The following is a 115,343-nucleotide window of genomic DNA, read 5'->3' on the forward strand; positions in this document are numbered from 1 at the left end:
GGTGTGATGGATGCTGAAAAAGCTGAGCTTATTGGAAAAGTCTGTGATGAGATTCTGGAGGGTAAGCTTGATGATCAGTTTCCTTTGGTGGTTTGGCAAACCGGATCGGGTACTCAAAGCAATATGAATTGCAACGAAGTTATTGCTTACAGAGGGCATGTTTTAAACGGAGGTAAACTTACAGATAAGCAGAAGACAATTCACCCAAATGATGATGTAAACAAGTCTCAGTCTTCTAACGATACTTTCCCAACGGCCATGCATATTGCAGCCTACAAGATTCTGATGGAAGTGACTATTCCGGGAATTGAGAAACTGAGAGATACACTTGATGCCAAATCAAAAGAGTTCATGCATGTCGTTAAAATCGGAAGAACTCACTTTATGGATGCCACTCCATTAACTGTAGGTCAGGAGCTTTCAGGCTATGTATCTCAGTTAAATCACGGAATAAAGGCGATTAAAAATACATTAGGGCACCTTTCTGAACTGGCCCTTGGTGGCACAGCCGTAGGTACCGGAATTAATACTCCTAAAGATTATGCCGTAAACGTAGCCAAGCATATCGCAGACCTTACCGGCTATCCCTTTGTAACCGCAGAAAATAAGTTTGAAGCTCTGGCGGCTCATGATGCCATAGTGGAAGCTCACGGTGCATTAAAAACCGTTGCCGTAAGTCTAATGAAAATAGGGAATGACATTAGAATGTTGTCTTCAGGGCCAAGATCAGGCATAGGTGAGCTTTCAATTCCAGCTAATGAGCCTGGCTCTTCAATCATGCCGGGAAAAGTAAACCCTACACAAAGTGAAGCTATAACTATGGCTGCAGCTCAGATTTTAGGTAACGATGTCGCAATTAATGTTGGTGGTGCCACCGGTCATTTTGAATTGAACGTTTTCAAGCCAATGATGATCTACAACTTCCTTCATAGTGCCCGACTTATTGGTGATGCCTGTGTATCTTTCAATGATAACTGTGCTGTTGGTTTAGAACCACTTTACGATAATATAAAGCGTCAGTTGAATAATTCATTAATGCTGGTGACAGCTTTAAATACAAAAATCGGTTACTACAAAGCCGCTGAAATAGCTCAAACGGCTCACCAGAATGGCACTTCTTTAAAAGAAGAAGCCGTTCGTTTGGGTTATCTGACTGAGGCTGAGTTTGATGAGTGGGTAAGACCTGAAGATATGGTTGGCGATCTTCCTAAATAATGCTACATTTGTAGATAATTAATTCTCAACGGATCTTTTAAGACTCAATATTCGAATAATTACATAATGAAAAAGCTTGTATTTGGACTTATTATCGGTTCTACTTTGATTTTAGGCTCGGCTTTCGATCAACCTCTTAAAGTTAATGAGCCTCTCGAGCAGGTTTATGAACTGGATAAACAAGAGAAATCAGAAACAAAAAGCTATGTTCAGCAGGAATTTGAAGCTCTAACCTCTGATTTTCAGAATGAAGATGGTAAAAGCATTTCTGAAATGATTGGTGAGGTAATTATTGACTCGGTTCAGATAGCAGTGAAGGCTGTAGTAAGCTTTTTCGGTAGAATATTTAGCTAAATAGAAACAGATTCATAGTTGAAAGCGTTGTATTTCTACAACGCTTTTTTTATGCCAATACGCTTCACAATACTTGCAATCTTTAGCTTTTTTCTCTCTTGCAGGCCAGCTCCTGATATACCTGATCTGAAACCAAGAGAGAATGTAGCATACGTCGTTACGGGTGTAGGTAAAACAATAGAGGTAATTGATCTGGAAAGCTTTTCTGTGGTAGCTGCTTATGATATAAGCACCTCTTCTGATCGGTTTCCCCATCATATTTATATTTCAAATGATAGGAAAAAACTCGCTGTCGCTAATCCTGCTTATGACTTCTCAAAAGGTCATATGGGTCTTCATGGAGTAGACGTACCTGGCGGTATTCTTCTGATCAATGCAGCCACGGGGGACTTGGAAAAGAATATTCCTGTCAATTTTGCAAATCATAATGCTACTTTCTCAAAAGATGATCAAAACCTGCTTACGACTAGTTTTAGTCATACTGGGAGAGCCTACATTTTCAATATAAATAATGGGCAATTGAAGGCTGAAATTATTCTTTCGGCTGACCCTTCAGAAATTATCGTTTCTCCTGATGGAAAGTATGCTGCGGTAACTAGTGGAGAAAGCTCATTTCTTCAAATTCTGAATCTGGCTACAAATGAACTTGAGCGTCAGATTAAAGTAGATCTTGCCCCTTCGAACGTTTGGCCAGGGTTTGATAACATCGTGCTGGTTTCAAATTCCTTTAGAAAATCTGTCAATTTCGTAGATTTAGATCAGTTTTCTGTTACTGATTTTATTGACTTTGATTTCACTCCGGGGTACTTAACCTACAATCCTGTCTCTCAGGAGTTATGGGTCTGTGATACTGAGAATGAAGCTATTAAAATTTTTAAAAAGGATGTCGTGTGGAGTGAGACCAATTCAATTTCATTTTCTGGAAAAGACCCTCATATGATTAAATTCTTTGATGAAAACCAGAAAGCCATACTGATTAACCAAAAAGGCAACACCGCCGTTGAAATTGATGTTACCTCAAAAAATATTCTGAGTGAAATTCAGGTGGGGAAGGCCCCCAATGGTATTGCCATTTCAGATTAATTCTCCTTCAACTCTTCAATTGCCTGATCTATGGCTTCGCCGAAAAACTGATATACAGGGTCAGTCTCGCCAAGTTGCTTAGCTTTATAGGCTAATTTAAGAGCGTCAATATTCTTTCCCATTTTTCTCAACAAGACTGATTTTATCCAAGTATTTCTGAAAGTCTCTTTTAGCGAAATTGACTTGTCAATATACTCTAAAGCCTTCATCTGATCTAAATCCCTGTTAACCAAATACTCCGCTGCCTGTAAAAAAGCACCTGCAGTTTCCGTATTTCTGGCTTCAATCGCTGATACAATAGTTTTTTCGTTATCCACACTTACAATTACCTTGATACCCGTGTACTCCCAACTTAAACTTAGGGTAGCGTTGTCCTCATAAACTTCTGTAAAACCAATAGTAAATGTCTCTTTAAAATCTGTTTTGAAGGGCTTAACAACCAATCTCAAAACATCATACTGGTTGCTGTAAGAGGCCTCGGTAACTTCCAGATCATTTGAAAAGATTAAAACCCAGCTCTCTTCACCAGGAATGGTCATTATGGAATAAGTACCAGCCGAAAGTGGCATTTCATTAATTCTAACATCTGAAGAAAAACTGATTTTTGTTGAGGCATTGGCTCCTGTTCTCCAGATTTTGCCATAGGGTAAAAGTCCTCCAAAAATAGACCTTCCTTTTACTCCCGGTCTTGAATACTCAACATTAACTTCACTTATTCCTATTGTTTGTGAAAAACCAGCTCCCGGACTTGGCTGCGGAGTCACCTGAGCTAGGGAAATAAAAGATATACAGGAGAGAAAAGCGAAAGCTGTTAGTATTTTGTACATGGTATTCGTTTATTTCGAGGCCAAAACTAGCATATTTTAATGAACCGAAGCCATCTTATTGAGCAATTAGAAAATTATCAGTCGTTTGACCTTCAGGAAGAGGATATGAGAGCGAGAATGGAAAAATTCGTCAAACAATATGAAAACTGTTTCGAAAGGTCACTCCTTATCGGGCATGTTACCGGTTCTGCATGGGTTGTCAATCAAAAGCGAACCAAAGTCTTATTGATTCATCACGCAAAACTTCAAAAATGGCTGCAACCGGGAGGTCATTGCGACGGAAATGCAAATGTTTATGAAGTCGCTTTGACCGAACTTCTTGAAGAAACCGGACTTTCACCGATAGATCATATAAAATCTATTTTTGATGTAGATATCCATATCATTCCGGAGAGAAAAGGTGTTCCCGAGCATGAACATTTTGACGTAAGGTATTTATTTGAAGTTGATGAGAGGCAACCTATCGTTCAGAATCATGAGACTAACGGCATTCAGTGGATTGAAATTTCTAAAGTAGGTCAACTTGCCTCGGAGCGAAGTGTTCTTCGCATGGTTGAGAAAACTACTCGATGAAGATTCTCTTTGTTTCGGAGAAGTTCTCATTCCAGATTTTTAGTAAATAAGTACCTGTCGGACGAACTTCTTGTAGCAATGGCAACTCAAAATAGTTTCTTTTGAAGGTTTCCCTATATAATTCCTGACCACTCAAATTACTTAGGCTAAGTTCAAAGCTGTTTCCTAGCTCCTCATTAGCAATCAGAACCTTGATAAAATCGGTATTTTCAGCCGGATTAGGAAAAACAAGAATATTCTCATCTGTGCTACTAATCAGACTTTGAATATTTGCCATTTCATAGGCTCTCAGGAAATTAGGGATTCCATAACCCAATTTATCATCAGGCTGACCGGCTTGCGAGCCGGATTTTAGAATAATATCACGAAGCTCCATAGCCGTTAAATCCGGGAAAGCTTGTCTTAGTCCTGCTGCAAGACCAGTAATTAATGGTGCCGCATAAGATGTCCCATTACCTGCTCCAATCAAATTATTAGGAGATGCAATAGTGGTAGCCACTCCCTTGGCTGCCACTTCAGGTTTTATTCGCCCATCCACAGAGGGGCCTAAAGAGCTAAAGGCGGCATACTGGCCGTCTGAATTTACTGCTGCCACTGAAATAATTGAATCAGCGTCAGATGGTGGAGTAATAAACTTCCATGGATCATTCCCCTCATTACCGGCAGAAGCTATAACTAAGATCCCCTTGGAGGCTGCAAGATCAGCTGCTCTTGTAATGAGAGCCGTATTTCCATCAAGGGTTGAATAGGTATAATCCTGCTCCTTTCCATCGAAATTACTGTAGCCCAGCGAAGTTGAAATTATATCAACACCTATAGAATCGGCCCGCTCAGCAGCTATTAGCCAGTTGACTTCCTCCATTCTTGTTTCTGAAAACACATTTTCCGTCGTATAAAGCAGGAAACTGGCTCCGGGAGCGGTACCTTTCATTTGACCTTCAAGGTCAGCGGCAATACAGCTCAGGACATGCGTACCATGATAATGATCATTGAAAACGTTTTCTTCCTGATTGACAAAATCGTAGGTTTCTACTACTCTGTCCTCATTGAAGAGATTTTGAAAAACATCAAGATTTGGAGCATTAGGGAAACCGGAGTCAAAAACTCCGATTAATACACCTTTACCTGTAAAGCCTTGGTTTTGCATTACATCAGCACCCAACATTTGAAGCTGATCTGTGGATGCACCGGCATCAAAAAAAACTGGATATGAGTAATCTTTGGTATTTGGTTTTCTTCTGGCATTCGGCCCCTCGAGCCCATTTGAATATTCACCTTCTAAACCTTTTACAAAGTCATAACCTAATACCGTATTTAAATCATTTTTATCGATTTCAATGACAGCTCCATTGAGCCATTTACTGGTGAATAGTACCTCTGCTCCGCCTTCCTTTAATATTTCCAAATAGCTCTGATTGACCGGAAGGTCATTTGTAGAAATACTAATATTTTGCTTATTCCTTCTTTCTATGGCCCGGCTGGAAAGATATTCTGAGGGTTTTTCTAAACTGAAGTTACTGCCAGCCTTATCTTTGAAAAGAACAAAATATCTGTTTTGAGCTGTAGCCAGAGATGAACAGCCAAGTAATATGAATAATAGTAAAGCCTTTTGCATTCTTAATTTTTTCCTAAAACAGGGGAGCTGTTCAACCTGAATAGCCGAACAGAAATATCTGATAAAAGTACGTAAATTGAACTCAAAAGGTGCCAGAGTTAGGAAAACTATTCCTCAACAGGGATAAAATCTACTGTTTGTTTAAGGAGGTAATCAGATAGGCTAATTTCTATCAGTGTTCTCATGGAGCCACTTTCTGGACTCAGTTCCCCGAAAGCATTAAGAAGAAATACTTTGTGTGTGTTTAAGCTAATAAGGGGCATATTTTCTATAAGTAGTTTCGACTGGGGATCTCCGGATACATTCTCAATTTCGCCGGTAATGTCTTCGACAGCTTGATTGTCGGGGGTATGATTTTCTAAACGAGCATTGAAACTTCCTTTTTCACCCGTGGAGTTAAACATTAAAACCAGTTTCAACCGATATTTTTCTCCCTCATTTTCCATCCAGATTTCATCCGACACATAAGTGCCGCTAATACTGTCCAGAGAGCCTGGCATCACCTTATCGCTGACACAGGCGTTCAAAAGAAAAAGAAAGAATACTAGGCTCCTTAATTTCATATCAGAAACTGGTTGTTATGATTTAGCTAGCAAAATTCAATCCAAAACGTTTTTTACACTCTAAAGCTCTTCAGTATCCAGCCCCCACCAATTACATCCAGCCCTTCATAGAACACAGCAGCCTGCCCTGGGGCAATTGCACTTACTGGTTCTTTGAAAATGGCCTCAATTTTATCGTCCTCAATTTGAGTAATCATTGCCTCAGTTCCGGCATCTTTATACCTGATCTTAGTGATGGTCTCGAGACTTTGCCCTTTAAGGTCAGCGTACTTTTGAAGGTTGAGCTTTCCTACATGCATAGCATTACGCATTAGGTGCTTTTCAGTGCCGAGTACCACCTCGTTGGTATCCTTCCTGATTTCTGTTACATAAACCGGATGCCCAAGGGCAATACCGAGTCCTTTACGTTGTCCAACGGTGTAAAATGGATACCCTTCGTGTTTACCGACAACTTTTCCGTCTTCCATTACGAAGTTTCCTCCTGCCACTCTCTCCTCAAGTCCATCTACTCGTCTTTTAAGAAAACCACGGTAATCGTTATCGGGTACAAAGCATATTTCATAGCTCTCTGATTTGTTCACCAAATCAAAAAAGCCCCTTTCTTTAGCCATATCTCTGATTTCTGCCTTCGTCAAATTCCCCAGAGGCAGAATCGTTCTTGATAAGCTCTCCTGAGAAATTCCCCAGAGAACATAGCTTTGATCTTTCAAAACGTCCTTGCCTTTTGAGATAACGAAACGGCTGTTCTCTTCTCTGATATTCGCGTAATGACCTGTGGCCAGGAATTCGCATCCCAAATTATTCGCCCTTCTGAGTAGTGCATCCCATTTTACATGTGTATTACATAAAACACAAGGGTTCGGTGTACGACCTTCAAGATATTCTCCTGTAAAGTGGTCAATCACATAATCTCCGAACTCATTTCGGATATCCAGAATATAATGAGGAAAACCAAGTTTTACAGCAATGTTTCTGGCATCATTAATAGAGTCAAGACTACAGCAGCCTGTCTCTTTCTTGCTTCCGCTGGAAGCCGCATAGTCCCATGTTTTCATGGTCATGCCTATTACCTCATATCCTTGTTCGTGTAATAAAACAGCTGCGAGCGAGCTGTCGATGCCGCCACTCATGGCGACCAGAATTCTTCCGTGTTTACTCATAAAACTAAATGGGTTAAAAGCCCATCGTTAATGGTTACAGATCAATTTATCTTTCTAATTGACCCAAATGAAACACAAAGTTAGGAACAATAGTTGGCTTCATTTGCCAATTGGAGCTTAAGCACCTTATTTTTGCCGAAAAAAGAGACGGATGCTAAAGAAAAAAGTACTGGTCAATGGAATCTCAAATCTATCGGATGCCCGCTATTGTGCAGGTATGATGGTCGATTTTCTGAGTTTTGAGCTCAATGCAAACCATGAAGATTCAATTCCGGTTGATAAAATAAAGGAAATTAAAGATTGGTTAAGCGGCCCTCAAATCGGTGGCAGATTAACTGAATGGACAGAAGGCATAGATTGGGAAACCCTCAAGCCTGATTTCCTTATCATAACGGACCAGTCTCTTTTAAGTAAAGCTCAGGAAAAAGCACCGGTTATCTTTTTAGAAACATCTCAAAGTTCAATTTCAGGAGATTTTGATGCCCTTATTTACACAGGCGATGACTTGGGAACCATTACTGAGAAAGTCTTAATCCCGATTTTTGTGGATCTAATGTCTCAACATTCAACTCTTGAGGAACTCAGCGAAAATGATAAAATTACCGGAATCGGCCTCAGAGGACAAAAAGAAAGCAGACCAGGTTTTAGTCAATATGATGAATTGATGGATGCTTTAGAGGCTCTGGAAGAAGACTTCTGATCTCAAATACCTATTTCGCATCTCATCATTACTTCTTACCATTCGTGTAGTTTGTAATACCAAGTACTGATTGATCTTTTACATTTGTTTTGAAATAAAAGCAAATTACAAATGAAAAAGCGACTAAGACGGATCAAAAACCACCAATCAGTATTGGGAGGTGTGTGTGAAGGTCTGGGAGAGTACTTCGGAATAGACCCTGTAATTTTCAGGATCATTTTCGCAGTATTGTTTCTAACGCCTTATCCGTCATTTATTACTTACTTAATTTTATGGGTTGTATTACCGGAGGAAGAAAGCAGTTTTGCATATGCTTCAGGTAATTATGAGTCAACATCATCTAAAACAACAAATTTTTCAACTATGAGCAATCACTCAAAAAACGGAAATCTTGTCGGGGGAGTTATCCTGATTGTACTTGGTGCCATTTTCGCCTTTCGTACCTTCTTTGACATTAACTTATTCCATTACATTGGAAAAATGTGGCCACTATTCCTGATTGGCCTGGGCGTATGGATTATTGTTAGGGACAAAGACGATAATAACGGATTTGATTCAAACAACGGGTATAGTGACCCGGGAGCCGGTACTGGCAGCAGCGAAACATTTTAAACCGAACCATTAAATATTGTCAATCATGAGGAAACGAAGTAACATTTTCCTGGGGGCACTATTGGTTGCTGTCGGCGTAATTTTCCTAGGCTTTAATTACGATATTTTCACCTTTGACTTCACTTTCAGGCAGATAGCAGCCTTTTGGCCTGTGCTTCTGATTCTGGCGGGTATCGCAGTATTGCTTCACGAAAGAAGGTCGTTTTATAATGCGACTACGGCACTTTTGGTAGCTTTCGCAATACCTTTGGCCATTTACAGTGCTGCTTCTGATGGCGTTGATGAAATCAAAAATGAACTGCATGAGGAGCTCAATTTTGATTTTGATGATGAAGATTGGAACAATGATCGTAAAGACTGGTCAGAGGGCTCTTATAGTGATAATGGTGACCGCGTAGAACAGGATTTCAACATTCCATTAAGTTCCGAAGTCAATAGAGTACGACTGAAAGTAGGTGGTGGAGCTGCCGAGTTTCATCTTAAAGAAAGCACTGATCAGGCTTTTGCAGCCACGACTCTTTTGACGGCAGGAGCATATCAAATCTCCGATGAACAAAAAGGAGACCTTCATGACATTGAATTTGAAATGAAAGACCGTAAGAACAAGTCATTCAATTTTGGTGAAAACGGTCATAATGAGGTCTTTCTAAAACTGAATAAGAAGCCGGTTTGGGATATTGAGCTTGGAATTGGTGCAGGAGATCTGGAGTTTGATTTAAGCGAGTATAAGGTTGAAAACCTTGAGGTTAAAACAGGAGCCGCGGCAATTGATATTCAGCTGGGCGATCTTGTCAAAGAGGCAAGAGTGAAAGTGGAAAGTGGCGTGGCAAAGGTTTCACTGGCTGTTCCTGAAGAAGTAGGTTGTGAAATTCATATGGATGGAGCATTGAACTCAAAGGATTTCGATGGTTTCAGAAAGGAGAACAACTCAAACTACAGAACTGAAAATTTTGAGACTGCTGAGAAAAAGATCTATATCGACGTTTCCAGCGGTTTATCTTCGGTATCCGTAGATAGATATTGAGACTAAGAAATCAGGAGAGAGGTCGGCTTTATATAAAAAGCCGGCCTTTTATTCTTTATACTTGAGAGCCTTCACGGGTGTGATCTTCAAAATTGCCCATGTTGGCAAACTTACAATCAGGCCTACAATAAGAATAGTAGCTAAATTCACTTGAAAAAAAACAAGCCAATCCCATGAAACAGGCACATAATCCATGTAGTAACTTTGAGGATCTAGTGGAATGAGTTTCAGACGATCCTGAAGTAAACAAAGTGAGATTGCCAGTGCATTTCCAAGAATGAGACCTTTCATTATAATTTGGATGGCATTAGCAATAAATATTCGTTGAATAAGCCCATTCTTGGCTCCAAGTGATTTTAAAAGACCAATCATAGGTGTCCTCTCCATAATCATGATCAAAAGCACAGAGACCATATTAAAACTGGCTACAATGACAATCAGGAAAATGACGATAACGATGTTTCTGTCAAGTAAATTAAACCAGTCAAAAAAGGCCGGCATCATTTTACTCACCTGTCTGACTTCCAAATCCTGTGGAATGACTTCATAAAGCTGATTTACGGTCTCATCTGCTTTATCTAATTCATTTAGAAACACTTCAGAATGACCAACGGCTAAGGAGTCCCATTCATTTATGCGTCTGATCAGGTTTAAATCCACCATTGCATTAGACTTGTCAATGTCTTCAATGCCCGTTGAGTAAACCCCAACAATAGTTACCTTTCTGGCTCTGGGCGGTTGCTGAATAAAATAAATCAATAAATCATCACCCAAATTGACATCCAGAAGTCTTCTTTGAGTTTCGCTGATAATGATCTCTTTTGAATAAGAACCGGGGTCGAAATCAATGAAACGCCCTTCGATTAAATTATTCTCAAAAAAAGAAGAATTATAATTCTGATCGATGCCTTTGAGTAATATCCCAGAAATCTCATTCTCAGATTTGAGTAAAGCTGACTTAAGGCCGATTGCATTAATCGAAGCTATATTTTCATTCTCCTCCAATAATTTCTGATAAGCCAAACTATTTGAAAACGGAGCTTCGTCAAAAGATTGATTCAATGTAATTTTACGAACCTGAAGGTGGCCTGACATGCTGAATAATTTCTCCTTTATGGTGTTTTTAAAGCCCATAAGCACAGAAAAAGAAATCAGCACTGCTGCTACTCCAATAGCAATACTCGCCACCCCGATATTGATGACAGATGAAGAAAAGGTCTTACCTTTGGTTTTGCGTAATTTCTGAGCCAGGAAAAGTTCAGTGTTCATAAATGATAATGAAGAAAATCTTACTTAAGTCTGTTCTATTTTTATTCTTGGTTTCTCCAATCGCCTGTAAAGCTAAGCCAAACTCTTTAAATAGTCCTGAAAAAATAAAAGTTGGGGCAGAATCGATGGAAGAATACCTTCCACTGCTTAAAAATAAGAACGTTGGGTTGGTTGTAAATCATACTTCACTGGTCTCAAACACACATTTGCTTGATACACTATTGTCAAGAGATGTCGCTGTAAAAAAGATTTTTGCTCCCGAGCATGGTTTTCGCGGTACAGCAGATGCTGGTGCACAGATTAATAATGAAATTGATAGTAAAACCGGTCTTCCAATTGTTTCTCTTTATGGAAAAAACAAAAAGCCTTCATCAGCTCAATTGGAAGGGATCGATATCTTGATTTTCGATATTCAGGATGTTGGGGTTCGTTTCTATACATACATCAGTACACTTCACTACACCATTGAAGCCGCGGCAGAAAATAATATTCCCTTGTTGGTTTTTGACCGACCGAATCCTAACGGACATTATGTTGCCGGACCTTTAAGAGAAGAAGGCTTTGAGTCTTTTGTTGGAATTGACCCAATCCCTGTGGTTTACGGACTTACTATAGGTGAGCTGGCCAAAATGATCAATGAAGAAAAATGGGCATATAAATCACCGGCAGAACTTACTGTTATAAAATGTCAGGGATATGACCACAATAGTGAATACTCTCTGCCAGTAAAGCCTTCACCGAATTTGCCAAATGATCAATCTGTTTATTTGTATCCTTCTATTTGTTTGTTTGAGCCTACTCAGATCAGTGTTGGACGGGGAACGAATACTCAGTTCCAAGTTATTGGCGGACCTGATGCTTCTTTAGGAGAATACAGTTTCACTCCGGTTGATATGCCTGGTGCCAATAATCCGGTAAATGAAGGCATCAAATGCTATGGCAAAGATTTGACAGATATTGACGCCAAAAATCTTGGTTTTGACCTTACATACCTTTTTGATTTCTATCAAAACTTCTCAAACAAAAAAGACTTTTTTACCAACTCCCGTTTTTTCAACCTACTGGCCGGAAACAGCTGGATTCAGGAAGAATTGGTAGCTGGGAAAAGCCTTGAAGAAGTAGAAGCCAGATGGCAAAGCGATTTGAACAAGTTTAAAGAAACACGAAAAAAATACCTCCTATACTCAGATTTCAACTAAATGGAAGAAAAAATTATCATCATTGATTTTGGTTCTCAATACACCCAATTGATTGCCAGAAGAGTAAGAGAACTCAATGTTTATTGTGAAATACACCCTTTCAGTAAAATACCTGAACTTGACGAAAACATAAAAGGAGTTATTCTTTCAGGAAGCCCTTGTAGCGTTAGAGACGAAGATTCTCCTAGAATAGATGTTGACTCCATAATTTCTAAAGTACCTCTGCTCGGTGTGTGTTACGGAGCTCAATTGTTGGCTCAAATCAAAGGTGGAAATGTTCAGGCTTCTACCACAAGAGAATACGGTCGGGCAATTTTGACTGAAAAGTCGGAGGATAATGTCATTTTCAAGGGAATCCCTGTAGATTCTCAGGTGTGGATGTCTCATGGGGATACTATAACTCAATTGCCTGGAAATGCTCATATTATTGCTTCTACAGACAGCGTAAAGGTAGCTGCATTCAAGTTTGACGATGCTAATATTTTTGGAATCCAGTTTCATCCTGAGGTAACTCACTCTGAACATGGCAAACTTCTACTTCAAAACTTTCTTGTTGATGTTTGTGGCTGTAGCCAAACCTGGACGTCTGACTCTTTTGTAGAAATGACAGTTGCGGAGTTGAAGGAACAATTAGGTGATGATAAAGTAGTCATGGGTCTCTCTGGTGGGGTTGACTCTTCAGTGGCGGCTATGTTGATTCACAAAGCAATCGGTAAAAACCTGTATTGCATATTCGTTGACAATGGGCTACTTAGAAAACATGAATTTGAAGAGGTTCTTGAATCCTATAAAGGTTTGGGCTTAAACGTTAAAGGCGTTAATGCCAAAGATAAGTTTTACGCCGCACTTAATGGACTCACTGATCCTGAAGCAAAGAGAAAAGCAATCGGAAAAACATTTATTGATGTTTTTGACGATGAAGCCCACAAAATACAGGATGTAAAATGGTTAGGTCAGGGTACTATTTATCCTGATGTTATTGAGTCTGTTTCGGTGAAAGGCCCATCTGTAACCATTAAATCTCATCATAATGTAGGTGGCCTGCCTGATTACATGAAATTAAAGGTGGTAGAGCCTCTCAAACTTCTTTTCAAAGACGGGGTACGAGATGTAGGCAGAGCCATTCATATGCCTGATAATATTCTTCAGCGTCATCCATTCCCGGGTCCCGGTCTCGGAATTAGAATTCTGGGAGACATTACAGCAGAGAAAGTGAGAATCCTGCAGGAAGTTGATTATTACTTTATTCATGGACTTAAGGAATATGGCTTATATGATCAGGTCTGGCAAGCCGGTGCTATGCTTCTTCCGGTACAGAGTGTAGGCGTAATGGGTGATGAGAGAACGTATGAAAGTGTTGTTGCTTTGAGGGCAGTTACCAGTGTAGATGGAATGACGGCTGACTGGGCTCATTTACCGTATGAATTCCTTGGTAAGGTGTCAAACCAAATCATAAACAATGTGAAAGGTGTAAACAGAGTTGTCTACGATATCAGCTCCAAGCCGCCCGCCACAATTGAGTGGGAATAAAAATTAGAATTTAGTTTGGACTAATCGTCCCTTCAAGACCCAAAGACTTGGTAGATTTACTTCTGGCTTGTTCTTGGGTCTTTTTCTCTTTGTGGCGTTTGAATCTGCGAACCTCTAACCAGCTACAGCCACCGAGGTAGATCGCAAACACGCTTATTACATACAGGGATAATGCCGTGTTATCGAAGAATGTTCTCAGGTAATAGGTAAAAATTGTAAGACCAATTGTCATTCCGTATAGAGAAAGGCTCGTAGCTACATGACTCAGGCCATTATCAACCAACAAATGATGCAAATGAAGTCTGTCAGCTGTAAATGGAGAGCGTCCTTTTAAAATTCGAAGGCCAAAAACCCTAAGGGTGTCAAAAATGGGAACACTGAGAATAACTATGGTTAATACCGGTGCACTCACATAATGCTCGTCAGGGGAGAAATTGTAAGACTCATTCAATTGAATGAACTTCACAGCGAGTATTGTTACCAAATATCCTACTATTAGCGAACCCGTATCGCCCATGAAGATTTTACTTGTTTTGGAGAAGTTATATCTCAAAAAGCCAAGAAGCGATGCTGACAAAGAAAGACTAAGACAAGCTAAAGACCAATATCCTTCAAGCAAATACCAAAGTCCAAAACCCGCACTTGAAATCATACCAATACCTCCGGCCAGACCATCCACTCCGTCAATAAGATTGAAGGCATTGATAAGAGCTACAAATATAAAAACTGTAACAATGACACCGGCGAGGTACGGAATTTCGTGGATGCCAAAAATTCCAAAAAAAGAGGTAATTCTAAGATCGCTGCCTACCACAACTAACACAGAAGCGAGAATTTGCGATGCAATTTTTTTCAAAGGAGCCAAGGCATACAGGTCATCTTTAAGACCCAGAAAGAATAGTACCACTAAACCTGCCATTACCCGGTGAAGGAGGAATTCTTCGTCTTGAAAATTCCATAGCATGTAGCCTATTAATGTACCGGCAAATATACCAACGCCTCCAAAAGTAGGAGTAGGGCTAACATGTGAGCTACGCTTTACAGGGTTTTCCATTAAACCCCTCATGTGGCATATATTACGTATAACGGGAATAGCTCTCCAGGTGATAGCCAAAGAAACGGCCATGCTTAAGATAACCTGTATGTTTTTATCAAGAATGAGTTCTTCCAGAACAAGATTCATGTATTCCTTTTTTTAAAAATACCCGTCAAAAATAGAGAATAATTGGATCAGGACGAAATTTTGTACTATTCCTAGGGATAAAGTTTATTTAACGGATAATCATTTAACTATTTCTCGTTTTTTCAAGAAAGTAGCAGGGTTCCCTTGCCATATTTCATACGCTGCCGTTGACTTTGAAAGTACAGAACCAGCTGTAAGAAATGAATGGCTTCTCATGGTCACTCCACCAGTTACCAAACTGTTGGCCGAAACCCAAACACCATCTTCGAGTACAATTTCATTCGTCATTAAATCAAAAGTGGAAGATTTATAGTCGTGGTTTCCGGAGAGCAATAAAGCCCCTTGTGAAATACAACAGTTTTTCCCAATTCTGATTTTGATCAAATTATCAATCCAAACGCTTTCACCAATCCATGTGTTTTCTCCAACTTCAAGAAACCAGGGATATTTAATGTTAACCTTTGGCTTTATTACCACTCCTTTACCAATTTTGGCTCCAAAAAACTTTAGAACCAGAATCTTGGCTTTGATAGGAATGGGTAAATAGGTATACACAAATACCCTACCAAAGATATACCACGAAATACGCTTCAGAATTGATCCGGGTTTATACCACGAATTATCATATTTTGACAAATCAACCTGCTTCATTATTGATTCTTTCAATTAGCATACTACTTAGTCTTCGGCCTTCCTCTAACCTGTCTGCCAAAAAAGCCTTTGTTCGTTCAAAATGAGAGGAGTACCCTTTTTGATCTCCGCTTTCAACAATATGAGCCCACTCCTGAACCGAAGTATGAAAAGCAAGATCATCCATTCTTATGGATTTATCAAAAAGTGCTGCCTCAAGCGACTCTTGCAATAGTTCGTCATTTAGAAATAAGTATTCAGCCATACCAACCCTAAGTTTGAACGGAGGCGTTTGGCAAATCAAATTATCATACGGAGAGGTACCCAGCCTGGCCCAAGTCAGGACCATAGCCAACAAACTCAAATGAGAATTTGCTTTGTGCTCTCTAGGTGGATAAAGAGAGAATTCTCTCATCAGCTCATCATTTAGCATTAATGAGCCCGGAAAACCTTTAAAAACCTTTTCCTTAGCCTCCAGTATTAATTTATACAATTCATCTTTTGACTCAGAAATCATTAAACCAAAAATGTCGTTTTCGGCCTTTGCGTATGCTCTCACATCCTGCTTAGAAAAGGGGTTTTGCATTGCCATTCCCTCGTAAACGTGATGCTTATAGCTGTAAATTCTAAGTGTAAGCAAAAGTTTAACATTATCTAAACCACTACTATGAAGTCGGCTTTCCCATGGAAAAATCCCTCTGTGCATGAATGACGTTCCTATGCTCTCAAAACCGATATGAGTAACTACCTGAATATCGGCCATCATTTTGTCATGCACATCGGCTGAATCCAAAACTTCTATTTTTGATTCCATACAAGACAAGACACCTAGTACTTCTTTAAACCTTTCTGAAGAAATTCTTTCAGGAATAGCGACAAGCGTCTGACCTTTGGGATTGACATGCGGACCGTGAAGGGAGTGAAGAGTGGCAATATCTACATCATCGTTAAGGTACTTTTTGAAAGCCCTTACCTCAGGATTTTTCACAGAAGTTTGCCCCGCGACTATATGGCCTTTTCGAACATATGGTGCAAGTTCCCTGACAACGGATTCAATCTTATTTGTTTCGACACTAAAAATTAGGTAGACTGAGTTTTCTATGACCTCTTTTGAAGATTTACAAATATTAACCAAATCATTATCTTCAAAAATATGCGATAAACTCTCGGCGTTTTCAGGTAAGTCACAACCAAAAACCTGATACCCGGCTTTGGAAAAAGAATGGGCGTATAACTGGCCCATGTCCCCTAAACCAATGATACCAATATTCATTATGAAGTCTTATTTGCGGGGCAAAACTAAAAATTTCTTATCTCACAGACTGATAAATGAGAAAATAAACAAACTCAAAATAATGAGTCCGGTTAATAAGGTCACTACTTTGGATTCGGCAAAATAATTTTTAGAAGGTCTTGTATAGTAATTTGAACGTTTCATGAAAAATAGGATTATTAAGTTTGAAGCACTGTTACACCAAACATAATCATAGGAATTGAATTTTCAAAAATTATTGAAATCTAATTTAATATTCATTCTTTCTTGTCATGCGATTAAGACTGTTTTACCTTTGAGCAGCATAATAACAGTAGTAAAGAGATATCTTAATGAGTAAGCTCAAAATAGCCATCCAGAAGTCAGGAAGGCTTAGTGACGATTCCATCAAATTATTCAAAGAATGTGGAATCAAGTTTGAAGTTGGTAAATCGAAACTAAAATCAACCTCCAGAAATTTCCCTGCAGATTTCCTTTTTCTTAGAGACGATGACATCCCAGGATATGTTGAAGATGGCGTAGCAGATGTTGGAATTGTGGGAGAGAACGTACTGGTAGAATATGGAAAAGACGTTGACAATGTAAAGGCTTTGGGCTTCTCAAAATGTCGATTATCTCTGGCGGTTCCCCGGGAGGTAGACTATCCGGGTGTCCAGTATTTTGAAGGGAAAAGCATTGCTACATCTTACCCAAATCTTCTGCAAAAATACCTGGATGAAAACGGGGTTAAAGCACATATTCATGTCATTAGCGGTTCTGTAGAAATAGCTCCGGGCATCGGTCTGGCAGAAGGGGTATGTGATATTGTAAGCACCGGGGGTACATTGTTAAGCAATGGTCTGAAAGAGGTTGAGACGATTTTTAGATCCGAGGCTCTGATGGTGGCTAATAAGTCCCTTTCTGCCGAGAAGAAAGCCTTGCTTGACCGAATTCTCTTCAGAATAGATGCAGTTCAAAAAGCTCAAAATCATAAATATGTATTGCTCAATGCTCCAAATGAGAAAATTGATGAAATCATAAAGGTGATGCCAGGTATGCGAAGCCCTACGATTACACCATTGGCACAGGAAGGCTGGAGCTCTATACACTCCGTGTTAAAGGAGAGTGATTTCTGGGAAAATATAGAAACGATGCGTGCAGCCGGAGCTGAAGGTATTTTGGTAATTCCGATTGAAAAAATGATTTCTTAATCATGCAAGATTTTAAGTTTCCTGAAAAAAAAGATTGGAAGCAGATATTGACCCGCCCTACGGCCAATATTGACGAGATTGAACAAAAGGTAATTCCAATTCTTGAAGAGGTCAAAAAAAGTGGAGATGGAGCCATTCGCAAATTTGCTTTGCAATTTGACAATATTCTTCTCAATGACTTTCAGGTTTCACAAGCAGAAATAGATGCTGCTGAGGCCAAACTCACTGAAGAGTTAAAATCGTCAATAAAGATAGCTGTTCAAAACATTAGACGCTTTCATGAGGCTCAAAAATCATCTCTCGAGATCATAGAAACAATGCCAGGGGTAGAATGCTGGAGAAAATCTGTAGGCATTGAAAAGGTAGGTATTTATATTCCGGGAGGTACAGCCCCACTTTTTTCAACAGTTTTGATGCTGGCCATTCCTGCCCAAATTGCTGGCTGTAAAGAAATTGTTCTTTGCTCGCCAAGCAACCATCCAGCCATTTTATACAGTGCGAAATTGGTCGGAGTCGATAAGATTTATAGAGTAGGTGGTGCTCAGGCAATTGCAGCAATGGCTTATGGTACAGAAACAGTTCCTCAAGTCTACAAGATATTCGGTCCGGGTAATCAATTTGTTACCGCGGCAAAACAGCTTGTCAGTAAAGAGGGTACCGCTATAGACATGCCGGCCGGGCCATCGGAGGTCGCAGTTCTTGCGGATGATTCTGCAAAACCAGCCTTTGTAGCTGCTGACTTACTTTCTCAGGCCGAACATGGTGTTGATAGCCAGGTTATCCTTGTAAGTACGTCTGAAAAGCTTATTTCTGATGTGAAAAAGGAAGTAGCTCTACAATTGGAATCACTTCCCCGGAGAGAAATGGCTTCAAAGTCCTTGGAAAACTCTAAAGCGATTATAGTCTCAACTATTGATGATGGCGTAGATCTGTTAAACGAATATGCTGCCGAACACTTGATTTTATGTGTTGAGAATGCAGAGGAAGTAGGAGAGAGGATCATTAATGCAGGGTCAATTTTCCTTGGTTACTATACGCCAGAGTCTTGCGGTGACTACGCATCAGGAACAAATCATACTTTGCCTACCAATGGCTTTGCCAAGGCTTATTCCGGGGTTTCTGTTGATAGTTTTGTAAAGAAAATCACTTTTCAAAAAATCAGTAGGGAAGGTCTCAAAAAACTTGGCCCTCATGTGAGTACCATGGCTGAAGCGGAATCTCTTCAGGCTCATTCAAACGCTGTCAAAGTTCGGTTGGCACAAGACTAAAAGACAATCAGTTTATGAAGTGGGAAGAAAAAAACGATGAATTAGTACGCATTTTTAAGTTTAAAGACTTTAATGAGGCTTTTGGTTTCATGAGCAGAGTGGCTTTGGTGTTTGAAAAAGCAAATCATCATCCGACCTGGACAAACACCTGGAATATGGTTGAGATTCATCTAAGCACTCATGATGCTGGAAATAAAGTTACCCACAAAGACAGAGAATTGGCCAAGGAGATAGATAAGCTAATTTAGTAGTAAAGGGTTTGTTAAAAGATACTTGTTAACAGATCACATGCTGAAGATGTTTAGAAGTAAACATTAAAGCGGTAAGTCTAAAATCTGGAGGATTTTATCTCAAACATCAATTAACTCCTGATTAATACTAGGGAAAGATTTTAAATTCTGTCCCCAAAAAACCAGAGAAAGAGGAATTTCCGCATTTCCACAAAACCGAAATCCTAAAAGTTTGAAGATCTTGGTTTGCTTCTTAATTTGTTGATATAGCTCTTAGGAGCAGAAAGGGTTTTGTTTGTTTCATGCTTTAAAGCGAACAAAGTTGCTAAAAGCAAAGCGATTAAGATTAGAATTACCATGTCTTGACAATTATTTCTGGGTTAATGATTGAATAATACATAATTTTTAAAATTTCTTTCAAAAACTAGTCCAGAAGATTGTGTTTAAATTATTTTGATATCCAAAATCAGGATTTATGTCTCTTACAATTGTGCCTACACCAATAGGTAATCTTGACGACATTACTTTCAGAGCAGTAAAGGTTCTCACAGATGCAGATTTAATTCTTGCTGAAGACACAAGAAATACGGGTATCCTTCTTAAACATCTTGATATCAGGAAGCCTATGCAAAGTTTCCATATTTTTAACGAGCATAAAACTCTCAAAGGCGTTGTCCAGAAGTTAAAAGAAGGACTTCAAATTGCACTTGTTTCCGATGCTGGCACCCCGGCTATATCTGACCCGGGCTTTCTACTGGTGAGAGAATGTATTGATGAGGAAATAGAGGTAGAGTGCTTACCTGGTGCCACGGCCTTTGTTCCCGCCTTAGTAAATTCGGGTTTGCCTTCTGATTCCTTTGTTTTTGAAGGATTTATTCCTGTCAAAAAGGGTCGCAAAACAAAGCTGGAGGAACTATCTGAGGAGAAGCGAACAATGATCTTTTATGAATCTCCTCACCGTCTTTTGAGGACACTTGAAGATTTTATTGCTCACTTCGGAGAGGAAAGAAAGGCTTGTGTTTCCAGAGAATTGACTAAAATTCATGAAGAAAACGTTAGAGGTTCATTATCCGAAATTCTTGCTAATTTTGCCAACCGCCCTATTAAAGGCGAAATTGTTATCACAGTAGAAGGTTTAAACCGAAAAAAAACTAAATGAGCTTATTAAAAGGAAAAATCGCTCTCATTACCGGAGCATCTCGTGGAATTGGTAACAGCATTGCACGCGAATTTGTTAAAAATGGTGCCGATGTGGCTTTTACCTATCTCTCAAGTGTTGAAAAAGGAGAAGCTCTTGAAAAAGAGCTAGCTGCAGATGGTGTAAAAGTAAAGGGCTACCGTTCAGACGCCTCTGATTTTGATGCGGCTCAAAAGCTCATTCAAGACGTTTTAGCTGATTTTGGAAGAATTGACGTTTTGATCAATAACGCCGGAATTACCAGAGATAACCTGCTAATGAGAATGGATGAACAACAATGGGATGATGTCTTGCGTATCAACCTGAAGTCTGTTTTCAACTTAACTAAAGCCATAACCAGACCTATGTTAAAAGAGAGAAGCGGGTCTATTATTAATATTACCTCTGTGGTTGGCCTCATGGGTAACGCAGGACAGGCAAACTACGCGGCTTCTAAATCAGGAATCCTTGGCTTTACCAAATCAGTCGCTAAAGAATTAGGTTCACGAAATGTTCGCTGCAACGCCATTGCTCCAGGTTTTATAGAAACCGAAATGACAGATGAGCTTGATGAGGAGCAACTAAAAGCCTGGCTGAGTGGTATTCCACTTAAAAGAGCTGGAAAGGGACAGGATATTGCCAATGCATGCATCTTCCTGGCATCTGACATGTCTTCTTATATAACTGGTCAAACACTTACCGTAGACGGCGGTATGGTGATGTAAACCATTTCAGATGAAATCAGAGCTCATTTACACTCAACCGATTTGGTTGATTCCCTTGTGTATTGCCGTTGGTATTGCTTATGCGTGGCTCTTCTACTCCGGTGAAAATAATAGGAGTAAAAGGGTCAACAGAATACTGGCGGCAATACGGGCGATCCTGGTGGCTCTGATTTGTTTTTTATTGATCAATCCTCTCCTGAGAAGTAATTCTACGAAGACCATAAAACCTTTGATGGTTCTCGGAATTGATAATTCAAGTTCAATTCGAAATCTTGGACAATCAGCACTGGATGAATTGAAAAATCAACTCTCAGAGTTCAGAGAAAGTCTTGACGGATCCGATTTTGACCTAGAAATCAGAAATCTTGATGGTGAAAAACTCGGTAACCTTGATTCGTTAAGGTTTGACCGAAAGAAATCTGATCTGGGTAGTTTTTTCAGAAAGGTGAATGAGGAGTTCGAAGGTCAAAACCTTCGGAAGGTGGTTTTTCTATCTGATGGTATCGCCAACAGTGGTTTGAGTCCATTGAACAAAACTTATCCTTTTGAAATTGATGTTGTTGGAGTAGGGGACACCACCATCAAAAAAGATCTTATTCTAAAAGGCTTAACCGCGAATAAGCTGGCATACCTGGGCAACTCTTTCCCTGTGGAAGCTGAAATCTCGGCCCGATTATACGCTGGTCAAAGTACAGTTGTTCTAATCAAGCACGAAAATGAAGTGCTTGCCCGGCAAAATGTAGCTTTTAGTGGAGAAGATGATTTTAAGGTAATTCAATTCACCATTCCTGCTCAAAATATTGGAAAACAACGTTTTCAAGTTGAGATTTTACCCTTGAGCGGAGAGTATAGCACCCGAAATAACCGAAGAGATATAATTGTAGATATTGTTGACGGAAAAGAAAAAATTCTTCTTTTGTCTCAGTCTCCCCATCCTGATGTTAAGGCTCTGAGAGCTATTATGGAAAAAAACGAGCTTTTTGAAGTCGAGGTAAAGTCAGTTGTTTTTGATGATGCTTCAGAAATCATTTCCTCAGATTTTGACATTTTGGTTTTGCACCAATTGCCTGCATTAAATAATGATTACAATGCTGTTGTATCGAGAGTTTTGGCAAAAATGAAACCAACATTTTTTATTCTTGGTAACCAAAGCAACCTCAGTGTTTTTAACGGAATGCAGGAGGTTGTCAGCGTTTCATCTCAAAGCAACAAGAGCGATAAGGTAACTGCCAGTTTTAATGCGAGTTTTAACCGATATCAGATAGAAAACGATATTCAGTCTGTCGTGAGCTCGCTTCCTCCGTTAACTGCTCCTTTTGGAGAATATCGCACGTTTCCGGGCAGTGATGTGATAATTCTTCAGAAAGTTGGAAATCTGACTACCGAAAGGCCTCTTTTGGCTTTAAATACGAATGTCAATCGAAAATCTGCCGTTTTGGCCGGGGAGGGGATCTGGCAATGGCGAATGGAGGAATTCTTTATGAATGACGAGCAGGTGGCTATTGACGATGTTATTCTAAAAACTCTTCAACTGATATCGGTTAAAGAGGACAAAGAAAAACTCCGGGTTTATCCTACGCAGGATGTTTTTGATATTGATGAATCCACTGTTTTTCAGACAGAGATTTATAACGATTTGTTCGAAAAGATTTACCCGGGCTCTGTGACCTTGCAATTAAACGGTTCTAGTGACTATCAGAAAACGTTTAACTACGAAGTGGCTGAAAACAATTCAAACTTTGAGATTTCTGATTTACCCGCCGGGGTTTATTCTTATAATGCCCAGGCGGTGGTTTTAGGTAAAAATGAGTCAAGTTCAGGTCAGTTTGTAGTTCGCGATGTAGATCTTGAGTTTCTCAATACTACGGCTGATTTTGACTTTCTCCGAACACTCGCGGCAAACAGTAACGGTCAATTTTATACTAGTAATGAGTTGGATTTACTTGCTGAAAATATAGGAAATGAAAGTCTTTCGGCAAAGTTAATCAGTACGGAAGACCTCAGAGAAATTATCAATCTTCGGTGGCTTCTACCTTTACTAATTTTACTCGCCGCAATTGAGTGGGCATACAGAAAATACCTCGGAGGATATTAATATGACAGAATTCTTAAAAGGCGATAAGGTCAGGATGCTTCGCTCGTCTGAAGAAGGTGAGGTAGTTAAAGTATCTGGAAATATTATTGAAATAGAAACAGCCGACGGTTTCGTAATTCCCGTTGTCACGGCAGACCTTGCGAAGGTTTCCAGGGAAGAAGAGAAGTTTTTCAGAAATCAACCCGTTGATTATTCAAAACCAAAATCTGCAGAAGAATCGCTATTTATTAATCATTTCAAAGACGCTGTTTCCTTGGCATTTGAGGAAATAAACGAAATGAAACTAAGACCTTGGTTTATCAATCATTTTGATGCTGAGGTGCTTTTCGTTCTTTCTGTTAAAGAGGGGAAAGTATTTACAAATATGGCCTCAGGCCAATGCGGTAAAGGAGAAGAAGTCAGACTTGACAAAGAATTCAAAAAATCGGAATTTGAGAACTGGTCAAAATGGCATTTACAACTTTTGGTCTTCAAAAAGGAAAAGGAAGTAAGCCTACCAATGCAACTTGAATTTTCGTTAAAGGCTTCAAAATTGTTCAAGGAGAAAGAAAACTTCGGCAAACTTCAGCGAAAGGGGTATGTCCGCTTGATAGACCTTAAAGAAAAACAATTGGAAGAACCCGTAAAAGGAAATTACTTTGAGCCTCAGTTTCTTTACAAAGAGAAAACAATTGACTTACACGCCGGTTCTCTAGGAATTCAGGAGAATAAGCCGGATTTAATCTTAGAACAGCAATTGGCAGCATTTCAGAAAGAATTTGACAACGCCATAGCCAATGATTTGACAGAACTCACCGTTATACACGGAGTTGGTAATGGTGTTTTGAGAACTAAAATCCATAAACAACTGGCTAATTCAGAACATGTAGAATGGTTTAAAGATGCTCAGAAAGAGAAATTTGGTTACGGGGCTACCCTGGTACATTTTAAGGCTTAGTACACTTTTTGTATTCGGCTTCCTTTTAACTTCCTGTGATAAATCAATCACACCTGAGAAACCTTTTGAAACCTACAATACGTCAAAAATTGATAGTCTTAAAAAGGAAGTTTCCTACATTACTGTTCCCATAGATCTCAAAGTCTCTGAGATTGAAAAACAAATAAACCAACAATTCAAGGGGCTACTTTATGAAGACGATAGTTTTGAAGGAGATGATCTGAAGGTAAAAATCTGGAAACAAGCCGACCTTAAATTTAAAGCCCGCGGAGATGGCTTCTTTATTTTTGACGTTCCGTTGAAAATATGGGTCGAGAAAAAGGTGAATGTATTGGGAATGTCTCAATCTCCCTCAACTCAGTTTGAAATGAAAGCCCGCTTTTCTTCGCGTCCTTTCATTTCTGCGAATTGGGAACTTAAAACATTAACCAATGCAGAAGGCTTTGAATTTATTACCGAACCCAAACTTCGACTTGGAGGCTTCAATATCCCGATAACTGGCATAGTGAGTAGCCTTCTTGATAATTATCAGGGAACCATTGCCCGCATGATCGATGAATCTGTCGCAGATAAAGTGGATATTAAAACCCCCGTTTTAACCGTTTGGAATAAACTCAAAGAACCACTTCAGGTTTCAGAGGATTATGACCTGTGGACAAACGTAGAACCTCAGGACATTCTAATGACAGAATTGAGGTCTGATAAAGATTTGATCCACACCTCGGTTTCCATAAAGGCCATCATAAACTCTAGTGTTGGAAAAACGGAGAAGAAAATCCGTCAATCTACTGAGTTACCTCCTATCAAGTTCGTTAAAAAATTACCCGAAGGGTTTGGTGTTTACCTCTACAATCTGGTAACCTTCTCTCAAGCCGAGAAAATATCAAATGAATTGTTCCGGTCAAGTCGTTACAAATTTTCAGGCGGAAGAGAAATTGAAATATTAGGCGTTCATGTTTTCGGAGGAGAAAAGAATAAGTTAATTATTCAGATCAATACGGCTGGCGACTTGAATGGTACCATTTTCCTTACCGGAGACCCTGTTTATGACGACAAAAGACGTGAACTTATTCTCACAAATACGGAGTTTGACCTCAAAACTAAAAATGTTCTCAAAAAAGCGGCACTCTGGGTTATGGAGGGCAATCTTGAAAAAAGTATTGAATCTGATTTCGGTATCCCGGTTGACCCCATTTTTGAAATGGCAAAGAATTCTATTGATGAATTCTTCAAGACAGAGCTACAAAACGGTATCAAACTCAATGGTAAGGTAAATGAAATCAAGCCGATAGGAGTAAATCTTCAACCCGAAGGCCTGATGACAATCGTCGAAATCAACGGAGATCTAGGTGTCAAATTCTGAAAATTGAGCTACCTTGCGGCCAGAAACAGGCTGTCCTATCGCTCCGAAGAATATCGGTGAGGAAAGTCCGAACAGCAAAGAGCATCATGCTACCTAACGGGTAGGAGAGAAGCAGGTGACCGCTTCTCTACAGCTAGTGCCACAGAAAATGTACCGCCACGCCCTCGGCGTGGTAAGGGTGAAATGGTGGAGTAAGAGCCCACCGTGCCGGTGGTGACATCGGTAGCAGGGTAAACCTCATGAGCTGAAAGATCAAATAAGCCTTGAGTTTTCGTCGGCTCGGCGGAAACCTTCGGGTTCTCAGGGTGGGTAGATTGATAGAGGTTCTGAGTAATCAGAATCCCAGATAAATGATAGGAGTCCTGCATTCGCGGGAAACAGAATTCGGCTTACAGGCCTGTTTCTTTTAAATAATACAGAATCAGTTGTTTTAAAATCAATTTTGTATTACTACCTTTGCAGTCCGAAAATAAAACCGGGGACGGGTTCCCCACTTAAACAAAGAATATGGCTGTAAAAATCAGACTATCGAGACACGGACGCAAGAAAAGAGCAATCTACAATATTGTAGTGGCTGATGCCAGAGCTCCTCGCGACGGTAAATTCATCGAAAAATTGGGTCAGTATAACCCAAATGTTACTCCAGCGGGTCTGGAACTTAACGACGAAAGAGCTTTGCATTGGTTAATGACTGGTGCCCAGCCTACAGACACTACTCGTAAAATCTTATCAGTTAGAGGTCTAATGTTGCAAAAACACCTTCAGGTGGGTGTGACTAAAGGTGCTATTACTCAGGAAGAGGCTGACAAGAAGCTGGATGCCTGGAAAGCTGACAAAGAGAAATCAAGAGAAGAAAGAATCGCCAAACTTACCGGTGACAAAGATGCTGCTAAAAAAGCTGCTCTTGAAGCTGAGCGTAAGAAGAAAGAGGAAGTTGAAGCTAAGAAAAAAGAAGCTGAGGCTGCCTTGATTGCTGAAGCAGAAGCTGCTGAGGCTGCTAAAGCCGCCGAAGAAGCTGGAACTTCTGAAGAAGAAGCCCCTGCTGCTGAAAGCACGGACGAGGCTCCTGCAGCTGAGGAAGCTCCGGCCGAAGAAGCTGAAGGTGAAAAAGAATAAGGAAGACAAATCCGAAGGAAAATCCTCACTACTTTAGTGGGGATTTTTCTTTTTAAAGCCATTCAAAAACAATAAATGACAACTGAAGACTGCTACTTTTTGGGTAAAATTACTCAAACTCATGGGCTCAAAGGCGAGGTGATTCTTTGGCTCGATGTAGATGAACCTGATTTATACGCTGAAATGGATTCAGTCTTTTTGAAATTTGGTAAAGAGCTTGTTCCCTATTTCATCGAGAATATTCAAATAAGAGGGAAGAAGTCAATCGCTAAGTTTGAAGATATTGACACCATTGAACAAACTGAGTCTATTATTAATAAAGAACTTTTTTTGCCTCTTTACACTCTGCCTGAGCTTGATGATCAAACTTCTTTTTATTATCACGAAATCATTGGTTTTGAGCTCAAAAGCGAAAATGACGGCGAAATATTAGGTACCGTATCATCAGTATACGAGGGCTCAGGTCAGGACTTACTGGCTTTTGAATTCAAAGGAAAAGAGGTATTAGTGCCTATTTCTGATGATATCGTTAAAACCATTGACAGAGAGAAAAAACAACTAAGTGTTGATTTGCCTGATGGGCTTATTGACTTATATATGGAGTAACTATGCAAATTGACATTGTAACCTGTCTTCCGGGTTTAGTTGAGGGTTTCTTTTCTCAATCTATTGTCAAAAGAGCAACAGAAGGGGGGAAGGTCAGTATAAACATTATCGACCTGAGAGAGTACGGTATTGGCAAGAGTCGTCAAATAGATGACTACGCATTTGGTGGTGGAGCCGGTATGGTGATGATGATTGAGCCATTGGTCAATTGTATAAAAGACCTTCAATCCAGAACTCGTTATGACGAGATTATTTACATGACGCCTGATGGTGATTTGTTTGATCAGAAAACCGCCAATAGTTTTTCTCTAAAAGGTAATCTCATGATCATTTGTGGTCACTACAAAGGAATTGATGAAAGAGTAAGAGAATCGTACATAACAAAAGAGCTTTCCATTGGTGATTATGTACTCAGTGGCGGAGAAATACCGGCGGCTGTGGTGACCGATGCAATTGTGCGTCTCATACCGGGTGCGATGAATGATGAAACCTCTGCTCTTACAGATAGTTTTCAGGACAATCTTCTGGCACCTCCCGTTTATACCAGACCAGCTGATTTTGAAGGACTTAAAGTGCCCGAAATTCTATTGTCAGGTAACTTCAAAAAAATAGAGGAATGGAGAGTCGAAAAAGCCATTGAAAGGACACAAAAAAGACGCCCTGATTTGTGGAAAAAAACATTATGATGGGCCATTAAAAATGGTTATTTTTGATCTTCAAATTATGCGGTTTTGTATCCGCAATATTTCAAATAAAATCTGAAATTCTTCGCAATTTAATCTATGGCAGAGGAAAACGAGAACCCGACACCAGAATCAAGCCCCAGAGGTAACATTATCCCCATTAACATTGAAGACGAAATGCGTGGAGCCTACATTGACTACTCAATGTCGGTTATTATTTCACGTGCTCTTCCTGACGTTCGAGACGGTTTTAAACCAGTGCACAGACGTGTACTTTACGGGATGTCAGAACTCGGTGTTTATCATAACAGACCTTACAAGAAATCAGCTCGTATCGTAGGGGAGGTTCTTGGTAAGTATCACCCACATGGTGACTCGTCGGTTTATGATACAATGGTTCGTATGGCTCAGGAGTGGTCTTTAAGATACCCGCTGGTTGACGGTCAGGGTAACTTTGGATCGGTAGATGGAGACTCACCGGCTGCCATGCGTTATACTGAGGCTCGTCTTAAGCGAATAGCTGAGGAAATGCTGGCTGATATTAATAAGGAGACCGTTGATTATCAGCCAAACTTTGATGATTCACTTTCAGAGCCTTCCGTATTACCTGCCAGAATACCAAATCTGCTTTTAAATGGAACCAGTGGTATCGCTGTAGGTATGGCTACTAACATGGCCCCTCATAACCTCACAGAGGTAGTTGACGGTATAAAAGCATATATTGCTGATGAAGATATCAGTGTTGAGGGCCTAATGGAGTTTATTAAAGCTCCGGATTTCCCTACGGGTGGAATCATTTATGGTTACTCTGGTGTGAAATCTGCTTTTGAAACCGGGAGAGGACGTATTGTAATTCGATCTACGGCTAATTTTGAAACGAGCAAGACGGGTAAAGAGCGAATTGTAGTTACTGAAATTCCATACATGGTTAATAAGGCCGCAATGATTGAAAAAACGGCGGCATTGATCAATGAAAAGAAAATTGAAGGAATTTCGGATATAAGAGACGAGTCTGATAGAACAGGTATGCGGATTGTGTATGATCTCAAAAGAGATGCTGTACCAAACGTAGTTTTAAATAACCTTTACAAGTATACTCAACTTCAATCTTCTTTCAGTATCAACAATGTGGCTCTGGTTAAAGGAAGACCGCATACGCTTAATCTGAAAGACATGATTAAGCACTACGTAACTCACCGAATAGAGGTGATTACCCGTAGAACTGAGTATGAGCTGAAAGAGGCAGAAAAAAGAGCCCACATTCTTGAAGGTTTGCTTATTGCTCTCGATAACCTTGATGAGGTTATTGCTTTAATCAGAGCTTCAAAAGACCCTGACGAAGCCAGGGACGGACTAATGTCTAAGTTTAATCTCTCTGAGATTCAGGCTAAGGCCATCCTCGACATGCGTTTGCAGCGTCTTACAGGTCTTGAAAGAGATAAGATCATCGCAGAATTTGAGGAAATCAAGAAATTGATTGAAAGATTGAATGAAATCCTCGGTTCTGAAGATGTTAAGAAAGAGCTCATTATTGAAGATCTTAATGACGTCAAAGAGAAATACGGTGACGAGCGGAGATCGGTCATTGAAATGGCTGGTGGTGATTTCAATATTGAGGATATGATCCCTGATGATGAAATGCTCGTAACCGTTTCTAATGAAGGTTATATCAAAAGAACTGCACTTGTTGAGTACCGAACTCAAAACAGAGGTGGTGTGGGCTCCAGAGGAGTAAAAACAAAAGATACCGACTACACAGAGCATTTATTCTCTGCGACCAACCATAATTACCTGTTATTCTTCACTGAGAAAGGAAAATTGTTCTGGTTGAGAGTATTTGAAGTTCCTGAAGGCAATAAAACTTCCAAGGGAAGAGCTATTCAGAATCTGATAAACATTGAGTCTGACGATTCTATCAGAGCCGTTTTAAATGTGAAGACCTTGACTGATGAAGATTATATCAACAATAACTTCATCATTATGTGTACCAAAAATGGTGTGGTTAAGAAAACCTTGCTTGAAGCTTATTCACGGCCTAGAGTCAACGGTATTATTGCCATCAATATCAACGAGGGCGATCAGCTACTAGATGTTGCACTGACAAATGGTGATAATCATATTATTATAGCCGCATCAGAAGGAAAAGCTGTAAGATTCCACGAGTCTGGAATCAGAGCAATGGGTAGAGGTGCAACTGGTGTCAGAGGTATCAAACTTTCTGAATCTGATCATGCTATCGGTATGGTGTGTGTCAATCGTGAAGATGCCCAACTAATGGTGGTCTCTGAAAATGGTTATGGTAAACGTTCTGATATTGAAGAATATAGAATCACCTCAAGAGGTGCTAAAGGTGTGAAAGCTCTGAATATCACGGATAAAACCGGTAAACTTGTGGCCATTAAGGAAGTTACAGATGAAGATGACCTTATGATCATAACCATTAAAGGTATTCTGATCAGAATGAGTGTTTCTGACCTAAGAGTAATGGGTAGGGCCACACAAGGGGTGAGACTAATAAAACTAAATAATAATGACGGAATAGCTTCTGTCACCAGGATCGTAAAAGAAGAAGAGGAAGAAAGTGAAGACTCAGATATTGAAAGCAATTCTGAGAGTGGGGAAGGAGCGGAACCTTCTGAAACAGGGACTGAAGAGTAATTGTTAAAGCCTTGTTAAATGCAGTTTTTGGGTTAATCAAATCATTGACCAAAGCGTCAAAAGGCTGTAAATAAAGTAAAGAACTAACAAAAATAAACCTAATGAAAAAACTAGTAATCGGATTAGCACTAATTTCGGCATCGTACTTTGCCTCTGCACAGGGGGTAATGGATTTGGCGAAAGATGCCCAGTGTGAAACATGGCAAAATACGCTTAACCCAATTTTAAAAAGTAGTGAACATCCAAAAAGAGGTATCAAAGCTTCTACTTGGGTACGTTTGGCAGATGCTTATGCGAACTATACGACTGCCTGTGGTAAGGATTCTACTTCTGCTTTAAAAGCTTGGGATGCCATTCACAAAGCGAAAGAACTTGATACTGATGGTAAATCTGCCGATGATATTGAGGCACTAATGCATGGCCAATTGATGTATTCAGCGGTTGTTAATCAGGGAGTTGCTCACTATAATGCAGGAAACATCGAGAAAGCTACGGAGTATTTTCATATTGGATATGCCGTTGACCCTTCAGATACCTTGACTTCATTGTATGCTGGGATTGCTTCAAATCAACTTGGTGATACAGAAATGGCAAAGAAAGCTTTTATACACTATGTTGATATAGCCAACGGTGATGACGAGTCTGCTTTTTATAGCCTTAGTAACATGGCTAAAGAAGAGGGTAACGTTGAAGAAGCAATATCTTGGTTAAAGAAAGGTATTGACAGAACAGACAATAAAGAGCTTAGAGGCGAATTGGTAAATCTGTACATTCAAAACGATATGCTTGATAAGGCGGTTGCGGATTTGGAAGCACTTGTGGAGAAAGATCCTACCAACACTAACGTCATGTTAAATCTTGGTCTTTTATATGATAATCAGGGAAATACGGACAAGGCACTTGCTATCTACGAAGATATCTTGAAAATTGATCCTGATAACTATGATACGAATTTCAGTATTGCCGTTGTTCACTTTAATGCTGCTGTAAAAATCAAGCAAAAGGTAGATGCCATGGACATGGACACTTACCAGAAAGAAGGTGCGGCAATTGAAGCTGAAGCTTGTTCAAAATTCCAGGATGCTAAACCATATTTTGAAAAAGCTCTGGCAGCTAAGCCTGATGCACAAGAGGCTAAAGAAAACCTCGAAAACCTAAACAATGTTCTTTCTCAGTGTAAATAAGAAGAGTTTTCTAATATTATTACTGAAAAATGAGGCTATCCTGAAAACAGGGTAGCCTTTTTAGTATATATTTCTCCTACTTAACATAATATATATTATACAACAACCAAACTAATCTTTCCATACCTTATTTTTTATGCCAATGCCAATAAGTAATAGCATCAATGGAATAAGAAAGATAACAGTAGTTTTGATAGGTTGATTATAATAGAGGTCAATAGCTAAAGCAATAAGGCAAAGAATAAGGGCTATTGAAGGCAAATAAAGATATGCCAATCTTTTAGAGCTCATAAATATAATAGTTTAAGATGGGCTAAATTCTGAAAAAGAATTATCCTCGTAAAATACGACAATTTTAGTAATACGTTTCGAAGTACCCCCGAGGTTAATACTTTGAGCCACCGCCTGAGAATCGAATAATTCTGGGTGTGTATTCGGATCATTCTGAATACGCGATTCTCTTAACCTGGCCAGTTCGTCTTTCCTTTCTTCGTCATCTAAACGCTTAGCTATTTTTTTTAGCACTTCCTCAGGAATTCTTTCTCCGTCAAAAGTCCAATTGATTCCCAATTCAGGAAACTTTTTAACTATTCTTTGAATAATGTCGAGACTGGGTTTATTTCTCCCGGCCGTAATATGGCTTATGACGGGTCTACTTACACCTATATAATCGGCAAACTTTGAGCTTGAAAAACCAATTGTCGCGATCAGATCAGCGATTTTTAAGTTCAATTCCTCGAGTTCCATTTCTTAGTTAAATACAAAAGTGTTTCCAAATGAGCTACCTCTCTTAACAAAGGTACATCACAAATGTAAATCCCAAAGTTAACAAATGCAAATAATTCCTTACATAATGTTTACTTATGTAAATTTACATTTATAAACAGATTGTAAGCATCAAAACGTAATAAACAAACATATATCATAACTTTTAAAAGTTAGATTTCGATCTCTTTAATATACTTTTTACATTTCTTACTTGCATTACACTTATAATTTACACACCTTTGTCATGTAAGCCGATCAAATACTGGATTCTAGACTTACGTGCATTCTTTAAAAAGTATAATATTTACGCTTTCCTAATTTAATAACAAAGAGCCCTTTGAGGCACTTCGCAAAAGAAAAGCCCGGACGTTTTATCGCCCGGGCTTTTTAATTATTAAGGAGCTACTCAGCTTAAACAGCTACATCATTCTCTCTTAATGCATCATTTAATGAAGTTTTAAGATCTGTACTCTCTTTTCTCTTGCCAATAATCAACGCACATGGAATCTGATATTCTCCCGCCGGGAATTGCTTTGTTCTGGTACCGGGAATAACAACACTATTCGCAGGAACCTCGCCTTTATAAACAACAGGCTCATTACCAGTAACGTCAATAATCTGAGAACTTTTTGTCAAAGTAACACCAGCACCTAGAACCGCCCTTTTGCCTACATGCACACCCTCAACTACGATACAACGAGAACCGATAAATGCACCATCTTCAATAATAACAGGCGAAGCTTGAGCCGGCTCTAGTACGCCACCTATTCCTACACCACCACTCAGGTGCACATCCTTGCCTATTTGGGCACAGCTTCCGACAGTCGCCCAGGTGTCAACCATTGTCCCTGAATCTACATATGCTCCTATATTTACGTAACTAGGCATCAGGATAGCTCCTGGAGCGATATAAGCCCCGTAGCGTGCCGTCGCTGGAGGAACAACTCTAACTCCAGCCTCTGAATAGTTTTTCTTCAACATCATTTTGTCATGATACTCAAAGATGCCTACTTCTTCAGTTTCCATTTTTCTTAATGGGAAATAAAGAATGATAGCCTTTTTTACCCACTCATTGACTTGCCAATTCCCATCTGCAAGAGGCTCAGCGACACGCAATTGACCTTTATCAACCTGCTCAACCACTGTCTCAATGGCTTTAACCACTGCTGCATCTTTTAAAAGTGTCCTGTCTTCCCAGGCCTGAAGAATGATGTTCTGATCGATTTCCATAGAACTATTTGGTGAAAAAAATAATAAATTAATACTTTATAAAGAATAATATAACTTACTGAATTGCAAATGATTGACGACAGCATGAAACTCTAAATTGCAAAGTTTCAGAATTGAGCATTTTGGATCCAAATATTATTTGGCTTGGCTCCTGCCCTCATGATTCAGCACGCAAAACTAAGACATATTTCTAAATTGCCCCTCTCCCGCCCTGATGAGGAGGAATTAAAATTGTTAAACCAGCCCACCTAAACTCGATAAGAGCTAGCTATTAATGTTAGCATATTCTTATTGAAGCTATTTCATTGTATTAAAAGCCCGTGGAAATTGTACTATTAAAGCAATAAATAGAGCATTTAGAGTAATAGTTTCGGGTTATCTGAAAAGTGTTATTTTTGTCCTTTCTTTTACCAAACAAATATTTTACTCAATGACAGACATTAAAGTTGCTATCAACGGTTTTGGGAGAATCGGAAGATTGGTTTACCGCCAAATCTATGATATGAAAGGTATTGATATTGTGGCAATTAACGACTTGACAAGTCCGGCTACATTAGCTCACCTTCTTAAATATGATACTGCTCAGGGTAGATTTGACCAGGAGGTTAAGGCTACAGATAACAGTATTATCGTAAACGGTGACGAAATAAACATATACTCACAGCGTGATCCTTCTCAAATTCCATGGGCTGATCATGATGTTGATGTAGTATTGGAGTGCACTGGTTTCTTCGCAAGTGATGAAAAGGCTTCTGCTCACCTTACTGCAGGTGCTAAAAAGGTGGTTATTTCTGCACCGGCTACAGGTGATGTGAAAATGATTGTTTACGGTGTAAACCATGAAACTCTTGACGGTTCTGAAACAATTATTTCTGGTGCTTCTTGTACTACGAACTGTCTTGCCCCAATGGCTAAAGTCTTGAACGACTCATTTGGTATCAAGTCTGGTTTGATGACAACCATTCATGCGTACACCAATGATCAGAATACTCAGGATGCCCCTCATAAAGATTTGAGAAGAGCGAGAGCTGCGGCTCAGAACATCGTACCAAACACTACTGGTGCTGCTAAGGCAATTGGCAAAGTTCTTCCTGAACTCAATGGTATTCTTGACGGTGCTGCACAGCGTGTACCTACCTTGACGGGGTCTCTAACTGAGCTTTTCACTGTTCTTGATAAGAAAGTAACAGCTGAAGAAATCAATGCAGCTATGAAAGCAGCAGCAAGCGAGAGCTATGGTTACACTGAAGATGAGATTGTAAGCTCTGATATTATTGGTATCACGTACGGTTCATTATTTGATGCTACTCAAACTAAAGTTCAAACAGTTGGTGATTCTCAAATCGTGAAAACTGTGAGCTGGTATGATAATGAAATGTCTTACGTTTCTCAATTGGTTAGAACAGTTCAGCATTTCGCAGGTTTGATCGCATAATCAAACTATTAGTCTATAAGCAAAAAGCTCCGGCTGTGATTAGTCGGAGCTTTTTTGTGTCCAAGTATTTAAATCCCAGATATTCTAGTTTTTCAACTGGCACTTAATGTAGTTGATTGTGTAACCTTTCTCCATCCACAGGCCCTCATAATGTGTTTTAATACCATAATGGTCTTCCAGAAGAGGTGAATTATACAGGTCATTAGTATTACCCATAATCTTAAAATCAGCGTCATCCGAGAGTTTCTCTAAGGTATACTCATAGAGAAAAGGGCTATCAGTCTTTAAAATGAATTTCCCTCCAGGTTTTAGGTACTTCTTGTACTCGGCCAGGAAATGATCGTTGGTTAATCTCCGCTTTTCTTCTTTGTCTCGCGGTTGAGGATCGGGGTGAATCAGCCAAATCTCCTCAATAGAAGACTCTTCAAAGAATTCTTCTAAAAATTGGATGCCCGTTCTAAGGAAAGCGGCATTCTCCAAACCCTTTTCAATACATCGTTTGCTACCTCTTGCTATTCGATCACCTTTGATATCAATGCCAATAATATTAACATCAGGTCTATTTTCAGCTAATCCAACAGTATACTCACCTTTACCACAAGCCAACTCTAGTACTAAGGAATTGTTGTTTTTAAAGTATTCATGCCATTGCCCTTTGATAGTTGTGTATAAGGGTTTCCCCCTTTCTATAACATTATGGGCTTCTCTATTATGTTGAAATCGGTGCTGTTTACGTCTCAATACTTATAAAATGTTTATTTCTGCTACTAAATAGGTGCTTCCACCAATAAAAATAAGGTCCTCAGCCCCCGCTATTGAAAGTACTTTTTCAAGGGCCGAATTGACATCTTGGTACCCACCACCAATATTATTAAATATGCTATTTATTTTAGCATATTTAATAATACTCTCAGGATCGGCAGATCTCGGCGAATCAAAACCGGAAAAATAATAATGAGCTTTCTGAGGTAAAATTCGTAGTACCTTACCCCAGTCTTTGTCCTTTGAAAAACCTAAAATGATATGTAAATCGCCCTTTTTATAAGTCAGAAGCTTTTTTCGGGTATACTCGAACGCCTCAGTATTATGCCCAGTATCACAAATGACTAATGGATGGTCATTCAATTTTTGCCAACGACCTTTTAAACCCGTATTAAGGATGACCTTTTCTATTCCATTTTGAATATTCCAATCAGAAATCTGAAAATGACCTTCTTTTTTCAAAATTTCTAAGCTGGCCAAAACACCGGAAAAATTTTTTGACTGATAATTTCCCTCAAGACCACACTTTTGTGTCCACTTATTTCCTGAAGCTAAAACACTAACTAAATAATTAGGTGTTCCTTCATTAGTTTCTTCCACTTTGATAAGGTCCTGGCTAAAGTAGATTCCAGAATCTTTCTCATCAGCCAACTTTTTAAAAACCTTAGCCGTTTCTTCTTGAAACTCGGATATCACCACCGGAACTCCGGGTTTAATAATTCCACCTTTTTCGAAGGCAATTTGTTCGAGAGTATCACCCAAGATGTCTGTATGATCATATCCAATATTGGTGATTAGTGAAAGAACCGGTATGATAATGTTGGTGGAGTCCAAACGCCCACCCAACCCGACTTCAATCACCGCAGCGTCGACTTTTTCATCGGAGAAGAGCTGAAATGCCAAAGCTACAGTCACCTCAAAGAAAGATGGTTTGAGCTCTTCAATGAATTCTTTATGCCTTTCTATGAATTGAATGACATATTCTTCAGGGCACATCAGGCCATTTACCTTAAATCTTTCTCTGAAATCTTTTAAATGAGGACTGGTGTACAGGCCTGTTTTATATCCCGCTTCCTGTAGAACAGAGGCGATCATATGCGAGGAGCTTCCTTTACCATTAGTGCCGGCCACATGAATGGTCTTGAAATTATTTTGAGGATTTCCGAGGTGATCGCAAAAAGCAATGATATTACGCAAATCTTTCTTTAAAGCCGCAGATCCTGACTTTTGAAAAGCAGGTAATCGATCGTAGAGATAATTGACAGTTTGTTGATAATCCATTTAAGGCTCTAATAGGCCGCAAAAATAGACTTAATTTGTAATATTTATGGTAATCGTTCCAGTAGATCTTGAAGGCGGCGTACCCTGAGGTGTAAGGAAAGATCCAAGACTGCGTTGAATGTAAGATTTGTAATAATTGGTAACACTCGGGCTAACCGTAGTGCTCCTTACTTGAATTCCAATTACATCACCACGATCATCAACAGTTACTGAAAAAACAATCCTTCCAGTTTCAGATGAAGCATCTTTTGGAATACTTAGTGCTCTTTTACTCCAGCCGCTTAGACCAGAAATAGAACTCCCGGAACCCCCTGAGCCCGGATTTCCATATAAACTTTTTCCATCAGGAGTACCCCGGGGATCTCCCTGATCTCCAACTGCACCAGGAGCCCCGTCCCCATTGTTGTTTCCACCAATTCCGTCTCTGGTTCCCGTTGTACCGTTTGAATTGCTGCCGCTACCCGATTTTTTCATAACAGAACCCTGATCTACGCTTCTGGCTGGTTTGGGAGGAGTTGTACTCACAGGTGCTGTCGATGAAGTTTTGGTCGAAGTTGAAGTTGTAGGAGTCTTCTTCATGGTTACCGGTGTAGGTTCTGCCTCTGAAGTTATAACCGGTGGTGTCTTTTGAGTGCTTGTTTTTGTACTTCTTGTCGGAGTGCTCGGTTGAGGAACAGCCGGTTGTGGTGTACTTACAGCTTTATTACTCGTTGAGTTATCAGCTGGTTTTACGTCATAATTATTTGGAGAAGTATTCGCCTTATTGGTGGTTTGTAAGTCACCATAACCAGTGAGATCTATACCATAATTGAGATCAACGCCCATGGCAATTTCCTCTTCCGGTACTTCATATATGATTTTGAAAAAAATCAAAGAGGCCAAAAACAAGGCATAAAGCCCCGTACTTATGATTAGAGCCTTATTTCTAATGTCTTTATTATTTATTGCTAACTCCATTTTCGTCAAAATAAACGGACGTCAATCCGGTAAATTCTTCTATTCTATTTGACATGGCTTCTGCCTCTTCTACTGAATTAACGCCGACATACACCCTTCTCATATCATTAACCAGTCTTATTTCAGCATCAAAACCCGCATTCTTCATTTTCTCCAGAAGTCGATCAGCATTTGTTTTACTTTTGAATAAGCCTGCGGCCACCTCAAAAGGATATTTTCTTTGTTCAGAGACCCTTCCTTCACGATACTTCACAGGTTCTGAAGTATTATTCTCAACCGCCGTTACAATTGAATCTTGAGTGGACGTCTCAGCAGAAGAAAGAGAATCTGATTCAACGACAGCACCTTCATCGAATTGTTCAGAAACTACTTCTTCTTCTTTCTTGAAGGGTTTTTCGAGCATTACATAGTACAGGCCTCCAAAAATCAGAAGCAGTGGCAAAATGTAGATAAGATACCTGCCCCAATTGATACCAGCTTCTTCATACTCTTCATCATAGGATTCTTCTATTTCAGAGAGCTGATCATTGCCGACCTCGGTCTGCTGATCATTTTTGACTTCTTGCGTCTCATCAAGGATGACAGGAGCTATTATATTGTCGTCTTCCTCTTCTACTGCTTCTTCTGATTGATTTTCTTCAATACTATCTAACACCTCTGATTCACCTGGAACATCAGTAGCCAGATTTACTTCTATTGTCTGATCAAAATCAGGCTTTGTGTAATAATTGGTATCAGAATTAAACTCTCCTTTGAGGATTTCTTTGTCCTCATCATAAAGCATAATACAATCATTGGCCAGAACAACTTTATCATTTTTATTGAGAGATGACTTCAATTCAAAAGTGAATTCTTTGAGCTGCAGCTCAACTTCAGAAAAGGGTTTATGCTCCTTTTTCAGCACATAATTGATGAACTTCTTTTCTTCATCTTTAGCCAGCAAACCATTGAAAGTAAACGATTTTACCGGTTCTATAACCTGTCCGGAATCATCCATTGAAGCTTGGGCAAAAGAGGCAATAAAGGCTCCCAAGCCCGGTACAATAAAGAAATCGAAGTCGTAGAGTGCTTCTTTAATGTACTTCTCAAAGTTAATCATATGGGAAAGCGGCTAAATTTATAAAGAGACATTAATCCCTACCAGGAAGTTCAACCCTTGCTGAGGATAGTATAAATACCGCTGATAATTCTTTCCTATAATATTATTCAATTTCACAAAAGCCGAAAATTGCTCACTAAAAAGGTAAGTAAATTCGGCATTAAGGTCAGTTATCGCAGGGATTTTCACATCTTCAAATCGAAACGGATCCGTGGCAAATGTACCGCCAATATAGTAAAAATCAACATTGCTAACAATTTTGTCAGACACCACAAATGTATTGCCAATACGCCCTTCAAACGACGGACGGTGATACGGCTGGGGAAAATCTATGGTTTCATAATACCAGTAATCAGCCGTTAGGTTGGTTCTCCAAAATTCAGCAGGTTGATACGAAACCTCTGTGGAAACATTCACAAAGTCTGTTTGATTATTCTCATAAAAGATTTCAAACTGACGCGTTTTAGGATCACCGTCATATGTGTTGAAGAAGTAAAGACCACTGAACTTTCCATAAGACGCTTTGAAGTTATATTTCAATCCGTTTATCGGTTCCCCTCTGCTTCCAATAAATATCTCCTGGTCTTTGGTGGTGTTCAATAACTCCACCTGAGGTTTTAACCATGGGTTTTCATCAAGCATAGAACCTAAGGTATTTCTCACAATGTCACCGTCGTACCCGGCGAAGAAGTAATATAAACCTGGAGTTTTATAGGTCAATGTCGCCGTTGGAAAACCTTTTGTGGTATTTATGTCCTCAATTTGATCGTACTCGTTAACCGCCTTAAAACCTATTTTCGCATTGAATGCATTAAAATTGATATTAAAGGCTGGTTCTACCCTGAAAAGGTTTCTCTTTCTAACCGGATTTTCAAAGTAGCTATCTGTACGCTGAGTGATATAGGCTTCAGCAGCCAACATCGCGGCAACTCTGTCTTCTATAATTGGAAAGGTTGAATTGAATTGAGTTCCCCAATCAATCTCTTCAGCTTCATAATAGTCATTTAACGTTCTGAGCTTAGTTTTAAGCGAATAGTCTACAATTGGCTTTGGCTTGGTGTTTTCAAAAGCAACCCCAAAATTCAGGATATTGAGCCTCTGACGAATCTCCTCCTGAGGCAAATCATATGCAAGTGTGTCATAACCAAAGAAATGATAGTTTCTTCGCTCATAACCGGCCTGAGCCTGCAGTTTGAAATAGCCGGAATGGTATTTCCCATCCAATTTGATTTGATCTAGATTGATACCGGAGTTTACTCCCTGAATGGGCCCTCTTTTGGCAGCATTATGCAAACCGTATAATCCGAAAACAAGATTTTGGTCCTGATTTGAGTTCAGGAAAGTTTCAGCATAGAAACGTCCGAAATTTCCACCGCCAAGTTTTACATAATTGGGGTAGCCAGAGCTTTGCGAACTATTTCTTCGTTGATCTTCAACAGGGGAAACTACATTTGGCTTAAACTCAACTTCCTCAATACCAACCGGTTTACGTTCGAAGAAAGTGTAAACCATTTCTCTTTTGGTTGTTTGCTTCTCTTCTACCGGTATTTTTTCAAAAACTCGATTTTGTTTCTGAAGCTCTACTTCTCTTTCTTTTGTAATTGTAATTTCTTCATTACCAATTCCTTGAGCAAAGGAACCAACGCTAAGCCCACAGAAAAGCACAGTTTGTGTTAATTTATTTTGCATCATTCTTAGTCTTTAGGAATGGTCTTTAGTTTAGCTTTTGCAGTATCCACAGTCTCCGGATTGCCCGAATTCTCAATAATTGAGTTCAATGTAGCTTTAGCCATAAAATGGTCTTTCTGACCGATATAATTATCGGCAATCAGCAGAAAGGCCTTTTCATACCACTCAATGTAATCACCGAAATCCTGAGCCAGCTCCTGCATGGTTTTGATTGATTCTTCATACTTACCACTTTCGTAAAGAATTTCACCAATGCGATATTTAGCCTCTGCTCCGTTTACATCCTTGTCCATCGCAATAACTTTCTCAAACTGCTGGCGGGCTTGAGTGAAATCGCGACGTTTCAGATGGCATTTACCAATGAAAAGCTCCGCTTTATTTTCAATCCCAATCACCATTCCACCACCTTCAGTGATAGCCTGACGACAATATTTGATCGAATTCTCGTAATCGCCCAAATGATAGTAGGACTCAAAAAGGCCTTCCCATGCCGAAACCTGATCTCTCTTTGACTGACTTGAACTCAGAACGTTTTGATAGTCGGTTACAGCGTCCCGATAGTTCTTGTCATTGAACTGCGTATCCGCCGCCCTGAAAGCCGCTTTGGTTACATACTGAGATTGACCATCTCTGATTACATCTTTGTAGAACGGCAACGCTTCTTTCGCCTTTTCTGTGAAATAATATGATTCTGCGATCAAAAATTTAGCCTCAATCACATTACTATTTGATGGGTTATTGTCAACGAAACGTTTTAATGAAGAAATGGCAGCGTCATACCTTTGATTATAAAACAGGTTTCTGGCAGCCTCATATTGTAATGCAATTGCTGAACCACTTCCCGGATTATTCTTTTGATATTCATCGGCAACGTCTGCAAAATCTTCGCTTCTACCGGTAAGATTCAAGATGTCTCTTAATCCGATTAGGGCCTCATTGGCAGTTTTGTGCTGGCCAAAACGATTTATAATTGTTTTGTAATCATCAACTGCTGCATCATAGTTCTCAGTATTACCATAGGCTAAGGCTCTTTTCAATAAGGCGTCCGGCACTAGCTTGGACCGGGGCTTCTTTCTTAACATCTCTGTGAAAGAGGCAATAGCTCCCTGATAGTTTCTATCATTCATCTGTAAGCTACCTTTTTGAAACAAGGCATCATCTATAAGTCGTGAGTTTTCATACACTCTGGCAAACTCCTCAAATGTTTGATTAGCCTGACTCGTGCGTCCCATAAGATCTAGGGTTACACCTTTCTGAAATAAAGCGTAATCTTTGTCGGTTCTGTTTTCTCGCAAAGCCTGCTCGTAGTAACCCAAAGCTCTGGAAAAACTCTTTTGAATTAAATGACAATCGGCTAGTCTGAGAAGGGCATCTTCCCTACTCTGCTGAGATTCGACATCCCGACTGGCGTCCAGAAAATCTTTAAAATAAGTCAAAGCCCCACTGAAGTCACGCTTATTATAATGTAGGTATCCTAAACTGTAAAGGCTTTTATTCCGCTGAACAGGGTTCCCCTTTTGCATTACTTCCCGGTAAAGACTTTCTACGTTAGGTTTGTCAGTCGCAAAAGCAGCTTCAGCCTTCCAGAACAGCGATTTCTGAATTAGGTCACGATCTGAAGGTTTCGTCAAAGCTTTGTCAAAGTACTTGATGGCCTCATCAAATTGTTCGGCGTTATAATCAATAACCGCCTGAGCATAACATAATTTTTGATAAGCTTCATCTATTTTTGATGTCGTTCTGCTCAGCCCCTCTATGTACGTGATAGCTTGTTTATAATCATTGGTTTCAAACAGAATATCACTCAAAAGTTCATTGGACTCATCTATGTATTTACCTGAAGGATAATTGCTTACATAATCTTTCAGAGAGTTGATGGCCGCCTCATTATTGCCTTGCTCCAGCTGCACTTTGATATAATTATAGGCCGCCTCTTCCTGTATTTCGATATCGAAATTATTCTTACGAGCAAAATCAAATGCCGCCATGGCAGAATTCAAATCTCCCGTATTCAACGCCGATATCCCTAAATAATAGGCCGCCTGCTGACCCAAAGCGTCTTCTCGGTCCGCGATTTTTTTCAGTACTTCTACTACTTTTCGGTACTGCTCTGTTTTATATAAACTAAAGCCATGTCTGAAAGTCACCTGAGGATCAATATTGCCTCTTCTTAACTCCCGAAATCGATCATAGTAATCAGCGGCCTTTCTAAAATCGTTTCTGAAAAACAATACCTCTGCCGTAACTAAACAAATATCGTCAATTTTGCGACCCTGTGGATTAGAGATAATTGGCTCCGCATAAGCCAACAGTTCATCATACTTTTCTTGTTTGAAAAGTATCTGAGCAATCCAGTTTGGTACTTCAAGCTTGTATGGATTTACATTTTCAACCCGCTGAAGGTCAGTTAGTGCAGCGTCAAAGTTATCATTCTGAAAGTTGATAACGGCAGCATAATAAGCAGCATTTATGGCATTTTCAGCTACCGTTTTCTTAACGTAATTAAACTCCTTCAGAGCATTTACATAATCTTTGGTCTGATAATACGCCACTCCGAGTTTATAACGAAGCTCATAGACTGAAAGGTCATCCTGACGATGCTCAATGGCTTTGGTCAGGTACTCAATGGCCTTTTCATAGTTCCCTTTCTCAAAAAAATTATCCCCTAAATCGCTGTAAATGATTTTTGCCTTCGGATGCTCACTATGATTAAGTACAAAACGGTGAACCTCAATGTCGGCATCCATTGAGCCGGTATTCAAAGCACAAACGGCAGAATAATACTCGGCATTTGCAATATTAAATTTATTAGGATTGAGCGAGCTTGAAGACTGCTCCACGTAAGTTCTAAACTCTTTCCTGGCGGCAGAATATGCTTTTTTCTCGTAAAGCTCTACCCCATTATTATAGTGAGATTCTACCTCGGTGTAACTTAAGGTATTTTGAGAAAAAGTTGATAAAGCTGCCAGTAAACCAGGAAAAAGAATCAAAATGATTTTTTTCATCAATATGCTTTTACTGTTAATATAGAAAAACCAAAATTAGGAAAGATATAGATCAATATGCAGCGTAAGTGGTTTTAAGTTTTCTTTGAATAATAGTATCAAAACGACTCCTTATTCTTAAAATTGTAGTTTTGGCTTCAAACCTTAAAATTTCATCAAATACAAATGACAAAAATCAAATCTTTACTATTTCTTCTCGTCTTCTTTTTGGGTGCCTGTAAGGTCTCAAAAGTTAGTAGTCAGGAAACTTACTCCACAGCCTATGAGCTGAAAATGCCTCATCCAGAGACCCACTATTTTGAAGTCTCTATGAAGGTCAATAACATTCTCACAACACCTGAGATTCTCGACAAAGATCATCTTTTAGTTAAGATGGCAGTTTGGACGCCCGGTTCTTATCTCATCAGAGAGTTTGCCAGAAATGTTCAGGACTTTGAGGCTAAAAATGAGGCTGGAGAAACTTTAGAAAGCCGTAAAATCAATAAAAACACTTGGGAGGTTGAATTGAACGGAGCTGATGATGTAGTCATTAATTATCTGGTTTATGCAAATGAGCTCACAGTAAGAACTTCGTTTATTGATGCTCAGCATGGTTATGCCAATGGGGCCTCTGTTTTCACGTATGTTCCGCAAACCATGTCAAAGCCCTCAAAGCTTACCATTTATCCTCATGAAAATTGGGAAACCATTTCGACAGCTTTACCCGAGATTGCTGAAAACATTTACCTCGTCAAAGATTTTGACACTCTTGTTGACAGCCCGATTGAAATAGGAAATCATGAAATCTTAAGTTTCGATGCGGCCGGGGTACCTCATAAAATTGCCATGTTTAGTACCGAAGAGCTTCACTATGATGCAGAAAAACTTCTGGGTGATTATAAGAAAATGGTTGAGTCTGCAACTTCTGTTTTCGGCGAAACACCATTAGATGAATATCTTTTTATAGTTCAGCATCAGCCGGGTATCGGTGGTGGTCTTGAGCACCTTTTCTCTACAACTTGTCAGACCAGACCATCCGCTTATGACTCTGAGGCCGGATACAAAGGCCTTTTTGGTCTCCTGGCTCATGAATACTTCCATCTATGGAATGTAAAAAGAGTTAGACCTGTGGCCCTTGGTCCGTTTGATTATGAAAATGAGAATTACACTCACCTTCTATGGGTAGCTGAAGGTTTCACCAATTACTATGAAGAAGTGATTCTTGCCAGAGCCGGAATCTATTCAGAAGAAGATATTTTGAAGAACCTTGCCGGAGCAATATCAAGCACAGAAAATACACCCGGGAATAAAGTGCAGGCCGTTACTGATGCCTCTTGGGACGCTTGGATTAAGTATTACCGACCAGACGAGAACTCTGTAAACAGTCATATTTCTTATTACGGAAAAGGCGGAGTTTTAGCGGCTCTTTTAAACGCAAAAATTATAGCCAACAGCAAGGCGGAAAGGTCGCTTGATGATGTAATGAGATTACTTTATCAAAAGTATTACAAAGAGCTTGGCAGAGGTTTTACGGATGAAGAGTTTCAATCAGCAGTAGAAGAGGTTTATGGCGGTGACCTTGACTACTTCTTTGACAACTACGTTTTTGGCACAGAAACGCCGGATTATACTCAGATTTATAAAGGAGTTGGTATTGAACTTACCAACCTTAACGAAGGCAGTGAGGAGCCGTTTTTGGGTATAACTGAACGCGGTGGCTTTGTTTACAGATTAAACAGTAATGGGTCAGCTTATCACAGCGGCCTGAATGTGGGCGACAAAATTATTAGCGTCGATGGTCAGACAAATGAGTCTTTTTCAAATGCTTTGACCGGAAAATCAATCGGAGAATCACTCGAGGTAAAAATTGAGAGACATGGGAATCTGATGAGTTTCACTGTTCCAATCGGTAAAAGCCAAAATGTACGCTATGAAATGAAAAAGGCAGCTAAACTCACACCGGCTTTAGAGAAGGCTTATCGTAAGTTTGTGAATTACTAGAGTAAAATTCTTGGCGTATTTTATTCAGAGGATTGGCTGAAAGGTCAATCCTCTAATAGTTTACCGAAGTCCTCTGCCATATCTTTAAAACGCTGAATGACACGGGCATAAAACATATCATTGAGCATTTCTTCCACTTCCTGCTCTCCGGTAACATCCATTTCTGAGACTTTAAAGACCTGTTCTAAAAGCCCTGCTTCAAACTTTATGATATATTTGCCGTTAAACACATAAAGTGATGTTTTACAGTAAGTATTCGGAATTTCTTTAACAAATCTCATGCGTTCTATCTTTCTGATTTTATTCTCTTCCCTTTTAATTTTTTCGGGCTGTGGCAGCAAAAATAAGACAGAAGCCGCCGAATTCTTTGAAAGAGGCAACTATCATTTTAAAAAGCGTGAATATGAAAGAGCCTCCGAGCTTTTTAGTGAAGCCCTAGAAAAAGTACCTGATTTTGCGGATGCCTTTAATAACCGCGGACTCTGCTTTGAAAAAATGGGGCAACTGGAAAAAGCCTCTGCAGACTATTTAAAGGCAGTTGAACTTGATGACAGCTTTTCGCAAGCCAAATTAAATCTGGCTGCTTCATTCGTTCATTTGGGCAAACCCAATAAAAGTGAAGATCTTTTCAAAAGCCTCGAAAAAACTTATGCCGACAGTTCTCAATTTTACGACTACAGAGGCCAATACTACCTGCAAAAGAACAATCCTGATGCTGCAATCTCTGATTTTCAGCGTTCGGTTTCTTTACGCGGCCCTCAGGCTGAAACACTGACCAATTTGGGATATGCTTTTTATCAGAAAAGAGAGTTTGATGAAGCTATAAATTCGTTCAATAAAGCTCTAAAAATAGATGAAGATTTTCCTTATGCTCTCAATAATCTAAGTGCAGCCCTGGCTCAAAAAGGAGAATGGAAAGAGGCCCTTAAATACTCCGAAAAAGCAACAAATGAAAACCCTGGTCAACTCAACTTTCTAAATACTCATGTGTTAAATCTTATTGAAAACGGAGAGTTGGAAAAAGCCATTCAGTATCATCAAAGTACTGAAAAACTTTCTCCAAAAGACCCCTATCAGTTACGGAATAAAGCAGTCATCGAAATGAAAAGCGAAAATTTATTAGAAGCCACCGCCATTCTTTCAGGTATCGAAGAAACGAATCCTGAGGTAGAATATCTTTATTATTACCTCGGTCTGGCCACTCAGGAGAGTACTGAAGCCTGCCAGTACTTTAAAAGAGGAGCTGCTCTTGGCGATCGTAGATCTCAAAAGGCGTTTTCTACCTGCGGTAATTGAGCTTTTTAAAGTTTTTTGATAAGAGAATTGGTCAATAAAACAGCTAAAAGCGACAATCCACAAAGAAGAATAAAGTTTGTTTGATAACCGAAAACTTCAACGACATCAAGACCTAATTTGGGACTGACGGTATTTGATAAACCAAAAGCCATGGTATAAAGAGCCATGTATCTTCCTTCGTTGCCCTTTTTTGATCTCTGCATGGCAAAAGCGTTAGTGTAGGGAAAACCCAGCATTTCTGAAAAGGTTATAAGTACCATACTAATGACCAACATCCCAGCCCAGCCATCAAAAAGCAAAGCGGCGAAACTGAGGAAAAGTAAAAAAGTACTGAACCTGATCAATTTTAATTCCCCATAAGCTTTTTTCTCCAGCCAATGAATCAAGGGCATTTCAAATACCACAATTAAAGCTCCGTTCAGAAAGAATAATAAGCCTGTATGAAATTCAGTTAATCCAAATTGTTCACTATGATAAATGGGCAATGTGGTGAAAATTTGGAAGAAAACCATTCCCACCAAAAAGCACACAGCCAAAAACTGCCAGTATACACCATCTTTGAAAACCTGTGCTTTCGTATTTAGCAAAGATGCCTCTGCCCTGCTTTGTTTTTCCGACTTTCTTTCAGGAACCGTTTTGATAAAGATCAAAATGGCCATGATGCAGCTTATACCATCAATCCAAAACAGCATATTATAACCTTGCGATACAATCAGCAAACCCGCCAGACTTGGCCCAATTACGAAACCAAGATTAAGGGCAAGACGAATCAAAGTCAAAGAGCGGGTTCGATTCTCCGGTTTACTATATGCACCGAGTGAAACAAACATGGCCGGCCTGAAGGCATCGGCGATTGTCATCAGAATAAAAATACCGATGCAAAGTCCCCAAAAAGAGTCTAGATATTGTAAAGCTATGAAGAGAAAACCTGAAGCCAAAAGGCTACCTACCATGACTTTGTAGTAGCCAATTTTATCTGATAGTCTACCGCCAAGCCAGGCACCAGCGAAAGACCCAATTCCAAAGAAAAACATGATCCACCCTACTTCTCCATAACTGAATTGAAGGTTTTCTTTCAAATATTTAGAAAGAAAAGGAATAACCATTGTTCCTGCCCTATTAATGAGTGACACAAGGGCGAGTATCCAAACTTCGTGTGATAAGCCACGAAAGGCGTCGACATAATGTTCATTAAAGAGTTTCTTCATAACTAAAAAACAAAAAATCCGGCTCTAAGCCGGATCAGTGAATGCCATATCTTTAGTGAAAATTAGCACACAAATGATCCGGTATTCCTTTGAGAATACTTTTCACAGACCATCATGTATGTCGCTGTTTTCATTTGGTACAAAGCTAGTAAGAAATTCTTTTGAGCTGTTATGACTCAAAAAACTTTTTGTACGAAAGCGTATTTAGCTCGTAATCAGTGAAAATCTCTAAAATTGATTTCTGATGACAAGTCAAAAATTTTCTTAAACCTTCCTCAATTTCTGAAGGAGAAGTGATTTTAAAGTAATCTAAACCATATTCCTGAGCTAAATAACTCGCCCTATTGGGCTGCATTGTTTTGAAATAATCCTCAAAAGAAGACTGATCTGAAGGTCCTTGAATCATATTGAAAATGATTCCACCGGAATTATTAAGGATGATAATCTTTAAATTATCAGGCAAATAGCGATTCCAAAGGGCATTCTTGTCATATTGAAAACTCACATCTCCCAAAATACAATAGACCGGTTTGTCTGTTTTTAAAGCCTGACCAACCGCCGTACTCAGGCACCCATCAATTCCACTGGTTCCGCGATTGCAATACACCTTGCAACCCGAAGGCAATACGGAATTCAAGGCATTGACATATCGAATACTCATGCTATTTCCTACATGTAGAATGCAGTCTTCAGGTATTTTATGAAAGAGTTTTCTTAGAATATGGAACTCGGAGAATTCAGGTTTTTCAAAATATTGCCTTATTGAATCAGAGGACTTCTTTTCCAAGGACTTCCATCTTTCCTGATAATTCTCGTCATTAGACAGCCCATCAAAATTTAAAGTCTGTTGAAAAAACTCCAACGGAGTTATTTCAACCTTTTTTGTGAGTGACCGGAAGGGGTCAATGAATGCAGGATTCGACTGAACATGCCAATGAGCCTGAATATCAAAACCTCTCAACATTAACTTCAAAGATTTCGAAATCAACGACATATCGGTGCTAATCAGCAAATCGGGACAAAGTGTTTGCTTTTCCTTATCAGAAAGCTTTTTAAGAAAATGATCCTGATTTTTTATTCCACCACTGATATTCGAAATCGAGTCTGAAACAAGAATGAAACCAAACTTTCCAGCAAATTCCGATGCCAGTTTCCCTACTTCTTCATCATGCTGCTGGCCTACAACCAAAAGTCTTTTCGGGTACCTTCTCAGAGCTTTTAAAAAGCTGACTCCCTCAATTTCCGGCTTGAAAGCCTTCGGCTCTATCACTTTCCATGGATTCACATCTGTTTCCTCAAATCTGGATGGATAAAAGGGCTCACTAATAGGGATATTGATGTGAACAGGTCCTTTGGGGCTTCTTTGAGTACTATTGAGGGCTTTATTCGAAACACTTTCTGCCTCCCTGAGTTTAGTATCTGATAAATCAGAAGACCATGAAAAAGCCTCTTTTACATGCTTGCCATAAACATTATCCTGAAATATTGTCTGACCGTCATATTGATGTATCCATTCCGGAGGCCTGTCAGCTGTGAGAACTAAAAGTGGAACTTCCTGAAAATAGGCTTCAGCCACTGCAGGGGCATAATTCAAAGCAGCTGTTCCCGAAGTGCAGATCAGTACAGTAGTTTTCCCCGTTTGAAGGGCCATTCCTATGGCCAAATAGCCGGCAGAGCGTTCATCTGATATACTGAAGCAGCTAAGCCCTTTTTGACCTGAAAAAGCTATCGTCAGAAGTGCATTTCGGCTTCCAGGACTGATGATTACATTTTCAACACCCTTTTCTAAACAGAGTCGGGCCAGTTGCCTGAACGGGGTTAATTTATCCATAGATCATAAAAAAAGGCACCCGACTGGGTGCCTTCAAATTTAGCCAATAAAATTTTATCCTAAATAGGCTTTCAAAGCTTTACTTCTTGAGGTTTGTCTCAATCTTCTGATGGCTTTTTCTTTGATCTGACGCACACGCTCACGAGTCAAATTGAACTTTTCGCCAATTTCCTCAAGCGTCATGGCCTGCTCACCATTCAGTCCGAAATAATACATAATAACCTCTGCTTCACGCTGCGTAAGAGTTGAAAGAGCTCTTAAAACTTCTCTTCTCAAAGAGTCATTCATTAGCTCCTGATCCGGCTTTTCTTCCAGATCATTCTCCAATACATCAAGAAGACTGTTTTCTTCACCTTGTACGAAAGGTGCATCCACAGACACGTGACGGCCGGAGATTTTCATGGTGTCAACTACCTCGTTTGAAGTAATTTCAAGTACTTCTGCCAATTCTTCAGGTGAAGGCTCTCTCTCAAACTGCTGCTCCAATTCAGAAAACTTCTTGGAGATTTTGTTCAAAGAACCCACTCTGTTCAGAGGCAAACGTACAATTCTTGATTGCTCAGCCAATGCTTGAAGAATTGACTGGCGAATCCACCATACAGCGTAAGAAATAAACTTGAAACCACGGGTTTCGTCAAATCTCTGAGCAGCTTTAATTAATCCTAAATTACCTTCATTGATCAAATCACCTAGTGAAAGACCTTGATTTTGGTACTGCTTAGCTACTGAAACTACGAAACGTAGGTTTGCTTTGGTAAGCCTTTCAAGAGACAGCTGATCTCCCTCTCTGATCTTCTGAGCAAGAGTTACTTCCTCATCCGGAGTCAGAAGGTCCACTTTACCAATCTCCTGAAGGTACTTGTCTAACGACTGACTCTCACGATTGGTGATCTGCTTACTAATTTTTAGTTGTCTCATATTGCTTATTTATTAAAGAAAATTCACTCGTTGGTTTAAGAACGACAATTAAACAACGTAATACACTGAATTATTGTTCTTTTTTCTCTTCACCGTTTTGACTAAGCTTCGGTGGTCTAGGTAACAAAACTTTTCTGGAAAGTCTGAATTTACCCGTTTTCTTATCAACCTCTGTTAGTTTTACCTGAATTTCCTCTCCTACCTCAAGAACACCATCCATAGAAGGCAAACGCTCCCAGGTGATCTCTGAAATATGAAGAAGACCGTCTTTACCAGGTAAGAACTCACAGAAAGCCCCAAATGGCTGAATTGACTTCACTTTAGCATCATAAACTGTTCCTACTTCAGGAACAGCAACTATACCTTTAATACGGTTTTTAGCCATTTCCATGCTATCGCCATTGGTTGCAAAAATAGAAACGATACCTTCGTTACCTACTTCTTCAATATTGACAGTGGCACCTGATTCACGCTGGATTTCCTGGATAATTTTACCACCTGGTCCGATTACCGCACCGATAAACTCTCTGTCAATCTTCATGGTGAAGGCTCTTGGAGCATGAGGCTTCATATCTTCTCTTGGTTTTTCAAGAGCAGCCGTCATTTTACCAAGAATGTGTAAACGACCGTCCTTTGCCTGATTCAGAGCTTGCTCTAAAATTTCAAAAGATAAGCCATCAACCTTGATATCCATCTGACAAGCAACGATACCTTTCTCAGTACCAGTTACTTTAAAGTCCATGTCTCCAAGGTGATCTTCGTCTCCAAGAATATCAGACAAAACCGCCCATTTACCCGTTTCTGAGTCTGAAATAAGACCCATAGCAATACCAGAAACTGGTGCTGAAATAGGGATACCGGCATCCATCAATGACAAACAACCCGCACATACGGTCGCCATTGAGGAAGAACCGTTTGACTCTAAAATATCAGAAACGATACGAACTGTATAAGGATTTGACTCATCTGGTGGCATCACTTTCGCCAATGAACGCTGGGCAAGGTTACCATGACCAATTTCACGTCTACTGGCACCTCTGTTAGGCTTTACTTCACCAGTTGAGAAACCAGGGAAATTATAGTGCAAATAGAATCTTGAATATCCTGAATACATTGCCTGATCGATCAATTGTTCGTCAAGCTTTGTACCTACAGTACAGGTAGATAACGATTGCGTTTCACCTCTAGTGAACAAAGCTGAACCATGTGCACCCGGTAGAAAATCTACCTCACACTCAATTGGTCTGATTTCAGTCAATTGTCTTCCATCAAGTCTCTTCCTTTCATTAAGAACAAGGTCTCTTGAAGCTTTGTATTTCAGCTCACCGAAATACTTACCTATCAACATCATGGTGTCGTCATCGGCTTCTTCAGCGACGTAAGGCTCTTTGAAAGCATCGAGAATGGCTGCATAGCCTTCTTTTCTTTCATTTTTATTGGCAGAGCCCTTTGCTCCAACAGCATAAACCTGATCATAAAGCTCTGAGAATATTTTCTCTTTAAGCTCTTCATTATGAATTTCGTGAGAGTATTCTCTTTTTTCCAATGACCCAACAGCCTTAGCCAGTTCAACCTGAGCCGCAACCTGCTTTTTGATGGCTTCGTGACCGATTTTGATAGCTTCGATCATTTCAAGTTCAGAAACCTCATTGGCTTCGCCCTCAACCATGTTGATGTTCTCAGAAGTACCTGCTATGATAAGGTCTAATGAAGCTCCCGTAAGAGCTGATTTATCAGGATTAACTACATATTCGCCATTTATTTTAGCGACTCTAACCTCTGAAACTGGGCCGTTAAAAGGAATATCTGATACCGCAAGAGCTGCAGATGCTGCTAAGGCTGCAAGAGCATCAGGGGCCACTTCAGGGTCTGAAGAAACCATGCTGATCATCACCTGTACGTCTGCATGATAATCATCAGGGAAAATCGGACGAAGTGCTCTGTCTACTAATCTACTGATGAGAATTTCGTTATCTGAAAGTCTTCCTTCTCTTCTTTGGAAACTTCCCGGAATTTTACCGGCTGAAGCGAATTTTTCCTGATAATCGACAGAAAGTGGAAGGAAATCAACGCCGTCTTTGGCGTTTTTTGCTGCTACCACAGTGGCGAGTAGCATTGCGTTACCACATCTTAAAACCACTGCACCGTCGGCCTGACGAGCTAATTTACCGGTCTCTAATGTGATGTCTTTACCACCCGGCATTGGGATGGTTTGAGAATGAATGTTAAACATCTGGTTAATTTAATTGTATCGCATTTGCCGCTTTCGATGCGATGATTTGATCCTGTATTCCGCGGGGATATTGTTGCTGTGCTTTTAACCAAAAAATGGGGAATCTCTTTCGAGACTCCCCTATTTCAGGATTACTTACGAATTCCTAATTCAGCGATAATTGCTCTGTAACGGTTGATGTCCTTCTTTTGAAGGTACGTCAATAAGTTACGACGCTTACCTACTAATTTTAACAGACCCAGACGCGTAGAATAATCCTTCTTGTGCGTTTTAAGGTGCTCAGTCAAATGAGCGATTCTGTAAGTGAATAGTGCGATTTGAGATTCTGCTGAACCTGTGTCGCTTTGGTTTTTCTGGAAGCCTTTCTCTTTAAAGATTTCTTGCTTCTTCTCCGAAGTTAAATACATGAGATATTAACCTAGATTTTAGTTAAAAATTAAAACAGCCACAAAAGTACGAATTATTATTCAATTGAGGTCTTCAAAGAAGGGGATTTCTTTTTAGGAAGAATTGCCAAAAATTTCTCCCATATTTTAGCATAAACCTCTGTATCAAAGATACTAGCGTCTTTGGTGGCCTTTGAAATGAAAATAGCACCAATGATCGATAAAATGAGGTCAGGAATCCAAACCGCCACCACCACAGGAATAAAGCCCTCCTTTGCATTTTTATCGGCTAGCTGCATCATCACATAATAGAGGATAAAAAAGCTGATAGCGATTAAGACGGGCATCCCGAATCCTCCTTTTTTTATAATGGAACCCAGAGAAGCCCCAATAATAAACATGGCCAGACATGCCACGGCATAAGTATATTTATGCCAACGTTCAATATCAGCACTATACATAGTACGCCTTTTACTTCCTAGAATGGCATGGTTATTCTGTAGCTGAGAGGCAAAACTATGGGCTGTAGACTGCGAAAGTGTCCATATTTCCTCATATCTCCGACTATCATCCAGAAGCTTCATTTTTTCCTGAATCCAAGCTCCGGGCTTAATGGTGAGTAAGGTACTATCGCCCGTTAACGAATCTACACTCCAACGCTCAGGTAATTCTTTGAATTGATAAGTATGCATAGTCTTCAGAGAAGACAGCTGTGTTTTTGCCGTTTGGTCTATCTGGATCTGAGCCGTATCAATCTGATCTTTCAACTCACTGATATTCTTCATGTATTCATGGTACTTGAATTGATTTTCACTTGTTTTTTGCATATTGAAAGACTCCAGCGAAAATACGAGGCGGTTTCGCTTAAAACCATTGCGGTAAAACTGGGTATCGTTTAAACCCTGATTGGTCTTTGTTTCCGAGTAATTAAACCCATTATAAAGCTCAAAAACGAGATAATGATCATTATACATCGTGTACATTCTGCCGCTGTCAGCTACCGTTACATTCTTGTTCCCGTTTCTTTGGGTATGATTGTAAACAATAACATCTTTCAGCGTCTCATTATCAGGAAGCTTTTCTTTAACCTTAATGGCATAACCAGGGATTTCCCGATAAAAAATACCTTCCTGAATATTCAGGGCTACCTTGGTGGTGCGTATATCCCAAAGAAGTGAATAGCCCTTTAGGTTAGCCCAGGGAGTAACATTGTTATTGAACCAGAAAGAGAAGATTGAAATAAAAATAGTAAATACTAAAGTGGGCATAATAACCCTTCCCAGAGGAATACCGGCCGATTTTATCGCAGTTAACTCTGTGTGTTCACCAAGATTACCAAAGCTCATAAGAGCTGCCAATAGCGTAGAAAGTGGCAGAGAAATTGGCACCGTGATCAAAGAGAAATAGGCAAAAAGCTGAGCAAACGTTTTAAGCCCTAAGTCTTTCCCGACAAAATCGTCAAAGTAAAGCATCAGGAAACGAAGCAAAAAAATAAAGACCACAACGAGCGTGGTCAGTACAAATGGCCCCAGAAAATTCTTTATGACAAGTTTGTCAATCTTTCTCATCAGTAAGGATTAGCTCACAAAAATCAGAGAGTTTTTGCCGGATAGCAACTATTTCAGAAATTTTAAGAACTAGCCTCCGACAATATCTTTCAAATCATTAACCAAGCCAAGCCAAAGGTCGTTCAAATCTTCGTCATCATCATTATCAGATACATCAATAACCTGCAGATAAGTAGAGCCATCTAATTCACCAGAGACCAGTTTTAACTCCAATGAGCTCCCTTCATCATCCCCCATGAAATCATACTTGGCAGATTTATTCAGCCGTTTAGATACAGCGGCCACGTGGACTTCATTATCCCATTCAATATGAAAGTTTCTGTCAGAATCTATTGAAACATTCTCAGCAAACCATTGTTGCAAACCTCCCGGAGTACTGATATAGTTGTAAAGTACCTTTGGTGATGTCTTAAAAGGGTATTCCCCCACAAATTTATGCTTTGACATGGGCGTAAATAGTAATTTCTTCCTATTTACTTTTTTAAAGACAAGAATGCAAATTTCACTCCTATTATTTCTTTCTTAAGAATTCTTCAATTTTATGTTTGGATGAAAAAATGGTTTGTATAAATTTGCAGCCTCATTCGCAGACGGCGGGGTAGCTCAGATGGTTAGAGCGTCGGATTCATAACCCGGAGGTCACGGGTTCGATTCCCGTCCCCGCTACATAATAGCTCCTGATTTCAGGGGCTATTTTTTTATGCCAAAATGCTATAAATCAACTCTTTGTATAGGTCTGAATCCACCTTAGTTCCGCCCTGAATACCCTTGGAATTTTTGTCAATTTCACGCAAAGTGTGAATAATCAGAAGGAGCTTACCCGAAGAATATTTCTGGGCTGCAGCTGTATAATCTTTGAGAAAATAGGGGTTCACCTTCAACAGTGAAGCCAAATTGATATCATTTTTACCCCGAGCTCCATGAACCAAAAGAACTTTTGAGAAAAAATTGTATAAAATCAAGATTACGGGTTGTATCGGATGATCTTTGGGGTTTGCCCCGAAATAATTGACAATTTGAAAACATTTACCAAAGTCTTTCTGTACTAAAGCTTTTTGAAGTTCAAAGACATTATAGTCTTTACTAATACCAACGTACTTCTCAATCACCTCGCCATTGATCTCAGCATTATCTCCGAGATTGATTGCCATTTTCTCAATCTCTTTAACAATAGACTCAAGGTTGTTCCCTGTATGCTCAAATAACAATTGAGCTGCTTTTGGAGAAATTTTATAACCTTTTTCATGACAAATCTGACTGATAAAATCAGGCACTTGATTGTCGTATAATTTCTTTGAGTTTAACAGAACACCTTTCTCAGCAAAAGCTTTAACAAAAGACTTTCGCTCATCCATGCTTTTATTGAAAAGCATCACCAGAATGGTACTGGGCAAAGGATCTTTCACATAAGATTCCAGCATGCTTTGGGCTTCCTTCTGACCGATATCCTGAATCAGATCGGCATCTTTTATGACAACAAGCTGCCGCTCTGTCATCATCGGAAAACGACGGGCATTATTCAGAACAGCTCCGACATTTAAGTCTTTTCCGAAAAGAATGAACTCATTGAAGCCTTTTTCATGCTCTGGAATGGCAACTTCAATGATTTTTTTGGTGATGGCTGCAGGGTAATAACTTTCATTGCCATGCAAAAAATAGACAGGCTTAAGATTCCCTGCCGTTATTTCTTTTAATTCTGCTGATGCCGATTTTGCCACTCCTAGTTATGTTCAATAAATAATTCACACTCTGCTTTCAATTCTTCAAAAAAGGCCAAAAATTGTTCATTGAGCAAATCATAATTCTCATGCATGATCGGGATGCTCAATAACATATCGGGTCCATTTTTAATTTTTCTGTTCAAACTCTCAAAAGCCCTGGAAAGCCCTTCATCAAATTCATATTCTTTGAGCCAGTCATAAGTAATCATGGACTCCACAGTTCTCAGAAGCCGCTCCGGCATCAGAGATTTGAATTTGACAAGACTATCGTACACCCTGAACCTGAAAACCTCAAAATCTTCATCCGAAAAGGCCGACCAATTTTTGATCAGATAGTGATCATAGATTACATCAACGGTAACTGAGGCATATCGACCAATTTCAGCCTGAAAAACTTTCTTACTCTCTTTAACCAACTCGTGAGTATCTGTAAAGGTATCAATGAAGCGGTGAAGCTTTATACCTCTCTTTATTTCGGAGCTTAAATGGTTATTTCTGGGGTGATCTACTCTGCCATGCATGAAATCTTCAAGCATGTTACCAAAAAGAATGGCCTCATTTTGACCTGAAAGGAAAACGTGGGCCAGGTAATTCACGGTTTTTTCGGTTCGTATTTTTCTACTTCCACTCCAAAGCTTCTCAAAAACTCTACGCCCTCGTCTTTCTCAATACCTTTGTATTCTGCGTAAGAATTGAGGAAAAAGACTTTCTTAATCTTCATTGTGTAGATTACACGAGCACATGAAATACATGGCGAAAGCGTCACATAAAGGGTGGCTCCTTCTACTTTGCCTCCATTTTTTGCGGCATATAAGATGGCATTTTGCTCTGCATGAAGAGCAAGTGAGCAGCTTCCTTTGGAGTCTCGTGGGCAGCCTTCATGACCGTAATCGTCATCACAGTTATGCGTTCCGCTGGGTGGACCGTTATATCCAATGGAAATAATCCTGGTCTCATTAGCCAAAACCGCCCCCACCTGAGCTTTTACGCAGTGAGAGCGTTTAGCCAGGCTCATGGCCAGTTCCATAAAAATGTCGTCAAAGTCGGGTCTATTCATAGAGGTAAATACGCTTGAAATAAATTTCTCCGGCCGTTTGCATGGTTACGATATTCATGCCGGGCGGCAAATTTAATTCTTCTGCACTGATAACCGTGCTTGGGTAATCTAAATATGCTTTTCTGGCCACCTCCCGGCCTAAGGAATTATAGGAAACAATAGTGAAATCCTGAAAATCGGGAAGTAATACCTGAAATTTCAACTCAGAACGAGAACCAGGGTTACTCAAAACATTAAATTCAGTAACATCGGTAGAGGGTAGTAAAAACTGACTATTTAAGACCATCCGCCTTCGTCTTGGGCTTAATTCTAAAACTGCCCGGACTCTGGCTTTCTGGTCTTCCGTGAAAATATTCATGCACGAGTCAGGAGTGTAATCCATATAATTCTCAATCATATTTCTGCGACTGATTCCATCGCAGCGACTGAATATCTCTCTACAGGTCTCACTATCGTTCTCTCTTTGAATCTGAGGGGTATCTTCACAATAGTCGGTTCCGCACCGCTCATCTCCCCAAGTGTGCAAGAGCCCAAACCAATGCCCCACCTCATGTGTTAAAGTACGACCATAAGTGTAAATACCCGCTGAGGCCGTTCCTGTTCTGTCTCCAAAAACTTCATGGTCAATAAATATTCCGTCAGTTTCTTCGGGCGAATCAGCCAAATCCAATCCATCGAGTTCTCCACCTGGAAACTCGCCATAGCCTAAATAACCACCGGCCAGCGTTACTACCCATACATTGAGATATTTGTCAGATGGCCAGTAGGATAAGCCAGAAATTCGTTCAAGGTCTGAGAAAACGTCAAAAGTTCTGTCACTACTGTAAACACGGTTAATACCTGAACTTGGTGCACCATCAGGGCCTGTTTGAGCCAGAAAGAATTCAATTTCCATATCGGCACCATCCGGGTGTTCATTATATCCCCGGGTACCAAACATTTTCCTGAAGTCCTCATTTAGAACTCTTATCTGAGAGAAGATCTGTTCATCTGAAATATTAGAGTTTCCTTCGCCTCCAATATCTCCTGAAATGTTATTGTGAATAACATGAACAACTAAAGGAATACGGATAATACCCTCCTGTTCTCTTGCATTTTTACTATTACCAGGATTGTAATTATCAATAAACCTTTGAAGAATTTCATGTCGTTTTTTCATTTCCGGTGAGGCCATCACGCCATGCCCGCAACGTTGTGCATAAGCAGAAAAACCGACAAGAAAAAACAAGCTACTTATTATCAGCCTCTTCATAAGCATTTAGAATCTTCACCACCAGCGGATGACGCACCACATCGCGGCCATCTAACTCTATAAACTTTATTCCATTGATTTTATTGAGTTTTTGAAGAGCATCCTGAAGTCCGGACTTTTGGTTTCGGGGAAGGTCAATTTGTGTAACATCGCCTGTCACCACAATTTTTGAATTAGGCCCCATACGTGTTAGAAACATCTTTAATTGCATAGGTGTGGTATTTTGAGCCTCATCCAGAATTATAAAGGCATTATTGAGTGTGCGGCCTCTCATATAGGCCAGTGGAGCAATTTCCACTACATTTTTCTCAATATATCCACTCAGTTTCTCAGAGACCAGCATATCATTTAATGCATCATAAATAGGCATTAAATAAGGATCAATTTTTTCTTTGAGATCACCGGGAAGGAAACCAAGGTTCTCCCCCGCTTCCACCGCCGGTCTTGTTATGATTATCTTTTTGACCTGTTTGTCTTTCAAAGCTTTAACCGCCAGAGCTACGGCCGTATAGGTTTTTCCGGTACCGGCAGGCCCTACAGCAAAAACGATGTCATGACTTAAACTTGCCTCAACTAATTTCTTCTGATTGGCCGTTTTGGCTTTAATAATCATCCCACGATTACCATGCACCAGCACAGAATCATCTTTGATGATATTTTCAAGGTGATAATGTTCTTTTTGAAGATAATTCTTCACCACGTCAGTCGTCAATTTACCAAAACGATGATAATGCTCTACCAAGTCGGTCATTATTGAGTCTATTTCCTTCACCTCTTTTGCGGGACCTCTAAGGAAAACCTCGTCACCACGAGATACTACCTTACTGGCAGGAAAGGCTTTAGCGATTTCTTTGATGTTCCGGTTCTGCACACCAAGAAAATCAATCAGAGAGACATCGTTTAGTTTTAGGACTTTTTCTGTCAAATGTTATTCGTTTAAAGTGTCATTCAAATGTCAAAAAAATAATTAACAGTTGCATGGGCTTTATTCACAAAATAATGAAGATTAATCCACAATGGCCACACAAACGGGCTCTTCTTATATCAGAGTATTGACTAAAATTGTTGAATAATTTAGACTATCCAACTCTCCTGATTAATCGGGCATATTCCCTAATTTTGTCATGTTCAAATTATCATAAAGAAATCCAGATTAATGACCCCAGATACGGTAGATTTTCAAACCAGAAGTGGTATTGCCCAGGTAACTGACGGCAAGAAACTACCCTATTCAATTGATATTGAGGCTGCTGTATTAGGCAGCTTGCTTATTGACAAAGAGGCACTGTCATTAATTAAAGAACTTGTTCGTGTAAAAACCTTTTATAACGAACAGCACCAGATTATTTATGAGGCGATACTTAAACTCTTTGAAGCCTCAGAACCTATTGATATTGTTACTGTTAGCTCCTACCTCAGAAGTAAAAATAAGATCAGAGAAGCAGGTGGGACCAAGTACTTGACGGAGCTCATGTCTAAGGTAAATTCTGCTTCAAACATTGAACATCATGCTCTGATCATATCCCAATTGAGCATTAAAAGAGAGATGGTAGCAGCCTCAAATGAACTGATGACTCAGGCTTTTGATGAGAACAATGATATCTTCAATGTGCTTGATAATACCGAGCAGTATTTCTTCAAGATTTCGGAGCAAAGCATTAAGCGTCAGTACATGAGCTCGTCTGAAATTATGCGTTTGACGATCGACGAACTGGAGCATAAAAAGCTTGGAAATGACGACGGATTAACGGGTATTCCGAGTGGATTCTCTGATCTTGATAAGTTAACCGGTGGATGGCAGAAGACGGAACTCACTATTATTGCCGCCAGACCGGGTATGGGTAAGACTGCTTTTGTAGTTTCAGCTATGCGAAATGCGGCTGTAGATCATCAGTCACCGGTAGCTATTTTTTCCTTGGAAATGTCTGCCACTCAGCTTATGCTGAGATTGATTTCTGCTGAGGCAGAAATAGAGAGTGAGAAACTCAGAAAAGGAATCTTGGAGCCTCACGAGTGGCAACAGTTGCATACCCGACTAGACAAACTCTCAGCAGCTCCCATCTACATTGATGACACCCCAGCCCTTTCGGTGCTTGAATTGCGTGCAAAATGCCGACGCCTGAAAGCTCAGTTTGGAATTGAAATGGTCATCATTGATTATCTGCAGTTAATGAGTGGAGAGGATGGCACCAACTCGCAGGGTAACCGTGAGCAGGAAATCGCAACTATTTCGAGGTCTTTGAAAAACCTCTCAAAAGAAATTAATGTACCTGTTTTAGCCCTTTCTCAGCTATCCAGAGCCGTAGAAACCCGTGGTGGTGATAAACGGCCTCAGCTTTCAGATTTGAGAGAATCGGGTTCTATTGAGCAGGACGCCGATATGGTAATGTTCTTGTACCGACCTGAATATTACAAAATCACAGAAGATGAAAACGGGAACCCCACCGATGGTATTGGTGAAGTAATCATTGCCAAAAACAGAGCCGGAACCTTGGATACCATCAGGCTCCAGTTTGTAAAAGAATTCACCAAATTCGCTGATTTAGGTTCTGGTATGCGTGCCGGTGGAATGTCTGACTACGGAAAGATTAATTTACCTGGTGGTGCCGGAGATTACAGCCATTTTGAAAATGGAGGTAGTTCAGGCGGCGAGGAGCCTTGGGCCCCTCCTACTTTTTTGCAGAGTAAAGCCAATAAACCTCAGGATACTGATGGCCCATTTGGCGATATTAAGCCTGATGACGAGGTGCCTTTCTAGGCCTTTAAAACCAATTTAGCGATGTTCTCCACATGATGGGTATGTGGAAACATGTCTACTGGCTGAACGTCAGTAATCTCGTATATTTCACTCAATATCTGAAGGTCTCTGGCTTGTGTCGCGGCATTACAGCTCACATAGACAATTCGCTTCGCCCTGATTTTCAACAACATATCCACCACCTCTTTATCCATTCCTGCTCTTGGAGGGTCAGTGATGATAACATCAGGAGCACCTTCTCTAGCAATGAATTCATCATTGAGAATATCACGCATGTTACCGGCGTAGAAAGACGTATTGTCAATTCCGTTGACCTCCGAATTGATTTTCGCGTCTTTGATAGCATCTTCTACATATTCAACACCAACCACTCTTTTAGCCTTTTTAGCCACAAAATTGGCGATAGTGCCCGTACCTGTATAAAGATCATAGACCACGTCTTCAGAACTAATTTCTGCAAATTCCCGGGTCTTTTTGTAAAGCTCGAAAGCCTGGTCTGAATTGGTCTGATAAAACGATTTCACTCCTATTCGGAAACGCAAGCCCTCCATTTCTTCCTCTATGTAGGGCTGGCCACTATAATTATGGGGTTCCAGATCCTGGTAGCTGTCGTTTCTTTTTTGATTGATAAAATAATTCACCGATGTGATATCAGGGAAAGCTTTAATAAAATCACCTAAGCACCTCTCAATCAAGCCAATATCATCTTTAGCAAACTGCACCACCACCATGGTATCACCTGTACTGGCCGTTCTGATCATGATATTTCTGAAAAAACCTTCATGCTTCACATGATCATAAAAAGGCTCTCCACTCTGACGGGCATAAGTATCAAAAAAGCGGCGAATAGCGTTTGAAGGGTCTTCCTGAAGATAACAGGTATCAATGGGCAGTACCTTATCAAAACGTTTAGGCACGTGAAAACCTAAAGCATCTTTGTCAAAATCATTATTATCATTGATTTCTTCGCGGGTGAACCAGCGGGAATTTGAGAAAGTAAATTCAAGCTTATTACGGTAAAACTGAGTTTTTTCAGAAGGCAATATGGAATGAAACTCACCGATCTCTAATTTACCCAATCGAAGGAGCTGATCTCTTACCTGCTGCTCTTTTTGCTTAAGCTGCATGTCATAGGGTATATGCTGCCATTTACAGCCACCACAGATTCCAAAATGCGAGCAAAACGGCTCAATTCTATCAGGAGAATCCTGAAGCCGCTCCAGTACAATGGCCTCAGAAAAGTTTTTTCTTTTGCGGTTAATCTGGAGTTTTACCAGATCGCCCGGAGCAATATTAGGTGTAGTGATAAAAATGACCTGACCCTCATGCTTTGCAATGCATTTGCCTTCTGCCGCAAAGTCAAGGACCTCAATTTGCTCAATGATTTTCTTTTTTCTGGCCATGAAAAGAGATGTTTAGGTACAAAAAAACCACCAACGCCAGGCGAGGTGGTTTTTGTTGTGATCCCGCTGGGGCTCGAACCCAGGACCCATACATTAAAAGTGTATTGCTCTACCAGCTGAGCTACGGAATCATTTGATTAACTTTGTAAAATCTTACTCCGTTTCTCAATTGCGAGTGCAAAACTAGAGGAAACCTTTTTAAATGCAAAACCTGAAGTACATTTTTATTTGTCTTTTCTTTACCCTTTTTGTGCAAATTACTGATAGTCAAGGACAATCTCATTTTGCACAAAAAGCAGATTCTTTATTTAGTGAAAAAAAATATCAGGAAGCTGCAAACCTGTACACTGATCTCATCAAAAAGCATGATATCAATAAAGGGCTGGCCTATCTGAAATTGGCCTATATACATGAGAATCAGGGAGAATTTTCGCTCGCTATCTACTATTTAAACGAGTATCATAAGCTTCACCCTGATGAAAAGGTCTTTGATAAGATAAACCAGATGGCAGCCGAAAACGGTTTTCAGGGCTATGGACAGAGCGATCTGAACTTCTTCAGCCTTATCGTCCAGAAAAACACGGTTTGGGTACTTTTAATAGCCACTTTGATTATCACCTACTCTTTTGTTATTCTCTTTTTGAAAAGAAATAAAAATATTACAATTCCAAGAGCCCACAAAGTCAGTTTGACTCTTGGGATTCTGGCTGTTTTATTGGTCATCAACTTTCCGAAAGTTTATAAAACCGGAATCATTAATAAGAAAGAAGCTTTTGTGCGGGAAATGCCAGCTGCTGCAGCCGGGGTTGTAGAAACGCTTTCAGAAGGCAGTAAGGTGAATATTATCGGAAAAAAGGATATCTGGCTTAAACTCTGGGAGGATGGTAAGATCCGGTATATCAAAGAAAATGATCTTTGGATTATTGGTCAGGAATAATTGGAAATTTTAGAAGGCTTTGTAGATTTGCAGCCCCGAACGGCGATGTGGTGGAATTGGTAGACACGCCATCTTGAGGGGGTGGTGGGCTTACGCCCATGGGAGTTCGACTCTCCCCATCGTCACTAAAACACCGTCTGAGAAGGCGGTGTTTTATTTTTTTCTGAATAGTCCTGCCTTCTTCTGCCTCGATTCAGGCTCAAACCAACAATCCAGTAAAGAATTTCCCGGTCTGCGATGGCTAAGGGCTAGGAACAGGCCAGCGTGGGCTGACAAGCTCTTCGGTTTTCCAATACCAAACCAGCCCGTAGCATGATCAATTCCCAGCCAAAGCGGTCCGGCACGCATGGTGGCTCCGAAGTTGAAATTGGCATAATCCTGATCTAAACTGACCGGAAACGAGAATTCCACATATTTTTTCTCAAAGCGTGGGATAATGCTCAAACCGGAATAAGACACGGGCCCCATCCGCCGGTTACCAAACAGGGATTGACGAAGTATACCGCCGACATAGAAACCTTCACGAACCTCATAATCAACCTGTAAATTCAATTTAGCCGGCATGAGAATACGGAAGGAGTTGCCATAGGGTGAATCAGGATCAAAAACATCTTCAATATCACCAACAAACTCCTGAGTGGTGCCGATTTGATAAAAAGTAGCTGGCTGAATCACCCGGCCGCTATTGGCGATTTGACCGACCTGAACCTCATTCACTCCGTTAAACGTAATGAAACCCACATCCGTTAACGATGCTCCTAATCGTAGTTTATACTTATTGACCTCAGGGTCAGGGATAAACTGGCCTTTGTATTTGTAGCGTTGACGGGCATAATTTGGTCTTTGTTCGTAAACAATCCCTATTTCTGCTCCAAAGCCGTTTCCAACCGCCGAAAATGAGGTCATTTGATCAATGACCCAGCCGAAACCCGGAGTGCCCGTAGTAGCAGCCGCATGAAAAAAGCCACCTTGTGCCTGAGGGACCTGAATAGTTTGACTCATATTTAGGGCTGAGTTAGGCTCAATCCGATAATCAACGTCAGTGGCATTGACACTTAAATTGACATTGCTGGTCAATCTTTTTGCGGTAGCACCTACTTTTATAAAAGTCGGACCGTCTTCCCGAATGACTTTGGCGATAGTACCGTAAAATTCATTAACCGCAGCGATATTCATCAAACCATGACTGTCGATATAATCAATGTTTTGTAAAGCCGGATTTCTGGTACCTGTGGCTATGGCCTGAGCAATTACCGGACTGGTATTGGTTAAAGAACCAAAAAGCCTGAACCTCACCCCTCCGGAAATTCCAAAACCTAAACGCGGAAAAGTTAATGTCAACGCCGGGCCTACCAACTCTCCATTGATAAATAACTTTGCTCTGTTGGCATTGGTAAACTGGTAATAAGAGGGTTGCCATACAGGTAAACCTGAAGTAGTAGATAAATATCGGGAAGGTACTGTTTTCGTAATTAACCTGAATAAAGAATATGGAGCAGCCCATTTCAGATGGTTGTTTTGCAGGCCAACACCAACTCCGGCTAAATTGAGGTGAATCTTGTACCGACCATCCACTGCGTGAGCCGGATTGAGATTTACCGCATAGTTCCCGGCATAATTGCTTTGCGACACTCCAATAAAATTCTGAGCATTTAGTTTGAGGCCAAATGTGATCAAAAGTATTATCAGGAAAGCGTTATGCGTTTTTAACAAAGCTATTTCTTGGGTTACGCAAATATATTAATTCAGAATTATCTCTTTAGGGAACGAAATGAATAGTCATTTCATTTGAATACAAGTATGTCAAAAACTATTTTTGTGCCAAAAGAAAGAAATGATGAAAAATAAACAACATATAATTCTGGCTTTACTGTTGGTGATTGTTGCGGCCTTGAGTCGATTGGTAGATCATCCGATGAATTTTACGCCTATCACCGGAATTGCTCTTTTCTCAGCCTTCGCTTTTGAAGGAAAATGGAAATTGATTGTTCCTTTTTCTGCGATTCTACTTTCCGATATTGCTCTTGAGCTTTCTCAAGGCATCGGTTTTCATAACGGAACTATTTTGGTTTATACCGGTTTTGCCCTCATGATTGGTCTCGGTTACCTGATCATCAAAAAGGCTAACCTCCTTAATGTAGCTCTGGCCACTCTTGCCGCATCAACCCTGTTTTTCTTACTGACCAATTTCGCTTTATTTTATCCTGAAGCCACCACAGCAAATGGATTGATGGGTTACCCGCATACTATGACAGGTGTTATTGCTAGTTATACGGCAGGTATTCCTTTCTTTAAAAATATGCTGATTGGTGATTTAATTTTCACCGGAGCCATTTTCTCAGTTTACAGTCTGGCCAACAGATTTATCCTAAATAAGTCATTGGCTTGATACTTTCCAGCTTTACGTTTAACGTCAATTTTTCGCATGCTCTGCTTTTTGAGCAAAGTTTGCGAAATGACTATATCCCTTTTGTAGAAAACTCTGAAGGAGTACACGAGATCAAGGTTTATAAACTATTGACCGAGGTGGATAACGGAGGGGATACCGTTTCAATGCAGGTTTTTTTCAAAACAATGGAAAGCTTCATGGAATTTGAACTCAATCAAAAAGACAAACTAATCGGTCTTATTGAGTCCAAATACAGGGGTAATTATGTTTTCTTTCATACTCTACTCAAAGAGTTTTAATCAAACAAAGGCCAGTTTACTTTCAAATGGAAAGTACGACCCATTGCCAGATAATCAGGCGTGGTGTAGTATCCCTGCGTTGGTACGCCCTTGTTGAGATAATTAAAACTGAAGGCCAGTTTCACTCGTTTGATCATGAAATTAGTGTAAACATCCGCCACCGGATAACCCCAAACATTCTGGCCATCCTGCAAATAGAAACTTCGCAAATAGGGCGAATAAGCGTCACCTGAATAGGCACCTCTGAAATAGAGGTCAGTTCCGAAATACAAATCCAGCACCTTGGCATATTTGACGTGATATTCAAGGTTGAAATTGTTAATAACCGCTGGCAGACGAAATACTTCTTTATTGCCAATAACATTGAGAATAAACCGATTCTCAACTTTCCAGTTCTTTAAACTAACCCCGGCGTTCACATCAAAATCCATCAAAAGAGCCGTACTTTCTAGTTGTTGCGGAGACTGATTTTGATCAAAATAAAGGTGATTGCCTACCAAGTTGATATTTGCCACGGGACTAAACCAGGCTTTTTGACCTGAGAGGTTAATCTTACCCGAAAATGAAGTGTAAGTCAGGTTTTTGAAGTTATTATCCCAGGAAGCCACCTGACTGCTGAATGAATTGAACAACAAATAGGACGGTTTCGATATCAACCTGAAACCAAGATCAAACTGCTTTATTTTCAGATTACTTCGGATAAAAACATTTGGCGATTCGCCTATGCCCAAATAAACCTCATTGTCTAGATAAGAGGTACTGTCCGGAAACCAATAGCCGGCATTTCCACCTACCAGAATTTCTGTTTTTCGATTCCCCGTTTCCCCATCATGAACTGCATTTAGAGCATAAATTCGATTGGTTAAACCTAAACTATACTTGAAACCCTTGAAGGTTCCCTTAAACCCGAAACGATTCTGAATATTATTGAAGAAGTAGTAATTCTTCATTTTTTCAGCTTCTACGCTATCAGGATAAATACCAGAGGGGAAATTTCTTGATATCAAAGTGTCCCGTTGAAAGTATTTCTGTCGTTGGTAATCAAAAACATGAAAGAGCTGAACTCCTTTCGCCAGCTGAAATTGATGATAAATATGAGCATTATTCCATCGCTCGCGAGTGCTAATACCAGTTAGCCGTTCCTGATAGTTCGTATTATAATCTCCGCTGAGGTCAGCCTCCGGAATAAAATTAAGGCCCTCAAAAACGCTGATTCCTCCTTGCTCCTCCTGTTTATGGTTAAAATTCACAAAAGCCCCAAGAAAACGATACTTCTTGTTTTTACTGAGGTAGTTAGTGCTTAAAGTGTAATCCCAATGATCTACCAGACGGTCTTCACTTGTTGAGGCCGACCATTGCTTTGAAGCTACTATCCGATTCACATTTACCGCTACATTAAAGTAAGGACTTATATTCTGAGCATGGGTAAATCCCAGGTTTGACATTCCGTTCCCACTTTGGGTATAAGCCATATTGGTAAAAGGCGACCTTGTATTATAGTATTTGACATTTTCTATATCAGGAGCATAAAATTGAGAAAAAGCCGTCCAGCCCGTTTCTGTGAAAGAGTTTGCCGGAAGCTTAAAGACCATGTTCTTTGCCGCAGTGCCTTCATTACCTAAATCTTGCCAGAGGAGTCCGTTGCGATGATTTAAAGTCATTAAATGAAAACCATCAATGAGCGTGTCAGGGTGATGAAGCAAAGTGTCATCCAGAAGAACATCTTTCTCCATTAAATAACCTGTTGTAGCCGGCCCGTACACATTTTGTACGGTGTCATTCAGAATCTTTTGAGCAGAAGACCAAAATGGAAATAGGAGAAAAAGCAGCCAAAGGCGTTTGCTCATGTTTTTCATTGAAAATTTGGCTGCAAATTTAGCCATTAATTACAGAACCCTTTTCCTCTTTAAATCTTTTATCAGCTTCCATAATATTCCTTAAAAAGTCGGCTTCTTCATCTATTTCCACCTCTATTTTTTGAACGTAAAACCTCGGCTTTTCCTCAGGTTTCAGGAGCTTCTCAATTTTGACCCAATCTTTCTCTGAACAGATGACGGGCAATTTAGAATTGTCAAAAACCAAATCAGCTTTTCGGAAAGCATAATGATCTCTTAAAAGCTTCATTTGCTGAATCTCAAAAGTAGTCTCAATTTGATTAACAAAAGCTTTGTTGTCGGCTAAAGCAGAGACAATATTCACTTTTCCTCCCGTTATTAATGATTCAGCGAAAGTATTTTCAGGTGCATCGACTTTGACTTTTGAAAAATAAACCGCTTGATGCGGACCCGCCGCATTTTGATAATCATCTTTTGAAAAGCTTTCCGGGCATTTGGTAAAGACAATTGCATCGGCCCTCCTTGCTCCTTTTCGTGCTTCTCTCAACTGACCGACTGGCATCAAATGATCTTTAAAAAAAGGCCTCTGATAGGTACTCAATAACAATAGGTAGCCAGGCTTCAAATGTCTATGCTGAAATACGTCATCAAAAAGTATCAAATCCGTTTGAGGATAAGAGGTCATAATTTTCTCAACCCCTTCTACCCTACTTTCACAAACAAAAAAGCGGGCTTGATTTTGATGCCGTTTGAAGAGCATGAAAATTTCATCGCCGACTGTTGAAGCGTCTTCAGAATGGTTAACTTCCCGGAATCCCTTTGTCTTTCTACCATATCCCCTGCTCAAAACAGCTATATTATCAAAATCAAGCTTTTGAATCAAAAACGAAACCATAGGTGTTTTTCCGGTACCGCCAACTGATAAATTTCCTACACCGATACTGAAAACAGGCGGTTCTTTGGACTTCAAAAGGCCGGTATCGAACATAAAATTCCGGAGCCAAGTGATGAATGCATAAATCAGCGACAGAGGCCACAGCAGCGGTCTTAAAAAAAATAGTAATCTTGCAGAGCGATTAACCAAGGAACAATGTCTTTAAAAGCTGAATGCTACAAACATACGTTAAATTTTAAATTTGACGCCGGTACCTCCCGAGGGGTCTTGCGTGAGCGGGATTCATGGTTTATCAAATTGTTTGAAGAAAGTGTACCTGAAGTTTTCGGACTTGGTGAAGCCTCGCCGCTAAAAGGGCTTTCCATTGATTTTAAACCAGAATTAGGCGGTCTGATTACCGGAATTATTGATCAGATTAATGCCGACGAATTAGGTTATAATGAGTTCGAAAAGTTTATCTACTCTGCTCCTCTGGAAAACTGGCCATCCGTCGTTTTTGCTCTGGAAACCGCACTGAAAGACCTTCAGAATGGCGGTCAGCGAAAAATCTACCCTAACGATTTCTATGAAAAAGAGGCTCCTATTTTGATGAACGGGCTCATATGGATGGGCTCTGAAGAATTTATGGCAGGACAAATTGAGAAAAAACTCGAAGAGGGCTTCAGTACTGTCAAAATGAAAATAGGAGCCATTGATTTTGAGACCGAATACAAGCTCCTCAAATCGATGAGAGATTCCTTTTCGGCTAAGGATTTAACACTACGGGTAGATGCGAATGGAGCCTTTAGCCCTGAACAAGCACCGGAAATTCTTGAAAAATTAGCGAAACTGGAGATTCACTCCATTGAACAACCGATTAGAGCTGGTCAATGGGATGACATGGCCAAACTTTGTCAAATTAGCCCTGTGCCGATTGCCTTAGACGAAGAATTGATAGGCCTGAATCCTGGACGTAGAAAAGAGCTTTTAGAAACCATCCAACCGCAATACCTGATTTTTAAGCCCACTCTTCTGGGAGGACTGAAAGCCACCGAAGACTGGATTAGCCTTTGTGAAAAAATGAGCATTCAATGGTGGATGACCTCTGCATTAGAATCGAACATCGGCCTAAATGCCATTGCTCAATTCACCGCTGAGACAGGAAATAAACTCCCACAGGGACTTGGTACAGGGCAACTCTACCATAATAATATTCAATCACCACTTCAGGTGAAAAACGGTCAAATCTTCTATTCAAAAGAGGCTGAATGGGATTTTTCTCAACTCAATTTCAAGAGTTGACCCAGTCGATTCCCTTTTTGAGTAGGGAAATTGTTTTTTCTTCAGCAGAGCCTTTTAACACTTGATGATTATAGGCCCAATTGGCCTCGGCAGGCAAACTCATGAGTATAGATTCGGTTCTTCCTCCGGTAGCCAGACCGAATTTAGTTCCTCTGTCCCATACCAAATTAAACTCCACGTAACGTCCACGGCGTAGCAGTTGCCATTTTTTTTCGTTTTCAGAGTAAGGCTTTTCGGAATTCAGCCTCATCAAATTAGTGTAAATGGGAGCAAAAGCTTCTCCGACTGCTTTGACAAACTCAAAAATCTCTCTTTTAGACTTTTTCAGGCTGGTTTCATTGAGATGATCAAAGAAAATTCCGCCTATTCCACGGGTTTCAGAACGATGCGGAATGTAGAAATACTCATCTGCCCAGGTTTTATATTTTGGGTAAAAACTGATGTCATGCTGATCGCAAACGGCTTTCAATTGCTCATGAAACCACCTGGCCTGAGATTCGTCAACATAATGGGGAGTAAGGTCAATGCCGCCGCCAAACCAATATGTGCCATCAGAGAGCTCAAAATAGCGAACATTCATATGAATAATGGGCACCATCGGACTTACCGGATGCTGAACAATTGAAACACCTGAAGCGAAGAAATCAGCATCATTTTCTATTTTCAACTGCTTTTTCATGTCTTCGGAGGCTGGTCCGCTTACAGCAGAAAAATTAACCCCTCCCTTCTCAATGATATTGCCATTTTGTATCAGACGCGTTCTGCCGCCCCCTCCTGAGTGATGTTCCCAAAGATCCTGATGAAAAGTTCCTTTTCCATCCGTCACTTCAAGAGCATTGCAAATGTTATCCTGAAGCGTTTTAAAAAACGCTTCGATTTCTTCCTTTTGAGGATCAGTCGTATTCATGGGCCAAAATTAGGAAAGTTCGCAGCATCTTTTCGATTTGCCCATACGTTTTGAGAATTCTTATTCTACTTTTGCCGGAGTTTTCTTTTAAAACCGGTCGCCCAATGTCGCTTTACAAAAAATTGATTCGTGAGCATCTTCAGTCTTTAAAACCGTATAGTTCTGCCCGGGATGAATATTCAGGCAAGGAAGGAGTTTTTCTGGATGCCAATGAAAACCCTTTTGGTTCGGTGGCCGGTAAGGATTTAAACCGGTATCCTGACCCCTATCAATGGGAAATCAAAGAGAAACTGGCTGCTCTCAAAAATTGTAAACCGGAGCAAATTTTTCTCGGAAATGGCTCTGATGAGGCTATCGATCTTCTTATAAAGGCCATTTGTGAGCCGAAAAGAGACAATATGATCATACTGCCGCCTACGTACGGCATGTATCAGGTTTGTGCTGATATTCAACAGGTAGAAGTCAGGAAGGCTAATCTGACCGGGAACTATCAGCCTAATCTTGAGGAAATTGCTCGAATTGTGGATGAGCTTACCAAAATCATCTGGATTTGTTCGCCAAACAACCCTACGGGTAATTTGATTGAGGGCTATATCATCGAAAAATTGCTCAATCAGCACCCTGAAGTCATCATCGTGATTGATGAAGCCTATATTGATTTTGCGGAGCAACCTTCTTATATCAACCGACTGTCAGAATTTGAAAATCTGGTTATCATGCAAACCTTCTCCAAAGCCTGGGGAATGGCCGGTTTACGTGTGGGAATGGCCTTTGGTCAGCCGGAGTTGATTGCGATGCTGAACAAGATCAAATATCCATATAACCTGAATTTGCAGTCACAACGCATTATTTCTGAGGCTATTGATAACGTAGAAAAGAAAGACGCTTACGTGGAGAAAATCCTCAAAGAACGATTGAAGCTTTTCAAAAAGCTGATGGAACTGGGCATTGTTCGTCATATATTTCCTTCTGATTCGAACCAACTTCTGGTGAAATTCACCGATGCCAAAGCCATTTTCAACTACCTTCTCGACAAAAAAGTAATTGTAAGAGACCGCTCAAACGTCGTTCTATGTGATGACTGCCTGAGAATCAGTATCGGTACTCAGACGGAGAATAACAAGTTGATTGAGGAGTTGCAGGCTTACAACTAATTGGCCAAACAACCTTCCTTAATATGACGCCTAGTTCTGCGATCTTTTGACTGCCCTCTGCCGGAAAATGAAAAAGCCCCGGAATTTCTTCCGAAGCTTTTTGTAGAGGATACGGGAATGGAACGGGGACGCCCAGTTCAGCGATCTTTTGACTGCCAATTTCCCCTGAAAACGAAAAAGCCCGGAATTTCTTCCGAAGCTTTTTGTATGTGATACAGGAATCTAACAGGGACGCGTAGTTCTGCGACCTTCTGACTGCCAAATCCCTAGAAACGAAAAAGCCCGAATCTTGCGACTCAGGCTTTTTGTGGAGGATACAGGAATAGAACGGGAACGCCCAGTTCTGCGACCTTTTGACTACACTCTCACAGAAAATGAAAAAGCCCGAATCTTACGACTCAGGCTTTTGGTGGAGGATACAGGAATCGAACCTGCGACCTTTTGACTGCCAGTCAAACGCTCTAGCCAACTGAGCTAATCCCCCTTGTTTTGAGCTCTAGCCTCCCGATAGATATCGGGAGAGCTAATCCCCCATTGCGGCTGCAAATATAGCAGAACGCTTTTGATATTTGCAATACTACCAGCCCGGAATCATAAAATTCATTCCAGTCACTACAGGCTTCTTCCCACCGTTATAAAATGGCACCGCCATATATGGTTCTAAGATCAAATAACCTAAAACATTGATTCTCAAACTTAAACCAGTAGTAATGATGGGGTCAGTCTTGAAATTGACTAAGGAATTCCCGAAGCTTTGAAGACCATAGGTTTCTCCAATTTGTCGCTCTCTTGACCATACTAAACCGGCATCCACATAAAAGTTGAGATCACTTGGTAGGTATTGAAAAGGAATCAAAGCAATCTGCTCCGGTCCTGTAAAAGGTAGTCTGACTTCAAAATTGGCGACTGCCAACTGCTCTCCCATCAAAGCACTTTGGGTTATTTCACCCGTTGCCGCTTGCTTGCTGAAGGCATTTCCATAAAAACCATGCATATACCAGGGGAAGCCCAGATAAAGTGGGTTGATTTGGTTCAGGAAGTCCAGATTTTGAGGATTTAGTCGGCCATTGTAAAGCAAACGACCGGCAATGGTAAACGGCTTCACATATTGATATTTCCTCAAGTCCATCAAAAGATCAGTATAAGATGTGGTTCCGAAATACTGCCCCACCTGGAAACGATAACGATAGCCATTCAAAGGAGCAACAGTACCAAAAGTGGCATCATCACCTACCAAAGCTCCATAGACATGATTTAATCTAAAGGGCTCCAGTCCAAAATCTGATGGGTCAAGTTTAACAGGCCTATCCTGAGCAAAAGGGCGGTAATCATACAGATAACCTGAAGGGTCAATGGCGATTTGAGCATATTCAGGATACTCTCTTACTGAAAAGTTGTAGAAACTCATAGAGGTACCTGCTTCAATCCTTTTGGACTTCGAAAAAGGCCTGAAGGCAAAAACTGAGACCTCATCAATAAACAGGCGGTTAATACGCTGATTGACAACCGCGTTATAATAATCTATCCCCCCGGTGTTAGTCAAAGTATCCAGAATGTCATAATCTGTCCCTCCAAAAAACTGGTAAGGGATGTGCGAGACCGATGCACCAAACTGTAAAGGACGTGTCTGATTTAAATAAAAGAATTGACCTCCAAAGTCTTGAATTTCACCGTTTAGAGCCAATGTACCACCCAATTGATTATTATTCAGCATATCGCTGAAAAGACCGGTGATACCACCACCAAGACCTGTGCCGAAACGGGATGTAGAAACACCAAGACCTGAATTTGCCAGATAGTCAAGTTTAAACTTACCCTGATAGGCTTTTTCGTTGAAAACAGAAGTTCTGGTTCTGGACACCAACCCTTCTTTTTCAAGGTTGTTTTGAACAAGATTCCGTCCTTCTTCCCACTCAAATGGTGGTAAAATACCAGCTATTTTGTTAACCTCATTTTCAACCGGGATATTTAATAAATCATTTTCACCAGCTTTGGCGATGGTATAAGCTCCATTGAAGAAATAAGTATAGGCCAACTCGCCTGTTTCGGCAGCCATGCTGAAGGCTGGTGAATACATGGTAATTCCGCTAACCCCGGTGTAGAAATTCGTCAACTGCGTGGCTTTATCTTCTTCAATATTGTATTTGTACAAATTGCGAAAGCCATCACGATCAGAGATGAAAACAATATTCTTGCCCGATGGATCAGCGACAGGATTGAAGTTATCGGCTCCTTTGAAAATATCGAAATTTTCAATTTTGCCACTACTCATTTCATATCGACTGATAGACAAACTGGCCTTTTCAAGTCTTCCTTCACTATCTCCACGGTCTGAAACAAAATAAACGTAACGACCATCAGGACTCCAGGAAGGCTGAATATCTGAATACTCATCATTGGTAAGATTCTTTACTTCCCTTGTTTTCAGATTGAAACTGTACAAGTCTGAAAAACCTTCCATTAAGCCGGAAACCACGACAGTATTTCCATCAGGTGACCAGGCCGGATTCGTGAAAGAATCAACTCCTTTCAGGGTATAAATCTTGTTTGACCCTCTGGCAGCATTGATAATACTGAGTTTATTTTTTCCTTTTGACTGCACCACAATGGCCAGATTCTTACTATCCGGTGACCAGGATCCGGCTGTTTCAATAAAGCTGTAAGAGTCCACGTGACCGGCAAAAGAGCTGCTGGGGATTCGCTTGATTACCTTACCCGTGGCCGCCTCAGCAATATAAATGTCAATAGACAATACGTTTTTTGATGAAATGTAGGCAACATACTTACCGTCAGGGCTAATGGCCGGTGACAGGTTCATTTCGCCGCCATCCTCTTTGGAGGCAATTGCAGAACCTCTGACTTCGATCTCTTTTCCTTCTTTTAATGGACTATAACTATCAACCAAAGACTTTTTAAACTTCGCTGAGAATAGTCCAATATCCATCTTAAAAATACGCTTAAAAGCAGCCTCTATTCCATAAATAGCCGTTTCTTTAAATAAAGGTCGGATGATATCATCACCATAAGTCGCTGTAGTGTAAGCCCAGAAAGCCTGCCCCCACCGATATGGGAAATACTTGTATTGTTTTGTAACCAGGTCCTCAATCGTGGGAATATCGTCATTTTGCACGGCATCACGCATCCACATGGCGGTATGAGAGTCTTCACGACCTATGGACATATACTCGGCAAGGCCTTCGACCATGAAAAGAGGAAGATTCTGAATATTGGCCAAAGAGGTGGAATCTGAGCCATAGGTCATGGTTTGATATTGGAAAGCATGCACCAGCTCGTGGCCCAGTACGTGGTCGGTCTGCCGGTGAGTGTACATCACAGGCATCACTACTCTAGTTCTCAAACCCTCGGTAACTCCTCCGGTACCTTCTCCAATCGTACTACCAATTGCAGTTGTTTCCTGAAAATCAGGATGATTTTTATAAATTATTAAGGGATTTGGCTTGATAAAAGCCAGCTTGAAAACCTCCTGATGAAGTTTATACCAGTGCTCTGTATTCACCAGTAACTGATCGGGCACTGTACGGTTATCAAAATAGTGATATAATTCAATATGTGGACTTTGAAGTACTTCAAAGTCAAATTTCTTGTAGCGTGGTTTATTTTGCCCGAAATACTGTGACTGTGCTTCAGCTACTAAAGTGCCGGCAATCAGCATAACGGACAATACAAAAGCGATTTTCTTCATATTCATATTACTTAGATCTATGATATTCTATAGGTCTGGTCACTTTTACAAATTTATTCTTCCAGTAGTCAGATGCCAAATCGTCAATTCTGACACCTCCGGAAGTAGAAGCATGTAAAAACAATATTTTACGCTTCCCTTTTTTCTTAACTATTACACCGGTGTGGTTTATGCGGCTTCCTGAGGTTTTAAAATAGACTAAATCTCCTTTTCGGGCCTTTTCTAGCTTTTTTAACGTACGAAAAGTCTCAGCCTGTTGATGAGACACTCGTGGTATTTTAATGTCAAAAGTGCTGAAAGCGTTGCATATGACTCCTGAACAATCAATTCCTCTCTGATCATTTCCTCCAAACTTATATGGAGTACCGATATACTTCTTACACTCTTTGACAAATACCCTTGGTGAATAAGCCTTTTGACCATAAATGGGTACTCCTGCTACAAAAAGCAGCAAAATCAACAATTTCTTCATTTGAAAAGCACGTCGTTATTTTATCATAATTGCTTCAAGCTGTTTGATCAGCCCTCTGCCTTCATCAATAGCCGGAGCCATTAAATCTTGAGTTACCCACCTCCCTTCGTCGTCAATTAAAACATAAGAAGGTACCGTAGAAATTCCGTATTGCTTCAAGAGCCTTGAATTCGGGCTTACTCTGGCAGAGAGCCCACCGTATGAGCCTTTGGAGGCCACTTCGGCAAAGTCATCTGGGGTATCTACCGCAATATTTATAATTCTTAAGTCAGCTTTTTTTCGAAAATAACTTTCAACCAGTGGCAGATAGTCCAAATCCTCAAAGCAGGGTTCGCACCATGAGGCCCAAAACACTATTAAAACGTAATCTCCTCGAAAATCTTTTAATGAAAAATACTTATTTGAGGTATTAGAAAGCGTAAATGCGGGTGCCTCTCCCCCATTTTCCTTCATTTCTATGAACTCAGCCTTTTCCTTCAGGAAATTGTCAAATCCTTTCTGGCTATTGAAAGCCGAAAAATCCTTAAGCAAAGCTCCTTTTTGAGAACTATAATCGGGAATATCCAAAATCAGGCTCAATTGAGCGGCCATGAGCCTTTCTGCGATTTCCTTATTAATCAAATTTGACTCAAAACTGTATTTAATGAAATTATACTCAGAAACCGGATCAACAGAAGACGTTAAACCTTGCTTTTGCTGATGGGCAGTTAGTAAGCGTTCGATAAAATTTCCAAATTCAAAGGACTTACTTTGCAGTCCTGCAGCAATCGTTTGAAGCTCAAATTCATCGAATAATGAACCTGCTGGTGGATGATCTAAGAAATAATCTAACCTCAGGTGGTTGGCTTTACCAATGATATCAGCACGCCTCAATCTAAAAAAATCTTCCGAAAAATAAGCTTTAAATTTCTCCAGATATTCTATTTCTTCTTTTTCTAAGCTATTTACCGTTTGAAGATATGTTTCAGGCTTTTCAACGAGAACCTCAAAGAGTGCCGGCTTTGCTTCATCTACAAATTTCTTCCGCTGATTGAGATAATAAACCCATTTAGCAGAACCTTTCCCCTGAGGGTGAAGAGAGTTATAGAAATCAAGACCATCCGCTTTTAAATAGATATCATCTTCCGGCTCTATAATTTGAAATAACAATCCGGATAGCCCGTAGTGGATATCGAGATAAGCGATTTGATCAATCGCGGTATTGAAGTAGAACGCATTTTCATTGTTCAGCTGAAGCGTGTATTCTTCAGGTGGAGCCACCCAGTTTCGGTAAAGAGTGATTTGTAACTGCCTCTCTTCTGCATTTTCAATAACCCCACTAAGCTTAAATGTTTTTTGAGCTTGTGTGGTAAACCAAAAGAGTATAAAAAACAGGGTCAGGAGCCTCATTTATCGTCTGATTGCAAAAGCTCGAAGTTATAATAATTCCGTCGAACGATAAACCCGGAAAGCGTTAAAATGATAATGGCAGAAAGTAATAAAGGCACTTTAAACATCACTAACAAAAATTGGAATACAGCCACAAAGAACATCTTACTGTTGAAGTCTTTTCGGGAAGCAAAAGAACTGTATTGAATACAGTACCAAAAGGTAAGAGCAGCCAGCAAATACAAAATAGCACCGGCTAGCTGGAAAAGACTTACTTTATCAAACCAATTATAGGCAATAAGTATGATTTCAGGGATAATCAATACAAAGGCTTCTAAAACAATAGAAGTGAACTTGCTGGCCTGGTCAAAAGGCAAATTGCGTTCAAAGCCGAGCTTCTGGCTCTCAAAGTTGATTTTCTCAACACCCAACGGAAATAAGCCAACCGAACCCAGAAAAACACCCAAACCTAGTAGCCTAAAGTCGTATTCATCGGTAGGAAAAAGTCGTGCTGCCGCGACAATGAAAAAGACCGAATAAATTTTCATACTTACATACAGTACCCACTTTTCATTAAGCAGGAAACGAACGAAGTAAAAAATCCGGTGCTTGGGTATAAATTGAAATTTGAAATATTTCGTGATCCCTATTTCCTTGTTAAAATTCAAAAAACGCCTGTTTAACCAGATTACCGGGGCAAAAAGAAGAACGAGATTTACCGAAATAACCAAAGCCACAGAGATGTAGTTTTGATTCATCAGTCCCAAAGTCATCATAGCCGCTGCATAAAGTGCGAAAGGTAAATTTAAGTTCAGTTGGAGAGCTAGTAATGAAGTCCATTTGTGTTTAAATGGTAAGATTGAATTATCCTGAAGAAAAGCATATTCCTGCTCCTGAAGTGTCTGATGAACAAACAGAGCACTTTTAAGAACATGGAAAAACCAGGCCAGCCCCACAAATATTAAAAGTGCCGGACGAGCCATAATCACTGTAATGAGCTGACGATGCTCCTGACCACTCATAAATCCGAAACAGAAAAGAAGGAGAAACAGGTAAAAAGCAACATTTTGCCTGTAATACTCCCTGACTAAGGTTCTCTGTAACATTAGCTTACCTGTTTAATGGTCATCTTGTCCACTAAAAAGTGGTGACTGACTCTCAGAGGGCCTGCAGGTAAGGAATGATGCGAAGCAATAAGAATATTGCATTCCTGCTCTGCTAAAAAAGCCAGCAGGTAATTTTGAAAAGCGGCATCAATGGTCGTCAATGGCTCGTCAAGCAGTAGTAAATCGGGTTTGCCGATCAAAGCCGAGATAAGACTTATTTTCTTCAGCATTCCGCTGCTATAATTCCCGATAGGTGTTTCGTAGTATTTCTCTACACCAAAAGACTCTATTAATATTTTAACCTCCGATCCGTCAGATTGATAGACTTTCTGATGATAGTCAATAATCTCTTTCCCGGATAGAAAGGCAGGATAACGTGGTTCGGCATAGCTGTAATTGACCTTTCTTCTGAATTCTACAGTGTTTTGTTTAAGACTTAAACCTTTTAAAGCAATTTCTCCTTCAAAAGGAATGATGCCTGCAACTGCCTTAAAAAAAGTGGATTTTCCGGAGCCATTAACTCCCTCAAACCAGGAAACACCTTTTGGAATGGTTAATTGAGGAACATCGAGAATAAGATGTTCATGATAACTTTTTTGAAATGAAGAAACCTCAAGCATGTATCCAAACTATGAAAAAGCCTGAAATACAGACTTGAGGTTTTCTATGAATGGTTTAAAAACCTTTTTAAAGGCTTACTTAACTCTGAAAATCCCGTTCATCACGGTATAATGCCCCGGGAAAGTACAGACGAAATGATAGTCACCTTTTTTCTTTGGTGCCTGAAAATAGATGGTTTCTGAGCTTTCGGGTTGAAGAATGCCGGTATGATACAATACGTCCTCCATTTCAGGGACATAACCCATGTTTGGTCCCTTGAGGCCCATGTTTAAGGCGGCCTGTCCTACTTTCTCTACTGTTTTCGGATTTACAATCAGCAGGTTATGTAGCATGTCATCATTGTTCTGAAACACAATTTTAACCCTGCTGCCCGCTTTGGCCTGAATCAGTTTTGTGTCGAATTTTAAACCCGGAACGGTACCGATCAGGATAGTTTCATCTACTTCTCCATTCCATGAAGCCGGCATTTCATTTATCCTCTTTTCACTAATAAGCTTATCAGTCGGCATATCCATTGAAGCATGATCATGCTCCATCGTCTCTTCTGCAACCGCATAGAAATCAAGATTTAATGGTGCCACAGTATTATTGATACGGTTCAAGGTAAAGTACCCGACATTATGTAGTAGATTTTCATCCTTATCATTGGTAATTCCCTCAGCCGTTATTCCGAAAATATAACCTAAACGCATAGTATCAACAGCTAAATGCACCGTCTTTCTATCTTCTGAGAGTTCGATTCCTTTGATTTTCACCTCTCTTTGGTTGATGATCGGGCTGCCGTAAGTGTGATGATATTTGTAGGTAAAACTTTGAATATCATAACTAGACGGATTATAGGCCTTTTCTTCATTGATTTCCTCTGTAAATTCAAGAATAAAACCATCAGATGCAGATGTTATGCTCTTAATTTCAAATGGTGTTTTACCGCTCCAAACCAAACGCTGGAGCCCGAATTCTGAGCGGCCCGTAGCGGCCCAGCCACGACTGGTTTGACCAACAAACATGGATTGATCAAAGCCCCACTCCATGCGTAATATACCTGACATAAAGCCTTCTCTGAACGGATAACAGGCTCCCTGATAAACTCCGTCCACTTTTTCAAGCGACATTCTCATGATTTTAGAGTGCCCTTGATCACCTACAAAATACTGACCGGAGAACGGCCCGAATTTACCGCCACTCAAATCCTGCACCATATCTGAGGTAGAAATGCCCATCAACGTATGCGGAAACCAAACTGCCGGAGCTTTAATACCTTCTACTTTCTGTGCTGCCTCAAATAATGGTTGACCGGTATCCGGAATGTCCTCAGTTCTTAACTTCACAGGTGAGGTAGGGTCATCAGCCCATTTTAATCCAGCCGGATTACCTGCAAAGTCACCTTTTTCAAGATGTGTCACACGGCCTGAGCCAACCCAGTCGCCCTGGTTTTCTGCATAAAAAATATCACCCTCGTCGTTCACCATAAAGCCCGCAGGGGAACGCAATCCTGTAGCCCAAGGCTCCATTTTACCTTCATCGTCCAGAGTAAACATCCAGCCTCTCCACTTGGTTTGAGAAGCACCGTGGCCAATCCAGTCCAGATTAAGGGTAAAAAGCTTTTTCCCGTCTTTGGTGATTTCAGGTCCGTAAGAGTATTGGTGATAATTGCCCGAAAGTGGCCATTGATAGTATTGCTGAAAGCGATCTATCTGACCATCAGAGTTATCATCATGAAGAATAGTCACTTCTCCTCTTTGCGTGGCCCACAGTTTTCCATCGATATAATTCAAACCCAATGGCTCATGAAGACCTTCAGCAATCTTGGTGAATACAGGCTTGCCGCCTCCAAACATGTAAGGATTGTCTACTTTCCATACCTCACCGCGACGTGTACAGGCTGCCAGACTACCATCTGGCATTAGTACCATTCCTCCTACTTCCAATTCTACGCCTTCAGGGGTTGGAATAGTGACAATTTGATAATAGTCATCCTCCGTCAATGCCTGAGAAAAGGCGTTTGAGAGGGAAAAAATCAAAAGAATAATGAATGTTATATTTCTCAATTTCATGATGTTTTCTATTCAAAAGGTGGTTTTACAGCCTTTTCATCAAAAAAGCTCTACCACCGAAATATGTTCTTTTTCTTACCAGATGATTTCAAAGGATTGCAGTTCATTGGCTACTGCCCAAAGCTCCGTTTGGTCACCCACCTTTTTTTCTGTCACTTTTACTCCTTCGGGCACATTTATGAAATAATCTGAAGTACGATAGAGTCCTTCCCCTAAATTCTTTACTTGTTTAGCAGACACAATAAGATAAAGAGCCATATTGCTTTCTGATCCTATTTCAATGGTCATGCCTTTGGTTTCAGGAATCAATTTTTGAGAAACTAGTTGACCGTTTAAAAGGTAATTGAAAGTTGGAATGCCTTTCGAATCAAGGTAGTATTCATCAAGCTTCAGACTTTCAGAGTTTTCTTCAATTTTAAAAGCATTCTTACCACTAAAAGTGATAGTTTGACCCAAAGGCTTGATAATCTGAGGTTCTCCTCTTTCATACCACATTTCAGTAACGTCCGCGAAATTTCCTTTCCATCCGTAAAGTGGAGCTCCGCTACCTAAATCGAAGGAGAAATGACGGTTCTGAGGAGAACCGACGGAAATAACCTGCGTTTTTTTCTCATCACCAAATTCCATGAAAGAACGAATTAAAGTGGCTTTTTCAGCCGTTGGCTCTATAAAAATGCCGCCCGTAGTCTGTAAATCAGGCAAGGCACTTACACCATGAAGCGGATAAGGCCTGAATGTAGGCCCTGACACAAATAAGCCGAGACCAGACGGCCACCAGGCTTTGGTGTAATTGTACTCAAAATGGTGAGTACCTTTAGAAAGCTCAACCAGACCTGAAGACGGAACGCGGTAATTGAAATCATCAAAACCGGCTATTTGCTTTCCATCGATGGCAAAAATGGCAATACCCTGATATTCAATAGTAAAAGCATAAGTTCCGGCTTCTTCTACCTCTAAATCACCCTTGAGTGTCAATAAGTATTGTCTGAAATCGTGTGGAACACGATACGTAATTTCATCAAGTACACCAGTAGTTGGCGGCGTTTTATCCGGAGCTTCGCTTTTCTTGAAATTAAAGGTTTCTTCCAGAGAATATTTGATATTCCCGATGTTAATAGGTCTATGATCTCCGTATTCAGAGACAGCCATATTTCGCACGGCAAGCGTTCCTTTTTTTAGTGCGATCTTGATTGGACTTGTTTTTTGTTCCAAAGACCAATTGAAAACGTTCTCATGGATGATGATTCCATTGATTTTCAGCTTTTCCAGAATGGCAGGCGTACCTTCCTTGCCCATTACAAATGTTATTTCTGCTTTTTGCCATAGGCCGGTAGCTTTGCAAACATTTTGAGGTGCTTGAGAAGAACCTTTGACAGTTCCGATAAAAGGTTTGTTGCCGGAACTCGAGTTACCCAAATTGATTTCTATTCCGCCACCAAGTAGTAGTGACGCCTGGGCTTCATTTGACTGCAAAAACTCAAACTCCAGCTTAAGATCGCCGAATGGCTTTACTGTTTCCAATTCGGCTAATCCAGAGGCATATAATATAGAATTTCCGCTTTCTACAGATATCTGATTTTTCAGCGGATGAATTGATATATCTCCGGCAGGAGACCATTTTCCCTTAACAGCTTGCCAATCAGCAAGAGACATTGGATTTAAAGGGAAGTCCTGTGCGAAAGAAAGAAGTGGTAAAAGCAGCAATAAAACTGACTGCCTTAATTTATTGGTCATATGTAAATGGGTTAGCGATTTTTAAAACATGCCAAATTTAATGCAGCACAGCCTGAAACCAAGATAGATTCCTATTTTTGTCGGCAAATACAGTTTTAACGAAATGACAAAACCCACATTATTGATTTTAGCTGCCGGAATGGGCAGTCGCTACGGCGGTATTAAACAATTAGACGCTTTTGGGCCAAATGGTGAAACAATTATTGACTACTCCCTTTTTGATGCTATCAGAGCAGGATTCGGTAAAGTAGTTTTTATCATCCGAGAAGAACTCAGGGAGGATTTTGAGAAAGTTTTTGGGCCGAAATTGAAAGGTAAAATTGATTATGATTACGCCATACAGGGTTTTCAAAGCTATGTACCAGACAGTCTTGGAAAAGCTGAGAGAGCGAAACCCTGGGGAACAGGGCATGCCATGCTTTGTGCTTGGGAGCAAACCGATACTCCGTTCGCTGTCATAAATGCAGATGATTTTTACGGAGCAGATTCTTTCAAAACAATGGCTGATTTCTTATCTCAAAACACTGATGAAGGTGTCCATGCCATGATAGGGTATCACGTCAAAAATACTTTATCTGAAAACGGTACGGTATCGAGAGGTGTATGCGAGCAAGATGAAAATGGTTTCCTTACCTCGGTAGTAGAAAGAACCAAGATCCTTAGAAATGAGGAGGGCAAAATTGTCTTCTTAGACGAAGGAGATCCTGTCACTTTAGGAGATAATACTCCTGTTTCTATGAATTTCTGGGGTTTTATGCCTTCTGCCTTTCCCAAAACGAAAGAGTATTTTGAGGCCTATGCAGAGAAAAACTTCGATGCCCCAAAGGCCGAATTCTACATTCCAACTGTCATGAGCAATATGATTAATGAAGGCGTTGGTAAATGTAAGGTTTTTGATACCTCGTCTGATTGGTTCGGAGTAACTTACCCCGAAGACAAACCAGAAGTACAGGCCTCCATTCAGAAATTAGTTTCTGAAGGAAAATATCCTAAGAAGCTCTGGTAGGTTCTTATTAATTCGACGAAATAGTGAACCCCGAAGGTTGTCAAAATCTTCGGGGTTATCATTTAAAGGACCTTAACCTTCTTTTAATTCCCTCTCTTTACTGACTCAATAACCCTTATCTGCTCTGCCACCTCTTCAGGCTTAATAATTTGCTCAGCGTTGTTTAAAATGACATCGGCAAGGTTATCGTATAAATGCATCCAGTTACCTGCAAAAGTGGAGACGGTGGCTTTCATTTCTAACCCGGCCAGATTAGTGGTAAGCTTGCCATCATTTTCTTTGTCTTCAATACCAAAGCCCTGCATTCCGGGTAAATAACCCGCTTTCAGATGATCTTCCTGTGGATCAAGACCATATTTGATAAAAGAACCTTTCGTTCCGTGAATAGAGTATCGGGGTTCAAAATCCTTAATCATTAAGCTCGAGCTGAGTTTTACCTTTAATTTACCGTAATCCATGCTCATGTTAAAGGCATCGTCAATGGAGCTACCTTCTCTTTGGGTAAATACCTCTCCTTCTACTGCCTTCGGCTTTCCAAACAGATAAATCGCCTGATCAATCAAGTGAGCTCCCAAATCATAAATAATTCCATTGGCCGGAGCTACTACTTCTTTCCAGGGTTTTGGGTTAAGGATTGGATTATAGCGATGCCAGCGAGCTTCATAGGTATGCACATCACCCAAAACACCGGATTGAATCACTCTTTGGGCGGTCATAAAATCACCATCAAAACGGCGGTTTTGATAAACCATAAGGGCTCTTCCTGCCTTTTTGCTGATTTTAATGAGCTCCTGAGCCTCTTCATAAGTGGCTGTCATTGGTTTTTCTACTAAAACATGCTTGCCTGCCTCCAGTGACCTTTTTGCATAATCAAAATGTGTGCTTGAAGGCGTACAAATTGAAATCAAATTTATTTCCTCATCAGCAATTAATTCATCGATACTTGCGGCGGCATTAGTACCTTCAAAAAGAGGATCATCAATAGGCCGCGAGGTCACAATCGACTTTAACTTATAATTTTGATTTAATACGAAAAAAGGGGCCTGAAGCCAGCGACCAGAGAGGCCGAACCCTACGAGTCCTACGGTAATCATCTTTGCGTTTTGGTTGAATGTAGAACAAAGTTATTCTGTGTGATTGAAGTCACAAGTATTCTCCAAGAAGACTTTGAATTTTGTCTGCCAGAATAGAAGTATCGGTTAAAATAATATCAGTCATTCTTTTGAGCGAGTTCCTTACAACTATTTCTGGGTAGGATTTTCGAGGATAAAAAAGAGAAAAATGGATTCAAACCTAAAGGAAGCCCCTTCTTGCGATATCAATGCCGAAGACTCTTGTTGTTGTTCTTCTGAACCAAAACAAACAGAAGTTCAGCACTTAAAAGAGCATTGGAATAAAAGTTATGAATCAAAAGCCCTTGAACAACTGGGCTGGTATGAAGAAAACCCTTTACCATCACTGCAATTAATTGAGAAGACAGGCTTAAAATCAAATGCCAGAATTTTCAATGCCGGAGCAGGGGCTACGACCTTGGTGGACGAATTGCTAAAAAATGGTTTTCAGAATATCATAATTAATGATCTCAGTTCAACAGCCATTGAGCTACTGAAAAACAGATTGGGTGAAAAAGCTTCTGACCTTCAATGGATTGAAGACGACCTTACAAATCCCAAAGAACTTCAAAGTCTTAAAGAAATAGATCTTTGGCACGACAGAGCGGTATTGCATTTTTTCCATACCCCTCAAGAACAAAAAACCTATTTCGACTTGGTCAGAAAAGTGGTCAAACCAGAGGGATTTGTCATTATTGCAGCCTTTAATCTGGAAGGAGCTACCTCCTGTAGCGGATTACCCGTTTTCAGATACAATGCAGAAATGATTAAGGAAAGAATAGGCGAAGACTTTGAACTTATTGAAGCCTTCGATTACACTTACACCATGCCGTCAAAAAATACGAGGGAATATGTTTATACTCTATTCAAGAGAAAAAAGTAAAAAGACTGCTCAAATGAGCAGTCTTTCTAAGAATTTTTGACTCGCTTTAGAAAGTCACTTCAATCTGATGTCTGAAAATGTCCTCCATGCTTTCTCTTTCTCTGATCAGCTGAGCTTTGCGGTTATAAACCAATACCTCAGCGGGTTTTATACGAGAGTTATAATTCGAAGACATGCTGAAACAGTAAGCTCCGGCATTTTTCATGGCAATGATATCGCCGGGTTTCACAACAGGTAGTTTTCTGTCTTTACCCATCGTATCCGTTTCGCAGATATAGCCTACGACATCGTAATTTTCGGTTTGCGAATCATCAAGATTTGAAACATTAAGAATCTCGTGATAAGCATCGTACATCATTGGGCGAATCAGGTGATTCAAGCCGCTATCCACGTGAACGAAATTTCTGTTTGGATTGTGTTTTACCACATTGCAGGTCATTAAAAACGTACCCGACTCGCTTACCAAAAACTTACCAGGCTCAAACCAAAGCTCTATTTTTCGTCCGTAACGCTCCTGAAAATCATGAAACTCTTTCACCACTGACTTCGCCAATTCATGAATTTCGGTAATGTGATCTTCTTCGTGATAGGCTACTTTGAAGCCAGATCCCATATCTATAAACTGAAGATCATGAAAGTACTTTTCAGCGACTTCAATAGATTTCTTCATTGCTGTAACAATCACAGAGCCATCTTTGAAATCTGAACCATTGTGCTGGTGTAGCCCAACAATCTTTAAGTCATATTTTTCAACCAACTCTACTATTTGATCAATGTAATCGATCGGAATTCCAAACTTTGAATCAGCATGACCTGTAGAAATTTTCAGATTGCCCCCGGCCATAATGGAAGGGTTTAATCGAATAGCTACCGGTAGCTTTGAACCGTAGGTCTCCCCTACTTTTTCCAATAATTGAAGACTGTCAATATTTAATCGAATACCTAGCTCCACAGCTTCCTCTATTTCAGAAAAAGCTACTCCTGAGGGTGTGTATTGAATTTGAGAAGGCTGAAAACCAGCATGCAGAGCTAATTTTATCTCTTCTATAGAAACGGCGTCAATATCCACTCCATTTTTGAGCATTAACTTGAGGATATTAATGTTAGTGAGGGCCTTACAGGCAAACTTTAATTTGACATCCACCTCTTTGAAAGCATCTTTCATAGAAGCTATCTGCTCTTCAATTTTTTGGCCGTCATACACATAGAGTGGTGACCCAAACTGCTCAATCAGAGAGTTGACTGATTGATTCTGAATAAAGTATCCGTTTTCCTTTTTCTGTAACAAGATTTCCTTTTCGTTAAATTTCGGCAAAGATATAGAAAGCTATCTTTTCGGGCTCTTATATTTGGACAATAAACCAAATATAAATGCTTCAAAAACGACTAATTCAAGTTCTTTTCCTTCTCTTTCTTTCAAATCAGCTCTTTGCTCAGCTCCTTGCCGGCCCTATGCTTGGCTATTCAGAAATGCGGGAGGTCTTGCTTTGGGTACAAACCGAAAAACCAGCTGTAGTCAAATACAACTATTGGGAGAAAGGAAATGAAAATGACAAATTCTCATCAACACCTCATTTAACTCAAAAAGACAACTACTTCATTAGTAAGGTTGTTTTGGAAGATGTTTTACCGGGTAAAACGTATGAATATGAGTTGATCCTTAATGGAATAAAGCAAAAATTTGATTACCCGCTGGAGTTTCAAACCCAAACGCTTTGGCAATACCGAACAGATCCTCCCGCTTTTACATTTGCCTTTGGTAGCTGTGTTTATACAAACGAGCCGGAGTTTGACCGTCCTGGAAAGCCTTATGGAAACAGTTTTAAAATATTCGATGAAATTTATGAGCAAAACCCAGATTTCATGGTTTGGGGTGGTGATAATATTTACCTCAGGGAGGTCGATTGGAATACCAGAAGCGGCATTTACAAACGCTATATAGACTTTAAAAGACAACCCGAGTTACAAAAGCTTTTTGCCAATACGCATCATTACGCAACCTGGGATGATCATGATTTCGGACCAAATGACGCAGACAGAAGCTACTGGGGTAAAAGTTGGACTCTAGAAGCCTTTAAAGACAACTGGGGAAATCCGAATTATATCTACGAAGATGAAGCCGTCACCGGGACTTTCTTCTGGGAAGATGTTCAGTTTTTTATTCTGGATGACCGGTGGTACAGAGCTCCAAACTACCTAAGCGATGAGGAAAAGGATTATTTCGGGCAAAAACAGACCGATTGGCTGATTGATGCCCTGGCAGCCAGCAGAGCTCCTTTCAAATTTGTAGTGGCTGGTGGGCAAGTAATTAACCCGGCAGCCGACTTTGAGAATATGGCCACTTTCCCTGCAGAAAGACAAAAGCTTTTAGATCGAATCACTGAAAACAACATCAGCGGAGTAGTTTTCTTAACCGGTGACCGTCACCATACGGCTTTGAGAAAGTTAGACCGTGAAGGCACTTATCCTTTATATGATATTACCGTTTCAGCTTTAACCAGTGGAATGGCAAAGCCCCGTGATGAAGAACGGGTTTCCGCTGATTTAATTCCCGACACCATCGTTGAGGACTTAAATAACTTTGGCATTTTTGAAGTTAGTGGACCGAGAACAGACCGATCATTGAAAATCAACATTATTGATAATGAGGGGAAACCAAGATGGAACTATACCATCAAAGCCCGTGATTTGAGAAAGCCAAGAGACTAAGTTATCACCAAACAGAACTTTGAGCGTTTTGAATTCGTATGTAATTCAAAACGCTTTTTATTTCTATGAAGAATCTTATTTTCCTTTTCGTTCTCGGCCTTTTAAGTTGTAATTCATCCGCCCAAAAAGGGGCTTCTGTTGATCGCAGTAACTGTGATATAGAAGAAGTAACCAAAACGGATGCTGAATGGAAAAATCAGTTGAATGACCTGCAATACCGCGTGGCCCGTCAGGCAGGTACAGAACGAGCATTCACCGGAATTTACTGGGACAATAAAAAAGAGGGTATTTATAATTGTATCGGCTGTGGCCTGCCACTTTTTGATTCAAAAACCAAATACAAATCCGGAACGGGCTGGCCTTCTTATTACCAGCCTATAGACCCTTGTAATGTCAAAATTATCCGAGACACCAGTTTGGGCATGGTGAGAGAGGAAGTTGTTTGTGCCCGTTGCGACTCCCATTTAGGCCATGTTTTCCCTGATGGCCCAAAACCAACGGGATTGAGATATTGTATGAATTCGGCTAGTTTGACTTTTGTTGAAAAGTAAAATTTATCACGGAGATATTTTTCAAAGGCAGCTTTCGGATAGAAAGCTGCCTTTTTCATGTTAATCTTAGATGAATTCTGAAGATTTGATTTCAAAAGGTAAGGTCTTCTTCTATTTTTGCTAAAACAGAAATTAAAACTGAATACATGGAGAAAAACATCGAATTTCTTTACAAATACCTTAATAATGCCTCTCCCACAGGCTTTGAGCATCCAGGTCAGCAGATCTGGCTGGATTATATCAGACCATACATTGACGAAACTATCACCGATGCATACGGCTCGGCTGTCGGAGTTATAAATCCGGGAAAAGAATACAGTGTAGCCATTGAGGCCCATGCCGATGAAATTGCCTGGTTTGTGAATTATATCACACCTGAAGGATATATCTATGTCATAAGAAATGGTGGTTCTGATCATCAAATCGCTCCATCAATGCGAGTGAACCTTCATACTCGTAAAAACGGCATAGTCAAAGGAATTTTTGGCTGGCCGGCTATTCATGTTAGAAACCGGACCAAAGAAGCAGCACCATCGCTTGATAACATTTTTATTGATGTAGGGGCGAGCAATAAAGAAGAAGTTGAGAAAATGGGAATCACCGTTGGTACTGTTGCCACTTTTGAAGATGGCTTAACAGAGCTGAACGGAAAATACTACACCGGTCGAGCTTTAGATAACCGTATGGGTGGCTATGTCATTGCTGAAGTTGCCAGGAAGCTGAAAGAGAATAATGTTGAGCTTCCGTTTACGCTTTATATCGTGAATGCCGTTCAAGAGGAGATTGGATTGAGGGGAGCAGAAATGATTTCCAGAAGGTTGAAACCAAATGTAGCCATCGTTACCGATGTAACACATGATACTCAATCGCCGATGTATGACAAGAAAAAATCGGGTGATACTGCTTGTGGAAAAGGACCTGCTCTGACTTACGGACCTGCTGTTCAGAATAACCTGCTTCATTTCATCATGGATATTGCTGAGGAGAAGAATATTCCAGTCCAGTTACAGGCTGCAAGTCGATCTACCGGAACAGATACGGATGCTTTTGCATATTCAGCCGAGGGTGTACCTTCGGCATTGATCTCATTGCCTTTAAAGTATATGCACACTACAGTTGAAACCTGTTCAAAAGAGGATATTCAGTCGTGCATTGACTTGTATTACGAAGTGCTTACCAAAATGGTGAGTGGGCAGGATTTCAGTTATATCAAATAATTAATTGGCTTATTATTAAAAAGGCCTTGATTCGCTTGAATCAAGGCCTTTCCTTTTAGAAAGCATTTATTCACATAAACCTAATGATGTATTAAATAAGAACTCTATTCCCTCCTAACTATTTTCAGAGAGTCTTTTTGAAAAATGAGATAGATGTGGTTAAAAGAAATTGTATCTGATTCAAAGTCTATAACTTCAAACTGGTCGAAGTTGAGCAATTCAGATTCAATTCGTTTTTTAGTTAAATCGGTGCTATTAATTATAAGTATTAACTGTTCTAAATCTTGTTGAGTTTCGGTGTGAATTACCTCTCGATAAGTCAAAGTGAGCCCTTGGTCAATAAGCAAGTAAACTAAAGACAGCACTAAAAACATCAAAAGTGTCAGTGAAAACCAGAAAGCTACTTTCCATTTATTCATTTGACGATTCTTTACCTGCTCGTATTTCTACAGAGAGCCTTTTAGCTACCGAAAAATTCAGACTTACTGATACGTTGTAAACGCATACGTCACAATATTAGCCCCCATCTGAAGAGCTTTTTGGCGTACAGATTCAGGGTCACCGTAAACGCTTTGGTCTTCCCAGCCATTGCCAAGATCAGACTCAAAAGAGAAGAAACTCACAAGACGTCCTTCATAGAAAAGTCCATAGCCCTGAGGTGGTTTATTATCATGCTCATGCACCTTTGGTAATCCATCTTTAAAATCATATCGCTGATGGTAAATCGGGTGCGAAAAAGGAAGCTCTACAAATTCTGCTTCAGGGAAAACCTTTTTCATTTCCCTCTCAATAAATTTCCGCAAACCATAGTTGTCATCAACATGCAGAAAACCACCTGAGATCAAATATTTCCTAAGATTTTCGGCCTCCTGAGCAGTAAAAACAACGTTACCGTGGCCAGTCATATGAACCAGCGGATATTGAAATATCTCGGGGCTGCCAACCTCTACAATGTCTTCTTCAGGAAAAATATTGGTTTTGAGATTCTTGTTACAAAACTCAATCAGGTTAGGTAGTGACGTTTTGTTCGCATACCAATCTCCCCCACCTCCATATTTAAGTTTCCCAATCTTCACCGAATATTTCTGGGCCGAGAGCCCGAAACAAAGTATAGAAAAACAAAAGACTAATATTTTCTTCATTCTTATAATAAATTTAAGAGGGTTACCCCCACAAGTCCGGCGGTTTCTGTTCTTAGTCTGCTATCGCCAAGACTTACTTGTTCAAAACCTGCCTTTGCGGCCATTTCTAACTCGGAAGGATCAAAATCCCCTTCAGGGCCGACTAATAGACAAACATCGCTTTCAATCTTGTGCTCAGTCAATGGTTTTGACAAATCACTCAAATGACAAACGAATCTTTGAGACGCTGTATTTTCTTCTAAAAACTGATTAATTGAGATCATCTCATTCACTTTTGGCAAATACGCCTTTAGTGACTGTTTCATCGCGGAAATGGCAACCCGCTCAATACGATCTGTTTTAACCACCTTTCTTTCTGAATTAGAAGTCAGGATAAAACTGATTTCCGAAATCCCGATTTCAGTTGCCTTTTCCACAAGGTAAGTTATCCGGTCAAGATTTTTAGTTGGAGCTATTGCCAGATGGATTCGCCTTTTGGCTTTCTGAAATCCTTGTTCTTCTGACAGTATGTACAGCCCGGTCCTTTTAGGATTGGCGTCTTCAATTCGGCAGTGGTACATTCCTCCTTTGCCGTCAGTAACCCAAATCTCGTCACCAACATTTTTGCGAAGTACTTTGATACAATGTTTGGAGTCTGTATCATCCAGTTGTTTTACTTCCGCAAAATTCTCCCGATAAAAAAGCTGCATTAATCTTCCTGCTTAAAACTGTAAAGGTTCGTATCAGGCTTAAATGTGCCTGCATTGAAATCTTTGATAAATTCGGCGATCACTTGTGAGTTAATTTCTTCTACATTAAGAGCCACTTCCAGCCCTATTCCGAATTCGAAATCAGCATCTAGTTCTATAAATTCAGATACTTTCAGGGAGTCTTCCTCTTCTATTTCTTCCATGAATTCCTGAACAAGCTCATCAATTTCAGGTTTTGCACGGTAACCCGGCTTTCTTTCATCTAAAGGCACAAAACCTTTGTGCATTTTAGCTACCCGCTGCTCGGCCAATTCCATGAGTTGACTTTGATAATGCAGCTCCAGTGTGAATAAAGCGGCGTCATAGATCACCTCTTTACCTTCATATTTACCAATAAACTGAAACTGAAGGTACTCACCACTATCGGCCAGCTCCAGTTCGTCCTCTACCATGACGAAACTTTGACCTTCTGCCTCACATTCTTCTCTTAGTTTATGAATCTCAGCCTGGCTAAATCCGGGATTTTGTTGCATTTCTGTTGTTGTCAGTGATTTACAAACTTAAACGAAAATGGAGTAAAAAAGATGTGACATCCGTTTTTTTGAAAAGCCCTGATACACTCTTGTTTTCAAAGACCATTTCAAGAGTATTTCTATCTTTGAGATTCAATATGAAGATTTGTTTATGAGAGAACGTATTCAGTTCTTGTTTATCTACTTTGGTTTTTGGGTAGTGTACTTTTTATGTGCCCGTTTGGTTTTTCTTGGTTACCATATTGATCAAACCAAACTATTGACACTTGAAATGCTTGCAGGCACTTTCTGGAATGGCATCCGTATGGATATGTCAATGGCCGGTTACCTGTCTATCATTCCTTTCTTATGGATCAGTTTCTCCAATTTTATCAAAAAAAGCATTTTTGAAAGTAGCCTTTTTGGCTACACTTTGGTTATGGTTTTTGTCCTAACCCTAATCATCGTGATTGATCTTGAGGTCTTTAATGTATGGGACTATCGACTTGACGCCACTCCGTTAAATTATCTCAAAACGCCAAGAGAAGCCTGGGCATCTGTCAGTGCTTCTCCTATTCTAAGATTGATACTTAGCTATATACTCTTATTAATCGTAGCCAGTTATTTCGTCTATCGCATTATCGCCAATAAAATGAATAGCTGGAATTTTACGAAGAAATGGCGATTCATCCCCTGGGCCTTATTATTGACAGCGGCTTTGATTATTCCAATCAGAGGTGGATTTGGGATTGCCCCGATGAACCAAAGCACTGTATATTTCTCCAATAATAATTTCGCCAATATTTCCGCTGTAAATGCCTGTTGGAACTTCTTCAGCTCGCTAGTTAATAACACTTATGATAAGGTTAACCCTTACACCTATCTCCCTAAAGATGAGATAGAGCAAAATTTGAGAAAACTATATAAGACGGAAGGCTCTCCCATTGATATTCTCAGCAAAGACAGACCTTCAAAGCCCAATGTGCTTATAGTAGCCTGGGAAAGCTTTACGGGCAAAGTGGTGGACAAAACATTTAACGGTAAAGAAGTAACTCCAAACTTTAACAAATTTAAAAAGGAAGGATATTATTTTTCAAATGCTTATGCCTCCGGAGACCGGACAGACAAGGGGCTGGTTGCCATTCTGAGTGGATATCCGGCTCAGCCGACTCAATCGATCATTAAAGAGCCTGCTAAAACTCAAAAGCTTCCCATATTAACGAAAAACTTTCTTCAGGAAGGTTATAGCACCGAATTCTATTATGGTGGCGAAACAGAGTTTGCAAACATCAAATCATATCTTTTCGCAGCTGATTATGAGCAGATTGTAGATCTTAACAATTTCCCTGAAGAACTCTATCAAACCAAATGGGGAGTACATGATGAGGTTATTTTTGATAAATTTTTATCCAATCACCAATATGTAAGAAAAGATCCCTTTTTCAGTACGCTGCTAACCATCAGCAGTCATGAGCCATTTGATGTGCCCCTGGACTCGGCTATTTTCGAGGGCGATGACGAAGAAAACCTCTATCTCAATTCACTTTATTATGCCGATCAGGAATTTGGCAGATTCATTAACTCCGCCAAAACGCAATCCTGGTGGGAAAACACCATTATTATCGTTGTCGGCGACCACGGGCATCGCCTTCCTGAAACCGGTCTGAAGGCGGATAATTTCAAAATCCCAATTCTCTGGACTGGTGGTGCAATAAAAGGTTCACGTCAAATCAATGACGTAGTTTCTCAAACCGACATTGCTACATCTTTGCTTCGCACCCTCGGCTTTGACAATAAAGAGTATCATTGGGGCAAAGACATGTTTAGAACGCAACTTGCCAATTGGGCATTTTTTAGCTTCAACGACGGCTTTGGTTTCGTAAGAAATGACCGGAAAATTTTATTTGACAATATTGGCAAAAAGGAGATTTTTATTTCGGAAAATATTTCTGATGAAGACCGGAAACTCTCGAAATCTTTACAGCAAAAGTATTTTCAGGACTACCTTGATAAGTAAATCTGACCTCTTTCTGAATCATGCTAATAGACAATTGCATTATTCTAATAATTTAGAATAAAAAATTACAAAAATGCGATTTGGGGCAATTATGTATTGACCGATCATATATATTTGCTATCAAATTTTAGGATTATCAATTTTATTAATACGTAAATATCATCATGGCAAAAGCAAAACTTGAGTACATTTGGCTTGACGGTTACAAGCCGGTTCAAAGTCTTAGAAGCAAAACAAAAATTGAAAATAACTTCAGCGGAAAACTTGAAGATTGTGATATGTGGTCTTTTGACGGATCATCTACAGAACAGGCTTCTGGTGGTTCTTCTGACTGTCAGCTTAAGCCGGTATTTATTTGTCCGGATCCTGAGCGTTCTAAATTAGGTACACCTGCTTACTTTGTAATGTGTGAAGTTCTTGACGCTGCCGGTAACCCACACGAGTCAAACGGACGTGCCACCATTGATGATGATGACAATGATTTCTGGTTTGGTTTTGAGCAGGAATATTTCCTTTACGACCCAGAAACTAATCTTCCATTAGGCTTCCCTGCCGGTGGTTATCCTGCCCCACAAGGACCATACTATTGCTCAGTAGGTTCTAAAAATGCTTACGGAAGAGAAATCATTGAAGAGCACCTTGAGTACTGTATTCAGGCTGGTCTTAATATTGAAGGTATCAACGCCGAGGTAGCTGCTGGTCAGTGGGAATTCCAGATTTTCGCTAAAGGTGCTGCTGAAGCTGGTGATCAAATCTGGGTTGCCCGTTATATGTTGGAAAGAATTTGTGAGAAATACGGTGTTTGGGTGAACTACCACTGTAAGCCACTTGGCGATACTGACTGGAATGGTTCTGGTATGCACGCCAACTTCTCAAATACTGCCCTTAGAACTGCTGGTGACAAGGCTATCTATGACAAAATCTGTCAGTCTTTTGAGCCATTCGTGAAAGAGCATATTGCAGTTTACGGTCCTGACAACCACCTTCGTTTGACTGGTAAGCACGAGACTCAGTCTATCGACCAGTTCTCTTACGGTGTATCTGACAGAGGTGCTTCTATCCGTATTCCTATCGCCGCTGTTCAGAAAGGCTGGAAAGGATGGTTGGAAGACAGAAGACCAAACTCTGCCGCAGACCCTTACAAAGTGGCTGCCCGTATCATCAAAACAGTTAAAACTGCTGACGTTTAAGATTAAACTCAGTTATGGATATCAAAAGCCCTTCGGAGACGGAGGGCTTTTATTTTGAACGGATTATACAAAAAATCGATATCAATATTTCTTAACTTTGCAGCCGCATGAGTAAGAAAGTAGCATTTTATACGCTAGGTTGTAAATTAAACTATTCCGAGACCTCAACCATCGGAAGAATGTTTGAGGAGAAGGGGTATCAAAAAGTAGAATTTGCTGACGAACCCGACATTTTTATTATCAACACCTGCTCGGTCACCGATAATGCCGATAAGAAATGCCGCAAAATTGTCAGGGAAGCTCAATCCATCAATCCTGATGGTTACGTGGCTATTCTCGGCTGCTATGCCCAATTAAAACCACAGGAAATCGCCGAAATCCCCGGAGTAGATGCCGTACTCGGAGCAGCAGAAAAGTTTCGTTTGCTTGACCTGATTGATGATTTCAAAAAAGAACCATCAGACAAACCTGCACAAGAGAAAGTTTATGCAGGCTCTATTGAACAAAAGCTTGATTATCATACGTCTTACTCATTAAACGACAGAACACGTACTTTCCTGAAAGTTCAGGATGGCTGCGATTACCCTTGTTCCTACTGTACCATACCGCTGGCTCGGGGCAAAAGCCGGTCAGATAAGATCGAAAACATCATAAAAGCCGCACAAGAAATTGCCGCTAACGACGTCAAAGAGATCGTTCTGACAGGTGTCAACATTGGCGATTTTGGTCTACAAAATGAAGAAAGAAAAGAGAGCTTTCTTGATCTGTGTAAAGCTTTAGATGAAGTTGAAGGAATTGAGAGGTTCCGAATTTCCAGCATTGAACCAAATTTACTGAGCAACGAAATCATTGAGTTTGTCTCTCAATCGAAACGCTTTGTTCCACATTTTCATATTCCACTTCAAAGCGGAAGTCCCGAGGTTTTGAAGCTGATGAAACGCCGGTATAAAAAGGATTTGTATATCGATCGAGTTGAACAAATTAAGTCGCTTATGCCCGACTGTTGCATAGGTGTTGATGTTATCGTTGGACATCCCGGCGAAACGGAAGAGCGTTTTCTTGAAACCCATCAATTTCTCAACGAATTGGATATCAGCTACCTGCATGTCTTTAGCTATTCTGAAAGGCCAAATACAGATGCAGTAGATATTCACCCGAAGGTCAGTCAGGCAGATAAGGCCCGACGCTCAAAAATGCTTCATATTCTTTCAGAGAAAAAGAAAAGAGCTTTTTACGATTCTCAGCTTGGTAGAGAAAAAACAGTCTTGTGGGAAGATGACGTTACAGAGGGACAAATGCATGGCTGGACAGAGAATTACGTTCGTGTGAAGGCCAAATATGATCCCCTTCGGGTCAATACCACCATGCCTGTAAATCTTCAAACTTTCAATGAAGAAGGCTCTGTAGATGTTCAGGAAATTGACGAAATACTAAGCCATACTCTTCTGCATAGTCAGGCCTAGCATTTCATTTTAAGCTTCTGAAAGGCCCTTTGCGTATTTGTTAATGACAAATATGCAACAGATCCTATGAAAAAACTGAAGTACCTCTATCAGGAAACCACCTCAAGTTTTTGGTTCATACCCTCTCTCATTGTTTTGATTGCAGTAGTGGTTGCTGTAAGTATGATTTACATAGACAATCATACCGAGATGAAAAATTCGGGTGCTCTTTCCCTGATATTTACAGGCAGCCCAGACTCTGCACGAAGCGTTCTATCTACCATATCGGGAGCTATGATTGGAGTGGCCGGAACTGTATTTTCAATTACGCTGGTTGCACTTACGCTTGCTTCTTCACAGTTTGGTCCCCGATTGCTGAGTAATTTTATGCATGTCAAAATCAACCAGGTGGTTCTGGGTACCTACATCGCTACCTATGTGTATACTCTTGTCATTTTAAATACCGTTCGATCCAATGATGTAGCTTCGTTTGTACCAAGGTACTCCATATTGATTGCCATTTTGGCTGCAGTGGGCAATATAGGATTACTCATCGTTTTTATTCATCATGTTGCTGTCAGTATTCAGGCCGACAATGTAGTGGCCGATATTTCCAAAAATCTTTCTAACACCATTGAAAATGTACTCAAGGATCAGCGAAAATATGACGATACAGCCTCTATTCAGGTAGAAGAAGAAATTAGGAAATATAGAAATTCAAAACCCTTGAAGGTCAAACAGACCGGTTACATTCATTTTATCGACTTTGATCAACTCATTAATAAAGCGAGCGAAAACAATAATTTTTACAAGGTTGAAAAGCGACCTGGCGATTATGTGGTAGAGAATCAGATTATTGGAAAATTTTATTCTCAGGAAACTGAGAGACAAGAACAGTTTAACAACTCGGTAATCATAGGAAAAAACCGACAAACAAGTCAGGATCTTGAATTCTCCATATTACAAATGGTGGAAATCGCAGTAAGAGCTCTTTCTCCCGGAATCAATGATCCATTTACAGCCCTAACCTGTATTGATAATCTTACCAGTACCTTATCGCTTTTGACTGGATTTGAATTTCCATCTGAGAAAAAGACTGATGACCAGGGGACGCTACGTGTTTACGCAGATTCTCTGGATTTTGCCGGGGTGTTAAATGCTTCTTTCAATCAAATTCGTCAGAATGCCTCTGGTACGCCTTCTGTCCTTATCAGAATGTTGGAAGGATTAAAAACCATCAAAAGTTTTGCGAAAACAGACAGCCAAAGGGTTGAATTGAATAAACATGCTCTTATGGTTAAAAATCTGGCAGAGCAATCATTCAATGAACTTAATGATTTGAAGGACCTATTAAATCGCTATCAAAAATTCATGACCTGAGTCATGTTGAACCGTGAGGACAGGAAACAGAAAACCCGTCAATAGTGACGGGCTTCTTGCTTTTTTGAGTACAACAAAACCACAATTAATTGTGCTTTTGTCAAACACCTAACCTTTACCTAACAAAATTATCATTTGACATTAAACAATAATTCAATATTTTATAATAAACTATCTCATAATTGTATCTTGTATAAATGTAATTCCAATTTGGGCTCAAAACCTAATATGAATCATCATTATCTGATTTTACATTAAATTTTCTTCAAATCTTACCAGAATAAAGTTAAATATTTCAAAAGTTGTTAATTCTGTCTTTTTTACAATTTCCAGAATATAAGACTTATTAATTCATCAATATTGAAGTGTGAATATTTTATTTCTTTCTCGTTAAAGTAAAGTTTGAGAAATAAAAAAGCCCCGACATCAGATGCCGGGGCCAAGAAGTTATTAATTTCTATTTTATCAACCTTCTGCATGAAGCCAGGCTTTCTTGGCCAGCAAGGTTTCTTCATCTTCTACGTTGTCAGGATCAGGCACACAGCAATCAACAGGGCAAACTGCAGCACATTGAGGTTCTTCATGAAATCCTGTACACTCTGTACATTTATCTGAGACGATATAATAAAATTCATCAGAAATAGGCTCCTGATCGTCTTTTGCGTCAATCACAGTACCATCACCAAAATCTACCTCTGTAAGAGCTGTTCCACCAGCCCAGGTCCACTCCACACCGCCTTCATATATCGCCGTATTCGGGCATTCAGGCTCGCAAGCTCCACAGTTGATACATTCGTCTGTTATAATAATTGCCATTAGTCTACTGGTCTTGTTGGTTATTCAAAGAAAGAACAAATATAAGACTGCAAAGTTTCAAAGGCTTAGTATTTTTGGGCGGATGAATAAAAAACTAAAAGAGACATTCAAAAAATGACATTAAAGAGCAGAATAGTTCAATTTTCAACACTTGGAGATTTCTTAACAAATCCTGAAAATGAGACTGAGTTGAAAGATTGGGCCGCCCGTGCAAAAAACGAAAACGGCTGGTTTACTGAGGATAATGTTCTGCTCTCATTAAAAGAAATAGGTCAGAAGTTTCTATCAAAAGAAGCTCTGGAAAGCTTCACCACGAATGTTTCTCTTTCCACAGAGCCAAAACGAGTAGGTATTGTTGCCGCGGGTAATATTCCGTTGGTTGGTTTTCATGACATGCTTTGTGTGCTTCTTAGCGGGCACAAAGCACTGTTGAAATTAAGCAGTAATGACACTCAGCTGATGCTGAGAATAATCCAAAAAATGCAGGAGTTGGCTCCTGAGTTTAAAGAGCAGCTTGAGGTAGTGGATCGTATAAAAGATGCCGACGCCTACATCGCCACAGGTAGTGATAATTCTTCGCGTTATTTTGAGCATTACTTTGGAAAGAAACCAAGCATTATCCGCAAGAATAGAAGCTCAGTAGCTGTTTTGACTGGTAATGAGTCTACTACGGATTTAAGAAACCTGGGTAATGACATCTTCCGTTACTTTGGCCTCGGCTGTCGCAATGTCTCCAAAATCTTTGTTCCGAAAGACTATAAATTCGATACGCTTTATGAGTCTATTGAATATTGGAACACCATCCAGCTTCATCATAAGTACAATAATAATTACGATTATAATAAGTCCATTTACCTTGTAAATGGTGACAAGCATTTTGACAACGGTTTTCTGCTCTTAAAAGAAGACGAAAGGTTGGTGAGCCCCTTATCCGTGGTTTTCTACGAGTATTATGATAATGAGGCTGATCTTAATCTTAAACTTCAATCTTACGAAGGCAAATTGCAATGCATTGTTGGGGAGTCGTATATCCCTTTTGGTGAAAGTCAGTCGCCAAACCTCAATGACTTCGCCGATGGCGTCAACACCATGGATTTTTTGATGAGCTTGTAAAGAACCAGTCTCCCAGAGAAAGGGCTTTCTTTCCGTTTTTTGAGTAAATTGATTGACAGATTTCATTTCAATACTCAAAACATCGGTCAATCATGAAAACTCTTTTCAAACTTTTTCTGCTATGCTGTTTGTTAGCCACCTCTCAATTCACTCAGGCTCAGAACAATCCCGATAAAATCGTCGAAGCATTTTTTGATAATTATGTGAATGCCGGAGCTTCTGAGGCTTTAGATCAACTATACGCCTCCAACAAGTGGATGTCGCGAGCAACGGATGCCATAAATAGCTTAAAGAGCAAGCTTGAAGGTCTGAATGAAGATTTTGTGGGTCCTTTTTATGGTTATGAACTCATCGTTGAGAAAAAACTTTCCCAAAGCTTTATTCTAAGGAGTTATTTAGTCAAATATGATCGCCAACCCATTCGCTTCACTTTTCAATTTTATAAACCCGACAATAAATGGGTGGTGCACAGTTTTCAATATGATGGCAATGTAGGTGACGAAATTGAAGAGGCTGCTAAACTGTACTATCTAGACCTTGATTGAGCCCTAATCGCCATTTAGACATCCCATACTCAAAAAGAAAAAGGCCCTGACGATCAGGGCCTTTCCTTTTATACTGCTTTATATTTTCCCGGTACAGGAATATCATAAAACCCATTTTCATCCGGCAGGGATTGGGGTAAAGTATCCCATGTGTATGCTGAAGGAGCATACGAGATATCAGAAGCCAGAGCCTCTTCCATGGTAACCCGCTGGCCTGAGTAGGAGGCCATCCGGCCTAAAAGTGCTGTCATGGTACTCATGGCTCCATTATATGCATCGTTTACCGCAACATCATTTACAATACAATCAAACAAATGATCATGCTCTACCTGATAAGGGTTTTTATCATCGCGGTCCCGATGTCGCCAGATTGAATTTCCTTTGAGGTCAAAGATTTTGCCTTCTGTCGCTTTGCCCTTTGTACCCACCAAATGTTCCGAAACATTGGCGACTGTACCCGGTTGATGACGGCATTGGCTATTGAGAATCATGCCATCAGCATATTCAAACTCCACGACATGATGATCGAAAATTTCTCCATACTGCTTGCCGGTACGTACTTCCCGACCTCCAATACCTATGGCTTCCGTTGGATAACCTCCCTTAAACCAGTTAACCACATCAATATTATGAATGTGTTGTTCCATAATGTGATCACCACAAAGCCAGACGAAATAATACCAGTTTCGCATCTGATATTCCATTTCTGTCATTTCAGGCTTTCTTTCTTTCACCCAAACGCCATCGTTATTCCAGTAACAACGGGCTGAAACGATATCGCCGATGGCTCCTTCCTCTACCACTCTCCTGTAAGTTTCCAAATATGATTTCTGGTAATGACGCTGAAGACCGACAACTACTTTGAGATTCTTCTTTTTTGATTCCTCTGCCGCATCAAGAACTCTTCTAATCCCTGGGGCATCTACAGCTACCGGTTTTTCCATGAAGACATGCTTATTCTGACGAATAGCTTCTTCAAAATGAATTGGTCTGAAACCAGGAGGGGTAGTTAAAATCACGACATCGGCGAGTGCAATTGCCTGCTTATAGGCCTCAAAGCCCACAAACTTTTGATCTTCTGGCACCTGAACCCGTTCAGCTACCTTGCCTTCTTTGGCTCTGCCAGTGGTAAGATTTTCATAACAGCTATCCAGGCGATCTCTGAAAGCATCAGCCATAGCAACGAGTCTGACATTTTCTTTTACCGAGAGAGCCTGAAAGGCAGCACCTGTACCACGACCGCCACAACCGATTAAGGCCACTTTGACTTCATCAGCACTTTGGCTGTAAAAGGCCGAGCTGGTCAATGGATTGGTTAGTAAAACTGAGGTTCCGGCAATGGCGGAGGCATTTTTGAGAAAGGATCTTCTATCCAGGTCTTTCATTTTCAATGAGGGTTGTTTTTCATAAAGCTAAAACTCATTTCAGGAAGATCAAAGGAGGTTCTTTTAAAAGACCTATTTTGGCGATGAACCCGAAATAAAAAGATGTAAGATTTAAGACGCAAGACAAAAGTCCTTTTCAGTGGTTATATAATTCCCCAATCAACCAACAATTGTGAATGAATTAGCAGAGCTAACTCAATCTTTACTATTTAGGGTTTTTCTTAACTTTAATGGATAAACTAAACTCTATCAAGCCTTGAATAAAAACACCCGTCTCTTTCTCACCGTAATCGGAATACTTAGTATTGTAGCCGGAGTATACAGTTACTTCGTCAAAGGAAGCTCGGAAACCGGCTTTTCAGGCATTTTCATTGGTATAGCCCTCATTGGAACTGTTTATATCAACTTCAAAAGACTTGACAAATAAGTCTGGAGGAAAGGTAAATTCAGAAGTTTGGCAACTGAATTTCTGCTGATTATCTTTAAGTCTTATTCAAACCAAACCTTATACATGCAAAAGCCCTTTACCCTAAAAGGAATCACGATGCTAGTCATCGCTCTGATTTCCTTTTCTCTTATTTCTTGCTCCGGTACTGAAGAAGAGGCCGAAGAAACGACAATCAAAGCACTTATTATTGATGGACAAAGCAATCATGGTATTTGGCCTAAAACCACTGCTATGATGAAAGATTACCTGGAGAACACAGGACTTTTCACAGTGGATGTTGCTCGGACAAAATACCTTTGGCTTGGCCCACATAGTCAAATGGACAGTACCCAACTGATGGAAAATTATCTTCTATACACATTGGACGATAAAGAGTATTTCCCTCTGTCAAAACCTCAGATGGATTCAACCTTCAGTCCTGATTTTTCGCAATACGATCTTGTCATTTCCAATTTTGGATGGTTAGCGGCTGAATTGCCAGAGCAAACAAAACGCAATCTTGAAGAATTTGTAGCCAATGGAGGTGGATTCATCGTGACTCACGCTGCTAATAATAGCTGGGAGAAGTGGGAAGAGTTCAATAAAATGATTGGCCTTGGAGGCTGGGGAGGTAGAAATGAAGAAAGCGGACCCTATGTTTATTATAATCAGGCCAATGAATTGGTAACAGACACCACAGCAGGTTCTGGAGGTAGCCACGGCCCTCAGCAAGAAGGTATAGTGATTATCAGAGAACCTGAGCATCCAATTGTGAAAGGCATGCCATCACAGTGGAAGCATACTATGGATGAAATCTACGACCGTCTTCGTGGACCTGCAGAAAACATGACCGTGTTAGCCACCTCATTCTCAGGTGCTGTAGAGAACAGTCCGCCGTGGAGCCCTGAAGTACCAGGTACTGATCGTCATGAACCTATGTTTATGGCAATTGATTATCAAAAAGGAAGAGTTTTGAATATTTCTTACGGGCATTCTGATCTTTCCTGGGAATGTATAGGCTTAAAAACGATTTTGGAACGTGGAGCCGAGTGGGTAGCTACAGGGGAGGTTACGCAGCCTTTGCCGGAAAATTTTCCTACGGAAAACGAAGTCAGTAAGATTGACTGGTCAAAATAAGGGGTTGTAAAAAAGGTATTTCCCATGAAATCATTCTTATCTATTCTTTTCACCATACTCATTATGAAAGCCGGTGCCCAATCTAAAGTGAACTACGATGAATCCAAAGTAGAACCCTATACCCTACCCGAGCTACTTCGGTCTGCCGGCGGACAGGAGATCAAAACTGTTAAAGAATGGGAAAGCATAAGAAGAACTGAAATTGTCAGGCTTTTTGAAGAAGAAGTTTATGGGAAAATTCCTGCCGAAGCTCAGCTGAAGCCCACTATTGAAATATTGGAAAAGGAAGGAGAGGCATTTCACGGCAAAGCCGTGCGTCAACAAATCGCCCTTGATTTTGAAAGAAATGGACAAAGCCTAAGGGTTCATTTGTTGGTTTATCTTCCTGCCGGACAAGATAACCCTCCGGTCTTTGTTGGTTATAACTTTTACGGAAACGCCTCCATTACAGAGGATGAAAATATACTTTTGAGCCCTTCATGGGTGCCCAATAAAAAAGAATTTGGGATTACCGAAAACCAAATAACAGATGGTGCAAGAGGTCAAAGGGCACATCGTTGGCCCGTTGAGAAAATTATTGACGCAGGATTTGGACTAGCCGCCATTTATTATGGAGATGTAGACCCTGATCGGGACGACTTCTCCGATGGAATACATCCACTATTTTATGAAGAAGGTCAAACCAAACCCGGCCCAAGCGAATGGGGTGCTATCTCTGCCTGGGCATGGGGAGCATCCAGAGCTTTGGATTATCTCAAAAGTGAACCGGCAACTGCCAATTCTAAGTACATTCTCTTCGGACATTCACGCCTGGGAAAAACGTCACTTTGGGGCGGAGCACTTGACAAACGCTGGGATCTCGTCATTGCCAATAATTCAGGATGTGGTGGTGTAGCCATCTCCAGACGTAAAATCGGGGAAACGGTGGAAGCCATAAATACCTCTTTCCCGCACTGGTTTGCTGATCGTTTTAAAAAGTATAATGATCAGGAAAACAAAATGCCCGTTGATCAGCATATGTTGGTGGCACTGATTGCACCCAGACCGGTTTACATTTCAAGTGCTGTTGAAGATCGGTGGGCTGATCCCGTAGGTGAATATCTTGGTGCCTATTATGCCAGCCCTGCCTATCAGCTATATGGACTTGAAACCCCAGCATCTGATCAACAGCCATCTGTTTCTAAACCTATCCATACTTCTATTGGGTATCATTTGAGACCCGGAGGGCATGATGTTACCGACTATGACTGGGAGCAGTTCATTGCTTTTAGCAGGAAGCACTTAAAACCTTAATCCATTTTAATCCACTTTCTCGTCTAAAAAATAATTCTTTCCATTTTATTGTGCAGCTATCTGACTGCATATATATTTACAGTCAGATGATTGCATTATGGAAGTAAGGAGAGATGTTTTTCAAGCGATAGCAGACCCCACACGAAGGGCTATTCTTGCCATGGTAGCTGTTAAAGCAATGACGCCGGGAGCTATCGCTTTGGAATTCGATTCTTCACGACAAACAATATCCAAACATATACAAGTGCTGAGTGAATGTGATCTTCTGAGAAAAGAGGTTATCGGCAGAGAGATCGTCTACCACCTTGAGGGGCAAAAATTAAAGGAAATAGCTGACTTTATTGAGCCATTCAGAGGAATGTGGGATAAACGCTTTGACAAACTTGAATCACTTATGAAATCTCTTCAACAAAATAAACAAGCTTGATGCAAAGCCAGACGAAAGTAGTCGCCCCTGATGACCGTCAGGAAATAATAATTAACAGAGATTTTGAACTGCCTGTTGAATTGCTTTTCAAGGCCTATGAACAAGCCTCCATTCTTGAACAATGGATGGGGACAAAAGTTCTTAAACTGGAAAACAAAAGGCATGGTGGCTGGGAGTTTGAAACCACCGATCCTCTCGGAAATAAACATATCTTTCATGGTACCATTCATGAGTTTGTAAAAGGAAACAGATTTGTCAGAACTTTTGAAATGGAAAACACTGATTTTCCGGCTCAATTAGAATTTTTTGAATTTCAATCTGTAACTCCTCAAACCTCCAGGCTTGAAATGCGAATGATTTTCAGGTCAATTGAGGATAGGGACAGAATGCTTCAATTGCCTTTTGCCAAAGGGATTAACATGGCACATAACACACTTGAGACAATAATGCTTAACAACATTTAAACTTATGAACACAAACTCAAAAGCTTCGAAAATTATCTATTGGGTAGCCACTGGTTGGCTGTCACTTGGCATGCTTTCTACCGGAATAGTTCAGCTTATTCAAATGGAGGAAGAAGTCAAAAATTTCGATAATCTTGGCTACCCCCATTATTTGATGTCCATCATTGGAGTCTGGAAAATCCTTGGTGTAATCGCCATTTTAATGCCCGGGTTGGGACGCCTAAAAGAGTGGGCTTATGCCGGTTTCTTTTTCACGATGTCCGGAGCCGCAGTTTCTCACGTACTGGTAAAAGACCCTGCTATTTCACTTTTCGGGCCGTTTTTATTGCTTATTCTTACCATGCTTTCCTGGTATTTCAGACCAGACAACCGTAAACTTTAAAGACAATGGATCCAAAGGTAGAAGCCTACATCAGCAACGCTAAATATTGGTCAAAAGAACTTCAAATGCTCAGCGGTATTCTTCAGGACTGCGGACTAGAGGAAGTTTTCAAATGGCGGGCTCCCTGCTATATGGAAGGCAAGAAAAATGTCATTATAACCGGTGAGTTTAAGGATGGCTGTGTACTTAGTTTTCTGAAAGGAGTACTGCTCAAAGATGAGCACCAGTTATTGCAAAAACCCGGCGAGAACAGTCAGTCTGCCCGATACGTTAAATTTACAAGCACCAAGGAGATTGCCGAAAAAGAAGCCATCATCAAAGCCTACATTTTTGAAGCTATCGAAATAGAAAAGGCCGGACTCAAGCCGGTAACCAAGGCCAAGAATAACCTGACATACCCGGATGAGCTCCTTGAAAAGTTTGAAGAGAAACCTTCTTTGAAAGAGGCCTTTGAGAAACTCACCCCAGGTCGCCAAAGGGCCTACCTGATCCACTTTACTGGTGCAAAACAGTCGAAAACGGTATTTGATCGGATAGACAAATACACACCACGTATCTTAAGAGGTTTCGGTTTCAACGATTGCGTTTGCGGTCATTCGAAGCGAATGCCTAATTGCGATGGCTCGCACAAAAATTATGATCCTATCGGGTTTTGACTTTGAAGACTCCTTCGGTTACTTCAATTTTGTCGTCCAAATCTTTTCGATTGACCAGGGTTGCTTCAAAAGTACCTTCCGTGTAATCATCTTCCAAGACTTCAAAATCAACATATCCGCTGCCTCCGGTTTCTAATGCAGAATAATCAAGATCACCAACAAAATAAGTTATGTTCGTCAAATAACTGTTGACCACAGTACCTACGGGTACTTTGGTAGCTCCCAGACTTGCAAAAGAATTAAAGTTAAAGATTTTGTCTTCGGAGCTAATATTTGAAGTGACGTCAAAGCCACCCTCACCCGGAAAAGCCGACCAGCTCAGCCAGGCATTATTATTTGTCTGAGCTCTGTACGTCTCACCGTTTAATTTACACTCCACAAAATAGATGGGGTTTAAATCTGTATCCTCAAATATGTCTCCGAGATCTTCACAACTTTGAAGACTAAAAAAGGAAATCGTAAGCAACATCGTGCTCCAAAAGTGTCTTTTCAATGTTTTCATGGGTTCTTAATGAAATGTTTAGGTTAAGATACTAAAGAAGAGCTGAGATCAATAAATCCTTCTTCAAGCAAACCCCTGACCATAAGTCTATTCGACATAAAAAAGGGCTCCAGAATCATCTGATAGCCCTTTCAACCGTTTTATAAAAACATTGAAAAATTCCCCTATTGCCCATCTGAAGCCTTTAACATTGGAGCCAGCACCTCCAATTTGCCGTCAACAGGCGTAATGGGTGAAAGACCCAGGAGCTGTGCTACAAAAGGATAAACATGAATGTTTTCAACAGGAGAAAGTTTGAAATTTTGACGGATATTCGGCCCTTCAGCATAAAAAATGGCTCCCATATCTTTACTGGTAAAAGGGTCATATCCATGTGTGCCCCCGGGATTCTCCATCTCAGAAATCTGTTTTTCTGAATAGATGATGGTATACGGCGGGTCAGTAATCAAGATAAGATCACCAATTTGATCTCCTTTATTGAAATGCAAGTAAGATGGCATCGCCTCTTTCCTATAAACTCTTAGATTATCCTTTTTCTGAAGCTTTTGGTAGAAGTCCTCCGTTTCAGCAGGGCTGTCTGTGTAAATCATGGCTACAGGGCCACTGTAAAACTGCTCCTTTCGTAACTCCAGATCGTCATGAATATTGATGAGTTTGTTAACATTCGCCATGCCGTGATCTGCCGTAACTATCAATGAGACATTCAGGCCTGATTCAGCCAGGCCTTTTCTGAGAGCACCGATTTGCTCATCGACATAGAGCACAGCTTCTCTTGCCTCTTCTGACTCTGGCCCGTACTCATGTCCCTGCGTATCTACTAAAGAAAAATAAAGTGAAACAAAATGCGGGCGTGTCTTTTCAGGCAGCTGAAGCCATTCTAAAACTCGTTGAACACGGTATTCGTAAGGCGTTTGTTTGTTGTACGGGTAATAATATTTGGGGAGCAAACCGTTGATGTTAGCCTCAGAACCTACCCAGAAATAAGATGCTGAACACATTCCATTTAACTGAGCAAGATTCCATAGTGGAACTCCGCCATACCATCCGCCGTCTTCCACCACTTTACGATTACTGATACGATATTCTTCTTTCTTAACTTTGTCAAAGAATGAATTCGCTACAATTCCGTGATTTTGAGGATATAATCCTGTAACCAGTGTGTAATGATTCGGAAACGTTTTTGAAGGAAAAGAAGGGATTAATCGTTCCACCGAACTTCCCTTTTCTGCCATCGTTAAAAGATTTTTTGCTCCGTATTTTTGAGCATAATCATGCCTGAAACCATCGATTGATACCATCACCACATAAGGCTTTTGCTGTGCATCTGTGGTATTCTGGATTTCATTGGATAGGATTTCGTTTTGCAAAACCTCCTGATAGGAAGGCTTTTGCGAAAATGTGGCAAAACTAAAAAAAAGAAGTAATAGAAGAGAAAAATGCTTCATTCCATTGATGAGGTAAATTGTATTACAAAATAAAGGCTTTCCATTTTGAACCACCTCAATTTCATGAAAAAGTCATACTGATTATCATCAGTTTTTCCTCCATTCTTTTTGAACAAAAAAAGGCCACCCCAGAAGGATGGCCCCTAAAAATAAACTGGGTTATGTTTTATCTTTCAATATCCATGATAGCCTCATAAGCTGCCTTTCGGCCGTTATTGCGGTCGAAAAGCAGAGGGTAGTTAGTTCTACCTCTTACCGGAAATCCATTTTTCCAGGAATCACCATCGTTGACTCCCCAGAATGTAACACGGTCTATTTTGTCGCGGTGCTTAAAAAATAGAGCAAATATTTCTGCATAGCGTTTGGCTAAGGCTGTACTTACATCTTCAGGTAATCCATCAGTGTATGGGTCGAGCTCGGCCTTAAGTTCAGCACTCTGGCTGATTTCTGCTCCGCTAACTCCTTGCGGACTTGGCAAAACATCAATATCAAGTTCGGTTATGGCCACTTTTACACCTAAGTCGCTATAGGCAATTATGCTTTCTTCTATTTCCTGAAGAGAAGGAGAATCAAGATGCCAGTGTCCCTGCATACCTATTCCATCGATTTTGGCACCGCTTTCCTGAATCATTTTCACCATTTTGATGACACCATCACGCTTAGCTTTTCCTGTCATGCTGTAGTCGTTATAGTACAAATCAGCATCTGGTTCTACCAAAGCAGCCTGTTTAAACGCAAAAGGCAAATAACCCTCACCCATGGTTTTTAAGAAGACAGATTGTCTCAAAGAACCATCTCCTTCCACAGCTTCATTGACTACATCCCAGCTGTAAACTTTACCCTTATAGCGACCAGCTACAGCCTCTATATGAGCTTTTAAAGCTTCAGCCATTGCGGTAGAATCTTCAATTTCGTTAATGAAAGGAGAAAGTTGACTGTGCCACACAAGTGTATGACCGTGCACTTTCTGACCATTTTTTTCTGCCAGAGCAAAAAGTTTATCTGGATATTCAAAATTAAAGGAATCCGGAGAAGGGTGAATAAGCATTGATTTCATCACATTCTCTGCAGTAAGCACATTGAATTCTTTGGCAATCAAATCGGCCTGATCAGGACTGGCATCAATCTGACGATTGTTCAGGGCCGTGCCAATCAAAAAATCATCGGCAAATAGCTCCTTTATACTCTCGGGCTTTAATTCTTCTGTAGTTTTTTCTTTACAAGACCAGGCCAACACAGCCACAAATGCTAATGGTAGAACTCTTAATTTCATAATTAGACAGGTGTTTTAATTGTCAAAATTACACTTTTTAATTAATCCAAAGTAATAAGAGTAAAATTATATTTCAATCGATTGCAGTTTTGATTGGTGATTGAGCAATTGGAGAATTGGAAATTGGTGGATTAGTTACTGGCCAATTGGTGATTCGTTAAATGGTGGGAATTGTGCATGGAATAGGTCCTCGACTCCGCTCGGACTGACAGTAAGTATGTCAGTCCGAGCGTAGCCGAGGACAGTCTTACTTGGCACAAATCCATACTCCCAATGATAGTCCGAGCGAGCTTGTCCTGAACATTGTCGAAGGCAGGACAGTCTCACTTGGCACCTGGTTTTCTTTTGGTGCAAGCCTATGGCTTCGACAGTCCGCCTGTCGGGGCTCAGCCACCGGCGACATTCATGTCTGCCCGGTCTGCCGACAGGCAGGCGTCTTCGGTCATCCGCCATCTGTCAAAACTTTAGACCCAAAACTCCCAACCTCCGGCATCTGAAATCAAACATCCCCCCCACGCCTACCATTTCCCAAAATCCTTGCTTAACTTGATGAAGTGAAAAAGAATGAACTATGGCTGGTTTGAGTAGAAAAGAATTTTTGGCTTCTTTGGGACTTTCGGGAGCTTCCTTGTATTTACTTCAGAGTTGTGGGTTTAAGGCTGAACCTATTGAAAATCCGAAAGGGATGGTCGCCTTAAAAAAGCCGAAGGCGGAAGAAGATATTTTGGCCTATATCAAGCGTCAGATAGGAAAGTTTGACCTTGATCTCTATCGAAAAATCATTGGTGCAGCCAATGAGTTCAAAGAGGGAGATGAAGCTTTAGGATTGGCCGCCGCTGATCAGGAAAGCAGGAATTTTGCCCGTCAACTACTAGCCAATACACACCTCAAAGACCTTCAGGATCAATCCGTTTTTGAAGACGAACTTTCTCTCATAATTGAGCAGACTACAGAGATTGAAAATCTTCCTGAAATGACTTTGGGAGAACTCAAAACGTTTGTTTTGAATCAACCGGAGGCAGAAATCAAGCAACTCATGCCTGCTTTGAGTAGTGACCTCATCGCCTGTCTTGTTCGACTCATGAGCAATGAGGAGTTGATTGCCGTAGGCCAAAAGGTTTTCAACCCGCTGGAAGGCAGCCAGATCGGCAGCAAAGGTTACATGAGTGCCCGCGTTCAGCCTAACTCCCCTACCGATAATGTTGAGGACATCCAATGGCAGGTGTTCAATGCCTGGAGCTATGCGGTGGGCGATCTGGTTTTGGGGACCAACCCCGTCTCCAGCGAAACAGAATCTGTTTCAGCAATTGAGAAAGCCCTGTTTGAGATCATTCAAACTTTTGGCTTAGAAAACACCATCCCAAACTGCGTGCTCTCGCATATTGATGTCCAGGCCGCAGCCGAAAAAGTTTCCCCGGGAACCACCGGCATCTGGTTTCAAAGCCTTGCCGGGACAGTCAATGCGAATCAGACTTTTGATGTGAGTATTGAAAAAATGCAAAACTACGCCCGCCAGCGAAGCGGTCGCTATGGGCTGTACGCTGAAACTGGGCAAGGGGCTGATTTCACCAACGGTCATGGGGAAGGCTTTGATATGGTCATTCACGAGGCCCGTAAGTATGGCTTCCTGAGAGCTTTGCAAAAGCAAATTGCTTTACAAACGGAAGAAGGTCATCCACAGCCTTGGATTCATGTCAATGACGTGGCCGGCTTTATCGGTCCGGAGGTTTTCAAAAGCAGAGAACAGCTGGTTCGCTGCTGTCTGGAAGATACCGTGATGGGGAAATTGCACGGCCTCACTATCGGCCTTGACATTTGCTCCACTCTGCACATGGATGTGACATTAGAAGACCTCGACTGGTGTATTGAGCAAATTATGCCTGCCAATCCGGCTTATCTGATGGCTTTGCCGACCAAAAACGATCCGATGCTGAGTTATCTCACTACGGCTTTTCATAATCACTTGAAGGTCAGGGAGAAATTCTGCTACAAAATCAATGACGCCATGTGGGCCTTTTTCAAAAAGCTGGGGATCATTGACGAGCAAAACCAACCGACCGAACATTTTGGCGATCCGGTTTGGGTCTATTATCAATATAAAAGGGCTCAGGGCGATCAGCGAAGTTATGAGGCTATTCAAAAGGAGGGACTTCCGGCCATCAAAGCTATTGAGGAAAGAGGCGTACCCGTTGCACAGGGTCATGGGGAAAACTACTATGATCCGGAGCCAAAACTGGCTCTAAAAGTCAAAAGACTCTACGAAGATGCAAAGATCAGCCTATGGACTGAACTCTCTGATTCGTTTATTAAGACAATTCCCGGGGCCATCCCAATGTCCACCCAGTCTGTGGATCGGAAAGACTATGTTTATCACCCTGCCAGCGGTGAAAAGCTGACAGAAAACACCATTGCGAAACTCAAAGCATTGCGAAGTTCATGGGCTGGAAATTCTCCTGAATTGCAACTCATCATCTCTGACGGTCTCAATGCACGTGCCATCATGGATGACGGCCACGTGACCGCATTTATTGGTCATTTGAAGCCAATTTTAGAGAATGAGGGATCCACCCTTTCGCAAAAAATTCCAATCCTTAAAAACGGTCGGGTTAGAGCAGGTTATGTCATCGGCGAACAGCTGTTTGGTGAAGAAGGAAATCTGCAAATGGCAGGAATCCTTCATATTATCGGAGAACGGCCAGGATCCGGGCATCATAATTTCTCGGTTTACATCACTGTCGCTTCTAAAGACAACTGGAGTCAAACCGGCAAGGTTGATCATGATATCACCAAAGTGGTTTCAGGTATCTCTGATACGGCGTTAAAGCCTGACTTGGCTGCTGAAGCGGTTGGTAGGATTGTTAAATCTTTGAGAGTTGAAGGGTGACGGTTCAAAGTTGAAAGTTTAAGGTGGCAGTTGACAGGGCATCGGATTAATAACCATTTCCCTTCCTCCATACTCCATTCTCCCAAAAAACAGCCTTTTGAATAACCGCT

The 115,343-nt window shown here is 40.4% G+C and carries 102 protein-coding genes, 4 tRNA genes and 1 other RNA gene (1 of these 107 cut by a window edge); 53 read left to right on the top strand and 54 right to left on the bottom strand.

The features are described 5' to 3' along the window. The 3 genes from fumC to AFM12_RS02845 all read left to right on the top strand — a co-directional run. Positions 1-1,215 carry the 3' portion of a class II fumarate hydratase gene (fumC, locus tag AFM12_RS02835; RefSeq protein ID WP_055143754.1) on the top strand. It extends 189 nt beyond the left edge of the window, so the window shows 1,215 of its 1,404 coding nt (coding positions 190-1,404); the start codon falls outside the window, past its left edge; the stop codon is at positions 1,213-1,215. 66 nt (positions 1,216-1,281) lie between these two features. Next, complete coding sequence (locus AFM12_RS02840) at positions 1,282-1,569, top strand: hypothetical protein (RefSeq protein WP_055143755.1); 288 nt, start codon at positions 1,282-1,284, stop codon at positions 1,567-1,569. 51 nt (positions 1,570-1,620) lie between these two features. Continuing rightward, the gene (locus tag AFM12_RS02845; RefSeq protein WP_055143756.1) at positions 1,621-2,652 is read left to right on the top strand and encodes a YncE family protein; all 1,032 of its coding nucleotides are present in this window, start codon (positions 1,621-1,623) and stop codon (positions 2,650-2,652) included. On the opposite strand, the gene AFM12_RS02850 is transcribed toward AFM12_RS02845, so the two are convergent. Next, on the bottom strand, positions 2,649-3,479 hold the full coding sequence (locus AFM12_RS02850) for a DUF2911 domain-containing protein (protein ID WP_055143757.1): 831 nt from the start codon (positions 3,477-3,479) through the stop codon (positions 2,649-2,651). The two genes, AFM12_RS02845 and AFM12_RS02850, sit on opposite strands and share 4 nt — an antisense overlap. Positions 3,480-3,518: 39 nt before the next feature. Between AFM12_RS02850 and AFM12_RS02855 the strand changes: the two genes are divergently transcribed. Next, positions 3,519-4,052 (top strand): NUDIX hydrolase, encoded by a 534-nt coding sequence (locus AFM12_RS02855; RefSeq protein ID WP_055143758.1) that lies wholly within the window; start codon positions 3,519-3,521, stop codon positions 4,050-4,052. Here the strand turns inward: AFM12_RS02855 and AFM12_RS02860 are convergent. From AFM12_RS02860 to mnmA, 3 genes are all read right to left on the bottom strand, one after another. After that, a complete protein-coding gene (locus AFM12_RS02860) occupies positions 4,042-5,667 on the bottom strand; it encodes a S8 family serine peptidase (RefSeq protein ID WP_055143759.1) in 1,626 nt (541 codons plus the stop codon). The genes AFM12_RS02855 and AFM12_RS02860 overlap by 11 nt on opposite strands. 107 nt (positions 5,668-5,774) lie before the next feature. Beyond that, positions 5,775-6,230 (bottom strand): hypothetical protein, encoded by a 456-nt coding sequence (locus tag AFM12_RS02865; RefSeq protein ID WP_055143760.1) that lies wholly within the window; start codon positions 6,228-6,230, stop codon positions 5,775-5,777. A gap of 53 nt (positions 6,231-6,283) precedes the next feature. Further along, positions 6,284-7,390: a tRNA 2-thiouridine(34) synthase MnmA gene (mnmA, locus tag AFM12_RS02870; protein ID WP_055143761.1), complete on the bottom strand. Its 1,107-nt coding sequence runs from the start codon at positions 7,388-7,390 to the stop codon at positions 6,284-6,286. 151 nt (positions 7,391-7,541) lie between these two features. On the opposite strand from mnmA, the gene AFM12_RS02875 reads away from it, so the two are divergent. The 3 genes from AFM12_RS02875 (at position 7,542) to AFM12_RS02885 (ending at position 9,726) form a co-directional block, all read left to right on the top strand. Then, positions 7,542-8,090: a hypothetical protein gene (locus AFM12_RS02875; protein WP_055143762.1), complete on the top strand. Its 549-nt coding sequence runs from the start codon at positions 7,542-7,544 to the stop codon at positions 8,088-8,090. A 111-nt stretch (positions 8,091-8,201) separates the two neighbouring features. Beyond that, entirely contained in the window at positions 8,202-8,702 is a 501-nt protein-coding gene (locus AFM12_RS02880; protein ID WP_055143763.1) for a PspC domain-containing protein, read from the top strand. Positions 8,703-8,727: 25 nt separating this feature from the next. Continuing rightward, positions 8,728-9,726, top strand: coding sequence for a toast rack family protein (locus tag AFM12_RS02885; RefSeq protein WP_055143764.1), 999 nt, complete (start codon positions 8,728-8,730; stop codon positions 9,724-9,726). 48 nt (positions 9,727-9,774) lie between these two features. Here the strand turns inward: AFM12_RS02885 and AFM12_RS02890 are convergent, their stop codons facing one another. After that, on the bottom strand, positions 9,775-10,995 hold the full coding sequence (locus tag AFM12_RS02890; protein ID WP_055143765.1) for an ABC transporter permease: 1,221 nt from the start codon (positions 10,993-10,995) through the stop codon (positions 9,775-9,777). Between the two features lie 8 nt (positions 10,996-11,003). Here AFM12_RS02890 and AFM12_RS02895 point away from each other — a divergent pair, with 8 nt between their 5' ends. Together AFM12_RS02895 and guaA are read left to right on the top strand one after the other, a co-directional pair. Beyond that, positions 11,004-12,194, top strand: a complete 1,191-nt coding sequence (locus tag AFM12_RS02895; RefSeq protein ID WP_055145096.1) for an exo-beta-N-acetylmuramidase NamZ family protein — start codon at positions 11,004-11,006, stop codon at positions 12,192-12,194. Next, a complete protein-coding gene (gene guaA / locus AFM12_RS02900) occupies positions 12,195-13,724 on the top strand; it encodes a glutamine-hydrolyzing GMP synthase (RefSeq protein ID WP_055143766.1) in 1,530 nt (509 codons plus the stop codon). It abuts the gene before it with no gap. 10 nt (positions 13,725-13,734) lie between these two features. On the opposite strand, the gene AFM12_RS02905 is transcribed toward guaA, so the two are convergent. The 3 genes from AFM12_RS02905 to AFM12_RS02915 all read right to left on the bottom strand — a co-directional run bounded on the left by AFM12_RS02905 (position 13,735) and on the right by AFM12_RS02915 (position 16,810). Then, complete coding sequence (locus AFM12_RS02905; RefSeq protein ID WP_055143767.1) at positions 13,735-14,907, bottom strand: glycosyltransferase family 4 protein; 1,173 nt, start codon at positions 14,905-14,907, stop codon at positions 13,735-13,737. Between the two features lie 99 nt (positions 14,908-15,006). Further along, the gene (locus tag AFM12_RS02910; protein ID WP_055143768.1) at positions 15,007-15,558 is read right to left on the bottom strand and encodes a WcaF family extracellular polysaccharide biosynthesis acetyltransferase; all 552 of its coding nucleotides are present in this window, start codon (positions 15,556-15,558) and stop codon (positions 15,007-15,009) included. Then, positions 15,545-16,810, bottom strand: coding sequence for a prephenate dehydrogenase (locus tag AFM12_RS02915; protein ID WP_055143769.1), 1,266 nt, complete (start codon positions 16,808-16,810; stop codon positions 15,545-15,547). Before AFM12_RS02915 ends, AFM12_RS02910 begins: the two co-directional genes overlap by 14 nt. 332 nt (positions 16,811-17,142) lie before the next feature. Here AFM12_RS02915 and hisG point away from each other — a divergent pair, with 332 nt between their 5' ends. The 14 genes from hisG to AFM12_RS02985 all read left to right on the top strand — a co-directional run bounded on the left by hisG (position 17,143) and on the right by AFM12_RS02985 (position 32,042). After that, on the top strand, positions 17,143-18,000 hold the full coding sequence (gene hisG, locus AFM12_RS02920; RefSeq protein ID WP_055143770.1) for an ATP phosphoribosyltransferase: 858 nt from the start codon (positions 17,143-17,145) through the stop codon (positions 17,998-18,000). Between the two features lie 2 nt (positions 18,001-18,002). Further along, positions 18,003-19,268 (top strand): histidinol dehydrogenase, encoded by a 1,266-nt coding sequence (gene hisD / locus AFM12_RS02925; RefSeq protein WP_055143771.1) that lies wholly within the window; start codon positions 18,003-18,005, stop codon positions 19,266-19,268. A 14-nt stretch (positions 19,269-19,282) separates the two neighbouring features. Then, entirely contained in the window at positions 19,283-19,516 is a 234-nt protein-coding gene (locus AFM12_RS02930) for a 4a-hydroxytetrahydrobiopterin dehydratase (RefSeq protein ID WP_055143772.1), read from the top strand. A gap of 457 nt (positions 19,517-19,973) precedes the next feature. Next, complete coding sequence (gene rsmI, locus AFM12_RS02935; RefSeq protein ID WP_055143773.1) at positions 19,974-20,657, top strand: 16S rRNA (cytidine(1402)-2'-O)-methyltransferase; 684 nt, start codon at positions 19,974-19,976, stop codon at positions 20,655-20,657. Further along, a complete protein-coding gene (gene fabG / locus AFM12_RS02940) occupies positions 20,654-21,400 on the top strand; it encodes a 3-oxoacyl-[acyl-carrier-protein] reductase (protein ID WP_055143774.1) in 747 nt (248 codons plus the stop codon). Before rsmI ends, fabG begins: the two co-directional genes overlap by 4 nt. Positions 21,401-21,410: 10 nt before the next feature. Then, positions 21,411-23,495: a hypothetical protein gene (locus AFM12_RS02945; protein WP_055143775.1), complete on the top strand. Its 2,085-nt coding sequence runs from the start codon at positions 21,411-21,413 to the stop codon at positions 23,493-23,495. A gap of 1 nt (position 23,496) precedes the next feature. Continuing rightward, the gene (locus AFM12_RS02950) at positions 23,497-24,432 is read left to right on the top strand and encodes a Smr/MutS family protein (RefSeq protein ID WP_131458160.1); all 936 of its coding nucleotides are present in this window, start codon (positions 23,497-23,499) and stop codon (positions 24,430-24,432) included. After that, complete coding sequence (locus tag AFM12_RS02955) at positions 24,377-25,795, top strand: DUF4403 family protein (RefSeq protein ID WP_055143777.1); 1,419 nt, start codon at positions 24,377-24,379, stop codon at positions 25,793-25,795. Before AFM12_RS02950 ends, AFM12_RS02955 begins: the two co-directional genes overlap by 56 nt. Before the next feature lie 22 nt (positions 25,796-25,817). Continuing rightward, positions 25,818-26,203: RNase P RNA component class A (gene rnpB, locus AFM12_RS05885), an RNA gene on the top strand. A gap of 99 nt (positions 26,204-26,302) precedes the next feature. Beyond that, the gene (locus tag AFM12_RS02965; protein WP_055143778.1) at positions 26,303-26,911 is read left to right on the top strand and encodes a 30S ribosomal protein S16; all 609 of its coding nucleotides are present in this window, start codon (positions 26,303-26,305) and stop codon (positions 26,909-26,911) included. A 75-nt stretch (positions 26,912-26,986) separates the two neighbouring features. Further along, complete coding sequence (rimM, locus tag AFM12_RS02970; protein ID WP_055143779.1) at positions 26,987-27,517, top strand: ribosome maturation factor RimM; 531 nt, start codon at positions 26,987-26,989, stop codon at positions 27,515-27,517. A 2-nt stretch (positions 27,518-27,519) separates the two neighbouring features. Further along, on the top strand, positions 27,520-28,203 hold the full coding sequence (trmD, locus tag AFM12_RS02975; RefSeq protein WP_055143780.1) for a tRNA (guanosine(37)-N1)-methyltransferase TrmD: 684 nt from the start codon (positions 27,520-27,522) through the stop codon (positions 28,201-28,203). 96 nt (positions 28,204-28,299) lie between these two features. Continuing rightward, positions 28,300-30,858, top strand: coding sequence for a DNA gyrase subunit A (gene gyrA / locus AFM12_RS02980; protein WP_055143781.1), 2,559 nt, complete (start codon positions 28,300-28,302; stop codon positions 30,856-30,858). A 101-nt stretch (positions 30,859-30,959) separates the two neighbouring features. Continuing rightward, on the top strand, positions 30,960-32,042 hold the full coding sequence (locus AFM12_RS02985) for a tetratricopeptide repeat protein (RefSeq protein WP_082391165.1): 1,083 nt from the start codon (positions 30,960-30,962) through the stop codon (positions 32,040-32,042). Between the two features lie 111 nt (positions 32,043-32,153). Here the strand turns inward: AFM12_RS02985 and AFM12_RS02990 are convergent, their stop codons facing one another. The 3 genes from AFM12_RS02990 to AFM12_RS03000 form a co-directional block, all read right to left on the bottom strand. After that, positions 32,154-32,333 carry a hypothetical protein gene (locus AFM12_RS02990; RefSeq protein WP_055143783.1) on the bottom strand — a complete coding sequence of 60 codons (180 nt, stop codon included), beginning with the start codon at positions 32,331-32,333 and terminating at the stop codon, positions 32,154-32,156. Between the two features lie 12 nt (positions 32,334-32,345). Beyond that, positions 32,346-32,789: a helix-turn-helix transcriptional regulator gene (locus tag AFM12_RS02995; RefSeq protein ID WP_055143784.1), complete on the bottom strand. Its 444-nt coding sequence runs from the start codon at positions 32,787-32,789 to the stop codon at positions 32,346-32,348. A 432-nt stretch (positions 32,790-33,221) separates the two neighbouring features. Continuing rightward, positions 33,222-34,040 carry a 2,3,4,5-tetrahydropyridine-2,6-dicarboxylate N-succinyltransferase gene (locus tag AFM12_RS03000; RefSeq protein ID WP_055143785.1) on the bottom strand — a complete coding sequence of 273 codons (819 nt, stop codon included), beginning with the start codon at positions 34,038-34,040 and terminating at the stop codon, positions 33,222-33,224. Positions 34,041-34,470: 430 nt separating this feature from the next. Between AFM12_RS03000 and gap the strand changes: the two genes are divergently transcribed. After that, the gene (gene gap, locus AFM12_RS03005; protein ID WP_055143786.1) at positions 34,471-35,475 is read left to right on the top strand and encodes a type I glyceraldehyde-3-phosphate dehydrogenase; all 1,005 of its coding nucleotides are present in this window, start codon (positions 34,471-34,473) and stop codon (positions 35,473-35,475) included. Between the two features lie 84 nt (positions 35,476-35,559). Here gap and trmB read toward each other — a convergent pair whose 3' ends face one another. From trmB to AFM12_RS03035, 6 genes are read right to left on the bottom strand one after another with little or no spacing between them, the layout of a single operon-like run. Beyond that, positions 35,560-36,216 (bottom strand): tRNA (guanosine(46)-N7)-methyltransferase TrmB, encoded by a 657-nt coding sequence (gene trmB / locus AFM12_RS03010; RefSeq protein WP_055143787.1) that lies wholly within the window; start codon positions 36,214-36,216, stop codon positions 35,560-35,562. A gap of 3 nt (positions 36,217-36,219) precedes the next feature. After that, positions 36,220-37,518 carry a bifunctional folylpolyglutamate synthase/dihydrofolate synthase gene (locus AFM12_RS03015; RefSeq protein WP_055143788.1) on the bottom strand — a complete coding sequence of 433 codons (1,299 nt, stop codon included), beginning with the start codon at positions 37,516-37,518 and terminating at the stop codon, positions 36,220-36,222. Positions 37,519-37,548: 30 nt separating this feature from the next. Further along, on the bottom strand, positions 37,549-38,475 hold the full coding sequence (locus AFM12_RS03020; RefSeq protein ID WP_055143789.1) for a hypothetical protein: 927 nt from the start codon (positions 38,473-38,475) through the stop codon (positions 37,549-37,551). Beyond that, the gene (locus tag AFM12_RS03025; protein ID WP_055143790.1) at positions 38,456-39,574 is read right to left on the bottom strand and encodes an HU domain-containing protein; all 1,119 of its coding nucleotides are present in this window, start codon (positions 39,572-39,574) and stop codon (positions 38,456-38,458) included. The genes AFM12_RS03020 and AFM12_RS03025 overlap by 20 nt, the downstream gene beginning before the upstream one ends. 18 nt (positions 39,575-39,592) lie before the next feature. Continuing rightward, positions 39,593-41,266 carry a TonB-dependent receptor gene (locus AFM12_RS03030; protein WP_055143791.1) on the bottom strand — a complete coding sequence of 558 codons (1,674 nt, stop codon included), beginning with the start codon at positions 41,264-41,266 and terminating at the stop codon, positions 39,593-39,595. A gap of 2 nt (positions 41,267-41,268) precedes the next feature. Beyond that, a complete protein-coding gene (locus tag AFM12_RS03035) occupies positions 41,269-44,268 on the bottom strand; it encodes a tetratricopeptide repeat protein (RefSeq protein WP_055143792.1) in 3,000 nt (999 codons plus the stop codon). Between the two features lie 165 nt (positions 44,269-44,433). Between AFM12_RS03035 and AFM12_RS03040 the strand changes: the two genes are divergently transcribed. Further along, positions 44,434-46,248, top strand: a complete 1,815-nt coding sequence (locus tag AFM12_RS03040; RefSeq protein ID WP_055143793.1) for a M61 family metallopeptidase — start codon at positions 44,434-44,436, stop codon at positions 46,246-46,248. Between the two features lie 44 nt (positions 46,249-46,292). Here AFM12_RS03040 and AFM12_RS03045 read toward each other — a convergent pair whose 3' ends face one another. Beyond that, positions 46,293-46,529: a hypothetical protein gene (locus AFM12_RS03045; protein ID WP_055143794.1), complete on the bottom strand. Its 237-nt coding sequence runs from the start codon at positions 46,527-46,529 to the stop codon at positions 46,293-46,295. Here AFM12_RS03045 and AFM12_RS03050 point away from each other — a divergent pair. Then, complete coding sequence (locus AFM12_RS03050; protein WP_055143795.1) at positions 46,528-47,544, top strand: tetratricopeptide repeat protein; 1,017 nt, start codon at positions 46,528-46,530, stop codon at positions 47,542-47,544. The two genes, AFM12_RS03045 and AFM12_RS03050, sit on opposite strands and share 2 nt — an antisense overlap. Before the next feature lie 5 nt (positions 47,545-47,549). Here AFM12_RS03050 and AFM12_RS03055 read toward each other — a convergent pair whose 3' ends face one another. The 7 genes from AFM12_RS03055 to AFM12_RS03085 form a co-directional block, all read right to left on the bottom strand. After that, positions 47,550-48,752: an MDR family MFS transporter gene (locus tag AFM12_RS03055; protein ID WP_055143796.1), complete on the bottom strand. Its 1,203-nt coding sequence runs from the start codon at positions 48,750-48,752 to the stop codon at positions 47,550-47,552. Between the two features lie 169 nt (positions 48,753-48,921). Then, a complete protein-coding gene (gene menD / locus AFM12_RS03060) occupies positions 48,922-50,583 on the bottom strand; it encodes a 2-succinyl-5-enolpyruvyl-6-hydroxy-3-cyclohexene-1-carboxylic-acid synthase (RefSeq protein WP_055143797.1) in 1,662 nt (553 codons plus the stop codon). A 54-nt stretch (positions 50,584-50,637) separates the two neighbouring features. Continuing rightward, entirely contained in the window at positions 50,638-51,501 is an 864-nt protein-coding gene (locus AFM12_RS03065) for a sigma-70 family RNA polymerase sigma factor (protein WP_055143798.1), read from the bottom strand. Between the two features lie 70 nt (positions 51,502-51,571). Further along, positions 51,572-53,734: a polyribonucleotide nucleotidyltransferase gene (pnp, locus tag AFM12_RS03070; protein ID WP_055143799.1), complete on the bottom strand. Its 2,163-nt coding sequence runs from the start codon at positions 53,732-53,734 to the stop codon at positions 51,572-51,574. A 131-nt stretch (positions 53,735-53,865) separates the two neighbouring features. Continuing rightward, a complete protein-coding gene (gene rpsO, locus AFM12_RS03075) occupies positions 53,866-54,141 on the bottom strand; it encodes a 30S ribosomal protein S15 (RefSeq protein ID WP_055143800.1) in 276 nt (91 codons plus the stop codon). A 56-nt stretch (positions 54,142-54,197) separates the two neighbouring features. Beyond that, positions 54,198-55,688, bottom strand: coding sequence for an LptF/LptG family permease (locus AFM12_RS03080; RefSeq protein WP_055143802.1), 1,491 nt, complete (start codon positions 55,686-55,688; stop codon positions 54,198-54,200). A 69-nt stretch (positions 55,689-55,757) separates the two neighbouring features. Then, positions 55,758-56,135, bottom strand: a complete 378-nt coding sequence (locus AFM12_RS03085; protein ID WP_055143804.1) for an START-like domain-containing protein — start codon at positions 56,133-56,135, stop codon at positions 55,758-55,760. Positions 56,136-56,280: 145 nt separating this feature from the next. Here AFM12_RS03085 and AFM12_RS03090 point away from each other — a divergent pair. Further along, positions 56,281-56,354: transfer RNA gene (locus AFM12_RS03090), tRNA-Met, on the top strand. 32 nt (positions 56,355-56,386) lie between these two features. Here AFM12_RS03090 and holA read toward each other — a convergent pair. Genes holA through AFM12_RS03115 form a run of 5 tightly spaced genes read right to left on the bottom strand, consistent with a single transcriptional unit; the run spans position 56,387 to position 60,643 of the window. After that, positions 56,387-57,406: a DNA polymerase III subunit delta gene (holA, locus tag AFM12_RS03095; protein ID WP_055143806.1), complete on the bottom strand. Its 1,020-nt coding sequence runs from the start codon at positions 57,404-57,406 to the stop codon at positions 56,387-56,389. A gap of 2 nt (positions 57,407-57,408) precedes the next feature. Further along, positions 57,409-58,005, bottom strand: coding sequence for an acyl carrier protein phosphodiesterase (locus AFM12_RS03100; RefSeq protein WP_055143808.1), 597 nt, complete (start codon positions 58,003-58,005; stop codon positions 57,409-57,411). Beyond that, on the bottom strand, positions 58,002-58,466 hold the full coding sequence (locus AFM12_RS03105) for a deoxycytidylate deaminase (protein ID WP_055143810.1): 465 nt from the start codon (positions 58,464-58,466) through the stop codon (positions 58,002-58,004). Before AFM12_RS03105 ends, AFM12_RS03100 begins: the two co-directional genes overlap by 4 nt. Next, on the bottom strand, positions 58,459-59,718 hold the full coding sequence (locus AFM12_RS03110; protein WP_157687271.1) for a zinc metalloprotease: 1,260 nt from the start codon (positions 59,716-59,718) through the stop codon (positions 58,459-58,461). Before AFM12_RS03110 ends, AFM12_RS03105 begins: the two co-directional genes overlap by 8 nt. Beyond that, entirely contained in the window at positions 59,696-60,643 is a 948-nt protein-coding gene (locus tag AFM12_RS03115) for a PhoH family protein (protein ID WP_055143814.1), read from the bottom strand. Before AFM12_RS03115 ends, AFM12_RS03110 begins: the two co-directional genes overlap by 23 nt. A gap of 231 nt (positions 60,644-60,874) precedes the next feature. Here AFM12_RS03115 and dnaB point away from each other — a divergent pair, with 231 nt between their 5' ends. Then, positions 60,875-62,476 (top strand): replicative DNA helicase, encoded by a 1,602-nt coding sequence (gene dnaB / locus AFM12_RS03120; protein WP_055143815.1) that lies wholly within the window; start codon positions 60,875-60,877, stop codon positions 62,474-62,476. Here the strand turns inward: dnaB and rlmD are convergent. Then, on the bottom strand, positions 62,473-63,879 hold the full coding sequence (gene rlmD, locus AFM12_RS03125) for a 23S rRNA (uracil(1939)-C(5))-methyltransferase RlmD (RefSeq protein ID WP_055143816.1): 1,407 nt from the start codon (positions 63,877-63,879) through the stop codon (positions 62,473-62,475). The genes dnaB and rlmD overlap by 4 nt on opposite strands. A 58-nt stretch (positions 63,880-63,937) precedes the next feature. After that, a tRNA-Lys gene (locus AFM12_RS03130) sits at positions 63,938-64,010 on the bottom strand. A gap of 71 nt (positions 64,011-64,081) precedes the next feature. Here AFM12_RS03130 and AFM12_RS03135 point away from each other — a divergent pair. Next, positions 64,082-64,816 (top strand): tetratricopeptide repeat protein, encoded by a 735-nt coding sequence (locus tag AFM12_RS03135; protein WP_055143817.1) that lies wholly within the window; start codon positions 64,082-64,084, stop codon positions 64,814-64,816. 41 nt (positions 64,817-64,857) lie between these two features. Then, positions 64,858-64,941 (top strand) — tRNA-Leu (locus AFM12_RS03140). A gap of 28 nt (positions 64,942-64,969) precedes the next feature. Here the strand turns inward: AFM12_RS03140 and AFM12_RS03145 are convergent. After that, a complete protein-coding gene (locus AFM12_RS03145; RefSeq protein WP_055143819.1) occupies positions 64,970-66,529 on the bottom strand; it encodes a DUF5723 family protein in 1,560 nt (519 codons plus the stop codon). 121 nt (positions 66,530-66,650) lie between these two features. On the opposite strand from AFM12_RS03145, the gene AFM12_RS03150 reads away from it, so the two are divergent. Both AFM12_RS03150 and AFM12_RS03155 read left to right on the top strand, forming a co-directional pair. Next, complete coding sequence (locus AFM12_RS03150) at positions 66,651-67,205, top strand: DUF6580 family putative transport protein (protein WP_229308451.1); 555 nt, start codon at positions 66,651-66,653, stop codon at positions 67,203-67,205. Next, positions 67,202-67,504, top strand: coding sequence for a DUF4286 family protein (locus AFM12_RS03155; RefSeq protein ID WP_055143823.1), 303 nt, complete (start codon positions 67,202-67,204; stop codon positions 67,502-67,504). The genes AFM12_RS03150 and AFM12_RS03155 overlap by 4 nt, the downstream gene beginning before the upstream one ends. Here AFM12_RS03155 and AFM12_RS03160 read toward each other — a convergent pair. Both AFM12_RS03160 and lpxK read right to left on the bottom strand, forming a co-directional pair. Next, on the bottom strand, positions 67,501-69,351 hold the full coding sequence (locus tag AFM12_RS03160; RefSeq protein WP_157687273.1) for a putative porin: 1,851 nt from the start codon (positions 69,349-69,351) through the stop codon (positions 67,501-67,503). The two genes, AFM12_RS03155 and AFM12_RS03160, sit on opposite strands and share 4 nt — an antisense overlap. A 28-nt stretch (positions 69,352-69,379) precedes the next feature. Then, a complete protein-coding gene (gene lpxK, locus AFM12_RS03165) occupies positions 69,380-70,423 on the bottom strand; it encodes a tetraacyldisaccharide 4'-kinase (RefSeq protein WP_082391168.1) in 1,044 nt (347 codons plus the stop codon). A gap of 6 nt (positions 70,424-70,429) precedes the next feature. Here lpxK and AFM12_RS03170 point away from each other — a divergent pair, with 6 nt between their 5' ends. Beyond that, positions 70,430-71,515, top strand: a complete 1,086-nt coding sequence (locus AFM12_RS03170) for an o-succinylbenzoate synthase (RefSeq protein WP_055143829.1) — start codon at positions 70,430-70,432, stop codon at positions 71,513-71,515. Here the strand turns inward: AFM12_RS03170 and hemF are convergent. Continuing rightward, a complete protein-coding gene (gene hemF, locus AFM12_RS03175) occupies positions 71,505-72,422 on the bottom strand; it encodes an oxygen-dependent coproporphyrinogen oxidase (protein WP_055143831.1) in 918 nt (305 codons plus the stop codon). The two genes, AFM12_RS03170 and hemF, sit on opposite strands and share 11 nt — an antisense overlap. Positions 72,423-72,526: 104 nt before the next feature. Here hemF and hisC point away from each other — a divergent pair, with 104 nt between their 5' ends. Further along, positions 72,527-73,576 carry a histidinol-phosphate transaminase gene (hisC, locus tag AFM12_RS03180; RefSeq protein ID WP_055143833.1) on the top strand — a complete coding sequence of 350 codons (1,050 nt, stop codon included), beginning with the start codon at positions 72,527-72,529 and terminating at the stop codon, positions 73,574-73,576. Positions 73,577-73,983: 407 nt separating this feature from the next. On the opposite strand, the gene AFM12_RS03185 is transcribed toward hisC, so the two are convergent. The 8 genes from AFM12_RS03185 to AFM12_RS03220 all read right to left on the bottom strand — a co-directional run bounded on the left by AFM12_RS03185 (position 73,984) and on the right by AFM12_RS03220 (position 84,634). Then, positions 73,984-74,060, bottom strand: a tRNA-Ala gene (locus tag AFM12_RS03185). 93 nt (positions 74,061-74,153) lie between these two features. Continuing rightward, complete coding sequence (locus AFM12_RS03190; protein WP_165492334.1) at positions 74,154-77,279, bottom strand: beta-propeller domain-containing protein; 3,126 nt, start codon at positions 77,277-77,279, stop codon at positions 74,154-74,156. A 7-nt stretch (positions 77,280-77,286) separates the two neighbouring features. After that, the gene (locus AFM12_RS03195; protein WP_055143837.1) at positions 77,287-77,751 is read right to left on the bottom strand and encodes a C40 family peptidase; all 465 of its coding nucleotides are present in this window, start codon (positions 77,749-77,751) and stop codon (positions 77,287-77,289) included. 15 nt (positions 77,752-77,766) lie between these two features. Further along, complete coding sequence (locus tag AFM12_RS03200) at positions 77,767-79,140, bottom strand: TlpA family protein disulfide reductase (RefSeq protein WP_055143839.1); 1,374 nt, start codon at positions 79,138-79,140, stop codon at positions 77,767-77,769. Beyond that, complete coding sequence (locus tag AFM12_RS03205; protein ID WP_055143841.1) at positions 79,137-80,225, bottom strand: hypothetical protein; 1,089 nt, start codon at positions 80,223-80,225, stop codon at positions 79,137-79,139. The genes AFM12_RS03200 and AFM12_RS03205 overlap by 4 nt, the downstream gene beginning before the upstream one ends. Next, the gene (locus tag AFM12_RS03210) at positions 80,225-80,845 is read right to left on the bottom strand and encodes an ABC transporter ATP-binding protein (protein ID WP_055143843.1); all 621 of its coding nucleotides are present in this window, start codon (positions 80,843-80,845) and stop codon (positions 80,225-80,227) included. The genes AFM12_RS03205 and AFM12_RS03210 overlap by 1 nt, the downstream gene beginning before the upstream one ends. A 75-nt stretch (positions 80,846-80,920) precedes the next feature. After that, the gene (locus AFM12_RS03215; RefSeq protein WP_055143846.1) at positions 80,921-82,900 is read right to left on the bottom strand and encodes an auracyanin family protein; all 1,980 of its coding nucleotides are present in this window, start codon (positions 82,898-82,900) and stop codon (positions 80,921-80,923) included. A gap of 75 nt (positions 82,901-82,975) precedes the next feature. Beyond that, complete coding sequence (locus AFM12_RS03220) at positions 82,976-84,634, bottom strand: 3-keto-alpha-glucoside-1,2-lyase-like domain-containing protein (RefSeq protein ID WP_055143849.1); 1,659 nt, start codon at positions 84,632-84,634, stop codon at positions 82,976-82,978. 103 nt (positions 84,635-84,737) lie between these two features. Here AFM12_RS03220 and AFM12_RS03225 point away from each other — a divergent pair, with 103 nt between their 5' ends. Continuing rightward, positions 84,738-85,640 (top strand): nucleotidyltransferase family protein, encoded by a 903-nt coding sequence (locus AFM12_RS03225; RefSeq protein WP_055143852.1) that lies wholly within the window; start codon positions 84,738-84,740, stop codon positions 85,638-85,640. 83 nt (positions 85,641-85,723) lie between these two features. Here AFM12_RS03225 and AFM12_RS03230 read toward each other — a convergent pair whose 3' ends face one another. Further along, the gene (locus tag AFM12_RS03230; protein ID WP_055143854.1) at positions 85,724-86,734 is read right to left on the bottom strand and encodes a Gfo/Idh/MocA family oxidoreductase; all 1,011 of its coding nucleotides are present in this window, start codon (positions 86,732-86,734) and stop codon (positions 85,724-85,726) included. A gap of 187 nt (positions 86,735-86,921) precedes the next feature. Between AFM12_RS03230 and AFM12_RS03235 the strand changes: the two genes are divergently transcribed. Continuing rightward, the gene (locus tag AFM12_RS03235; protein ID WP_082391170.1) at positions 86,922-87,635 is read left to right on the top strand and encodes a class I SAM-dependent methyltransferase; all 714 of its coding nucleotides are present in this window, start codon (positions 86,922-86,924) and stop codon (positions 87,633-87,635) included. Between the two features lie 46 nt (positions 87,636-87,681). Here the strand turns inward: AFM12_RS03235 and lysA are convergent, their stop codons facing one another. Further along, a complete protein-coding gene (gene lysA, locus AFM12_RS03240; RefSeq protein ID WP_055143856.1) occupies positions 87,682-88,923 on the bottom strand; it encodes a diaminopimelate decarboxylase in 1,242 nt (413 codons plus the stop codon). 83 nt (positions 88,924-89,006) lie between these two features. Between lysA and AFM12_RS03245 the strand changes: the two genes are divergently transcribed. From AFM12_RS03245 to AFM12_RS03255, 3 genes are all read left to right on the top strand, one after another. After that, positions 89,007-90,344, top strand: coding sequence for an alkaline phosphatase D family protein (locus AFM12_RS03245; RefSeq protein ID WP_055143858.1), 1,338 nt, complete (start codon positions 89,007-89,009; stop codon positions 90,342-90,344). A 65-nt stretch (positions 90,345-90,409) separates the two neighbouring features. After that, entirely contained in the window at positions 90,410-90,895 is a 486-nt protein-coding gene (gene msrB / locus AFM12_RS03250) for a peptide-methionine (R)-S-oxide reductase MsrB (protein WP_082391171.1), read from the top strand. Positions 90,896-91,041: 146 nt separating this feature from the next. Beyond that, positions 91,042-92,112 (top strand): M42 family metallopeptidase, encoded by a 1,071-nt coding sequence (locus AFM12_RS03255; protein ID WP_055143860.1) that lies wholly within the window; start codon positions 91,042-91,044, stop codon positions 92,110-92,112. A 482-nt stretch (positions 92,113-92,594) separates the two neighbouring features. Here AFM12_RS03255 and AFM12_RS03265 read toward each other — a convergent pair whose 3' ends face one another. From AFM12_RS03265 to AFM12_RS03275, 3 genes are read right to left on the bottom strand one after another with little or no spacing between them, the layout of a single operon-like run. Beyond that, positions 92,595-93,254, bottom strand: a complete 660-nt coding sequence (locus AFM12_RS03265) for a DUF4159 domain-containing protein (protein ID WP_055143864.1) — start codon at positions 93,252-93,254, stop codon at positions 92,595-92,597. 2 nt (positions 93,255-93,256) lie between these two features. Further along, positions 93,257-93,943 (bottom strand): 16S rRNA (uracil(1498)-N(3))-methyltransferase, encoded by a 687-nt coding sequence (locus tag AFM12_RS03270; protein WP_055143866.1) that lies wholly within the window; start codon positions 93,941-93,943, stop codon positions 93,257-93,259. Continuing rightward, the gene (locus AFM12_RS03275; protein WP_055143868.1) at positions 93,943-94,476 is read right to left on the bottom strand and encodes a hypothetical protein; all 534 of its coding nucleotides are present in this window, start codon (positions 94,474-94,476) and stop codon (positions 93,943-93,945) included. The genes AFM12_RS03270 and AFM12_RS03275 overlap by 1 nt, the downstream gene beginning before the upstream one ends. A gap of 151 nt (positions 94,477-94,627) precedes the next feature. Here AFM12_RS03275 and AFM12_RS03280 point away from each other — a divergent pair, with 151 nt between their 5' ends. The 4 genes from AFM12_RS03280 to AFM12_RS03295 all read left to right on the top strand — a co-directional run bounded on the left by AFM12_RS03280 (position 94,628) and on the right by AFM12_RS03295 (position 100,484). Next, positions 94,628-96,472, top strand: a complete 1,845-nt coding sequence (locus AFM12_RS03280) for an LTA synthase family protein (protein WP_055143870.1) — start codon at positions 94,628-94,630, stop codon at positions 96,470-96,472. 164 nt (positions 96,473-96,636) lie between these two features. After that, entirely contained in the window at positions 96,637-97,662 is a 1,026-nt protein-coding gene (locus AFM12_RS03285) for a glutamine synthetase beta-grasp domain-containing protein (protein ID WP_055143872.1), read from the top strand. A gap of 107 nt (positions 97,663-97,769) precedes the next feature. Next, positions 97,770-99,125 (top strand): tRNA (N(6)-L-threonylcarbamoyladenosine(37)-C(2))-methylthiotransferase MtaB, encoded by a 1,356-nt coding sequence (gene mtaB / locus AFM12_RS03290; protein WP_055143874.1) that lies wholly within the window; start codon positions 97,770-97,772, stop codon positions 99,123-99,125. 66 nt (positions 99,126-99,191) lie between these two features. Continuing rightward, positions 99,192-100,484, top strand: a complete 1,293-nt coding sequence (locus AFM12_RS03295) for a DUF2254 domain-containing protein (RefSeq protein ID WP_055143876.1) — start codon at positions 99,192-99,194, stop codon at positions 100,482-100,484. Positions 100,485-100,949: 465 nt separating this feature from the next. Here AFM12_RS03295 and AFM12_RS03300 read toward each other — a convergent pair whose 3' ends face one another. Then, on the bottom strand, positions 100,950-101,300 hold the full coding sequence (locus AFM12_RS03300; protein WP_055143878.1) for a 4Fe-4S dicluster domain-containing protein: 351 nt from the start codon (positions 101,298-101,300) through the stop codon (positions 100,950-100,952). 114 nt (positions 101,301-101,414) lie between these two features. On the opposite strand from AFM12_RS03300, the gene AFM12_RS03305 reads away from it, so the two are divergent. Continuing rightward, a complete protein-coding gene (locus tag AFM12_RS03305) occupies positions 101,415-102,413 on the top strand; it encodes an acyl-CoA reductase (RefSeq protein WP_055143880.1) in 999 nt (332 codons plus the stop codon). Positions 102,414-102,505: 92 nt separating this feature from the next. After that, on the top strand, positions 102,506-102,958 hold the full coding sequence (locus tag AFM12_RS03310) for a hypothetical protein (RefSeq protein WP_216598492.1): 453 nt from the start codon (positions 102,506-102,508) through the stop codon (positions 102,956-102,958). A 68-nt stretch (positions 102,959-103,026) separates the two neighbouring features. On the opposite strand, the gene AFM12_RS03315 is transcribed toward AFM12_RS03310, so the two are convergent. Further along, positions 103,027-104,343, bottom strand: a complete 1,317-nt coding sequence (locus AFM12_RS03315; protein WP_055143882.1) for a Gfo/Idh/MocA family protein — start codon at positions 104,341-104,343, stop codon at positions 103,027-103,029. A gap of 256 nt (positions 104,344-104,599) precedes the next feature. Between AFM12_RS03315 and AFM12_RS19655 the strand changes: the two genes are divergently transcribed. The 7 genes from AFM12_RS19655 to AFM12_RS03345 all read left to right on the top strand — a co-directional run bounded on the left by AFM12_RS19655 (position 104,600) and on the right by AFM12_RS03345 (position 109,129). Next, positions 104,600-104,770: a hypothetical protein gene (locus tag AFM12_RS19655; protein ID WP_157687275.1), complete on the top strand. Its 171-nt coding sequence runs from the start codon at positions 104,600-104,602 to the stop codon at positions 104,768-104,770. An 84-nt stretch (positions 104,771-104,854) separates the two neighbouring features. Beyond that, complete coding sequence (locus AFM12_RS03320) at positions 104,855-105,907, top strand: ThuA domain-containing protein (RefSeq protein WP_095533189.1); 1,053 nt, start codon at positions 104,855-104,857, stop codon at positions 105,905-105,907. 24 nt (positions 105,908-105,931) lie between these two features. After that, entirely contained in the window at positions 105,932-107,200 is a 1,269-nt protein-coding gene (locus tag AFM12_RS03325) for a glucuronyl esterase domain-containing protein (protein ID WP_082391172.1), read from the top strand. A gap of 97 nt (positions 107,201-107,297) precedes the next feature. Further along, the gene (locus AFM12_RS03330; protein ID WP_055143886.1) at positions 107,298-107,627 is read left to right on the top strand and encodes an ArsR/SmtB family transcription factor; all 330 of its coding nucleotides are present in this window, start codon (positions 107,298-107,300) and stop codon (positions 107,625-107,627) included. Then, positions 107,627-108,091: an SRPBCC family protein gene (locus AFM12_RS03335; RefSeq protein WP_055143888.1), complete on the top strand. Its 465-nt coding sequence runs from the start codon at positions 107,627-107,629 to the stop codon at positions 108,089-108,091. Before AFM12_RS03330 ends, AFM12_RS03335 begins: the two co-directional genes overlap by 1 nt. Before the next feature lie 4 nt (positions 108,092-108,095). Continuing rightward, entirely contained in the window at positions 108,096-108,473 is a 378-nt protein-coding gene (locus AFM12_RS03340; protein WP_055143890.1) for a DoxX family protein, read from the top strand. A 5-nt stretch (positions 108,474-108,478) separates the two neighbouring features. Then, positions 108,479-109,129 carry a DUF1801 domain-containing protein gene (locus tag AFM12_RS03345; protein WP_082391173.1) on the top strand — a complete coding sequence of 217 codons (651 nt, stop codon included), beginning with the start codon at positions 108,479-108,481 and terminating at the stop codon, positions 109,127-109,129. On the opposite strand, the gene AFM12_RS03350 is transcribed toward AFM12_RS03345, so the two are convergent. The 3 genes from AFM12_RS03350 to AFM12_RS03360 all read right to left on the bottom strand — a co-directional run bounded on the left by AFM12_RS03350 (position 109,116) and on the right by AFM12_RS03360 (position 112,349). Then, the gene (locus tag AFM12_RS03350) at positions 109,116-109,631 is read right to left on the bottom strand and encodes a hypothetical protein (protein WP_131458162.1); all 516 of its coding nucleotides are present in this window, start codon (positions 109,629-109,631) and stop codon (positions 109,116-109,118) included. The two genes, AFM12_RS03345 and AFM12_RS03350, sit on opposite strands and share 14 nt — an antisense overlap. A gap of 164 nt (positions 109,632-109,795) precedes the next feature. After that, the gene (locus AFM12_RS03355) at positions 109,796-111,076 is read right to left on the bottom strand and encodes an alkaline phosphatase family protein (RefSeq protein ID WP_055143894.1); all 1,281 of its coding nucleotides are present in this window, start codon (positions 111,074-111,076) and stop codon (positions 109,796-109,798) included. A 166-nt stretch (positions 111,077-111,242) separates the two neighbouring features. After that, entirely contained in the window at positions 111,243-112,349 is a 1,107-nt protein-coding gene (locus AFM12_RS03360) for an endo-1,4-beta-xylanase (protein ID WP_055143896.1), read from the bottom strand. 571 nt (positions 112,350-112,920) lie between these two features. Between AFM12_RS03360 and eutB the strand changes: the two genes are divergently transcribed. After that, entirely contained in the window at positions 112,921-115,233 is a 2,313-nt protein-coding gene (gene eutB / locus AFM12_RS03365; protein ID WP_055143898.1) for an ethanolamine ammonia-lyase subunit EutB, read from the top strand. Positions 115,234-115,343 lie beyond the last annotated feature (110 nt).

The organism is Jiulongibacter sediminis (genome assembly GCF_001306455.1).
Taxonomy (GTDB): domain Bacteria; phylum Bacteroidota; class Bacteroidia; order Cytophagales; family Spirosomataceae; genus Jiulongibacter; species Jiulongibacter sediminis.

Excerpts from the sequence above, each read along its gene's own strand:
- AFM12_RS02885 (WP_055143764.1), top strand. The coding sequence starts at position 8,728 with ATGAGGAAACGAAGTAACATTTTCCTGGGGGCACTATTGGTTGCTGTC.
- AFM12_RS03135 (WP_055143817.1), top strand. The coding sequence starts at position 64,082 with ATGCAAAACCTGAAGTACATTTTTATTTGTCTTTTCTTTACCCTTTTT.
- AFM12_RS03225 (WP_055143852.1), top strand. The coding sequence starts at position 84,738 with ATGACAAAACCCACATTATTGATTTTAGCTGCCGGAATGGGCAGTCGC.
- dnaB (WP_055143815.1), top strand. The coding sequence starts at position 60,875 with ATGACCCCAGATACGGTAGATTTTCAAACCAGAAGTGGTATTGCCCAG.
- AFM12_RS02915 (WP_055143769.1), bottom strand. The coding sequence starts at position 16,810 with ATGAATATTGGTATCATTGGTTTAGGGGACATGGGCCAGTTATACGCC.
- AFM12_RS02875 (WP_055143762.1), top strand. The coding sequence starts at position 7,542 with ATGCTAAAGAAAAAAGTACTGGTCAATGGAATCTCAAATCTATCGGAT.
- AFM12_RS03035 (WP_055143792.1), bottom strand. The coding sequence starts at position 44,268 with ATGAAAAAAATCATTTTGATTCTTTTTCCTGGTTTACTGGCAGCTTTA.
- hemF (WP_055143831.1), bottom strand. The coding sequence starts at position 72,422 with ATGAATACGACTGATCCTCAAAAGGAAGAAATCGAAGCGTTTTTTAAA.
- AFM12_RS03045 (WP_055143794.1), bottom strand. The coding sequence starts at position 46,529 with ATGAGATTTGTTAAAGAAATTCCGAATACTTACTGTAAAACATCACTT.
- AFM12_RS03245 (WP_055143858.1), top strand. The coding sequence starts at position 89,007 with ATGCTTCAAAAACGACTAATTCAAGTTCTTTTCCTTCTCTTTCTTTCA.
- AFM12_RS02850 (WP_055143757.1), bottom strand. The coding sequence starts at position 3,479 with ATGTACAAAATACTAACAGCTTTCGCTTTTCTCTCCTGTATATCTTTT.
- AFM12_RS03150 (WP_229308451.1), top strand. The coding sequence starts at position 66,651 with ATGATGAAAAATAAACAACATATAATTCTGGCTTTACTGTTGGTGATT.
- AFM12_RS02880 (WP_055143763.1), top strand. The coding sequence starts at position 8,202 with ATGAAAAAGCGACTAAGACGGATCAAAAACCACCAATCAGTATTGGGA.
- rlmD (WP_055143816.1), bottom strand. The coding sequence starts at position 63,879 with ATGGCCAGAAAAAAGAAAATCATTGAGCAAATTGAGGTCCTTGACTTT.
- AFM12_RS03030 (WP_055143791.1), bottom strand. The coding sequence starts at position 41,266 with ATGATGCAAAATAAATTAACACAAACTGTGCTTTTCTGTGGGCTTAGC.
- AFM12_RS03330 (WP_055143886.1), top strand. The coding sequence starts at position 107,298 with ATGGAAGTAAGGAGAGATGTTTTTCAAGCGATAGCAGACCCCACACGA.
- AFM12_RS02910 (WP_055143768.1), bottom strand. The coding sequence starts at position 15,558 with ATGAAGCAGGTTGATTTGTCAAAATATGATAATTCGTGGTATAAACCC.
- hisG (WP_055143770.1), top strand. The coding sequence starts at position 17,143 with ATGAGTAAGCTCAAAATAGCCATCCAGAAGTCAGGAAGGCTTAGTGAC.
- AFM12_RS03160 (WP_157687273.1), bottom strand. The coding sequence starts at position 69,351 with ATGAGCAAACGCCTTTGGCTGCTTTTTCTCCTATTTCCATTTTGGTCT.
- AFM12_RS03220 (WP_055143849.1), bottom strand. The coding sequence starts at position 84,634 with ATGACCAATAAATTAAGGCAGTCAGTTTTATTGCTGCTTTTACCACTT.
- AFM12_RS03310 (WP_216598492.1), top strand. The coding sequence starts at position 102,506 with ATGAAAACTCTTTTCAAACTTTTTCTGCTATGCTGTTTGTTAGCCACC.
- AFM12_RS03195 (WP_055143837.1), bottom strand. The coding sequence starts at position 77,751 with ATGAAGAAATTGTTGATTTTGCTGCTTTTTGTAGCAGGAGTACCCATT.
- AFM12_RS03360 (WP_055143896.1), bottom strand. The coding sequence starts at position 112,349 with ATGAAATTAAGAGTTCTACCATTAGCATTTGTGGCTGTGTTGGCCTGG.
- AFM12_RS03215 (WP_055143846.1), bottom strand. The coding sequence starts at position 82,900 with ATGAAATTGAGAAATATAACATTCATTATTCTTTTGATTTTTTCCCTC.
- AFM12_RS03300 (WP_055143878.1), bottom strand. The coding sequence starts at position 101,300 with ATGGCAATTATTATAACAGACGAATGTATCAACTGTGGAGCTTGCGAG.
- AFM12_RS03110 (WP_157687271.1), bottom strand. The coding sequence starts at position 59,718 with ATGAAGAGGCTGATAATAAGTAGCTTGTTTTTTCTTGTCGGTTTTTCT.
- AFM12_RS03000 (WP_055143785.1), bottom strand. The coding sequence starts at position 34,040 with ATGGAAATCGATCAGAACATCATTCTTCAGGCCTGGGAAGACAGGACA.
- AFM12_RS03025 (WP_055143790.1), bottom strand. The coding sequence starts at position 39,574 with ATGATTAACTTTGAGAAGTACATTAAAGAAGCACTCTACGACTTCGAT.
- AFM12_RS03255 (WP_055143860.1), top strand. The coding sequence starts at position 91,042 with ATGGAGAAAAACATCGAATTTCTTTACAAATACCTTAATAATGCCTCT.
- hisC (WP_055143833.1), top strand. The coding sequence starts at position 72,527 with ATGTCGCTTTACAAAAAATTGATTCGTGAGCATCTTCAGTCTTTAAAA.
- gap (WP_055143786.1), top strand. The coding sequence starts at position 34,471 with ATGACAGACATTAAAGTTGCTATCAACGGTTTTGGGAGAATCGGAAGA.
- AFM12_RS03320 (WP_095533189.1), top strand. The coding sequence starts at position 104,855 with ATGCAAAAGCCCTTTACCCTAAAAGGAATCACGATGCTAGTCATCGCT.
- AFM12_RS03080 (WP_055143802.1), bottom strand. The coding sequence starts at position 55,688 with ATGAGAAAGATTGACAAACTTGTCATAAAGAATTTTCTGGGGCCATTT.
- fabG (WP_055143774.1), top strand. The coding sequence starts at position 20,654 with ATGAGCTTATTAAAAGGAAAAATCGCTCTCATTACCGGAGCATCTCGT.
- AFM12_RS03040 (WP_055143793.1), top strand. The coding sequence starts at position 44,434 with ATGACAAAAATCAAATCTTTACTATTTCTTCTCGTCTTCTTTTTGGGT.
- rimM (WP_055143779.1), top strand. The coding sequence starts at position 26,987 with ATGACAACTGAAGACTGCTACTTTTTGGGTAAAATTACTCAAACTCAT.
- AFM12_RS02990 (WP_055143783.1), bottom strand. The coding sequence starts at position 32,333 with ATGAGCTCTAAAAGATTGGCATATCTTTATTTGCCTTCAATAGCCCTT.
- menD (WP_055143797.1), bottom strand. The coding sequence starts at position 50,583 with ATGGATAAATTAACCCCGTTCAGGCAACTGGCCCGACTCTGTTTAGAA.
- AFM12_RS03270 (WP_055143866.1), bottom strand. The coding sequence starts at position 93,943 with ATGCAGCTTTTTTATCGGGAGAATTTTGCGGAAGTAAAACAACTGGAT.
- rsmI (WP_055143773.1), top strand. The coding sequence starts at position 19,974 with ATGTCTCTTACAATTGTGCCTACACCAATAGGTAATCTTGACGACATT.
- AFM12_RS03285 (WP_055143872.1), top strand. The coding sequence starts at position 96,637 with ATGGCAAAAGCAAAACTTGAGTACATTTGGCTTGACGGTTACAAGCCG.
- AFM12_RS03345 (WP_082391173.1), top strand. The coding sequence starts at position 108,479 with ATGGATCCAAAGGTAGAAGCCTACATCAGCAACGCTAAATATTGGTCA.
- AFM12_RS02955 (WP_055143777.1), top strand. The coding sequence starts at position 24,377 with ATGCTCAGAAAGAGAAATTTGGTTACGGGGCTACCCTGGTACATTTTA.
- AFM12_RS02890 (WP_055143765.1), bottom strand. The coding sequence starts at position 10,995 with ATGAACACTGAACTTTTCCTGGCTCAGAAATTACGCAAAACCAAAGGT.
- AFM12_RS03205 (WP_055143841.1), bottom strand. The coding sequence starts at position 80,225 with ATGTTACAGAGAACCTTAGTCAGGGAGTATTACAGGCAAAATGTTGCT.
- AFM12_RS03170 (WP_055143829.1), top strand. The coding sequence starts at position 70,430 with ATGTCTTTAAAAGCTGAATGCTACAAACATACGTTAAATTTTAAATTT.
- pnp (WP_055143799.1), bottom strand. The coding sequence starts at position 53,734 with ATGTTTAACATTCATTCTCAAACCATCCCAATGCCGGGTGGTAAAGAC.
- AFM12_RS02865 (WP_055143760.1), bottom strand. The coding sequence starts at position 6,230 with ATGAAATTAAGGAGCCTAGTATTCTTTCTTTTTCTTTTGAACGCCTGT.
- guaA (WP_055143766.1), top strand. The coding sequence starts at position 12,195 with ATGGAAGAAAAAATTATCATCATTGATTTTGGTTCTCAATACACCCAA.
- AFM12_RS03015 (WP_055143788.1), bottom strand. The coding sequence starts at position 37,518 with ATGGATTATCAACAAACTGTCAATTATCTCTACGATCGATTACCTGCT.
- AFM12_RS03340 (WP_055143890.1), top strand. The coding sequence starts at position 108,096 with ATGAACACAAACTCAAAAGCTTCGAAAATTATCTATTGGGTAGCCACT.
- hisD (WP_055143771.1), top strand. The coding sequence starts at position 18,003 with ATGCAAGATTTTAAGTTTCCTGAAAAAAAAGATTGGAAGCAGATATTG.
- gyrA (WP_055143781.1), top strand. The coding sequence starts at position 28,300 with ATGGCAGAGGAAAACGAGAACCCGACACCAGAATCAAGCCCCAGAGGT.
- AFM12_RS03275 (WP_055143868.1), bottom strand. The coding sequence starts at position 94,476 with ATGCAACAAAATCCCGGATTTAGCCAGGCTGAGATTCATAAACTAAGA.
- AFM12_RS02905 (WP_055143767.1), bottom strand. The coding sequence starts at position 14,907 with ATGAATCTTGTTCTGGAAGAACTCATTCTTGATAAAAACATACAGGTT.
- AFM12_RS03065 (WP_055143798.1), bottom strand. The coding sequence starts at position 51,501 with ATGAGACAACTAAAAATTAGTAAGCAGATCACCAATCGTGAGAGTCAG.
- AFM12_RS03050 (WP_055143795.1), top strand. The coding sequence starts at position 46,528 with ATGCGTTCTATCTTTCTGATTTTATTCTCTTCCCTTTTAATTTTTTCG.
- AFM12_RS03020 (WP_055143789.1), bottom strand. The coding sequence starts at position 38,475 with ATGGAGTTAGCAATAAATAATAAAGACATTAGAAATAAGGCTCTAATC.
- eutB (WP_055143898.1), top strand. The coding sequence starts at position 112,921 with ATGGCTGGTTTGAGTAGAAAAGAATTTTTGGCTTCTTTGGGACTTTCG.
- rpsO (WP_055143800.1), bottom strand. The coding sequence starts at position 54,141 with ATGTATTTAACTTCGGAGAAGAAGCAAGAAATCTTTAAAGAGAAAGGC.
- AFM12_RS03265 (WP_055143864.1), bottom strand. The coding sequence starts at position 93,254 with ATGAAGAAAATATTAGTCTTTTGTTTTTCTATACTTTGTTTCGGGCTC.
- AFM12_RS02845 (WP_055143756.1), top strand. The coding sequence starts at position 1,621 with ATGCCAATACGCTTCACAATACTTGCAATCTTTAGCTTTTTTCTCTCT.
- AFM12_RS03305 (WP_055143880.1), top strand. The coding sequence starts at position 101,415 with ATGACATTAAAGAGCAGAATAGTTCAATTTTCAACACTTGGAGATTTC.
- AFM12_RS02855 (WP_055143758.1), top strand. The coding sequence starts at position 3,519 with ATGAACCGAAGCCATCTTATTGAGCAATTAGAAAATTATCAGTCGTTT.
- AFM12_RS03335 (WP_055143888.1), top strand. The coding sequence starts at position 107,627 with ATGCAAAGCCAGACGAAAGTAGTCGCCCCTGATGACCGTCAGGAAATA.
- AFM12_RS03280 (WP_055143870.1), top strand. The coding sequence starts at position 94,628 with ATGAGAGAACGTATTCAGTTCTTGTTTATCTACTTTGGTTTTTGGGTA.
- AFM12_RS03200 (WP_055143839.1), bottom strand. The coding sequence starts at position 79,140 with ATGAGGCTCCTGACCCTGTTTTTTATACTCTTTTGGTTTACCACACAA.
- mtaB (WP_055143874.1), top strand. The coding sequence starts at position 97,770 with ATGAGTAAGAAAGTAGCATTTTATACGCTAGGTTGTAAATTAAACTAT.
- msrB (WP_082391171.1), top strand. The coding sequence starts at position 90,410 with ATGAAGAATCTTATTTTCCTTTTCGTTCTCGGCCTTTTAAGTTGTAAT.
- trmD (WP_055143780.1), top strand. The coding sequence starts at position 27,520 with ATGCAAATTGACATTGTAACCTGTCTTCCGGGTTTAGTTGAGGGTTTC.
- AFM12_RS03085 (WP_055143804.1), bottom strand. The coding sequence starts at position 56,135 with ATGTCAAAGCATAAATTTGTGGGGGAATACCCTTTTAAGACATCACCA.
- AFM12_RS02965 (WP_055143778.1), top strand. The coding sequence starts at position 26,303 with ATGGCTGTAAAAATCAGACTATCGAGACACGGACGCAAGAAAAGAGCA.
- AFM12_RS03210 (WP_055143843.1), bottom strand. The coding sequence starts at position 80,845 with ATGCTTGAGGTTTCTTCATTTCAAAAAAGTTATCATGAACATCTTATT.
- AFM12_RS02860 (WP_055143759.1), bottom strand. The coding sequence starts at position 5,667 with ATGCAAAAGGCTTTACTATTATTCATATTACTTGGCTGTTCATCTCTG.
- AFM12_RS03315 (WP_055143882.1), bottom strand. The coding sequence starts at position 104,343 with ATGAAAGACCTGGATAGAAGATCCTTTCTCAAAAATGCCTCCGCCATT.
- AFM12_RS02840 (WP_055143755.1), top strand. The coding sequence starts at position 1,282 with ATGAAAAAGCTTGTATTTGGACTTATTATCGGTTCTACTTTGATTTTA.
- AFM12_RS02985 (WP_082391165.1), top strand. The coding sequence starts at position 30,960 with ATGAAAAAACTAGTAATCGGATTAGCACTAATTTCGGCATCGTACTTT.
- AFM12_RS03235 (WP_082391170.1), top strand. The coding sequence starts at position 86,922 with ATGGATTCAAACCTAAAGGAAGCCCCTTCTTGCGATATCAATGCCGAA.
- AFM12_RS03055 (WP_055143796.1), bottom strand. The coding sequence starts at position 48,752 with ATGAAGAAACTCTTTAATGAACATTATGTCGACGCCTTTCGTGGCTTA.
- mnmA (WP_055143761.1), bottom strand. The coding sequence starts at position 7,390 with ATGAGTAAACACGGAAGAATTCTGGTCGCCATGAGTGGCGGCATCGAC.
- AFM12_RS03325 (WP_082391172.1), top strand. The coding sequence starts at position 105,932 with ATGAAATCATTCTTATCTATTCTTTTCACCATACTCATTATGAAAGCC.
- AFM12_RS03295 (WP_055143876.1), top strand. The coding sequence starts at position 99,192 with ATGAAAAAACTGAAGTACCTCTATCAGGAAACCACCTCAAGTTTTTGG.
- AFM12_RS03190 (WP_165492334.1), bottom strand. The coding sequence starts at position 77,279 with ATGAAGAAAATCGCTTTTGTATTGTCCGTTATGCTGATTGCCGGCACT.
- AFM12_RS02950 (WP_131458160.1), top strand. The coding sequence starts at position 23,497 with ATGACAGAATTCTTAAAAGGCGATAAGGTCAGGATGCTTCGCTCGTCT.
- AFM12_RS02930 (WP_055143772.1), top strand. The coding sequence starts at position 19,283 with ATGAAGTGGGAAGAAAAAAACGATGAATTAGTACGCATTTTTAAGTTT.
- AFM12_RS03105 (WP_055143810.1), bottom strand. The coding sequence starts at position 58,466 with ATGAATAGACCCGACTTTGACGACATTTTTATGGAACTGGCCATGAGC.
- AFM12_RS02945 (WP_055143775.1), top strand. The coding sequence starts at position 21,411 with ATGAAATCAGAGCTCATTTACACTCAACCGATTTGGTTGATTCCCTTG.
- AFM12_RS03350 (WP_131458162.1), bottom strand. The coding sequence starts at position 109,631 with ATGAAAACATTGAAAAGACACTTTTGGAGCACGATGTTGCTTACGATT.
- AFM12_RS02895 (WP_055145096.1), top strand. The coding sequence starts at position 11,004 with ATGAAGAAAATCTTACTTAAGTCTGTTCTATTTTTATTCTTGGTTTCT.
- AFM12_RS02995 (WP_055143784.1), bottom strand. The coding sequence starts at position 32,789 with ATGGAACTCGAGGAATTGAACTTAAAAATCGCTGATCTGATCGCGACA.
- AFM12_RS03355 (WP_055143894.1), bottom strand. The coding sequence starts at position 111,076 with ATGAAGCATTTTTCTCTTCTATTACTTCTTTTTTTTAGTTTTGCCACA.
- AFM12_RS03230 (WP_055143854.1), bottom strand. The coding sequence starts at position 86,734 with ATGATTACCGTAGGACTCGTAGGGTTCGGCCTCTCTGGTCGCTGGCTT.